This window comes from Nostoc sp. LPT (genome assembly GCF_017115165.1).
In the GTDB taxonomy this organism is placed as follows: Bacteria; Cyanobacteriota; Cyanobacteriia; order Cyanobacteriales; family Nostocaceae; genus Nostoc.
Map to the genome: position 1 here is coordinate 1 of NZ_JABXKF010000064.1, position 81158 is coordinate 81158.

At 41.3% G+C, this 81158-nt stretch carries 81 protein-coding genes and 5 pseudogenes; 43 read left to right on the top strand and 43 right to left on the bottom strand.

Translation table 11 applies throughout. From position 1 onward, the window contains the following. Positions 1-220: 220 nt before the first annotated feature. Together HWQ58_RS14665 and HWQ58_RS14670 are read right to left on the bottom strand one after the other, a co-directional pair. Positions 221-702: pseudogene (locus HWQ58_RS14665) on the bottom strand (DUF981 domain-containing protein). Then, positions 638-937 carry a transposase gene (locus HWQ58_RS14670; RefSeq protein WP_292863579.1) on the bottom strand — a complete coding sequence of 100 codons (300 nt, stop codon included), beginning with the start codon at positions 935-937 and terminating at the stop codon, positions 638-640. The pseudogene HWQ58_RS14665 and the gene HWQ58_RS14670 overlap by 65 nt, the downstream one beginning before the upstream one ends. 447 nt (positions 938-1384) lie before the next feature. Between HWQ58_RS14670 and glpX the strand changes: the two genes are divergently transcribed. The 4 genes from glpX (at position 1385) to HWQ58_RS14690 (ending at position 5453) form a co-directional block, all read left to right on the top strand. Next, positions 1385-2422 (top strand): class II fructose-bisphosphatase, encoded by a 1038-nt coding sequence (glpX, locus tag HWQ58_RS14675; RefSeq protein ID WP_292863582.1) that lies wholly within the window; start codon positions 1385-1387, stop codon positions 2420-2422. A 239-nt stretch (positions 2423-2661) separates the two neighbouring features. Then, on the top strand, positions 2662-3948 hold the full coding sequence (locus tag HWQ58_RS14680; RefSeq protein ID WP_292863585.1) for a glutamyl-tRNA reductase: 1287 nt from the start codon (positions 2662-2664) through the stop codon (positions 3946-3948). Positions 3949-4057: 109 nt separating this feature from the next. Further along, a complete protein-coding gene (locus HWQ58_RS14685; protein ID WP_292863588.1) occupies positions 4058-4642 on the top strand; it encodes a metalloregulator ArsR/SmtB family transcription factor in 585 nt (194 codons plus the stop codon). 220 nt (positions 4643-4862) lie between these two features. After that, positions 4863-5453, top strand: coding sequence for a Uma2 family endonuclease (locus HWQ58_RS14690; protein ID WP_292863591.1), 591 nt, complete (start codon positions 4863-4865; stop codon positions 5451-5453). Between the two features lie 83 nt (positions 5454-5536). Here the strand turns inward: HWQ58_RS14690 and HWQ58_RS14695 are convergent, their stop codons facing one another. From HWQ58_RS14695 to HWQ58_RS14705, 3 genes are all read right to left on the bottom strand, one after another. After that, positions 5537-5866 carry a Uma2 family endonuclease gene (locus tag HWQ58_RS14695; RefSeq protein WP_292863594.1) on the bottom strand — a complete coding sequence of 110 codons (330 nt, stop codon included), beginning with the start codon at positions 5864-5866 and terminating at the stop codon, positions 5537-5539. A 75-nt stretch (positions 5867-5941) separates the two neighbouring features. Continuing rightward, positions 5942-6724 carry an ABC transporter ATP-binding protein gene (locus HWQ58_RS14700; RefSeq protein ID WP_292863597.1) on the bottom strand — a complete coding sequence of 261 codons (783 nt, stop codon included), beginning with the start codon at positions 6722-6724 and terminating at the stop codon, positions 5942-5944. Next, a complete protein-coding gene (locus tag HWQ58_RS14705; RefSeq protein ID WP_292863600.1) occupies positions 6714-7847 on the bottom strand; it encodes a branched-chain amino acid ABC transporter permease in 1134 nt (377 codons plus the stop codon). Before HWQ58_RS14705 ends, HWQ58_RS14700 begins: the two co-directional genes overlap by 11 nt. A 253-nt stretch (positions 7848-8100) precedes the next feature. Here HWQ58_RS14705 and HWQ58_RS14710 point away from each other — a divergent pair, with 253 nt between their 5' ends. The 3 genes from HWQ58_RS14710 to HWQ58_RS14720 all read left to right on the top strand — a co-directional run bounded on the left by HWQ58_RS14710 (position 8101) and on the right by HWQ58_RS14720 (position 10600). Further along, positions 8101-8298, top strand: coding sequence for a hypothetical protein (locus tag HWQ58_RS14710; RefSeq protein WP_104907481.1), 198 nt, complete (start codon positions 8101-8103; stop codon positions 8296-8298). 345 nt (positions 8299-8643) lie between these two features. After that, complete coding sequence (locus HWQ58_RS14715) at positions 8644-8901, top strand: cytotoxic translational repressor of toxin-antitoxin stability system (protein ID WP_099102182.1); 258 nt, start codon at positions 8644-8646, stop codon at positions 8899-8901. Positions 8902-9013: 112 nt separating this feature from the next. Beyond that, positions 9014-10600, top strand: a complete 1587-nt coding sequence (locus tag HWQ58_RS14720) for a glucose-6-phosphate isomerase (protein ID WP_292863603.1) — start codon at positions 9014-9016, stop codon at positions 10598-10600. Positions 10601-10796: 196 nt separating this feature from the next. Here the strand turns inward: HWQ58_RS14720 and HWQ58_RS14725 are convergent, their stop codons facing one another. Continuing rightward, complete coding sequence (locus tag HWQ58_RS14725; protein WP_292863606.1) at positions 10797-11456, bottom strand: Nif11-like leader peptide family natural product precursor; 660 nt, start codon at positions 11454-11456, stop codon at positions 10797-10799. Between the two features lie 272 nt (positions 11457-11728). Between HWQ58_RS14725 and HWQ58_RS14730 the strand changes: the two are divergent. The 5 genes and pseudogenes from HWQ58_RS14730 (at position 11729) to HWQ58_RS14750 (ending at position 13543) form a co-directional block, all read left to right on the top strand. Continuing rightward, positions 11729-12027 (top strand): annotated as a pseudogene (locus HWQ58_RS14730) (hypothetical protein). Next, the gene (locus tag HWQ58_RS14735; protein ID WP_292863609.1) at positions 12024-12302 is read left to right on the top strand and encodes an aspartyl protease; all 279 of its coding nucleotides are present in this window, start codon (positions 12024-12026) and stop codon (positions 12300-12302) included. Before HWQ58_RS14730 ends, HWQ58_RS14735 begins: the two are co-directional and overlap by 4 nt. 216 nt (positions 12303-12518) lie before the next feature. Further along, positions 12519-12785, top strand: coding sequence for a type II toxin-antitoxin system ParD family antitoxin (locus tag HWQ58_RS14740; protein WP_292863612.1), 267 nt, complete (start codon positions 12519-12521; stop codon positions 12783-12785). Between the two features lie 84 nt (positions 12786-12869). Continuing rightward, positions 12870-13187 carry a hypothetical protein gene (locus HWQ58_RS14745; protein ID WP_292863615.1) on the top strand — a complete coding sequence of 106 codons (318 nt, stop codon included), beginning with the start codon at positions 12870-12872 and terminating at the stop codon, positions 13185-13187. Further along, positions 13184-13543: pseudogene (locus tag HWQ58_RS14750) on the top strand (aspartyl protease). The gene HWQ58_RS14745 and the pseudogene HWQ58_RS14750 overlap by 4 nt, the downstream one beginning before the upstream one ends. A 165-nt stretch (positions 13544-13708) precedes the next feature. On the opposite strand, the gene HWQ58_RS14755 reads toward HWQ58_RS14750, so the two are convergent. From HWQ58_RS14755 to HWQ58_RS14765, 3 genes and pseudogenes are all read right to left on the bottom strand, one after another. Then, positions 13709-14755 (bottom strand): DUF1802 domain-containing protein, encoded by a 1047-nt coding sequence (locus HWQ58_RS14755; protein WP_366837971.1) that lies wholly within the window; start codon positions 14753-14755, stop codon positions 13709-13711. Next, positions 14755-15228: pseudogene (locus HWQ58_RS14760) on the bottom strand (hypothetical protein); the annotation flags it as partial. The gene HWQ58_RS14755 and the pseudogene HWQ58_RS14760, both read right to left, overlap by 1 nt. A gap of 39 nt (positions 15229-15267) precedes the next feature. Further along, positions 15268-15921 (bottom strand): hypothetical protein, encoded by a 654-nt coding sequence (locus HWQ58_RS14765; protein WP_292863618.1) that lies wholly within the window; start codon positions 15919-15921, stop codon positions 15268-15270. Positions 15922-16251: 330 nt separating this feature from the next. Between HWQ58_RS14765 and HWQ58_RS14770 the strand changes: the two genes are divergently transcribed. Together HWQ58_RS14770 and HWQ58_RS14775 are read left to right on the top strand one after the other, a co-directional pair. Further along, positions 16252-16734 (top strand): hypothetical protein, encoded by a 483-nt coding sequence (locus HWQ58_RS14770; RefSeq protein ID WP_292863621.1) that lies wholly within the window; start codon positions 16252-16254, stop codon positions 16732-16734. 95 nt (positions 16735-16829) lie between these two features. Continuing rightward, positions 16830-17162, top strand: coding sequence for a translation initiation factor (locus tag HWQ58_RS14775; RefSeq protein ID WP_292863624.1), 333 nt, complete (start codon positions 16830-16832; stop codon positions 17160-17162). A 173-nt stretch (positions 17163-17335) separates the two neighbouring features. Here HWQ58_RS14775 and HWQ58_RS14780 read toward each other — a convergent pair. The 5 genes and pseudogenes from HWQ58_RS14780 to HWQ58_RS14800 form a co-directional block, all read right to left on the bottom strand. Then, positions 17336-17839, bottom strand: a pseudogene (locus tag HWQ58_RS14780) (hypothetical protein); the annotation flags it as partial. A gap of 56 nt (positions 17840-17895) precedes the next feature. Further along, positions 17896-18111 (bottom strand): NAD(P)H-quinone oxidoreductase subunit O, encoded by a 216-nt coding sequence (locus HWQ58_RS14785; protein ID WP_292776191.1) that lies wholly within the window; start codon positions 18109-18111, stop codon positions 17896-17898. Positions 18112-18222: 111 nt separating this feature from the next. After that, positions 18223-19089 carry a DNA-formamidopyrimidine glycosylase gene (locus HWQ58_RS14790; protein ID WP_292863627.1) on the bottom strand — a complete coding sequence of 289 codons (867 nt, stop codon included), beginning with the start codon at positions 19087-19089 and terminating at the stop codon, positions 18223-18225. Between the two features lie 252 nt (positions 19090-19341). Next, on the bottom strand, positions 19342-19557 hold the full coding sequence (locus HWQ58_RS14795; protein ID WP_094349537.1) for a photosystem I reaction center subunit IV: 216 nt from the start codon (positions 19555-19557) through the stop codon (positions 19342-19344). Between the two features lie 276 nt (positions 19558-19833). After that, entirely contained in the window at positions 19834-20418 is a 585-nt protein-coding gene (locus HWQ58_RS14800) for a PAP/fibrillin family protein (protein ID WP_292863629.1), read from the bottom strand. Between the two features lie 244 nt (positions 20419-20662). On the opposite strand from HWQ58_RS14800, the gene HWQ58_RS14805 reads away from it, so the two are divergent. Together HWQ58_RS14805 and mraY are read left to right on the top strand one after the other, a co-directional pair. Continuing rightward, positions 20663-20905, top strand: a complete 243-nt coding sequence (locus tag HWQ58_RS14805) for a DUF3134 domain-containing protein (RefSeq protein WP_292863631.1) — start codon at positions 20663-20665, stop codon at positions 20903-20905. A 79-nt stretch (positions 20906-20984) separates the two neighbouring features. Continuing rightward, entirely contained in the window at positions 20985-22088 is a 1104-nt protein-coding gene (gene mraY / locus HWQ58_RS14810) for a phospho-N-acetylmuramoyl-pentapeptide-transferase (RefSeq protein ID WP_292863633.1), read from the top strand. A 355-nt stretch (positions 22089-22443) separates the two neighbouring features. Here the strand turns inward: mraY and HWQ58_RS14815 are convergent, their stop codons facing one another. The 4 genes from HWQ58_RS14815 to dtd all read right to left on the bottom strand — a co-directional run bounded on the left by HWQ58_RS14815 (position 22444) and on the right by dtd (position 26045). Continuing rightward, on the bottom strand, positions 22444-24195 hold the full coding sequence (locus tag HWQ58_RS14815) for a diguanylate cyclase (protein WP_292863636.1): 1752 nt from the start codon (positions 24193-24195) through the stop codon (positions 22444-22446). A gap of 338 nt (positions 24196-24533) precedes the next feature. Continuing rightward, positions 24534-25046, bottom strand: a complete 513-nt coding sequence (locus HWQ58_RS14820; protein ID WP_292863793.1) for a MogA/MoaB family molybdenum cofactor biosynthesis protein — start codon at positions 25044-25046, stop codon at positions 24534-24536. Between the two features lie 101 nt (positions 25047-25147). Continuing rightward, positions 25148-25489 (bottom strand): photosystem II reaction center protein Psb28, encoded by a 342-nt coding sequence (gene psb28 / locus HWQ58_RS14825; protein WP_292863639.1) that lies wholly within the window; start codon positions 25487-25489, stop codon positions 25148-25150. Positions 25490-25592: 103 nt separating this feature from the next. After that, complete coding sequence (gene dtd / locus HWQ58_RS14830; RefSeq protein WP_292863642.1) at positions 25593-26045, bottom strand: D-aminoacyl-tRNA deacylase; 453 nt, start codon at positions 26043-26045, stop codon at positions 25593-25595. A 129-nt stretch (positions 26046-26174) separates the two neighbouring features. Between dtd and HWQ58_RS14835 the strand changes: the two genes are divergently transcribed. Further along, positions 26175-26957 carry an Rpn family recombination-promoting nuclease/putative transposase gene (locus HWQ58_RS14835; RefSeq protein ID WP_292863646.1) on the top strand — a complete coding sequence of 261 codons (783 nt, stop codon included), beginning with the start codon at positions 26175-26177 and terminating at the stop codon, positions 26955-26957. Between the two features lie 152 nt (positions 26958-27109). Here the strand turns inward: HWQ58_RS14835 and HWQ58_RS14840 are convergent, their stop codons facing one another. Continuing rightward, a complete protein-coding gene (locus HWQ58_RS14840) occupies positions 27110-28204 on the bottom strand; it encodes a GTP-binding protein (protein ID WP_292863649.1) in 1095 nt (364 codons plus the stop codon). A gap of 77 nt (positions 28205-28281) precedes the next feature. Then, a complete protein-coding gene (locus tag HWQ58_RS14845) occupies positions 28282-28434 on the bottom strand; it encodes a hypothetical protein (RefSeq protein WP_292863651.1) in 153 nt (50 codons plus the stop codon). A gap of 54 nt (positions 28435-28488) precedes the next feature. Here HWQ58_RS14845 and cysS point away from each other — a divergent pair, with 54 nt between their 5' ends. The 3 genes from cysS (at position 28489) to HWQ58_RS14860 (ending at position 33041) form a co-directional block, all read left to right on the top strand. Next, positions 28489-29934: a cysteine--tRNA ligase gene (gene cysS, locus HWQ58_RS14850; RefSeq protein WP_292863654.1), complete on the top strand. Its 1446-nt coding sequence runs from the start codon at positions 28489-28491 to the stop codon at positions 29932-29934. An 81-nt stretch (positions 29935-30015) separates the two neighbouring features. After that, positions 30016-31455 (top strand): TldD/PmbA family protein, encoded by a 1440-nt coding sequence (locus HWQ58_RS14855; RefSeq protein ID WP_292863656.1) that lies wholly within the window; start codon positions 30016-30018, stop codon positions 31453-31455. 239 nt (positions 31456-31694) lie between these two features. Continuing rightward, on the top strand, positions 31695-33041 hold the full coding sequence (locus tag HWQ58_RS14860; protein ID WP_292863659.1) for a TldD/PmbA family protein: 1347 nt from the start codon (positions 31695-31697) through the stop codon (positions 33039-33041). A 146-nt stretch (positions 33042-33187) separates the two neighbouring features. On the opposite strand, the gene HWQ58_RS14865 is transcribed toward HWQ58_RS14860, so the two are convergent. From HWQ58_RS14865 to coaD, 4 genes are all read right to left on the bottom strand, one after another. Next, on the bottom strand, positions 33188-33856 hold the full coding sequence (locus tag HWQ58_RS14865) for a hypothetical protein (protein WP_292863662.1): 669 nt from the start codon (positions 33854-33856) through the stop codon (positions 33188-33190). After that, positions 33853-35385 carry an AAA family ATPase gene (locus HWQ58_RS14870; protein WP_292863665.1) on the bottom strand — a complete coding sequence of 511 codons (1533 nt, stop codon included), beginning with the start codon at positions 35383-35385 and terminating at the stop codon, positions 33853-33855. The genes HWQ58_RS14865 and HWQ58_RS14870 overlap by 4 nt, the downstream gene beginning before the upstream one ends. Before the next feature lie 293 nt (positions 35386-35678). Continuing rightward, positions 35679-36347 (bottom strand): DivIVA domain-containing protein, encoded by a 669-nt coding sequence (locus HWQ58_RS14875; RefSeq protein WP_292863668.1) that lies wholly within the window; start codon positions 36345-36347, stop codon positions 35679-35681. Next, positions 36257-36808, bottom strand: coding sequence for a pantetheine-phosphate adenylyltransferase (gene coaD / locus HWQ58_RS14880; protein ID WP_292863671.1), 552 nt, complete (start codon positions 36806-36808; stop codon positions 36257-36259). The genes HWQ58_RS14875 and coaD overlap by 91 nt, the downstream gene beginning before the upstream one ends. 295 nt (positions 36809-37103) lie before the next feature. Here coaD and lgt point away from each other — a divergent pair, with 295 nt between their 5' ends. The 9 genes from lgt (at position 37104) to HWQ58_RS14925 (ending at position 47539) form a co-directional block, all read left to right on the top strand. Next, on the top strand, positions 37104-37979 hold the full coding sequence (lgt, locus tag HWQ58_RS14885) for a prolipoprotein diacylglyceryl transferase (protein ID WP_292863674.1): 876 nt from the start codon (positions 37104-37106) through the stop codon (positions 37977-37979). Positions 37980-38201: 222 nt separating this feature from the next. Then, positions 38202-39044 carry a precorrin-4 C(11)-methyltransferase gene (gene cobM, locus HWQ58_RS14890; protein ID WP_292863677.1) on the top strand — a complete coding sequence of 281 codons (843 nt, stop codon included), beginning with the start codon at positions 38202-38204 and terminating at the stop codon, positions 39042-39044. Between the two features lie 597 nt (positions 39045-39641). Beyond that, a complete protein-coding gene (locus HWQ58_RS14895) occupies positions 39642-40634 on the top strand; it encodes an AraC family transcriptional regulator (protein WP_292863680.1) in 993 nt (330 codons plus the stop codon). Between the two features lie 280 nt (positions 40635-40914). After that, positions 40915-43587: a TonB-dependent siderophore receptor gene (locus tag HWQ58_RS14900; RefSeq protein WP_292863683.1), complete on the top strand. Its 2673-nt coding sequence runs from the start codon at positions 40915-40917 to the stop codon at positions 43585-43587. 12 nt (positions 43588-43599) lie between these two features. Continuing rightward, positions 43600-44280, top strand: coding sequence for a 2OG-Fe(II) oxygenase family protein (locus HWQ58_RS14905; protein WP_292863686.1), 681 nt, complete (start codon positions 43600-43602; stop codon positions 44278-44280). A gap of 95 nt (positions 44281-44375) precedes the next feature. Next, positions 44376-45266 carry an iron-siderophore ABC transporter substrate-binding protein gene (locus tag HWQ58_RS14910; protein ID WP_292863689.1) on the top strand — a complete coding sequence of 297 codons (891 nt, stop codon included), beginning with the start codon at positions 44376-44378 and terminating at the stop codon, positions 45264-45266. A gap of 148 nt (positions 45267-45414) precedes the next feature. Further along, positions 45415-45768 (top strand): phenylpyruvate tautomerase MIF-related protein, encoded by a 354-nt coding sequence (locus tag HWQ58_RS14915; protein ID WP_292863692.1) that lies wholly within the window; start codon positions 45415-45417, stop codon positions 45766-45768. 79 nt (positions 45769-45847) lie between these two features. Beyond that, positions 45848-46939, top strand: a complete 1092-nt coding sequence (rlmN, locus tag HWQ58_RS14920; protein WP_292863695.1) for a 23S rRNA (adenine(2503)-C(2))-methyltransferase RlmN — start codon at positions 45848-45850, stop codon at positions 46937-46939. Between the two features lie 141 nt (positions 46940-47080). Beyond that, positions 47081-47539: a hypothetical protein gene (locus tag HWQ58_RS14925; protein ID WP_292863698.1), complete on the top strand. Its 459-nt coding sequence runs from the start codon at positions 47081-47083 to the stop codon at positions 47537-47539. Between the two features lie 436 nt (positions 47540-47975). Here the strand turns inward: HWQ58_RS14925 and HWQ58_RS14930 are convergent, their stop codons facing one another. Next, complete coding sequence (locus tag HWQ58_RS14930) at positions 47976-48155, bottom strand: replication restart DNA helicase PriA (RefSeq protein ID WP_292863701.1); 180 nt, start codon at positions 48153-48155, stop codon at positions 47976-47978. A gap of 976 nt (positions 48156-49131) precedes the next feature. Further along, positions 49132-51009 carry an excinuclease ABC subunit UvrC gene (gene uvrC / locus HWQ58_RS14935; RefSeq protein WP_292863705.1) on the bottom strand — a complete coding sequence of 626 codons (1878 nt, stop codon included), beginning with the start codon at positions 51007-51009 and terminating at the stop codon, positions 49132-49134. A gap of 672 nt (positions 51010-51681) precedes the next feature. Between uvrC and HWQ58_RS14940 the strand changes: the two genes are divergently transcribed. Further along, positions 51682-51861 (top strand): hypothetical protein, encoded by a 180-nt coding sequence (locus HWQ58_RS14940; protein WP_292863709.1) that lies wholly within the window; start codon positions 51682-51684, stop codon positions 51859-51861. A 42-nt stretch (positions 51862-51903) separates the two neighbouring features. Here the strand turns inward: HWQ58_RS14940 and HWQ58_RS14945 are convergent, their stop codons facing one another. The 7 genes from HWQ58_RS14945 to HWQ58_RS14975 form a co-directional block, all read right to left on the bottom strand. Further along, positions 51904-52305 (bottom strand): response regulator, encoded by a 402-nt coding sequence (locus HWQ58_RS14945; RefSeq protein ID WP_292863712.1) that lies wholly within the window; start codon positions 52303-52305, stop codon positions 51904-51906. Positions 52306-52864: 559 nt separating this feature from the next. Continuing rightward, positions 52865-53905 (bottom strand): NF038130 family PEP-CTERM protein, encoded by a 1041-nt coding sequence (locus HWQ58_RS14950; protein ID WP_292863715.1) that lies wholly within the window; start codon positions 53903-53905, stop codon positions 52865-52867. 409 nt (positions 53906-54314) lie between these two features. Beyond that, positions 54315-55544, bottom strand: coding sequence for an LL-diaminopimelate aminotransferase (locus HWQ58_RS14955; RefSeq protein WP_292863718.1), 1230 nt, complete (start codon positions 55542-55544; stop codon positions 54315-54317). A gap of 52 nt (positions 55545-55596) precedes the next feature. Next, on the bottom strand, positions 55597-55932 hold the full coding sequence (locus HWQ58_RS14960) for a thioredoxin family protein (RefSeq protein WP_104907450.1): 336 nt from the start codon (positions 55930-55932) through the stop codon (positions 55597-55599). Between the two features lie 174 nt (positions 55933-56106). Beyond that, a complete protein-coding gene (locus tag HWQ58_RS14965; RefSeq protein WP_292863720.1) occupies positions 56107-56883 on the bottom strand; it encodes a PspA/IM30 family protein in 777 nt (258 codons plus the stop codon). A 162-nt stretch (positions 56884-57045) separates the two neighbouring features. Further along, positions 57046-57798 carry a PspA/IM30 family protein gene (locus HWQ58_RS14970; RefSeq protein WP_292863723.1) on the bottom strand — a complete coding sequence of 251 codons (753 nt, stop codon included), beginning with the start codon at positions 57796-57798 and terminating at the stop codon, positions 57046-57048. Positions 57799-58108: 310 nt separating this feature from the next. Beyond that, positions 58109-59473, bottom strand: a complete 1365-nt coding sequence (locus HWQ58_RS14975; protein ID WP_292863726.1) for a hypothetical protein — start codon at positions 59471-59473, stop codon at positions 58109-58111. A gap of 220 nt (positions 59474-59693) precedes the next feature. Here HWQ58_RS14975 and HWQ58_RS14980 point away from each other — a divergent pair, with 220 nt between their 5' ends. Together HWQ58_RS14980 and HWQ58_RS14985 are read left to right on the top strand one after the other, a co-directional pair. After that, positions 59694-60248: a DciA family protein gene (locus tag HWQ58_RS14980; protein WP_292863729.1), complete on the top strand. Its 555-nt coding sequence runs from the start codon at positions 59694-59696 to the stop codon at positions 60246-60248. A 426-nt stretch (positions 60249-60674) separates the two neighbouring features. Continuing rightward, positions 60675-60989 carry a hypothetical protein gene (locus tag HWQ58_RS14985; RefSeq protein WP_292863731.1) on the top strand — a complete coding sequence of 105 codons (315 nt, stop codon included), beginning with the start codon at positions 60675-60677 and terminating at the stop codon, positions 60987-60989. Between the two features lie 127 nt (positions 60990-61116). Here HWQ58_RS14985 and menB read toward each other — a convergent pair whose 3' ends face one another. Further along, the gene (gene menB / locus HWQ58_RS14990; RefSeq protein ID WP_292863734.1) at positions 61117-61950 is read right to left on the bottom strand and encodes a 1,4-dihydroxy-2-naphthoyl-CoA synthase; all 834 of its coding nucleotides are present in this window, start codon (positions 61948-61950) and stop codon (positions 61117-61119) included. A gap of 135 nt (positions 61951-62085) precedes the next feature. On the opposite strand from menB, the gene HWQ58_RS14995 reads away from it, so the two are divergent. From HWQ58_RS14995 to HWQ58_RS15005, 3 genes are all read left to right on the top strand, one after another. Further along, positions 62086-62970 carry an Rpn family recombination-promoting nuclease/putative transposase gene (locus tag HWQ58_RS14995; RefSeq protein ID WP_292863737.1) on the top strand — a complete coding sequence of 295 codons (885 nt, stop codon included), beginning with the start codon at positions 62086-62088 and terminating at the stop codon, positions 62968-62970. 69 nt (positions 62971-63039) lie between these two features. Next, on the top strand, positions 63040-63264 hold the full coding sequence (locus tag HWQ58_RS15000) for a DUF4351 domain-containing protein (protein ID WP_292863740.1): 225 nt from the start codon (positions 63040-63042) through the stop codon (positions 63262-63264). Positions 63265-63298: 34 nt separating this feature from the next. Then, positions 63299-63538, top strand: coding sequence for a hypothetical protein (locus tag HWQ58_RS15005; RefSeq protein WP_292863743.1), 240 nt, complete (start codon positions 63299-63301; stop codon positions 63536-63538). Between the two features lie 56 nt (positions 63539-63594). On the opposite strand, the gene menD is transcribed toward HWQ58_RS15005, so the two are convergent. Next, positions 63595-65358, bottom strand: coding sequence for a 2-succinyl-5-enolpyruvyl-6-hydroxy-3-cyclohexene-1-carboxylic-acid synthase (menD, locus tag HWQ58_RS15010; RefSeq protein ID WP_292863746.1), 1764 nt, complete (start codon positions 65356-65358; stop codon positions 63595-63597). A 167-nt stretch (positions 65359-65525) separates the two neighbouring features. Between menD and folB the strand changes: the two genes are divergently transcribed. From folB to HWQ58_RS15025, 3 genes are all read left to right on the top strand, one after another. After that, positions 65526-65894, top strand: a complete 369-nt coding sequence (folB, locus tag HWQ58_RS15015; RefSeq protein WP_292863749.1) for a dihydroneopterin aldolase — start codon at positions 65526-65528, stop codon at positions 65892-65894. 988 nt (positions 65895-66882) lie between these two features. Then, a complete protein-coding gene (locus tag HWQ58_RS15020; protein WP_292863752.1) occupies positions 66883-68166 on the top strand; it encodes a diguanylate cyclase in 1284 nt (427 codons plus the stop codon). A gap of 68 nt (positions 68167-68234) precedes the next feature. Next, the gene (locus HWQ58_RS15025; protein ID WP_292863755.1) at positions 68235-68795 is read left to right on the top strand and encodes a sugar O-acetyltransferase; all 561 of its coding nucleotides are present in this window, start codon (positions 68235-68237) and stop codon (positions 68793-68795) included. Between the two features lie 3 nt (positions 68796-68798). Here the strand turns inward: HWQ58_RS15025 and HWQ58_RS15030 are convergent, their stop codons facing one another. Both HWQ58_RS15030 and HWQ58_RS15035 read right to left on the bottom strand, forming a co-directional pair. Continuing rightward, the gene (locus HWQ58_RS15030; protein ID WP_292863758.1) at positions 68799-69179 is read right to left on the bottom strand and encodes a calcium-binding protein; all 381 of its coding nucleotides are present in this window, start codon (positions 69177-69179) and stop codon (positions 68799-68801) included. A 778-nt stretch (positions 69180-69957) separates the two neighbouring features. Continuing rightward, positions 69958-70941: a DUF1517 domain-containing protein gene (locus tag HWQ58_RS15035; RefSeq protein ID WP_292863761.1), complete on the bottom strand. Its 984-nt coding sequence runs from the start codon at positions 70939-70941 to the stop codon at positions 69958-69960. A 698-nt stretch (positions 70942-71639) separates the two neighbouring features. Here HWQ58_RS15035 and HWQ58_RS15040 point away from each other — a divergent pair. After that, positions 71640-71834: a hypothetical protein gene (locus tag HWQ58_RS15040; protein ID WP_292863764.1), complete on the top strand. Its 195-nt coding sequence runs from the start codon at positions 71640-71642 to the stop codon at positions 71832-71834. Here HWQ58_RS15040 and thiS read toward each other — a convergent pair. Together thiS and HWQ58_RS15050 are read right to left on the bottom strand one after the other, a co-directional pair. Further along, positions 71831-72043 (bottom strand): sulfur carrier protein ThiS, encoded by a 213-nt coding sequence (thiS, locus tag HWQ58_RS15045; protein WP_292863767.1) that lies wholly within the window; start codon positions 72041-72043, stop codon positions 71831-71833. The genes HWQ58_RS15040 and thiS overlap by 4 nt on opposite strands. Positions 72044-72149: 106 nt before the next feature. Beyond that, positions 72150-73265 carry a thiamine phosphate synthase gene (locus tag HWQ58_RS15050; protein WP_292863770.1) on the bottom strand — a complete coding sequence of 372 codons (1116 nt, stop codon included), beginning with the start codon at positions 73263-73265 and terminating at the stop codon, positions 72150-72152. Between the two features lie 556 nt (positions 73266-73821). Here HWQ58_RS15050 and HWQ58_RS15055 point away from each other — a divergent pair. After that, positions 73822-75774, top strand: a complete 1953-nt coding sequence (locus tag HWQ58_RS15055) for a DUF1565 domain-containing protein (protein WP_292863773.1) — start codon at positions 73822-73824, stop codon at positions 75772-75774. Between the two features lie 209 nt (positions 75775-75983). Here HWQ58_RS15055 and HWQ58_RS15060 read toward each other — a convergent pair whose 3' ends face one another. Together HWQ58_RS15060 and HWQ58_RS15065 are read right to left on the bottom strand one after the other, a co-directional pair. Further along, positions 75984-76277, bottom strand: a complete 294-nt coding sequence (locus HWQ58_RS15060) for a putative toxin-antitoxin system toxin component, PIN family (protein WP_292863776.1) — start codon at positions 76275-76277, stop codon at positions 75984-75986. Positions 76278-76532: 255 nt separating this feature from the next. Further along, positions 76533-76757, bottom strand: coding sequence for a hypothetical protein (locus tag HWQ58_RS15065; protein WP_229484255.1), 225 nt, complete (start codon positions 76755-76757; stop codon positions 76533-76535). A 148-nt stretch (positions 76758-76905) separates the two neighbouring features. On the opposite strand from HWQ58_RS15065, the gene HWQ58_RS15070 reads away from it, so the two are divergent. The 3 genes from HWQ58_RS15070 to HWQ58_RS15080 are packed head-to-tail and all read left to right on the top strand — an operon-like array spanning position 76906 to position 77510. Further along, complete coding sequence (locus tag HWQ58_RS15070; protein ID WP_292863782.1) at positions 76906-77082, top strand: hypothetical protein; 177 nt, start codon at positions 76906-76908, stop codon at positions 77080-77082. Further along, positions 77079-77258, top strand: a complete 180-nt coding sequence (locus HWQ58_RS15075) for a hypothetical protein (RefSeq protein WP_100899738.1) — start codon at positions 77079-77081, stop codon at positions 77256-77258. The genes HWQ58_RS15070 and HWQ58_RS15075 overlap by 4 nt, the downstream gene beginning before the upstream one ends. 51 nt (positions 77259-77309) lie before the next feature. Continuing rightward, a complete protein-coding gene (locus HWQ58_RS15080) occupies positions 77310-77510 on the top strand; it encodes a hypothetical protein (RefSeq protein WP_292863785.1) in 201 nt (66 codons plus the stop codon). 237 nt (positions 77511-77747) lie between these two features. Here HWQ58_RS15080 and fxsT read toward each other — a convergent pair whose 3' ends face one another. Further along, positions 77748-80066 (bottom strand): FxSxx-COOH system tetratricopeptide repeat protein, encoded by a 2319-nt coding sequence (gene fxsT / locus HWQ58_RS15085; RefSeq protein ID WP_292863788.1) that lies wholly within the window; start codon positions 80064-80066, stop codon positions 77748-77750. 102 nt (positions 80067-80168) lie between these two features. Further along, positions 80169-80591, bottom strand: a complete 423-nt coding sequence (locus HWQ58_RS15090; RefSeq protein ID WP_292863791.1) for a hypothetical protein — start codon at positions 80589-80591, stop codon at positions 80169-80171. Positions 80592-81158 lie beyond the last annotated feature (567 nt).

Below are 81158 nucleotides of genomic sequence, written 5' to 3' on the forward strand. Positions count from 1 at the left end.
TATTGAATTCGGGTGGTCGTTTATTGAATTCGGGTGGTCGTTTATTGAATTCGGGTGGTCGTTCATTGAATTCGGGTGGTCGTTCATTGAATTCAAGCAGTGGTTAGGGTGGGGTAAAACCCAGATTCTTGAATAACTTCAGACTTGTGTGTACACCGTAGGCTTGCGGGGAGGGGTTAGGGGTGGGGTGTATTAGAGACTTTTGCAATAGGTCTATTGCTTACCGCATCGGCGCTGGAACCCACTTTTGGAAACCCTCTAAATGACTCCAGTAAGCTAAATATCCGGTCAATGCCCAAATTAGAGAGTTAAAATAAAGCCGATTCCCGATAAAAGCGGTTGCTTTGTCAAATTCAAGTTGATGATGCGGATACCCACTACGATCGCAACTACACCAGCAAAGAAGCCGTAAACTGCTATTGTGAATAAATCCCAACCTTGAGCAAGTGCGATCGCCGCTGCAATAAACAAGATTCCAAATAAGACACTTGTTTCACCGAAGGCAATATTAAAGTTACCGATTACTGGCCAGGTGAAGCTCATGTGTAAACCAGTTGTGAGTGCGATCGCACCCGTAATTCCAAAGCCGAGAATCCACTGTCTTTGATTAGAACTATCCATACCACGATATACATAGTCAGCCAGTAGAAATAACCCAGCTACCATGTTGATTAACATGAGGGTGATGTAGTCGATAAACACTATGCATGATTTTGGGCAAGTCTTGATGGGCAACTGGTTCTATGAGATAGTGTACGTGATTTGACAGAATGCACAAAGCATAAAGCTTAAAACCATATTTGTCCAAAGCCTTTTTGATAGCATATAAAAAGACCTCGCGACATTTTCGTTCTTGCAGGTTAAACTCGCGGTTGTTGCAGCGAGTAGTAACGTGGTAAGAGAATCCTGGTTGAAAATTTCTCGGTTGGCGACTCATAACACCATTCTTAAACAATTCGCAATTCGCAATTCGCAATGACGCTCTTTACGAGACGCTAAAAGCGAACGCGGACTCGCTAACGCAATTACGTTTTGTAACGGGGATTTTACCCCGACACAAAACGTGCTGCCTGTCTTGCTGGGGAATTAAACCCCTAAACTTTGTTAAAACTTAATACTACACAACGCCTCCAACAGTCTTTACTTTTTATGTGTATAAAACATCTTCAGTGTACACACATCTCTCTACAAAACCAATTACATTGTAGATCCTCCTAAATCCTCCTTAAATAATGAAAATTATTGAGAATAGTATCAATAAATATGAAGTTGACACTTCGTTAACATTTGTAATCGAAATTTCGTAACCGCCCTTTGGTAGACTTAAAGACTGAAATAGCCAGATAAAGCGGCAGAAATTCAAGCAGTTGAGAGGGCAGACTCTGTGGAAAATACACTTGGGTTAGAGATTATTGAAGTAGTAGAGCAAGCCGCGATCGCATCCGCAAAGTGGATGGGTAAAGGCGAAAAAAACATCGCTGACCAGGTAGCTGTGGAAGCTATGCGGGAGCGGATGAATAAAATCTATATGCGCGGTCGCATTGTGATTGGGGAAGGTGAACGCGACGACGCGCCGATGTTATATATCGGGGAAGAAGTTGGTATCTGTACCCAACCAAATGCCGAAGCTCTCTGTAACCCTGATGAATTAATCGAAATTGACATCGCCGTCGATCCTTGTGAAGGTACGAACTTGGTAGCTTATGGACAACCTGGCTCGATGGCTGTGTTGGCAATTTCTGAAAAGGGTGGATTATTTGCTGCTCCTGACTTTTACATGAAGAAGTTAGCAGCACCTCCCGCAGCTAAGGGCAAGGTAGACATCAACAAGTCAGCCACGGAAAACCTAAAGATTCTCTCTGAGGTTTTAGACCGGGGTATTGATGAACTTGTAGTAGTAGTCATGAAGCGCGAACGCCATAACGATTTAATTAAAGAAATCCGTGATGCTGGAGCGAGAGTCGCCCTAATTTCAGATGGTGATGTGGGTGCAGCTATAAGCTGTGGTTTTGCTGGAACTAATATCCACGCACTGATGGGTATCGGTGCGGCTCCTGAAGGTGTAATCTCGGCAGCAGCAATGCGTGCTTTGGGTGGACATTTCCAAGGTCAACTGATTTACGATCCCGCAGTCGTAAAAACAGGTCTGATTGGAGAAAGCAGAGAAGCCAATATCGATCGCTTAAAGTCTATGAATATCAATGACCCCGATAAGGTCTATGATGCTCATGAACTAGCATCTGGTAAAACTATTCTGTTTGCTGCTAGCGGCATTACCAGTGGTAATCTCATGCAAGGTGTACGTTTCTTCAAGGACGGGGCAAGAACTCAAAGCTTGGTTATTTCCAACCAGTCGAAAACTGCTCGATTTGTTGACACAATTCACTTGTTTGGTGAACCAAAAGTTCTCCAACTGAACTAATTTTTAGGGAATGGGGAATGTAAAAGTAAAGATAAAGCATTTGGAAATAAATCTTTCTATAAAATGGAAAAATATTCACCCAAATGTTTCATCCTTACACTAGTTAGTAGTTAGTATTTAGTGATTAGTTATTGTTTGTTGGTTGGAAAACCTATTAACCAATAAACAATAATTCTCCATCTCCTAATTCTCACTCAATGCCCGATTGCAACTACCAATTAGTAACTACGATTTAGCAAATGAATATAGCAGTGGTGGGGTTAAGCCATAAAACAGCCCCAGTAGAAGTCCGGGAAAAACTGAGCATTCCAGAACCACAAATTGAAAGTGCGATCGCTCAACTGGCCAGCTATCCCCATATTGACGAAGTTGCAATTCTTAGCACTTGTAACCGCCTGGAAATTTACATTGTTGCCAGTGAAGCAGACCAAGGTATTCGGGAAGTAACGCAGTTTCTTGCAGAATACAGTAAATTGCCCGTATTTTCTCTGCGACAACACTTATTTATGCTGCTACATCATGATGCAGTGATGCACGTGATGCGGGTAGCAGGTGGTTTAGATAGTCTGGTACTCGGAGAAGGTCAAATTCTGGCTCAGGTGAAGACTACTCACAAACTGGGACAGCAATATAACGGTATAAAAACCATTTTGAATCGATTATTTAAACAAGCACTGACAGCTGGGAAGCGGGTTCGCACTGAAACTAGTATTGGTACTGGCGCTGTCTCTATCAGTTCGGCTGCTGTAGAGTTAGCGCAGCTAAAAGTGGCAAATTTAGCAGCTTGCCGAGTGGTAATTCTCGGCGCTGGTAAAATGTCGCGGCTGCTGGTACAACACCTACTTTCTAAAGGTGCTGTGGAAATTAGTATTGTAAATCGCTCTCGCGATCGTGCCCAAGAATTAGCAAAGCTGTTCCCTCAACAACCGATCAAAATTCATCCATTATCGGAAATGATGAGCGTAATTGCCGATAGTGATTTGGTGTTTACAAGTACTTCAGCAATAGAGCCAATACTTGACCGTGCCAAATTGGAAATGGTTTTAGAAGTTCAGCGCTCTTTAATGTTATTTGATATTTCTGTGCCGCGTAATGTTCATGCAGATGTAAATGAATTGGAAAATGTGCAGGCGTTTAATGTGGATGATTTGAAGGCAGTAGTAGCGCAAAACTACGAAAGCCGTCGCAAGATTGCACAGGAAGCCGAGCGACTTTTAGAAGAAGAAGTAGAAGCCTTTGATATTTGGTGGCGCTCTCTGGAAACTGTTACTACTATTAGCTGTCTGCGAAATAAAGTCGAAACCATCCGCGAACAAGAATTAGAAAAAGCTTTGTCGAGATTGGGTTCGGAATTTGCGGAAAAACATCAAGAAGTAATTGAAGCATTAACACGGGGAATTGTCAATAAAATTTTACATGACCCGATGGTGCAATTGCGATCGCAGCAGGATGTGGAAGCCAGAAGGCGCTGTATGCAAACTCTGCAAATGCTTTTCAACCTCGATGCAGAGGAACAGTTTAGTTAAATTAAACAACAATAACCCTGACTTTTGGTAGAGAAGTTGGGGTTCTGAGCCAATCGGTTTGAAATTAGATATACTTCTAATTAGACATTTATCTAATTAGAAGTTAGTTATGCAACCAGAGCAATTTAACATTTTACTCCGCTTTTTCAAGGCATTAGCGGATGATAGCCGATTGAAGATTGTAGGTATCCTGGCGAATCAGGAATGCAGCGTCGAAGAATTAGCGGTGCTACTGCAACTCAAGGAACCGACGGTATCGCATCATTTAGCGAAACTTAAGGAGCTAAATTTGGTGACAATGCGCCCTGAAGGCAATAGCCGTCTGTATCAGTTGGATAGTGAGGCTTTGCAAAGCATTAGCAAGGAAATTTTTACACCTGAGAAAATAGCATCCTTGATTGAGGATGTGGATACTGAGGCTTGGGAAAGTAAAGTGTTGAAAAACTATTTCGAGGGCGATGTCTCCGACAAGGACTCCGTCCAACGCCTCAAAGAAATTCCTGCTAGTCGGAAAAAGCGTCTAGTTATTCTTAAGTGGTTAGCAAACCAGTTTGATGTAGGAGTCAACTACCCTGAACGCTTGGTAAATGATACTCTCAAACGCTACCATATTGACTGTGCGACTTTGCGACGAGAGTTGATTGCTTGCCAGTTAATGCAGCGAGAAAATGGGGTTTATTGGCGTACAACATAGATATGAAAGATGAATGTATTTAAGTTGCATAAAAGCAAATCTGGAACCGCTTATTACAAAGGAATCCTTCTGGAAAAATGAATGAGGATTAGCTTATCATCTATAACAATCCTATCTGAGTTGTGAAAATTGGTTTTTAATCGAACCACAGAGACGCAGAGAACACAGGGATAAGAATCAACAAAAATTTTCACAAAGCACAATTATAAGTCGTATATTTATGCAGTTAGAAACACAAAAATTATATTACACACCTGAAGAGTATTTAGAACTTGAAGAAAAAGCAGAATATAAAAGCGAATATCGCGATGGAGAAATTGTACCGATGACGGGTGGCACTACAAATCATAATAAAATTGCAGGCAACTTTTATGCCTATTTGAAGTTTGGTTTAAGAGGCAAGAATTATGATGTTTATATTGGTGATGTGCGTTTGTGGATACCCCGTTATCGGCAGCATACATATCCCGATGTGATGGTGATTGAGGGACAACCTATTTATACAGGAACCAGCACAACAACCGTTATGAATCCGATATTAATTGCTGAAGTTTTATCTAAATCGACTAAAAATTATGACCAAGGCGATAAGTTTCTTTATTATCGCTCTATTCCAGAATTCAAAGAATATATTTTAATTGACCAATATCAGTATCATGTGATGCAATATGTAAAAACTGCGGAAAGTCAATGGTTATTTACTGAACTTGAACATGAATCTGCAACTTTATCACTGGAAACGGTTGATTTTCAAATTGAATTGCGCGACCTTTACGAGCAAGTCAATTTTGCAGAAAATAACGAAGATTAAAATAATTTTTAATGACGTTTGTGGATTCGTCAATGTAATTCGTAATAGTAATAATGGGATTCAATCGCTACCAAAGTCATTCACTAAATTTGTGTTTCTTCCTCGGTAAAGATAGGAGGCCACAATTCAGTAATCGGCAATTCCCAACCGTGAAAAAGTTCTGGTATCGTTAAAATATCGCCATTTTCTAAAACTATAGATTCGTTTGTAGAGCGATAAATTGTAACTGTCTCTTCATCAGGATCAATCAGAATGCCAACGATCGCTCCTAGTTCTATAAATTTCAGAATTTTGGCTACTATAAGTTTAATTTTATCACTCTGAGATTTAATTTCTACCACCAAGTCAGGAACAAGTTCTCCAAAGTAACGAGGACTTTGGAGAAGTCGGGAAGCGCGAATCAAAGGAAACATCGGGTGCTTTAAGATTTGTATCTGTCCAAAGTCCGATCATTAAATATATTGCATAAACAGAAAGCTAATCGCACTCTATTTTCCCAAATAAGCTTCTAAAACTTTGGGATTAGTTTGAATTTCTGCTGGCGTACCGTCAGCTAAATTCTGTCCTTCAGCAAGTACCCAAACACGATCGCACAAGGACATAACTACATCCATATTGTGTTCGATAATCAAAAAGGTCATGCCATCTTGACGATTCCAAGTGATAATGCGATCGCAAATATCATCAATCAGTTTCGGATTCACCCCAGCTGCCGGTTCATCCAACAAAATTAATTTGGGGTTAGTCATCAGCGCCCGCCCCATTTCCAGCAGCTTGCGTTGTCCACCAGACAAACCACCAGCATAATCGTGTGCTTTTTTGGCCAAGCCCACTGATTCTAATAAAAACATTGCCCGTTCTTCGAGTTGCTTTTCTTCCTTAGCGACAACGTGCGGTTGCAACTGCATCTGCCAAAAATTTTCGCCCGTTTGTTTTTGCGCCGCCAGCAGCATATTTTCTAACACCGACAACCGCGAGAGAGTCCGTGCAACCTGAAAGGTGCGGATTACCCCCTGCTGGGCGATTTGATATGGTTGCAAATTGTGAATCGGTTCGCCGTCAAAAATTACTCGTCCCTTATCGGGGCGGATGAAGTTCGAGAGTAAATTAAATAAAGTAGTTTTACCAGCACCATTGGGGCCAATCAAGCCCGTAATACTGCCTTTAGGAACTTCGATTTTCGCCTCATTAACTGCTTTGACACCACCAAAGCTTTTAGAAAGTCCAGTGGCTACCAAAAGGGGAAGCGGGGATGAATAGTTATTTACCAAGGGTGAGTTCCTCCTTTTTCCCTAAGATACCTTGAGGACGCCAAATCATCAGTACCATCAAAATTAATCCGATTACCATGATGCGAAATGCGCCCAAACGTGCTTCATCAAGGGAAACGATTCTGGGTAAGACTTCTCGCGTTAGCGCATCGTAAGCAAAGAAAATTACCGCGCCTACTATTGTGCCGACATTTTTCCCAGAACCGCCTAAAATCACCATAATCCAGGTGTCAAAAGTGATCTGGGGTTGGAAATTATCAGGGTAAATGGCGCTGAGTTGCCAAGCGAAGAAAGCACCAGCGATACCCGCGATCGCACCTCCTAACATGAGAGATTGTAATTTATACCAAAAGACATTTTTTCCCAATGCCTTGGGAATTTCTTCATCTTCGCGGATGGCTTTGAGAATTCTACCCCAAGGCGATCGCACCAAAATTTCTAACCGCCAGTATACAAATGCTAAAACCAGCAGTAACACCAGCATTAAACCCGCTTTTGGGTTGTAGTTATACAGTCCGATTACCCCAGAAATATAAATCGCTGCCGCCAAAATTGCTAACACAACTCCCACACCCAAGCGCGATGCAAATTCTTGCTGGCTAGTTGTCCTTTTACCTAAATCAGTAGTCCGAGATATTTGAGTGGTACGAATCCATTGCCACAACGTAAAGAAAGTTACGGCAGCCAGCAGCGTTAAAAGCCCAATCATTACTAATCTGACAAACAAAGTTGGCTCTGTGGATAGGGGTATGGGATAACTTTGTACACCAAACGCCCCAGAAATCCAGGTGTCACCCACAGGCAATTCCTGATTATTTACCACCAAACGAATTAATTCGCCCGTACCAATGGTGACAATTCCTAGATAATCTTCTCGTAAGCGGAGAGTTACAAAACCAATTATCAAACCCAACAAGGCAGCGACAATTGCCCCAGCCAGTGCCGATACCAGTAGGGGTACGCCCTTTAAGCTTAATAATACCGTTGTATATGCTCCCAGAGTCATGAAAGCAATATGACCAAAGTTAATTAACCCCGTAAAGCCCCACTGTAAATTCAGTCCTAGTGCGAATAGAGCAAAAAGTGCTGTAGAAATTGCCAAGAAAATTAGATAGTCAACCATATTAAATTATTTGGGAATTGGGAATTGGGAATTGGGGATTGGGCATTGGGCATTGGGCATGGGGAAAGAGAAGGCAGGAGGCACAAGGCAGAAGTTCTTTAATTTTGAATTTTGAATTTTGAATTTTGAATTGATTGCTCCCTGCCCCTCTGCCTCTTCTCTGGGCGAATAAATTTTAGCGTAGCTTGAGCGGAGCTAATTTTATGGGAATACTATTTATTGTTGGTGTTTAGTGGTAGGGAATAATTGACGTATGAATTTGCTGCGACTTAGAATGCATCACTTAATCGAGCAGTTAGGCGATGACGATTTGCAAGACATTTGGAACGTTCTCGAAGCTTTACATTATGACTTTTATATGCTTAAAGCCATACAAAAAGTCAAGCGATCGCAGCAACCGTGGGATATCTTAACCCATGAAGAAGCGGTAAGACTGTTGATGTTTTTCTGATTCAGCAGCGCTTTTGAGCTAGTACAACGGGCGCGTAAATAAACCACCCCTTCGGGTGACGCTCGCAGGCTCGCTAACGCTGCGCTAACGGCAGTTCCTCATGGGGGGAACCCCCAAGACCGGACTGCCTCACCATTCCAAATCAATAAAACGCTTATGCTGTATACCTGTTTGACTTTTGACTTTTGAACGCCAGTTGCTTCAAGTCGGCAGAGTCGACGACAGTCGCCTCAAGTCGGGAAACCCGCCCACGGCGCTGTCTCCCCAACGCACTGGCTCCTTTTGACTTCCGCCTTGCGGCACTAGTGCCAGTGGCCCCTCAAGTTTTGGTGAAGGTAACGCCCAGTGAGTCTGGAAATGCGCTATGCCAGGTCTTTTTTGCTAGACCTGAAGAATTTAGAACCTGCCGCCTACGAGCGGGTGCATGATTTTGTTTTTATTGAGTTAGCCCAAAAGTGGCAACTGACTGATTTAAAAGAACTGCGACAGCTTGATAGTGAAGGCATTTTTCACCGCTTCACCCTAGACAATTATCTGATTGGTATAGAAATTCGGGGTGAAATTGTGAAATTTTTGCGTGTCATCCCTATGCCAGATGTTTAAAGTGAAGAGTCAAGGGAACACTTAAAACTGTAAACTGTATAAGGCTAGGCAGGGATCGCTATAACCTTACATTAAACTGGTTTTTGAAAAACACTTTATTTGAGATTTCCCTATGGATGCTAGGGCACTTTGGCAACGATACCAAAACTGGTTATATTTCCACGAGGGATTGGGACTGTACTTAGACGTGAGTCGGATACGGTTCGATGATGCCTTTGTGGAATCGTTGCAGCCGAAGTTTGACAAGGCGTTTGCGGATATGGCTCAACTAGAGAAGGGTGCGATCGCAAATCCTGACGAGAACCGCATGGTTGGACACTACTGGCTGCGAAATCCTGATTTAGCGCCAGCTCCAGAACTTACACAAGAAATAGTCCAAACTCTAGAACAAATCGAAGCCTTTGCGGAAAAAGTCCAAACAGGTGCTATTCATCCTCCCAGAGCAAGCCGCTTCACGGATATTATCTCCATCGGCATTGGTGGTTCCGCTCTCGGCCCCCAATTCGTCGCGGAAGCTCTCGCTCCTGATTTCCCGCCCCTGAAAATTCATTTTATCGATAACAACGATCCCGCAGGTATTGATCGCGTTATCAATTATCTACGAAATAGCCTCGCCAGCACTTTGGTATTGGTGATTTCCAAATCTGGGGGAACACCGGAACCCCGCAACGGCATGATTGAAGTTAAAAAAGCCTACGCCGGACACAATTTGGAATTTGCCCAGTATGCGGTAGCTATTACTAGCGTTGATAGCAACCTCGATAAACTAGCCAAAGATGAAGGCTGGCTGGCCAGATTTCCGATGTATGACTGGGTAGGAGGACGCACCTCAGAAATGTCTGCTGTGGGGCTAGTACCAGCAGCATTACAGGGCATTGATGTTCGCGCTATGCTAGATGGTGCCAAAGAAATGGATGACGCTACCCGCGTCCCAGATGTGAAAAATAACCCAGCAGCCTTGCTCGCTTTGTCTTGGTACTTTGCAGGCAATGGAAAGGGTGAAAAAGATATGGTTGTTCTACCTTACAAGGACAGCTTATTTTTATTCAGTCGCTATTTACAACAGCTGGTGATGGAATCCTTGGGCAAGGAAAAAGACTTAGACGGCAACGTTGTCCATCAAGGTATCGCCGTTTATGGCAACAAAGGCTCAACAGATCAACATGCTTACGTCCAGCAGTTACGCGAGGGTGTAGCGAACTTCTTTGCTACCTTCATCGAAGTGTTAGAAGATCGTCAAGGCCCATCGACTGAAATAAATCCAGGAGTTACATCAGGCGATTATCTTTCCGGTTTTCTCCAAGGAACCCGACAAGCGCTTTATGAAAATCACCGCGATTCGATTACAGTCACGATTCCTCAAGTTAATCCCCGAATTGTAGGGGCATTAATTGCTTTGTATGAGCGTGCTGTTGGTTTATATGGTAGTTTGGTCAACGTCAACGCCTATCATCAACCAGGTGTAGAAGCTGGCAAAAAAGCTGCCGCCTCCATTCTCGATTTACAAACACGAGTAGTAGCAGTGCTACAAAAAGAAAAAACTCCCCTTACTATTGACGAACTCGCCGATAAGGCAGGCGCATCAGACCAAGTTGAGGCAATTTACAAGATTTTGCGTCACATCCATGCCAATCAACGGGGTGTAGTTTTGCAAGGCGATCTTCACAAACCCGGTACTTTGACTGTTTCTGCTAGCTGATAACTCTAGTCTAAATATCACATTTTGTCCATAATTGTTGTCTCAGCAACAATTTTTTATTGTGAAGCATCCTAAATAGAAGATATATCTTCTATTTAGGATGCTTCACTGTATAATTCGTAATTAAGTTTCATCACTCAATACTGTTTGGTTAAGTATTGCTTTCTTCTCTTCCTTTGCCTAATTACGACTTATTTTAATTATGAATTGCCATAAGGCGTTGATTAAAGTAACTCTTGGGTAAAAAACAGCGATCGGGTAAAAAAGGATTGTTGAGATTTTGACACAAGAAAGTGCTAGGTTTATCCCGATGACAAAATGGCGGCACAATTCCCCAGTGTTCTGCTAGCCAAATCCAGTATCCTGTTTCAATTCTGCCGTAGCTTGATACCGTCAGAATCTCTCCACCACTGTTGTTAATAGATACTAAATTTGATGATGATTTGATGTCAATTAACAGCCAAGCTAACTCATCTACAGAAAAGTAATAGCCATTTTCGGTAGCGATATCTATAAACTGCTGTGGATCTTTTGCTATTAGCAATTCTTCTTTGAGAGATGGCGTTTTTTGGGCAATATCAAAAAGATCCCAAATCTGTCTTCTCGTAACTAGAAACCAGGCAAGTTCTTCTGCGGTCAAATTGTAACCGTTTTCTCTTGCTAACTTGAGAAACGGCTCAAGGCTATCGGTTTGTGCCAGTTGACTTTTCAACTGGAAAGTTTGCTCTACTAGTGACAAGAAATCAATAATCTTTTGCCATGTAACTTTGTCAAAGTTATTGTTAACTTTTATTTTTTCTTTCCAATAAATGTATTTATCTTCTTTAAGAAAGAAATTCCAAATTTGATAGTACATGGGTCATCTCGCCTAAGTTCTAAACTTGGTAGAGGTTTATGATTAATGAACACCAGTGTAGTAAGTATAATGTGTTTCTTCGACAGTACTAAACTCCTATCTTATGTAAATGAAGTTACACGGTAGCTAAGTATGAATTTTCTGTAAAGTTTATCACTATGAATTATATATACCGAGGTAAATAGCGATACCTGCGGTGGGTTGTGCGATCGCTTTTTATTGCTTCCCATAAAATAAAGTTAAGGCAGCAGACCCTAAGTAGGATTAATGCTATGAGTGAATCAACAGCAAAACAACCTGCACGTCGGGGTAGAATTTTTCCAAAACAGACTTTACCACCCGAAGAACTTGCTAGACGCAAAGCTGAAGATGAAGTATTTTATCGGCGTTGCCAGGTAATCTTTGGATTAAGGAACACTACGGCTGGTATATTGCGGTAGAGCCAAATAGTGGTGATTACTTAATTGATGCGAATAAAATGCAAGCTCATAAAAAATCCCTTGAAAAATACCCAAATAGTAGACATTGTGTATTCTGCCTAAATGAGAGGGGAACAACTGGCACAATATGATTGAGGGTAAGTTTGGGGATAGCGGGCAACTCTTTTTTGAAATTGATTTGATTACATCTGATGGATTAAACTTGCCTGTGGATGCCATGTTAGATACTGGTTTCACAGGCTTTTTGGCTAATATGATTCAGGGTAAATTTTGGGAAAAAGGGCAACTATTTTTTGAAATTGAGTTAATAACTGATGAAATTACTGAGGTTTTTTTAGGTTCAGAGTGGCTAAAAATTCTGCCGTTGATGGTGAATTATCAGGCTGGTATATTAAGTTTTGGTTAACTGCAATACCTACGGCTGCCTACGCCTACGCACTTCAGTTATTTTTAACAAACCACAGAAGTGCAGAGAACGTAAAGGTAAGAAAAGAAATATATTTTGCTATCTTTAGTTAATAGGTAAATCGCGGAGAAAGTAAAAGCGATCGCTATTCAAATTATTTAATTTTAAATATTGTTACAATCAGGTTAAAGCTGTCAATAAACACGAATATAAATCATGGATATCCAAATTAAACCTGAATTAGAGCAAATTATCCAAGCGCAAATTGCTACAGGTAGATATGCGAATCCCGAAGAAGTTATTAGTAAAGCATTGAAGTTGCTATTAGAGTGGGAAAAAGGTTATCAGCAGTGGGTTGAAAAAATACGCGAAAAAGTTGAGGTTGCTATTGAGCAACTGGATAGAGGGGAAGGTATTGATGGAGGAATTGTAGTTGAACAATTGCGAGAAAAACTCCGTCAGGCGAGAGAATTACAAGGATGAAGCAACATATTATCTCTCCAAAAGTCACCTTTATCTTCCTGTAAAATAAAGTTAAGGCATTATTAATAAATAGGGTTAATTACTATGACTGAATCAACCGCAAAACAACCTGTACGTCGAGGTAGAATCTTTCCAGAACGCATTTTAGCACCCGAAGAACTTGCTAGACGTAAAGCTGAAGATGAAGTATTTTATCGGCGTTGTCGAGCAATTTTTGAACGTGTGCATTCCGATTTGATAAAAGAACACTATGGCTGGTATATTGCTGTGGAGCCAGATAGTGGAGATTATTTCATTGATGAAGATATAGAAGTAACTAGTCAGAAAGCACGTGAGAAATACCCAAATGCTGTACATTGTATGTTTTGTTTGAATGAGACTGGAGCCACTGGCACAATATGATACAGGGGTCTTTTGGTAGCAATGGGCAGCTATTTTTTGAAATTGATTTGATTACATCTAATAGATTAAATCTGCCTGTGGATGCTATGTTAGATACTGGTTTCACAGGCTTTTTAGCTATTAATAAACAAGATTTAGATGGTCTGGACTGGCAATTTATTCGTGGTCAAGAACTACGAACAGCACAGGGAAAAAATTTTTGATTTGTATTTAGGTAAGGTGAAATTGAATGGACAGGAGTATGAGATTCCAGTTTTTGAGGGGACGAAATTATAGAAGTTTTATTAGGTTCAGAGTGGCTAAAAATTCTGCCGTTGGTAGTTAATTATCATGCTGGTATATTAACTTTGGGTTAACTGCGATGCCTACGATGGTCACTGAGCTTGCCGTACTACTTCGTGGAAGCAAGCTACGCGCAGCGTCTCGTAGAAAAGTGCTGGCTACGCCTACGCACTTCAGTTATTTTTAAACGAACCACCAAGGCGCAGAGAACGCAGAGGTAAGAAAATAAACATATTTCGCTATCTTTGGTTAATAGGTAAATCTCGGAGAAAGTAAAAGCGATCGCTATTCCAATCACTACTTTTAATTCGCCCTAAATAGCCTGTTAAGGGTGAGGAAAGTTCTATCAGTAAATCATGAACTGCTTCATCATTTAGTCGCGGATTATGAGTAGCATTGTAATGAACACGAATTTCTGTAACTGTGAAACTTGGATGTATAGCTTTTGAAGTTTCGTTGTCTTGTTCAGAAAGTTCTTTGACTGCTGTGATAATCTGCGATCGCAACTTAATCTCTCTCTCCGCTTTATCAATATATTCATCAATTTTATAGTCAATTTGCCCAGGTTGTAGATATTGCTGTAATTCGACTAAATTAATAGCACCTGGATATCTTGCTTTAAATTCAACTAGCTTTTGTAGAGTCATTACATTTATAATACTGATTTTAGAAATTTCGGCAGATTCTTTCAGATTTTTAGTGGGTTTACCTGGGCCAATAATTAACCGCATGGCTTGAAGATAATTTTCTTTAAGATGCCTTTTACCAATCCTATCTAATTCTTCTACGGCACGATCGGGAATGCTTTTACCTGCTTTACATTCGCAAACAAGAGGATAAGGTTGTGAGCAAAATAAGTCTAAGCCACCTGCACCGCCTTTGTAGTTTTCTTCAACCTTAAATTCTAAAAAATCAAGGCTACGGCGTGCAATATTTTCAAAGTCTGTACCAGCTTGGTAGTTGCTTTTACCCTCATCTTTTTCTATGCTGCGATCGCCCAATTTAGCAATATCATTTATCCAAGCTAAATTCGGATCGGCTTGCTTAATTAGCTTGTCACTATTCCAACCTAAAAATACTTTGATGTCTTCGTCTAATTGTTTAGCTGCTGGTTGGCTAATGGTTAGGGATGCGATCGCACTCTGCAATTCTTCCAGTTCAGGATGCAGTGGGGGTTCTAGTTTTTCTAATTGGCGTTTGCGTTGGGCGAAGGTGCGATCGTTTAATACTGGCTTTTCTTCAGAAGCCGTTAGAGAATTAGGTAAACTAACAAATTTTCCTAGCACCAATTGGGGTAAATATTACTAATGTACTGTTGTGGTGTATAGTTACAATTTTTAGCTTCATTAATTAAAGCAGCAGCTATTTCTTGCCACTGCATTACTTGTTGACCACCAAAGGCTCTAAGGCTAGAAGCAACGGCTTGCAGGAATTGATATTTGATCTGATTGAGACTGTCATACTTACCCATATAAATAAATAAGGCATCACCTTCTGTTTCTAAGCGATGGCGAACACGGCTGATAAGATGACTTTTACCTAACCCCTTTTCAGCCGTTATTGTGATACCTACTGTTTCACGTTTCCCTTTACGAATTTGTTCAACCGCATCAAATACTGCATTAGAAGCTTGAGAATTAATTGAGGGAACATCGGGATAACTTTTTCCCCATATCTGTTGGGGTCTGACAACAATATGTCCTGCAAAGGGATTTTGATTTGTAATTAGTTCATCAATGGTAGATGTAGTGGCAATCATAGTATTGTGAAATTCATTTAGTGAGGAGTGCAAGGAAGTTTAGGCTTGGAGAAGCTTGGCGTAGCAGCGTAATCCATCTAATACCGTGGTGATGGAATCTTCTATTTTGTCAGGTGCGTTATCTTCTACAGTTCCGCCCTGTAGTTGCAAAATATCGTTAGCTTGTGTTTCCAGCAGCCAATCATTAAACTCTGTACGACTCACGCGATCGCCAATTCCTCTTCTAATGCGATAAATTGGCACTAGATTATTAAAGTTGTACTCATAGTTCAGCTTGTCGTAGACTTCCAACGCCACTGACTTAAACTCGTCATAAGATGCGATCGCACCCTTCCCATTAACATTAACCAGTACATCTGCACCAGTTACCACAACATCAATCTGACTAATCCACCGCAACAACGCATTCGCCGCCCAAGTACCAACAATCGTCCCTTCAAACTTAAAATCGCCCCTTCTCAAACCCTCACCCAATACCTCTAAACCCTTGCCAGATGTCAGAGAATATCCCTTTTTAGAAATTGCGATCGCACCCTGCTTCTGTAATTCCTCGAATATGCCCTGATAATCTGCCACCTTCTGGCTTTTGGCTACAATTCGCTTAGTGAGTTGACCCTTCTTAACTTCCTGCTGCGTTCCTCCCAAATCCCACAAAGCCAAAAGAAGACGAGTGCTAGTATTTTTTGATGTCATATTGAGTGTATTTTTTGACAAAAAGCATCATAGTAACTGTATCTTTGTAAATTATTTACATAGAAAAAATAACCGAGAAATTGCTGAATATTTCAGCTAAATAGATTTATAAAAAATCAACAATATATTTCCTTAGGATGAATGCAGTTTCTCTCAAAGGCGGGATGTAATGCTTGAGAAAATCGACGATCATGACAGAGAAACGCTGTAGCTGTGCAGTTGTAAATTTAGTGGTGTATGTTTTTTCAATTCCCAGCGAAATAACAGGAATTCCAACTTTGTTTTTGCAACAGCAAGGCTTTTAGCAAATACAGGTGAGAATGAAATCCAATGAACACAATATATAAAGAACGTAAAATAGTTTCGCGTTTATTTGCAGTGCTGCTTTCGGCATTGCTAATGGTGCCCTTGCTGAGTAGCTGCGGAGGCGGTTCTAAAAACGCTTCAGTTCCACCACCTGTTGATGATACCGCCGGTAGAACAGTGAGCGATCGCCAAACGGAAGCGAAGAAGGGATTGGGTACAGGACAAAAAGTGGCTCTTTTGGCAGGTGCGGCAGGACTTTATTACCTCTACAACCAACATAAGAATGCTTCACAAGAAGGAGCGCAAGGTAAATACTATCTTTCTAAGAACGGGCGTGTATACTACCGTGATGCTGAACACCGTGCTCACTGGGTAACAGCACCAGCAGAAGGAATTCGAGTACCAGAATCTGAAGCACAAAAGTATCGGGAATTCCAAGGCTATAATCGGAGTACCACAGGTCGCGATCTCTCTGGTATAACTTCATCCGCAGCACCGGCACTCTAGATCAGCGAAGCGTGTGTAAATAAGAAAGCGGGTTTCCCGGAGGATAACGCCGATCGCGCACGTCGGAAACACGAACTTAAATCAGGAGACAGATTATGGTAGATGAATTTTTCCGAAAGGCGAAGGAGTTGCTTTTGGGGTCGAACGGCGAGCAAGCCGATCAAGATGCCGAATTCCGCGATCGCAATGTACGTCCAGCCAGCGAAGATCCCTACGGCGACCCCGCAGATATCTCGTCTTACGGCAATGTTCGCCCAGCTAGTGAAGACCCCTACGGCGACCCCGCAGATATCTCGTCTTACGGCAATGTTCGCCCAGCTAGCGAAGATCCCTACGGCGACCCCGCAGACACAGGGGAGTATGGTGACGTCCGCCCAGCCAGCGAAGACCCCTACGGCGACCCCGCAGATCAGGATTTCCGCCGTTAACGCAAAACCTAACCTCCCAGCCTTCTTCTCTACCAGAAAATGGAGACAATTCAAAGCCTCTTTTTTAGAAGGGAAGAGGTTTTGAGAGGAATTTACAGATTTGATTTATAGGGTGATAAAAAAAGGCAGCGGGATTAAAACCTACTGCCTTTTTTTGCTGCTATTTTTACAAATTACGAAATTATTTTGTTACTCAAAATTTCCTGCGATCGCTCAATATTTTGACGCACAGCTCGAGCAGCGCCACCGTTGCGAGTTCTTTCTACCAAACGTTCAATCGTGGTTGTATCCAGCAATTCAGTGATAGGAATGCCGTTAACGGTAGCATAACCAGACAAGGGAACCATTAAATCGCCGTGGCTACCCAATACCATTGCTTTGACATAAGCGGGTAAAACGCCCAATTCTAGGGCAATGAAGGTTTCAAAACGGGCGGAATCTAACACACCAGGCATACCCATAATGCGATCGCGTGGTAAACCTGTTGCTTGCCAAGCTAAATAAGTTATCACATCCAACGGATTGGTGACGACAATAAAAATAGCATTGGGAGAATGAGCGATGTCTACGACGGGCTACGCCTACGCATTTTTTGCCGCTTCCACTACAATCTTGGCATTGGTTTTCAGCGAATTATCCCGACTCATCCCTGGTTTGCGGGGAAGTCCGGCGGTAATCTCAGGAGTCCGAATAAATGCTGAATTCTGAATTCTGACTCCTGAATTATTTTTTATTATTTAAACTCTTCGAGTTGATCCACACGTAACCAAATATTAGGTGTTGGCACTTTCCCAAACTTTATCAGGGCGTAATCACCTTTAATATCTACAATTTCGCCCTTGGTTTCAAACAAATAAGAAGGAAAGCGAGGATCACTGGCTTTAGCCTCCAGACTGTTTTCTAGTTTTTCGCGCACAGCGCGAACCATATCTCCTTTTTTGACTGCCATGATTTCCTCTCTCAAATTTATAACGTCTTTCACCTGCATTTTAAAAGAGTTCCGAGTTAGAAGTAAAAACTTTTAACTCCTGTAGAGACGTGATTAATCGCATCTCTACTCTTAATTCCTAACTCCTCGTAACGTTTGACACTCGGAGCAAAAATGACTAGATCGCCCAGCTAACCTAATCCGTTGAATTGATGTACCACAAATTCGACAGGGTTCTCCAGCGCGGTTGTAAACCCAGGCTACACCACCATAATTGCCGTTAGTACCTTTGACATTTAAGAAATTACTAAATGTTGTACCACCAGCCTCAATGCTAGTTTCTAACACTTGAATGATGGCTATTCGCAAACGCTCAATTTGCTTTAGCTGCAAATCTATACACAAAGTTTTAGGTAAAATTCCACTCTTAAACAGGGCTTCATCGGCATAAATGTTACCTAATCCCGCCACCACCGATTGATCTAGTAGCGCAGTCTTAATTGAACGGCGGCGGTTTTGGAGTTTGCTTGTTAGATATTCAACAGTGAATTCGGGTGAAAATGGATCTGCTGCCAGTTTTGCCAAACCAGTCATAATACTTTCTACAGCAACACCAGGCGGAACCCACCATATTTTACCGAAGGTACGCTGATCGACAAAGCGTAATTCCTGCTGTTCTCCAAAGAATAATCTAACCCGCGTGTGCTTGTGTAATGGTTCATCTCGATGCAGCCATAGTAATTGACCGGTCATTCGCAGATGAACCCCTAGCCAACTGGTTGATGAAGGGGAAGATGAGGAGAGTTCGGCCAGGAGATATTTACCGCGACGATGCCAAGTAGCGATCGCATATTTTTCAATTCCACCAACAAACTCACCAACAGAAAACGGGTAGGCGATGGTGCGATCAAGCAACACATCTCCTCCCGTGATTTCTTGGTTGAGGGTCAATTGATTTAGACCTCTTCGGACTGTTTCAACTTCAGGCAGTTCGGGCATTCAAGCTGAGTTAACCAGGCAATTGTGATTTATTTGAGGAATCGAGGAAGAAGAGATGGAGTAGTAACTTACATAGCCGTATATGACTCGTATTACTACCCAAAAGAAACCGTAAATACCCGCAGGGCGGCTCTCGGAGATTAGGGTAGGCTAGGACAAAGAATGAATGAACTGAAAATTTCAGACTTCATACTTCAGACTTTAAGACTACCCTTCATCATCGCATCAAACAACCCCCTTCTAGCTTTGCAGCTATTTTTTCGGTGCTTTAGCCTTTGGTGCTTCAACCTCGACTAATTCATCTTGGGCAAAGTTGTTGGTATTGATACCAGAGTAATTTACCTTTTCAAAGCGGACAATTACTGGGTATTTGATGCCGCTTTGGTCGATGGAAGCCACAGTTCCTAGATCCTGAAACCAGTAGGATTCAGGGCGGAGAATACGTACTTTAGAACCACGTTGAACCATGATTATTTTCCCTTTTAGTTATCAATCGCCAATCTAGAGGGCTAATTGATTTCACTCTACAACCTCAAGGTCGCAGCAAGAGTCTTTGTTAAGTTATTTGTCTAAATTGGGGAGTGGGGAATGGGGAATAGGGAATGGGAAATGGAGTGAGCATTGAATATTAGTTATTCTTTCTCCCTTATCTCCCAAAGCCGAATTTAAAACTGTATTAGATTCTCCTTGACAAGGCACATGTTATAGTGTACCTTCGTTCGCAAACAGTTATTTTGTAGAAGCTTATGTTTTAGTTAAGACAAACACACTTCCCTCATTACCTCTGCCGATCCGCAGGTCGTTATCTATATAAGTGATATCTAACCAGCCTTGCTGTTTGTCACTGTTTATAGCAACATCAATTCCGGGAAATTTTCTACCTGCTTCAATTTGTTGGATAAAAGTTACCGGAGAATTGTATTCTATTAAACGTTGTAAGCCGATAATAGAACGCTCAAATTTCACTTGGACACGTCGACCTGAAACTGGCTCAAATTTAGCAGCAACGCTGACTAACCCTTCTAAATAAGGTAAGCCATAAATCTCAGCTATGTTGTAAACACTGGTTGTCTCTACCCGGATACACTGATAGATTTGACCTAGTTTGCATAAAGGTAAACGATCTAAGTTTAAAAGAGACTTGCTAGTGGTGTATAGTAATCGCCAATTGCCATCTAGCAAATTACTAGCTTCCACCGGACGGGGTGTAGGATTAAAGTCTTCTAAGTTGGCGATCGCGATTAAGATAGCCTGTTTCTGTTCTTCGGTCGCCAGTAGACCGCGATTAGTAAGTGCGATCGCATCCATAAGAGCCGCTTTTGGCATCATCGCCTGTCACCTCAAAAATCATTCACTTTCCATCAGCATAAACAAGATATTCATGACATATATGTAGAGCCATAAAAATTACTAAGAATCGCTTGACTTAAGCCTTATGCTTATTAAATAAAAAAATTTCTATCTGAATGCGGATTTATCAACTAAAGGGTTGAAAAGATAACTAAATTAATCCGTGTCAAGTGATAGACTCTAAATGTCAACTTACGTAAACCTTTTCTTGTCCTCACTCGATATGTTGAACTCTCCATTACGTGAAGAACCCCGTAACCAGCGAGCCGATGTCATCCCCCTAAAGCCAGAGTCTTCTTTGTTGGATTGGTTACAAAACAACGGTCGCATCATCGCGCGTGACGTTCACGAACCGGATTTTCAAGCTGACGAAGAAGGAATAGACTCCTTAATGGGTGTAGAAGATGGAATTGGCTACGACCTCGATGATGATGATGATGATGATATAGGAATCGCTGAGAATTAGCCTTTTCAGGCTAGGGACTTGGTAGTATCCCTAGTTAATGGTATTCAATTTTATAAGTGTGGAGTGAAGGGAAACTTCTGTGGACGCTAAATTATCTCCTGAGCAAGGATTAAATATTTCTGGAATCGCTCTAGCCTCTTTATTAGCCGTAGGGCTAGGCACAACAGCATTTTTCTTGGATTCGATCGCCAATCGGCTACCTTGGCAAAGTATGTCGTTAACCCTACCACTGCTGTTGTGTGCGTTGGGTTCAGGTGTGGTGGGCTATTGGGTAATACCTTTACTTCAAGCACTTAAAACTGGACAAATAATTCGCGAAGATGGGCCCCAGGCTCATCTCAAAAAGGCAGGCACTCCCACAATGGGCGGTATATTTTTTATACCTGTATCTGTTCTGCTTGCTTGTATATTGTCTAACTTTTCTAAAGAGGTGCTTGCAGTTTCGGCTTTGACAATCAGCTACGGATTGATTGGCTGGCTCGACGATTGGCAAATTCTGCGCCGTAAATCAAATAAAGGTATATCTCCACAAACAAAACTGGCTTTGCAGGTGAGTTTTGCGGCTATGTTTTGTCTATGGCTGATGTTTAATCAACCTTCTAATATTACAAATATTGCTTTGCCTTGGGTGAGCTTCACACTACCCTTAGGATTTCTATTTTGGCCTTTAGCAGGTTTTGTACTAGTTGCAGAAAGCAATGCGACTAATTTAACAGATGGTATTGATGGTTTGGCAGCAGGAACAGTTGCGATCGCACTTTTGGCATTAGGTGCTCTAGTCGCGCCTACAGCACCAGGATTGATGGTTTTCTGTGCTGCTTTAAGTGGTGGGTGCTTAGGTTTCTTAGCCCATAATCGTAACCCAGCCCGCGTTTTCATGGGAGATACTGGTTCCCTTGCACTGGGAGGAGCTTTAGCTGCTGTTGCACTCTTGACAAACACCTTAATAGGTCTGTTTATTCTCAGTGGTATCTTCTTTGTAGAAACCCTTTCGGTGATGGCACAGGTAAGTTATTACAAAGCCACAAAAGGCCCCGATGGCAAAGGCAAACGTCTCTTCAAAATGGCACCCTTACACCATCATTTAGAACTTACTGGCTGGTCAGAATTGCAAGTAGTGGGAGTATTTTATATAATCGCTGCGATTTTGGCTGCAATTTGTTTAGCAATCGCTCCATTCTGAATGTTTTAAAAACTGCTTGAATATAAAAAACAACTCCCACATCTTCAGGGAGTTGTTTTTTTATAGGTAATATTTATAAGTTTCTGATTTTTATGCCAACTGAAGCACAAAGGATAGTCATGGAGTCAATCTAAAATCTAAAATTGTTTGACCAGAAAAAAAAGGTACAAGCCCCTAAATTTATTTATGGAAAAGAAAAAAATGTGTTTCGAGACACGTAGTGTAAGAAATACAGCATCCTCTAACTCAAGCCCCGAAATTTATTTATGGGGTTCAAAATGTTTGACTTTTGACTTTTGACTTTTGACTTCCCCGAAGGGGCTGACCGCTTCCAGTGTTCTGAATTCTTTATTTTTCAATTATAGGTATTTACATATTCCCTAACTCGATTCTTCCCTGTTCGCTTTGCCTCAAGCATCGCTTGATTTGCCCGATTTAGAAAATCCTTAACCGTAATCCCTGGTTCTGATACAGCTATTCCAAAAGAAGCGGTGATGCTTTCAAGGAGGCGATCGCCGTCTCTCAATTGCATTTGTTCAATATCTAATCTTAGTTGTTCTACTCGCTTCCTGAGCGTTTCCAGTGTTATGTTAGGCATCACAATTACAAATTCTTCACCACCCCATCTGCAAGCAATGTCAAAGGAGCGAATAGATTTTAACAGTAACTTTGCTAATCCCTGGAGAACAATGTTAGCAGTCACGTGCCCATAACGCGAGTTGTAAGATTTGAAGTTATCGATATCAAGGAAAATAATACTAAGAGGTTGTCCCGATCGTTCAGCTTCCGCTAGCCTTTGTTCCGTTATGCTTTGCATATAATTTTGATTGAATAGTTGGGTCATCCCATCCCGCAAATTCTCATGGATTAGACGCTGTTTTATCGATAAATTATTTATTGCAAAGCCTAATGTTCTAGCAATAATCTCAGTAATTTGTTGAGCTTCTGGACTGATTTCTTCAAGTGCATTGATGTGTAATATCCCAATTACTTCACCTTGTGCAAAAAATGGAACACACAAATGTGTGCCGCTAACAGGCTGTATTAAATGACTACACATTAATCCTGAATTACAAGGCGATAAAAGGTTTAATTTTCCTCTCCGCAATGCCCAACAATCAGATAGTGAAAATATTTCTTTACTGCTTCTTTTACTTCCCCAAAAACTATTCATCTGAACATAATTCTTGGAATTAGCAACTATATTGATACAACCACTCATATTAGGAAATAGCTGGGAAAAAGTTAAAGCAACTATTTGATATACCTCATCTTTAGACTCACAGGAATAAAGCATATCCGTCATATCTGAGAGATATATAAGTTCTCGTTTTTTTGCCTCTAATTCCAGTGTTTTTTCTTCTAGCTGCTGATTTAGCTCAGTGAGCGATCGCCGTGCTTCTATGGATTCTGTAATATCGATACTGATCCCACCAATGCGGTAAGCGCCCGTTGCGTAATCGTTAAACGGAAACTTAAATGATAGCCAGTAACACGGCTGATCGTTACCAGGTATCTTTACCTCTTCAATCAGCTTCAAGGGGCGTAGAGTTTTCAAAACGACTTGCTCGTTTTCCATTACCCGCCGCCCCTCTTCTGGATCTGGCAAGAATTCACTAGTCGTTTTCCCCAACCATTCTTGTGGATCTACCGAAAATCTAGACTGTATCTCCTGGTTGTAGTAAAGCATTCTAGATTGCTCATCTTTGATATAGGCTGCAAACGGACCCTGATCTAGAAATAGCTGTTGTATCTGCTGGCTGTGTTGAAGTTCACGGGTATCTTCTTGAGATTTGGCGATCGCCCGTACAATTTGATAACCGATTGGCATCAGGTAGACTAAAGCAGCTAAGGAAATCAACGCTATTAAGTCGAGCACAGCTAAGTGCAGCAAGGACACTGGCACATGTAACTCAAAAATCGCCAAAAGATGATGAAATCCGCGAGATAGTACGAATCCACCTAATAAGAAAAAAGCTAGTTTATACTTAGAAGGGATAGTTGCCTTAGTTTTCGCAAAGAAAATCCCTATTACTATAGAGATGCCAAAGTAGGAAAATGCAGTGATCCAGTGAGCAATGATGCAATTCCAGTAAATAGGCTGCATTGATAACCTGATATTAACATTTCATCTACTTCACTATATTTCTGGGTAGTCTCAAGATGTAACTATAGAAGGGATGAGTTACAATGCCTCAAGCTTTAGTTTTATCTTACTCAATGCTGAGTTAGGAAATAGTATTCAGTACTGATGTACTTGGTAATAAGCTAATAATCATTCAAATTGCATCCCTATATCTTTTGCAACTTCCGCGTCAGAGCATCTTTCTAAAGCTAAAGATTATACAATTACAAAGCGGATTAGTTTAGCAATTCCCCTTTTGGGCGGTCTTTTAACTCAGCATTCTGCATAAAAGTTCTTATGGTAACTTTCGGAACGGCTGCTTATTTCACCCCCTTACAAACCTGACTTACCAAGTGAGTGAGTTCGGGTAAAATCAGTTTTTCCATTGCCAGGCGCACAGCATTACTGGAACCAGGAAGCGAGAAGATTAATTTATCTTGATAAACACCAGCAACAGCACGAGAAGCGATCGCCCGCGAACCAATTTCTTGATAACTTAAAAAACGAAATAACTCACCAAATCCCGGCAAAGTTTTGTCCAGTAACTTCTCAATGGCATCGTAGGTAGTATCTCTTGGTGCAATACCTGTACCACCATTGAAGATTACAGCATCCAAATTTGAGCTTTTGCCCAGATTTTCTATCTGCCTTTGAATTTGTGCTGGTTCATCTTTGATAATCGTGTACGCTGCTACAGCATGGTTAGCACCAAGGAGTAACTGCTGAATTAGCTGACCACTTTTGTCTGTTTCCAAAGTGCGTGTATCGCTGACAGTAACTACAGTACAAGTTACTAGAACTCCAGGCGAGTCTGGATGAGGTTGTGGCATTATATGTCACTCATGTACTTTTAATAATCGATAATTGGGCATGGTAAATAGCGCATTCATTGAACATGACAATTACCAATGCCCTATGCCCTATGCCCTATGCCCTATGCCTCATTTTTGCTCAATCCCAGATCGTTTTCTTCAGCATACCGCTCCATGAAACGCATGAAGCGATCCCATTCTTGGACAGATTTCATTACGTAAAGTGCTTCTAATTCTTCCGGTTTCCCGTTAATAAATTTAGCCTTAACTTCACGGGTAATTATTTCGCCTTCTTCGTCAATCAAGTACATCCCGGTAATATCTTCGGTGGTACCTTGATCTAAAATTTTCGGATTCGTAAAAATAAACGTCGCTGTACCACTGTCGCCAGTGCGCGATCGCGTTAAGCGCACATCTGGAATTACCTCTTCGTCAAGACCTCTAGAAAACTGGATTTTCGCCATGATGAATGAATTTAAACTTTTGTGATGGTTAATTTAATATTCTCTCATCAATTAGAACACCACAGTCTAGAGGCTACTGTTATTCAGTTTTTAGTGTATATACTTAAATCGCTTCTTTTTCAAGTAACAAAGTTACGGGTCCATCGTTTTCAATTATAACTTGCATCATTGCACCAAATTTACCTGTTTCTACCTGTAACCCGCTAGCTTTTAACTTGGTAACAAAACGATTATACAAATCTTCTGCCGATTGGGGAGCGGCTGAACGGTCAAAAGAAGGACGGCGACCTTTGTGACAGTCACCATAAAGTGTAAACTGACTAATTACTAACAAATCGCCGCCAATTTCTTGTATAGATTTTTGCCAACGATCGTCTCCTTCTTCGTCAGTAAACAGCCGCAATTCTAAGCACTTACGCACCATCCAGTCGATTTCAACATCAGTATCGGTATTAGCTATACCTACAAGCAAATTTAGCCCCCGCCCAATTTTGCCGACAATTTTACCATTAACTGTAACTTGAGATGATTTAACTCGCTGGATAACAACGCGCATTTTAATCTAAACGTTCATCAATGTTTCAATTTTAGAGTAATGTCTACCACTGGCTATTGAGCGTGGCATTTTTAAACGGCAAATTAAATATAGAAACAATGAACGCTTACCACTTGATAAAATCTCTTAATGTTTGATAACGTTTGTAAGTTCCTTGCTGAAACTTTCTCCAGTGACTTTGCCACTTGGCTGTTAGGAGAATCTATCACACTCACAGAATTAAGTCCTTCTGAACTTTCTCTGGAACCAATCCGCGCCGATGCGCTGATATTGCTCCAATCTAATGAAGTTGTGTTGCATTTGGAGTTCCAAACCCAACCCAAAGCTGATATTCCCTTTCGGATGATTGATTATCGGTTGCGAGTGTATCGCCGTTTTAAAAGTAAGCGAATGCGTCAAGTAGTGATTTATCTACAACAGACAAATTCAGAACTTGTGCAGCAAACCACATTCACTTTGGAAGAAACCTCCCATAAGTTCGAGGTAATTCGTCTTTGGGAGCAACCAACAAGTGTATTTTTGGAGCATCCAGGATTATTACCATTTGCGGTGTTAAGTCAAACAAATAACCGCACTGCTACATTACAGCAAGTTGCTCAAGAAATTTCTGAAATTACCGATCAACGTATTCAGAACAATATTGCAGCCTCAGCCTTCATTCTGGCTGGGCTAGTATTAGAGAAGGAGATAATTCAACAATTGCTGCGGAGGGAACTTGTGCAGGAGTCAGTAACTTATCAAGCTATCCTTGCTGAAGGTTTAGCCGAAGGTCGTGCTGAAGAAGTGCGGCGTGTAGCGATAAATTTGCTCAAAGAGGGAATCTCAGTGCAAATAGTGATGAAAGTGACGGGGTTATCCGTAGAGCAGGTACAGCAGTTGACAAGCGAACAGGCTGGTAGTACAGAGGAGTGAGAAATGCAATCGCTATTCTCTCATTTTCATTAGTCAAAATCGATGGCAAAGCCATTGGGAATGCATTCCCAGGTGGAACCTGGGAACGAGCACGAGTTTTAAACTGTTAACTCCTGTACAGACGCGATTAATCGCGTCTCTACTCCTAACTTTTATTTGCCAAAACCTTTACCGCGAGAGGTTGAAGGTAGACAAATGCAGTTTTCGAGTTGACTGATTAAAGCCTCACGATCCAAATTTTGACCAATCAGCACTAGTTGGTTTTTCAATTGACCTTTCCATTCATCATCATCCAAGGTAAAGCGTTTACCACAAAGGTGGAAAATATGACGCTTCGGACTTTCATCAAACCACATAATGCCCTTCGCTCGGAAGATATTTGAGGGCAACTGGTTATCTAAGAAATACTGAAATTTCCTAATAGAAAAAGGCTTGTCACTCTGGAAAGATATAGAAGTAAAACCATCATTTTCTAAATGGTCAGAATGATGGTGATGATCGTGATGGTCATGGTCGTGATGATCGTGACCGCATGTTGAGTGGTCATGCTCATCATGATGATCGTGATGGTCGTGTTCATCCACCACTGTGTCAAAATATTTATCTGACTCAAACAGACCAACACTGAGAATTAAAGGAAGTGGCACTTGCGATCGCGTAGCGCGGATAATTCTTGCTCCTTCCTTGACTTCGTTAATTTTTCTTTCTAACTCGTTCAAAGTGGCTTCATCAACCAAATCTGCCTTGTTCAGCACAATTACATCGCCATAAGCAATTTGGCTGTATGCTGCCTCAGAATTAAATAAATCTAAGCTGTAATTAGCCGCGTCTACTACGGTAATAATCGAATCCAAACGGGTTAAATCCCGCAATTCTGTGCCCAGAAATGTTAAAGCTACTGGTAGTGGATCTGCCAATCCAGTTGTTTCCACTACTAGATAATCTAGATTTTCTTGGCGTTCTAAAACTTTGTAAACTGCATCTACCAAATCATTATTAATAGTGCAGCAAATACAACCATTATTTAGCTCCACCATGTTCTCACCAGTGGAAACAATTAGCTCGTTGTCGATACCAATTTCGCCAAATTCATTTACGAGAACAGCGGTTTTTAAACCCTGTTGGTTGTTGAGGATATGATTGAGTAAAGTCGTCTTGCCACTACCGAGGAAACCCGTAATAATTGTTACTGGCATTCCTTGTTTAGGCGTATCCATTGCTTGATCGGGTGTAACTGCTGATTGCATAGCGCTGTTATCAAATAGTCAAAAAATAGTAATGTAGCGCAGATAGTCCAGAAAACACTAGCGCCGCTACGCGGAAGTCAAAAGGAGCCAGTGCGTTGGGCGGCTCTGCCGACTTGAAGCAACTGGCGTTCAAAAGTCAAGAACCCTTGATTTTTGGGCTTTCGAGATTTTGTCCAATAGTATGTTGATTTCCGCCGTGACGTACTAGCATAGGGATGCTGGACTGTCATCCCAGCTGCTTTACCCTATTATTACGTATCTTCCTATTTCAGCATTACTCTGTTATGACCCTAACCCTTTACAATACCCTCACCCGTCGTCAAGAACCGTTTGAAACAGTCGAACCAGGCAAAGTTAAGATGTATTACTGCGGCGTGACGGTGTACGACTACTGCCATTTGGGTCATGCGAGAGCTTGCATTGTTTGGGACGTAGTACGCCGATACCTCCAGTTTATCGGCTATGAAGTCCGATATATCCAAAATTTTACTGATATTGATGACAAGATTCTTAATCGAGCCTGTGTTGAACATTCATCAATGGAAGCTGTAGCCGATCGCTTTATCAAAGCATATTTTCAGGATATGGCGCGATTGGGAATCAAAGAAGCTGATGAATATCCTCGTGCTACCCATACGATGAATGGCATTCAACGGTTAATTCATCAGTTGGAAAATAAAGGTTTTGCTTACCCTGCTGACGGCGATGTGTATTATGCAGTACGGCTGTTTGCTGAATATGGCAAACTTTCGGGACGCAAGTTAGAAGATATGCAAGCCGGAGCGAGCGATCGCGTCAACGTGGATGATCCAGAGTACCAGAAAAAGAAAGACCCCTTTGATTTTGCTTTGTGGAAAGCAGCAAGACCGGGAGAACCTGCTTGGGAATCACCTTGGGGCGCAGGCCGTCCGGGGTGGCATATAGAATGCTCGGCAATGGTGCGCGATCGCCTGGGTGATACCATAGATATTCATGCTGGTGGTGCTGACTTAATTTTTCCCCACCATGAAAACGAAATTGCCCAATCTGAGGCTGTGACAGGAAAACCCCTGGCGCGTTACTGGCTGCATAACGGCATGGTAAAGGTAGATGGTGAAAAAATGTCCAAATCTTTGGGCAACTTTACCACTATTCGAGAATTGCTGGATCGAGGCGTTGACCCGATGGCAGTACGGTTGTTCGTGTTGACCGCTCAATATCGTACACCCATAGATTTTACCGATGAAGCGATCGCCGCAGCAACTAACGGTTGGCACACCCTTAAAGAAGGTTTACTTTTCGGCTACCAGTACGGCAAAAAACTAGGATGGAAAGTGGGGAATGCCTCACTACTTCCTGAAACAGTTGAACGCTTTCAAGAAACTTTGAATAACGACTTTAATTTTCCTGGTGGGTTAACAGTGCTGTTTGAATTAGCCAAAGAACTGCGCCGTCAGGGAAATATTCTTGTGCATGAAGGGAAAACCGAAACATCATCTCTGGAGTTACAGCTTCAATGGCAAACTCTCGTTACATTAGCTGGAGTTTTAGGTTTAGAAGCCAAGATAGAAACAGAAACTCACACAAGTAGTGGTTTAAGCGATGCAGAAATTGAGGCGAAAATTCAGCAAAGGCAAGAAGCACGTATTGCCAAGAATTTTGCCGAAAGCGATCGCATTCGTGACGAACTCCAAGCACAAAGTATTACGCTAATTGATAGTCGTGATGGCACGCGTTGGCACCGAAATTAGAGGGGACTGGGAACTAGAAATTGAATTCTTCCCAATGCCCCATGCCCCACGCCCAATTCCCAATTCCCAATTCCTTAAATTATGTGGTCTGAACTTAAAAAAGCGATCGCTAGTTTCGATATTCCCGCTGATTGGATTGGTATTAGAGCCGTAAAGGAGACTTCTACTATCCGTTCAGTCCGTGATGCCTTACCCCAACTAAACGGCAAATCTTTCACTGTCGGAGCCATGCTGGAAGTTTTGGTCAATGGCTGTCTGGGTTATGCAGCTACTAACTCTCTAGAACTGTCTTCCCTGCAAACCGCTGCTCAAATAGCCTATAAACAAGCATTAGCAGCCAGTGAATGGTGGATACATCCCTTCGGTGAAACTGAGCGTCCTAAAGTTGTTGGTGAATATAAATCTCCATTCCTTGAGCCATTGGATGCTCTGAGTCCAGGGGAAATCAACGATTTACTGGTTCGTATTTGCCAAACGCTCAAAGTTGACGACAAAATTGTGCAAACCATAGCTAGTGCTAGCACAATCGAGAGAGAATCTTGGTTTGTTAGCAGCAACGGCTCAGAAGTCTATCAAAAAATACTATCTATAGGCACCAATTACGGAGTCACTGCCCAAGATGGAGCAGTTGTACAGCAGCGCAGCAACAACGGGTCGCAAGCAAACTGTTACCAAGGCGGACTCGAACTATTAAAACAAGAAAACTTATGGCATCGGGTGCGGCAAATAGGCGAACAAGCAATAGAACTCTTGACAGCAGAAGAATGCCCAACCACCCGTACCAATTTAGTTTTAGCTCCAGATCAAATGATGCTGCAAATCCATGAAAGTGTCGGGCATCCCCTAGAAATTGACCGAATTTTGGGAGATGAGCGTAACTATGCTGGGGGCAGCTTTGTTAATAAAAGTGATTTTGGCAACCTAGTATATGGTTCGCCGCTGATGAATATTACCTTTGATCCCACTGTGCCTGGTGAATTTGCCAGTTATGGCTTTGATGATACGGGTGCTGTAGCAACACGGGAGTATTTAGTTAAAGAAGGTGTACTCCAACGGGGTTTAGGCAGTCTGGAGAGTCAAGTAAGAGCAGGTGTACCAGGAGTTGCCTGTGCCCGTGCTTCCTCATGGAATCGACCAGCGATCGATCGCATGGGTAACTTGAATTTAGAGCCTTTAAACACTAGTTTTGAAGACATTATTGGTGGGATAGAACACGGCGTTTACATGGAATCTAACCGTTCTTGGTCAATTGACGATCGCCGCTACAAATTCCAATTTGGTTGTGAGTACGCTAAATTAATTGAAAACGGTAAACTTACCAAAACCCTCCGTAATCCCAACTACCGCGCCACAACACCAGAGTTTTGGCATAGTTTAATTAAAGTCGGAGATGCCACGAACTGGCAAATGTATGGTACTCCTTATTGTGGTAAAGGCGAACCAAATCAGGCCATTTGGGTAGGACACGGTTCACCTGTCTGTGTCTTTGCTAATGTCGAAGTTTTTGGTGGAGGAACTTGAAAAATACAATAGTTAGAAGTTAGTAGTTAGGAGTTTTGAATTAAGTAAATAGGCATAATTAAACATCAAATAAAAGCCTACTTCGTAGTGAGTGATTCATCGCTCAAAAAAAAGGGTTATCAGGACTAAAGTCCTTACTACAAACTTTAATTTATTTACGCCAGCTACTTACAAAAATTCTTTTAACTCCTAACTCCTAACTTTCTCCTCACCTTATTCCCTATTAATATTTAATATCTATGAAAATTGAGGAATTATCTGCGTTAGAAGTCAGCTTTAATCGACTGATTGAAAGTTTGCTGATCAAAAAAGCAGAAGATGAACAATTCACTGTAAGACTTAACAGTGAAATAAGTCAATTTACTCGTTTCAATCATGCAAAAGTGCGACAAACTGGTTGTGTTGCTGATGGTTGGATAGAACTGACTTTAATGCAAGATCAGCGCAACAGTGTTCGGCAGTTTCCTTTTACTGGAAATTGGGAGGTAGACTGGCAGTTAGCATATACTGCTTTGCAAGAACTACGTGACGAACTTATTCTACTACCTGTAGATCCATATCTAGTTTTGCCATCAGGAAATAATATCAGTAGAGAAATACATTCTGGAAATTTATTGGCAGCTGAGGCAGTAGTCCCGACTGTGCTAGAACTAGTTGCTGAATTGGATTTTACAGGGATATACGCAGGGGGAGTGGTAATTAAAGCTTATGGTGATTCTAGCGGTCAAAAACACTGGTTTGCTACTGATTCTTTTACTCTAGATTATTCTCTATTTTCCCCATCTGGACAAGCAGTTAAGGGCACGTTTGCCGGGAGTGATTGGAATGAATCTAAATATATAGCCAAAATTAGCGAAGCTAAAAAACAACTAGAATTGCTTGCTCATCCAGCGAAAGAACTGCCACGGGGACAGTACAAAACTTATTTTGCACCTGCTGCTGTTGCAGATTTATTAGTAATGCTTTCTTGGGGAGCGGTAAGCGAAGCTGATATCCAACAAGGAAACAGTGCTTTAGCTGCTTTATCGCGTCAAGAAAAACAACTTTCTCTAAGATTTAGTTTAAAAGAAAATTTTCAGCGGGGATTAGTGCCGCGATTTAATGAATTGGGAGAAATGGCAGCATTGGAGTTACCTGTAATAGAAAAAGGATATTTGGTAAATACTCTGGTGAATTCTCGCACTGCTAAAGAATATCAAAAAGTTGCCAACGGCGCTAATGGTTCAGAGACTTTACGAGCGCCAGAAGTCAGTCCGGGAAATTTAGTATTTGAGCAGATTATTCCGAGTTTAGATACAGGATTATATGTATCTAATTTGCATTACTTGAATTGGAGCGATCGCCACACTGGTAGAATTACAGGTATGACCCGTTATGCTTGTTTTTGGGTAGAAAAGGGAGAAATTATTGCCCCCATTGAAAACTTACGTTTTGATGAAAGTCTCTATCACTTTTGGGGAGAAAACTTAGTAGATTTGACCACTTTTCAAGAATTTATTCCTGAAGTAGGTACATACGAAAGTCGTCAACTTGGAGGTAGTTTAGTTCCCGGTATGTTGGTGAAAGATTTTACTTATACTTTGTAAGTACATCGTGCAAAGATGCAGATAAATTATTAGCTTATTTACCTCTTGGCATGAGATTAACTTAATAATTTTTATTTGATGATTTTAATATTACTATTTCTGAATATAACGCAAATATTGGAATCATTTAATATTAATTATTATAGTTAATTATCTTCTACCTTAAAACACCAACCTTGCATTTCTATAACTTCTTTAATTTCAGTTTCCAATATTTCAAAAGCAGACAAAGCCCGTAACGCTGAAAAATCATTGATGATTTCTGCTAGTCTGTGAACACATCCATTAAGCTTATCCGACGAGAATTGCTTGAGCCGCCGACCTGTTAACCCACTAGCTTTGCATAAAAGTTCATGAAGAATATCTTTAGGATCAGGTAATTGTTCAAGTTTATGAATATTTGGCAATTCTAATGGCTCACGCCCACTAGGATTACCCGCAGCTTTCCGTAGAGCAGCTTCGTCAAATAAAAGCCAAGCTTCCTGCATACGTACAGGAATAACACAAACATGAGGTGGTACTGCCAGTGATTGTTTAACTACTTCTACTGCTTCTCGAATTTCAGCCACACGATTTTCGCGTGGTTCTTTTTCTGCATCTTGATGAATAAATAAAAGATCACAAGGATAGAGTTCTACGCTCTCGATGATAAGTGGCAATAACTTTTTAGGTGGTTTAGGTAAGCGTCGCAGATCAGCCCAATTAGATTGAATAGCACACTCAACCTGATTTACCCGTAATAACCAATTGAGAATAGGCATCAGTGCTTTGTCTGAGCTACCGTCAGACAGAAAGGTGTAGCAAAGTTCTTTCATGTCAATTGAGTAGGGAAACCAGGAATTAGTGGTTGAAGATCATTTCTATCTATAACTCGGCGTTTTGGGGTTGGTATTAGTTTTGATTTTTGAGAGCTTTTTACCTCTCCATTGCTATCAGGCTCTAATTTCTCAATTACTACCGGATTTAGATAAGCAAGAAGTTTCTCTTTAGGGACAACATTTGTTTCTTCTGGCTCTTGCTCTCGCCAAGTATCAGGAAGACAACCAAAAGAAACACGCTTAAACCGTTTTCCTGAAAGTACTGTTTCCTTTAATTCAGCAACTAATAAGCTTTCATCAGGTACTTGCATCACTACAGATGGTGAGTGAGTGTTAATAATCACTTGGCGGAGTGGGTTATCTATACCAATAGCTTCATTAATATCAGTGGCAATGTCTTGAAGCAATTTCAGTATTTTGGGAATACGCTCAGGATGAATGCCGTTTTCCGGTTCCTCTAAACACAAAAGACCTTGTGCTTGTGAGTCTAATTCTAAAACTGCCAAAGCCAAAAATCGTAGGGTTCCATCTGATAACGCCCTCGCTGGATGTGAAGTACCATCTCTACCAATCACCATTAATGTGAGGAGTTCCCTACGTTCATCTCGATCAATCCCTACTTCACCCACATCATCAATTAGTTCTGCTAAAAGATTAGCAACTTGGCTGTAAACTTGTGCTTCGGCCTCATCCTCAGAAACTCCATCTAGAGAATAATTTTTATTTAACCTTGCTAAGTGATAGAGTGTTGCAGCCAAGTGAGAACCATCCATGTCTAATTTTGTAGGCGCTGTAAATTCGTCTGGTTGACGTAGGGCTGAAGGTTCTAATTGAAGTAATCGCCAAGATTGCATTTCTCTTCGCGCTAGTAAGGCTGTTGGACTTTGAGCAGCATTAGCAACAGAAAGTACTGTTCGAGGCAGATTTGCAGCTAGTCGAGATAGAGGTTTTCCTTTGATACCATCTTGATGTAGCTTAATGACAGTCTTATCTTTATCAGTCTCAGTTGAAATAAATGGTGAAGTTCTTTTTCCCTTAACTGCGGATTTACGCCACTCAACACTGTGAGGAAACAATAAGTTTTTTCTAGCATCACCAAGGTTAATGTGAACTAATTCTTCTTTAATGATTTCTAGCGATCCTAAAGACCGTAAACTATGATCTGAACGGTAAGCTAGAGTCAGAGAGTAACGAAGAAAGGTAATACTAGCTTTTGCCTGTTGTCCTAAATCATCTACGCCTTCCTCCGGTACTATCATTTCTGCTTCAAATAACATTTTATCTGCATATTCATCATCAACTCGGTGGAATAAACTACGCACATCAGCTGTTCGACCTTCTTCATCTCGCACAGATAAGGCAGCGTCAATTAGGGTTCGATCGGCGATCGCACTCAAAAACCTAATAGCATCAAATAAGTTAGATTTACCGACCCCGTTAGTTCCGGCTACACAGGTAAATGGGCCGAAGCGAACATCAACATCGACGAGGTTCTTAAAACCAGAAACTTTCAACCTAGTTAGCATAATATTCCTCTGTTGGCAGAAAACATTGCAAATGTGCCAAGCAGACGTGGCTCACAAACAGAGTAGACCCTCTTCTTCTAGTTTGACTGTACAACCTGAGAGATTTTGGGTCTGGTTGGATAAAACCTGCTTATTATTGTGATACCCGCAACTAGCTCAATCAGCTGTTGCGCCTCTAGCAAAGCTTTTTTTCTACAAACGCGATGTATAAATTGCCTCTCTATGAGAAAAATGCATCAAACCGTCTTTCTACAATCCTGTCAGCCCAAACTGGTAAATGCTAAGACTACAATTTATCTTTTTTTGCCAGGAGGTGAATTGCGCTGAGTGAGGTTATCAATTTGTAATTGTTGCCGTCCGTTGGTGATAACTCGCAACATCTCTTTAAGATCCTGCTCGATATTTCCCAAAATGCCATCGGCATAAGCATCAGCACCATCTTCAATTTCTTGAGCCTGAGCGATCGCAGTTTGTCGCATCAGCTCTAACTCTTGCTGACAAGCATACCGCTTGCGGTCAATCTCAGCGAGGGTTTCTTGCATTATTCCCTCACACTCTTGTTGCACTTGTCGCCGCAGTTGTTCAGCTTCTTGTTCTGCCTGGTGAATAATATCGCTTTCAGCTAAAATTTGCGCTCTTTTTGCTTGTGCAGCCTCAACAACCTGCTGTCCATACTCTTCCGCTTCCAGCAGAATTTCGTTCTTTTGGTCGAGAACTGCTGCTGCTTCTTGAAAAAGCGATGGTAAAGCCAGCCGGATGTAATCAAGCTGATCTAGCAGCTTTTCTTCATCTATGAGTGTGCGTCCCGTCAGCGGAATTCTGAGACTAGAGAGAACCATTTCCTCTAGGCGGTTGAGTTCCTGCTGAATATCTATGCTTCCCTCTCCACCGAGATATTCTTGAGAGGGAGGATTGCTTCCGTTGAGATTGGGTTCAACATTGGAGATTTCTGATTGTAGCATTGGTATATATCTAGGGCAATGTGTGGGGGAACGAGATGATCGATAGAGCCACCAAACCTTGCAATCTCTTTTACCACACTACTACTTAAAAAACTATACTCATTTGAGGTTGCGAGAAAAACTGTTTCTATTTGGGTAGAAAGAGTTTTATTGGTGTGAGCCATTTGCAGTTCCACTTCAAAATCTGACACAGCCCGTAAACCCCGGATCAAAACTTGTGCTTGTTGCATTTGAGCATAATTGACGGTAAGACCATCAAAGCTGTCTACTTCTACATTCGGTAGATGTTCTGTAGAAAGGCGGATCTGATCTAGCCGTTGCTCCACACTAAAAAGTGGCATCTTGTTAGGGTTACGTAGTACGGCGACAATCACCCGCTCAAACAGTCGACTACCGCGCCCGATGAGATCGAGGTGTCCCAAAGTAATGGGGTCGAAGCTACCAGGATAAATAGCAATCACAATTTTAAATATATCAAAGTTGTTTAGGTGATTATATTGAAACCATTTTGTGTAACTTACTCAAATCTACCATCTTGCGCTCTCGGTAAGGATGGTAAAGTCAATTGTTTTAGTGGCACAAGTTATGCTCAACTAGGCGTTAGGAACTAGACTCCTAAATATGAATACTGGATTTTTACCTACGTCCCCACAATGTTGTGGAAGATTCGAGTGTAGTTACAGTATTCAAGACACAAGAAACTCCGTACTTAGTAAAGTGCGCGGGTAGTTAACGAACTTTTCTAGGTAATTTTTCATGGCACTGGATTTTCCCACTTTGCCCTTGGCGTTTCAATTTACTTCTCCAGGACCGATTCTGGTGAAAATAGGGCCACTAAGTATTCGTTGGTATGGCTTGTTAATTGCCACAGCAGTGTTAATTGGCGTCATCCTTTCCCAGAATTTGGCAAAGCGCCGTAACGTTAATCCTGAGTTGCTAGGCGATTTGTTCTTTTGGTTGTTGATTGGGGCAATTCCTGGCGCACGACTATATTACGTTTTTTTTGAATGGTCAAAATATGCCCCAACTCCAGGAAAAATTTTTGCGATCTGGGAAGGAGGTATTGCCATTCATGGAGCGATTCTTGGTGGCGTTGTGGCTGCGTTAATTTTTGCCAGAATCAAGCAGGTTTCTTTCTGGCAACTGGCAGATTTAGTAGCACCTTCGCTGATTTTAGGGCAGGCGATCGGACGTTGGGGCAATTTCTTTAATTCTGAAGCTTTTGGCGATCCCACTGATTTACCCTGGAAGCTCTATATTCCACCAGACCATCGTCCTTTAGAATATGTTAGTTTCGATTATTTTCATCCCACCTTCCTCTACGAATCTCTATGGGATTTAATGGTGTTTGCGCTACTAATAACGTTGTTTTTCCGGTCTTTATCCGGTAAACCACGTCTGAAGGTCGGCACACTGTTTCTAATTTACTGGCCAGCATACAGCTTAGGACGCTTGTGGATTGAAGGCTTTCGCACTGATAGCTTGATGCTGGGGCCATTACGGATGGCACAAGTAGTCAGTAGTTTAGGAATTCTATTGGGATTAGTTGGATTAGCTTGGCTTTACTTACTCAAACGCCCTTTACCCGATGTAGTTCCTACTCTTAAGGGGAATGGGGAGACTGGGAGATGAGGAAGTAGGGGGAGATGAGGGGGACAAGGGAGACAAGGGAGACAAGGAAGATAAATAACCAATCCTCCATCCCCAATACCCAATGACTAAAAAATAAAAAATGCCCCAGAGTATTCTCTAGGGCTTAACCAGGGTGCATCTACCATTACTCTCTACTAGGGAAAAAGGGTGAATCCGGAAAGATACTGAGAAAATATCAAAAAATTTTTTTGAGGGATTGCCGTGGGTTCTTTTAAAAGTGAATATACAGAAAGTCCAAGCTATAAAAAAACACTATATACTGTAAAACCATCTGTGTATATTGTCGGCGCAGGCCCTGGAGATCCTGACTTATTAACCGTGAAGGCGCAAAAATTACTGGCTGTTGCTGATGTAATTTTATTTGCTGATTCTTTAGTACCCGAACAAATTTTAGAACTTTGCCGAAAAGATGCCGAGATAATTAGAACTGCGAATCAGACTTTAGAAGAAATTTTGGCGATTATGATCGATAGGGTACGATCGCAGCACAAATCTCTAGTCCGTCTCCATTCTGGCGATCCTAGTCTCTATAGCGCCATTCACGAGCAAATGCATCTTTTAAGAGAGGCAAATATTCCTTTTGAAGTCATACCTGGTATTAGCGCCTTTCAAGCTGCTGCTGCCAAACTTAAAGTAGAACTGACTGTCCCTGGTTTAGTCCAAACGATCATTCTGACACGCATCAGCGGACGTACAGAAGTCCCTGCCGCCGAAGAATTAGCCACTCTCGCGGCACATCAGGCTAGTCTCTGCCTGTATTTGAGTGCGGGTCACGTCGAAAATGCCCAAGCTAAACTACTCGAACATTATCCAGCCGAAACCCTGATTGCGATTTGCTTTCGCATTGGATGGCCCGATGAAAAAATCAGGGTTGTCCCCCTGAATCAAATGGCAGAATGTACTCATCAAGAAAAACTCATTCGCACTACACTTTATATAATTAGTCCAGCACTTTCGACAGCAACAGGGCGATCGCGTTTATATCATCCTGAACATAGTCATATATTTCGCTCATCTGATCACGAAATACAAGATACAGCATAAATCCAAGGCGAGTGCTTAATAATTAACTGGCTAAAAACGCCAGTTTTTTTTATAAGTAATGCCAAATTAAAATCGATATGCTTGCAATAGACATGAGTATTATTCCTTAGATAAGATGATTGTTATCTGTATTTAACGCTACAACAATAAATTTTCTGTAAATTCACAAAGTATTTCGATAAAAATTGGCTTTTTAGCCCACATTCGGCATCCCATCTGCCAAAATCGGTAATTACTGAGTTGAACCCCCTTGTATCTAGACCTTACGGTGTACACAAAAGCTGACCCAGAGAGTTTCCAGTCAAAAAAGTTGTATTCAAACTGTTTAAGCCCACGACAGGAATAAAATATATAAATAAATATACCACGATAGTTGGTATATTTTTATAAAACTGTTTAATTGATTACATTTATAGCTATCAGTACGTGATAAGTTTAACAGCAATTTCTAATAACTAGCCTCTAAAGAGCCATTTAGTACCAGAAGAACAAAAACTTTTACTTTTCAAAATTTTCTAGCATTTTTTCTGCAATTATATTTAGATTGCTATTTGGTAGGTGCTTGTATTTTTGATTAAAAATCTTGTTATATAACTGATGACATTAATCCTATCATTATACGATTATTGGAAACTATTTAATGAAGAAGAGCCAATTTGGCAAAATGGCGATTCTGATAATTTCGACCTAACACGCAAACTTCAAATTATATATGGTGAAGGGTTTCACCGAGAAATTCATCTACGAGATGATGTACTTTTAAGTATCTACAACTATCAATCACAAAAATCAATAGTTGTAGAATCTCCTGTTAGAGGACACATGATAGAATTTCAACTTTTGCCTTTGGCAGGTTCTCAAGCTCAAAACATTAGTAGCAGAGTAGGACAATACTTTTTGAGCGGTAGTGGAATGGCTCTTGAGTCTACTCATTTCCACAATGAGTTTTTTGGGTTGGTAGAAGTCGGTATTCATATAAAACCAGAAGTTTTTTACTCATTTGTTGCAGATATCTCTGGAGAAATTCCGCCAGAGTTAAAACATTTATTTAGACGTTCGGATCAACCCACTTATGAGCGTTATGGTATCCAAACTCCAGCAATGCTTTTAGCAGTGCAGCAAATTATTCAATGTCCCTACCAAGGCATGACTAAGCGAATATATTTTGAAAGCAAGGTTTGGGAATTAGCAGCATTAATAATAGACCAAGAGTTACAAATCAATCAAGGTAACTTAATAACGACTACGCTTAAATCTTCTGAGATTGAACGTATTCGTAATGCTAAAGAGATTTTATTGAAACATATACATAATCCACCTTCTCTGATACAGCTAGCACGACAGGTGGGGCTGAACGATCGCAAACTTAAACAAGGCTTTAAGCAAGTTTTTGGCACTACAGTCTTTGGCTACCTACATAACCACCGGATGGAACTAGCTCAAAAGCTACTGATGGAAAGAAATATGAATGTTACAGAAGTAGCCAGAACAGTAGGTTATGCTAGCTTACCTTCATTTAGCTATGCCTTTTATAAAAAGTTTGGGGTAAATCCCAAGTCATATCAGACAAAAAAAGTCCGTCTCGAATAAAAAAAAGTCCGGCTCGAAGAAAATGCGATCGCTCCGGGTATTGTATTCTTTAGCAATCACTAAGTTGGTATAAATACATTTTTTCACCAGCTAGGTTGGTAAATAACATATAGAGACTAAGGATTTCCACTATGAGTTTGTTTGAAATAGTACACCACGGGAAAAATAAAGCTACCTTCGGGTTCACCATCTGAAATCAGTAAAAAGCCTGTTAAATCAGTGTTCTTGCTTTTTATTTTTTACTTTTTTATTTGGTGTGTTGGTTTGGAGTGTATAAAAAATGCATTTTCATCTTCTATTTGATGTTAGTAGCTTGTTAATAACAGTTTTTTCTATCACTGTAGCTGATGCTGAACAACTATTATCTGAAAAATCTAACGTTTCAAGTGAAGTCAACAGTAAAATTCACTCCGCCAGTAAGGTGCAGGTTTATAAAACGAGTGCAAAATATTTGTTGAGGACACCCAGAAATCAGAATTTTGTTCCTCAATTAAATGGCAGTCGCTACAACGGGGGGAACCCCCGCAACGCGCTGCCTCGTCAGGCAACTACGGATGTGGTGTCAGTGACAGATGTAAAGGTGAATACCACCGATAAAGGAATAGAGTTAATTTTAGTCACATCTAATTCTGTTAAATTGCAAGTTTCGCCGAAAATAGAGGGCAATTCATACATTGCAGATATCCCTAATGCTAAGTTACAGCTTGCAAGTGGAGATTTTCGGCAAGAGAAGCCTTACCCTGGAATTGCCCTAATCACAGTAACAAATGTAGATGCAAATACTTTGCGGGTGACGGTAGTAGGAGAAACAAGTATACCTGTTGTCAAGTTATTTGATAGTCAGACTCAGGGTTTGGTATTTGGAGTAAGTGCAACACCATCGACTGCACAGCAACCAACAATACCGCCACAGCAACAACCCCCAACTGAGGAGAAACAACCACCAATTGAGTTAGAAGTGACTGCACCGCCAGACACCTATCGGGTTCCAAATACAAGTATTGGTACAAAAACAGATACGCCACTGCGCGATATTCCTCAATCAATTCAGGTGATACCTCGACAGGTTATCGAAGACCAGCAACCGCGTTACCTAGTTGATGTACTTAGAAATGCTGGTGTCTCAAAGGGCAACCTCACATCTCAAAGTGCAGATACTTTTGTCATTCAAGGCTTTGATGCCAGAAGTAATTTATATAGAAATGGAGTCAGAGACCGCCTTTCAAATGAGAATATTTCAACTTCAACTACCAATATAGAGAGAATAGAAGTCCTTAGAGGACCAGCCTCCGTGCTTTATGGTCAAGGCAGTCCTGGAGGCACAGTCAATATAATCACAAAACAGCCTCTTAGTCAACCCTACTACGCCTTTGAGGTTAGACGGGGCGGCTACGAACTTTTTCAACCATCGCTTGACCTTTCCGGTCCGTTAACAAAAGATGGTAATCTCTTATATCGTTTGAACACTTCTTATAGAACTACAGAAGACTTTATTGATTTTTTTAAAGAAAAACGCTATTTTATATCACCCGTAATCGGTTGGCAGATTGGAAAGAATACAAATTTGACTTTCGATGCAGAATATCAAGATTTACAACAAACAGGAATGAGTGCTATTCCCCAACATCCTGCTAGTGGAAGTGTACTTCCTAACCCCAATGGTAAAATTCCTATCAGTCGTTATTTAGGAGAACCTGACGATTTCTATAATAGTCAGCAAGGTCGGTTTGCCTATAACTTTGAACATCGTTTTAGTCAAAACTGGTCTATTAAAAACTCATTTCAATATGCATTTTTAACCTATGACTTAAAGAGTACATTTATTAACAGTCCTATACAAAGTGATAACCGTACAGTCTTAAGAAGACAAAGTACTTACCGCGATCCGTTGCATCTTGACAGTTATGCTTTAGACACTAATATTGTTGGTAAATTTAACACTGGTAGTATTAACCATCAAATATTATTTGGGTTTGATTTATTAAGACAAATTAAACGACGACCTGGTTTAAATCAAAGGAATGCTAGTCCTATTGATATCTTTAATCCAGTGTACGGACAACCCTTGGTGGGTTCTGTGATTCCAATTTTTGATGACAAAACAAGAGATGATTCTTTAGGCTTTTATATTCAAGACCAAGTTAAATTCAATAACCTGACACTAGTTGTCGGAGGGCGCTACGATTGGGTAAAAAATGAAGTTAATAGTTTTATTACCCCTGGAACGACTAGCCAGTCAGACTCTGCATTTAGTCCCCGTGTGGGTATTATCTATCAACCCATAGTGCCTGTCTCTCTTTACGCTAGCTACAGTCGTTCTTTTGAGCAAGTAACTGGTACTACCAGAGATGGTAGTCTGTTTAAACCCCGTCGTGGAACTCAATATGAAGTGGGTGTCAAAACTGATTTATTCGATAATAAACTGTCAGCGACACTTGCTTTATACGAACTAACTCTCACCAACGCTTTAACTGCTGATCTCAACAATGTAAGCTTTAGCGTGCAAACGGGAGAGCAAAGAAGCCGAGGTGTAGAACTTTCGGTAGCAGGAGAAATCCTTCCTGGTTGGAATGTAATTGGCTTCTATGGTTATACAGATGCGCGCATTACCAAAGACAACCGAATTCCAATTGGTAATAAACTGTTCGCTGTACCAGAGAACTTTTTTAGTTTACAGACAACTTATATTATTCCTAAAGGAGCTTTCAAGGGTTTTGGCGGTGGTATCAGTTTTAATTATGTTGGAGAGCAGGAAGCAGACAATTTGAATACATATAAATTACCAAGTTACTTTCTTACAGATGCAGCTTTGTACTACCGCAATAATAACCTGAGTGTCGGACTTATTTTTAAGAACTTATTCAACGTTCAGTATTACAATCCAAACGTTGTCACACGGGTTGATCCTGGTCGTCCGTATACAGCAGAGTTAACTGTGAAGTGGGAATTTTAATCAGAAATTACCATGATAGATTTGAGTGTGATTTGTCAAGCGAGAATGGAGTTTATTCCATATCGTTGGGTAAAGTTAGAAAATCTTATTTCTGTTAACGAGAGGCTCAACTTGGCTTCTAACTTTCCTGAAGAACGATGGTTCCACGAATTTGTGACTCAAGATTCTAGAGTGTTGGCAGGGCCTATCTTGAGTGAGAAGATAGGTATTCTTGAAGCACCTCCTTTTCATCCAGTCTGGCAAACACTAATTGCTTCACTCTGCTCAAGAGAGTATCGTACTGCACTGGAAGAACTAACTGGCTTGAACCTTAAAAACCACCATTTGCAATTTGCTTTCACTCGAATGAATTCAGGACACAAGGGTAGTTCTCATGTAGATAATCCAGCAACTGTCAAATTAGTGCAGCTTTTATACTTTAATGAAGAATGGGAACATTCCTGGGGAGGGTGTCTGCGAATTCTCAAAAACGAAAATCCTGAATCAGTATTTCAAGATGTTCTACCACTACTTGGTTCCTCAGTTATCTTGATGCCAGATGAAAAATCATGGCATACAGTGACTACAGTTAAACCAGAAGCTTTGCGGGCGCGACTAGCCCTGAAAATGACATTTTTTCCAGATTCTTTTGATATGACACAAAGCTATGAGATGTATAAACAGATGGGGAGATGTGTTTACAAACTTTCCTAAAAGATGTCGTTTTCTCAAGCAGGTTTTTCCTAATTTGTCTGGTTCTGGTGTTGAGTGTTTGTGCTTGTAGCAACTTTCATGCAGAACCAAAACTTTTGTCAGTTACACCCTCTTCAAATACTGTTCGTGTAGTCAAACACGCTTTAGGTCAAACTCAAGTTCCAATTCATCCCCAACGAGTAGTTGCACTCGATCCTGTGGTTTTAGGAACTCCTTTAGCATTAGGTATTAAAATAGTAGCTGCTCCTAAGCAATTTCTTAAACTCTTAGCGCCAGAAGACCAACCCCAGGATGTTCAGGATATTGGCTTTGTGCCTCCTAATTTAGAGAAAATCTTAGCTTTAAAACCAGATTTAATTTTAGGTAGTATCACCTTTCATCAAGAAATTTATCCGTTGTTATCGCACATCGCTCCTACGGTCTTGGTAAATAATAAAAGTATTCCAAACTGGAAAGATGTTTTTATACAACTTTCTGATATTATGGGCAAGAAAGAGGAAGCTGAACAAGTTTTGTCCCATTATTATGACCGGTTGAGAAAGTTCAGAACTGTTATGGGTAAAAGACTTCCACAGACTCAAGTATCGCTGTTGCGCCTAACACCACCAGATTCTATACGGTTTTTTACAAAAGAAGGCTTTGCTGGAAATATCCTTGAAGATGCTGGTTTAGCGCGTCCTGCTTCTCAAAACTTAGATCCTCAAGCAACGCTAAAGAAAAGAGGAGGCGGGCCGATTGCTTATGATCTCTCTAATGAACTTCCTCAAGAAGCGGATGGAGATATTCTATTCTTGATAATGTCAGACCCCAAAAATACTGATTCACAGAAGACTCTCCAGCGCCTCCTATCGAATCCACTTTGGTCAAAGTTAAAAGTTGTCCAGCAAGGTAAGGTGTATGTGGTTGGGGATTATTGGGGTTGCTGTGCTTCTATTTCCGCTAACCGAGTAATTGATGATTTGGAGCGATATTTGATTGCAGATTGAAATTATTCTAATGTTTTGCGATCGCCTAGCCATAGCTGATGAAGCACTTAAGAGCGATCGCCCCCTGAAGGCTACAATTGTATAAAAATAAATAATAGGTTCCTCTAACCTTCTAAACCTACTATCTCTTGAGCAAAAATCCAGTACTATGCCTTTAATCAAAGTGCAAACTTCTGCATCGGCTCCTGAAAAAGCTGAAATTGAGTCAATGCTTTTAAACCTATCAGCCAAGTTAGCGAAACATTTGGGAAAACCAGAATCATATGTAATGACTGCTTTTGAACCGGGAATCCCCATGACCTTTGCAGGGAATACAGACTCAGTTTGCTACATTGAAATTAAGAGCGTTGGCACGATGAAGCCAGAGCAAACCGCAGCAATGAGTCAAGACTTTTGCCAGCAGATTAACCAAACTTTAGGTGTGCCGAAAAATCGTATTTACATTGAGTTTGCAGATGCTAAGGGTGCAATGTGGGGCTGGAACGGCACAACTTTTGGCTAATTCCCCGTCTTCTTTAGTCAAGACTAACTCGCTCTAGCAGGTGTAGGATAGAGATCCAACATCAACTCGCGATCTTTTTATGTCTGCTACGCCTCTTGTATCTCAGGTTGACTTCAACTCAGAAAAATCAGAATTAATCCCTCCCCTTCTAGGTGCTTCTCTGGCGGAGTTAAGCACTTGGGTGCAGCAACAAGGACAATCGGCTTACAGAGGAAAGCAATTGCATGAATGGATCTACGACAAAGGGGTGCGATCGCTAGCTGATATTTCTGTCTTCTCCAAGCAATGGCGCAAAGAAGTAGCAGAAATCCCCATTGGGCGCTCAATTTTACATTACCGCTCTGAGGCTGCCGATGGTACGGTGAAATATCTTTTACGATTAACAGATGGGCAGATTATTGAAACTGTAGGCATCCCCACCTTCGCAGAAAGGGGAGAAGGCCCAAAAGCCCGTCTGACAGTTTGTGTCTCTACTCAGGTAGGTTGCCCAATGGCGTGTGATTTCTGCGCTACTGGTAAGGGAGGCTACAAACGCAACCTAGCACGGCACGAAATTGTCGATCAAGTGTTGACTGTGCAAGAAGATTTTCAGCAACGGGTTAGCAATGTGGTGTTTATGGGACTGGGTGAACCGTTGTTAAATACTGAGAATGTCCTAGCAGCCTTGAAATCCCTGAATCAAGATGTCGGTATTGGGCAGCGATCGCTTACAGTTTCTACAGTGGGGATTCGCGATCGCATCCGTCAGTTCGCGCAAAATAATTTGCAAATCACTCTGGCTGTGAGTCTCCACGCCCCCAACCAAGCACTACGCGAAAAACTCATCCCCAGCGCCCGCGCCTATCCTCTAGAAGATTTACTGGCTGAATGTCGGGAATATGTGGAAATCACTGGACGCCGCGTTACTTTTGAATATGTTCTCCTTGCTGGTGTTAACGATTTACCAGAACACGCATTAGAACTTTCAAAATGCCTGCGAGGATTCCAAAGTCATGTAAATTTGATTCCTTACAACCCCATCCAAGAAGTAGACTACAAACGCCCCAACCGCGATCGCATTCAAGCTTTTGTAAACGTTCTCAAGCAGCAAAATACTGCTGTTAGTGTCCGTTATTCCCGTGGTTTAGAAGCTGATGCTGCTTGTGGGCAACTAAGAGCAAGTAAGAATTAAATCTGTTGCAGTCAGTAAATTTAATTACTTTAATCTCACAGATATCTTGACGTTAGTCGCAATTGGTGCAAGAGGGCGGCGGTAGAAATTGTTATATTAAGGTTAAGCGATCGCTTAACCCAACCGATCACAAATAACTGTATGTTGAATCGATCATTGACGCTTAAACTATGGCTACTAGCGATTGTTCTTGCAAAAGCTCTGCCCATGAATTCTCCTGCTTATGGACAAATAATTAAACCGATTCCTCAGCAACCTGAGTTCTTTCAAGAAAGAATGAGACAACAACAAGAAGAACGAACTCAGCAAACACAAGAGCAATTGAAGGAAACATGGCTACGGCTAAACCTTCAACAACCACGACAACAACAACAACAGCAAGAATTTACACGACAACGGCAAGAACTAATACGCCAACAACAATTTAGACTACAACAGCAAGAAACAAGACTACAACAGCAACAATTTACACGACAGCAAGAATTAAGAATACAAAATCAACAACTCAGACAAGATCAACAAATTAGACAACAGCAACAATTTAGATTACAAGAACAGAGAAGACAGCAAGAACTTAGACAACAGAAAGAAAACCTGTGAAGTGTTCAAAATTCCTGTTGAACAAAAATTCAGAATTCAGAATTCTGAATAAGAAAGTGGGGAATACCCTGCGGCATCTTGCTACTGACTCGCCACTAATGTAAGTAAACCGCTAAATCTTCTTTTTCAGAGACGTGCAAAGGACGACTTAGCGTATTTATTAAACATATTTCTTCAGAAGTTCTCTATGAGACGCTGTACTATCCGCTAGTACTTCGACCCTTCTCTACGAGACGCTGCGCGTAGCTTGCTTCCACGTTCGCGGAGCGTGGCGTAGGCAAGTGGTACAACAAGCTCAAATCGCAAGTTCAGTAACCTTCCGACTCCAATTCATACTGAATTCTGATTTCTGACTCCTGAATTCTGTTTTGATAAATAACTTTATTTATTAAAAATTAGAGAAAATCTTCTCCAATTTTTAATTTTTTATTATTAACTATCGGTGTGCATGAATGCCAGGGGCATACGCTTCAATAACTTTGCCAGTGCGAGTGCAACTAATCATCAAATAGTCACAACTTGGGCATTGTGTCCGAGTTAATTGACTATCAAAAATATAATAACGCTCTGCATGACTACCACAATTTGGGCAGTAAATCTTTTGTACTGTCTGCATTTTAAAACCCCTGATTGTAATTATTTTTTATTTGGTAAAGCTACTAGTTAAACCAGGAAAAAATCTGGTTCGACCCAACTTAACAAATTGCTGTAATATTGGCTGATTATTTTAAACAAAACTTCAGCTTTGATAACTTTCCCATATCTTTATCTATTATTCGATAATTTCAGTGATTTTACCCTCATACTTTAGATACATAAATTATTTTTCAATTAAATGCTGCTTAGATATTTACTGATCCCTATGACTAATGCCTTGAGAGAGCCTTGTTTATAGTCATTTCAGACGAATACAAAAAAGCCGTTCTTGTATTCAAAAATTAATTCACATAAATTACTGTATATTTAGTAACAAAATATCTATCTTAAGATTTAGTTAATATTTGCTGACAAAATTTATGAGATCAAATTCTAATGAGATAATTTAAATAAAATTACCAAACTTTATGAGGAGCGGCTTTCTTTGGTCGAAACTTTGGGAGCCGCTTAAACTTCTCTCCAATGTCGGTAATTAAACCCGAATCTTAGTAGAGCAAAATCTAGTATCCTTTTGATAACTGGTCTGTTTTTGACATCTTGGAGAGAATTTAGTACGCACTAAAGTTTTCGCTTATAGTAACTCTCGTTTACGGGTGTACCTCACGTAAACGAGAACCGCTATAAAGGCTCACTACCTTCCCATTACTCAGTCCCTAGTACAACACGGCGTAAATAAACCACTCATATCATGTCCGCCAAATCACCCATAATAAAAGAACCCCACCCCCAACCCCTCCCCGCTTTTTGGGAGGGGAGCTAAAGCGCAGCTTTTGCGGGGTGGGGTTCCGGTTATTATGGTTAATTACGCGGACATCATATCATTCCAAATCAATGAAACGCTTAGGCTGTATTCATTTTTAATTTGTAATTTGTAATTTTGCCGTACTGTACTAGTCCCCAATCCCCAGTTCAAAGTGACAATGGGAGTTGTCACTTCAAGCAGGATGAAAATAATCGTAAATTTCTTGAGCCAAACGCGGTCCAATTCCTGCTACTTCAGCAAGTTGTGTGGTTGTTGCTTGCCGAATATAATCAACTGAGCGAAAATGCCCTAGTAGCTGCTTTTGGCGATGATGTCCTAAACCAGGAATTTCATCTAAACGCGATCGCTTCAATTTATCACTGCGTTGCTGACGATGGAAACTCACTGCAAACCGATGCGCTTCATCCCTGAGCCGTCGCAATAGCTGTACCCCTGGTTGTTCTGCATCAGTTGTCAAGGGTTTAGATTCTCCCGGTAAAAAAATCTCTTCTCGCTGCTTTGCTAAACTTACAACTCGCAAGTCTTCTAATAAATTCATCTCTTGCAAAACGGCGACAACTGATGATAACTGACCTTTACCACCATCAATCATGATTAAATCAGGCCAGTCAGGATTACCCAAACGTGTTAATTGCTGATCTTCCGCATATTTACGAAACCGCCGTTGGATGACTTCAGCAAGACTAGCAAAATCATCTGAATGTCCTGCTGTCACCGTGGGATTTTTAATTTTGTAGTGGCGATAGTGCTGTTTTGCAGGTAATCCATCGATAAACACAACTTGCGAAGCTACAGCATTTGACCCTTGAATATGGGAAATGTCATAACCTTCGATGCGGTGAGGTACATCTGGTAAATCGAGAATGGCGGCTAAATCTTGCATTGCTTGGTGATTGCGATCGCCAAATTTCTGCATTCTTTGCAATTCATACTGAGCATTTCGCTCTACCATTTCTATTAATTCTGCCTTAGTTTGCCGCAAAGGAGTCAAAATCGTCACTTTTTTTCCTTTACGTTGAGTTAAGACATCCGCCAATATCTCCGCATCTGGTAAATCATGCTGTACCAAAATTTCTATGGGTATTTCCACGGAGTCAGCAGTTTGATAATGTTCCTCTAAAGCTCGTTGTAAAATAGCTCCTGGTTCTGCGTGAGTATCCGCCACAAAGGCTAAACGTCCTACCAATTGCCCAGCGCGAATCTGAAATAGTTGAATGCAGGCGTGCTGTTCGTCGGCTGCCAGTGCGATCGCATCCCGTGAAACAGTATCATCTGGTAAGGAAACTTTTTGGTCGGCTGTCAACGACTTTAACCCAGAAATTTGATCGCGAATCCGCGCTGCTGACTCAAAATTCAAGTTCTCAGCAGCTGCGTTCATCTGTTGAGTCAAAATATCAATCAGTTCCTGAGTTCGACCTTGAAAAACCATCGCTATTTTTTGGACAATTTTGCGATATTCTTCTGGTGAAATCATCTGTTGACACACACCCGGACAACGCCCTAAATCAAAATTCAAGCAAGGACGGTCTTTAAAAAGTGGTTGAGGTCGTTGTCGCTGTGGGAAGATGCGCTTGCAGATGCGGACAATTTCTCGTAATAAACCAGCATCAGTATAAGGGCCGTAAAATTTATCCTTTTCTTTACCGAATTGGCGTTTACGGGTAATAAAAATTCGCGGATAATCTTCTGACCAAGTAATGCAGAGATAGGGATATTTTTTATCATCTTTGAGCAACACGTTAAAGTATGGCTGGTGTTGCTTGATCAAATTGGCTTCTAGCGCTAAAGCTTCGGCTTCAGTATCGGTAACGATAAATTCAATTTCTGTCACCAACTTGACCATCGTGGCGATACGTTCACTCTTGTTGTAGCCATCCCGGAAATAGGAACGGACACGCGATCGCAACTTACGCGATTTACCTATATAGATAATGCGATCGCTCCCGTCCCGCATGAAATAAATCCCCGGTTCCGGTGGAATTTCGGCTAGACGGTTTTCTAGTCGTTCTGGCTCTTTAACCAGTGGTAATATTTGAGTTGATATTGTCACAACTAAAATTAGGTAATCTTTCTCTATTTTAAGAAAAATTGTTTTTTCGTGCCGATTTAACTAATTATTTATCAAGTAAATATAAAGTAACTGTTATGAGTGGTACACATCACAACAGATGAAAGAGGAACAGAGGGAGTATAATAACTTCTAACTCAGCACTGGCTCAACGCCCTACTACCGCTGACAGTACTCTCAAATCATCAGGCTTTTAGTTTGCACAAAGACAAGTCTGCTGTAGACACTTCTTTGGTGATGGGTCGGCTTCCAGGCTAGAGGCTTGCCAAAAAACTTACTGCAACTATCACAACTTTCGAGCAGAGAAGAGTTTGTCTAGCTGCAACCTTAGTGATTGGCTGCCACTATCAGACTAAAAACTTTGCTTTTTGAATCTATAATTAACATTTTTAAATTGATAATAATTTATTATCTGAAACTTTATATTTTTGATTAGATAATAATATTATCTTTAATTTTATTATTGATTAACAAAATATTTATAAATATATATATTGCTTGTATAAGTATTAAATAAAATCTTAATTTATTGGCACTATTTATATTTATTTATTAAATTTATAATATTAAGCAAATCAACGGATTGAGTCAATTAAATTTATGATTATGATTGAGAATATAGTTATTATGATGATTTAAGACCAGAGCTAAACTATGAATTTACAAGATTTTGAAGTCCAGTATCGTGAGGCTATGGCTGAAACTCTCAATGAACTGCAAACAGCAGTTTTATTATTAGCGCAAGTACAACAGAAAATTTTAACAATTGGCAGTTCTGTACAAACTCTTAGCGAATGCGTTGAAGAGTTTATTGCTGACCAAAAAGCGGAATAAATACACGCCCAGCAAAAAAGCTTATCTGTGACGACAAGTAAATTATTCTTCAATTGCAAGGATGAGATCCTTGAGTTTTAAAGGTTTGACAAAGTATCTACGTGCACCCAAACTCAGAGCTAGTTCTTGATCTGCTTTAAAAGCAAAGGCTGAAACCACAATGATCGGTATTTTTGACACATCAGGTTTTTGCTGGACTTGTTTTAAGAGTGAATAACCGTCAATATCTGGCAATTTCAAGTCTAATAACATTAAATCTGGCTCGAATTTCTCTATGGTTGAGAAAAAAGCAGAGCCTTCTGATAAACTTTGTACTTCATACCCACAGTAACTTAGATAATCACTAAGTAACATCCGATTGAGGTAATGGTCTTCAACTAGCAAAATTCGTCTAACTTTGTGTGACTGCAATGGCTGATTTATATTGAATAATTGTACTGTCATTGCTACCTATTATCTGATGATCTTGATGAAAAATCAACAATTATTACCAGAAACTAAAACAGTAGTGCATTGAAACAGAGAAACAAATAAAATATTGTATTTATGTAATCTAATCAAATATATAAATAAATTAAATTTAGCTGTATTTCAATATTTTAATGATAGTCTCTTTAAGTATAATTCAATAAAAACTTAAGCTTTTTTTACGAATATTTTATAATTTCGAGTATTAAGTTAACATCTATTTTTAAAGATTTAATCGCCTAACTTTTATGAGTAAAACTACTTAAGTAATACTGAAACTAATATTATGGGAATTGCCCTTCTTAAAGATGTGAGGGTAAGTAATACCATTGTACGAGATCCATATTGCAAACAAATAAAGTTGGTAGGGGGATATAGATATAAAATCTTGCAACCGATTTATTTGTTGCAAGTATTTTTAGAAACAGTATAACCTAGAAGATTAAATTATTTTCTAGCTGCAATAAAATATTCATCAAAAAAGGGAGCTAATATAACAGCTCCCTTACTTATTTGTAGTTTTGAACCCGCAATTTTAAATAGATGCTTTTTTAAATTTGCGTTGCGTTACAAAGACGCCAGTAACACCCAGCAAACCAAGTATTATTGATGGTTCTGGCACTCTCTTTGGAGGAGCGGTGTATCCAGATGTGTGCCAAGTGTAATATGCGCTGTAGGATATGCCGTCATCAGAGGCTGTAATTCCAGATGCAGTGGGGTTAAAGCTGTAAGCGTAAGAGGTTTTACCACCAGTAACTACCTTGGCAATTTCACTAGCTCCGATTTCACCTTGGTAGGTCTTTAATGTCGCTTGCAGGCTGAGTACATCTTTGAATGATGTCAGTTGAGTTATTTGAGTTGATAGCGTTGCCTTCTTAGCTGCAGGGGTTAGAGGCGAGTTAAGCGCTAATTTAAGTGTTGAAATCTGAGTTTGAACTTCTAAAGTGGTTGGTAAACCTATTTTAGTTGATGGAAATAGTAATTTTACTCCTGGAGTTGTTCCCACTCCATTCCACGCGTCGTTAAGTTTAGTAGAAAGTGTATCTGAGAGTTTGGTCTTGACATCCAAGTGACCAACCAATGTCAGTTCTACACCGCCATTTTGACCGAATTGGAAGCTACCAATGTTAGGATCACCCATTCCCAATAAAGGAAAATAACTTGCTACTAATGATTGGGTACTCGCTGAAAACCCATTCCACACTGTCTTGAATGGAGTATAGCTATTCAACAAATCACCCAGCCATTGCGAACCAAAAGAATTCCAATCATTAGCAGTAACACTGCTAACGGTAGCACTGTAGTTTCCTTGTGTGGCAGTGAAACCAACGTTAGAAGTTGGGTTTTCGTCAGTATACCAAAGCTCCACGTTAGAGGAAAGATTAGCATCACTCAGGGCTTTGGAGGCAGCTACAGTATCATTTGCAATAAATTTACCATTAGAACCACCAGTATAAGTTTTAATTTCATTTGGGTTGTTGAAACTAAAAGATGTAGCGTGTGCTGGTGCAGTAGCAACGCTCACACCAACGGCCATTGAAGCACCAATTACAAGTTTCTGAAAAGTCATTTTCATTGTTTTCAAGTCTCTGTCAGTTTGGAAGTTAAGTTTTAAACTACTGCCGTTTTTAGGCTTGGGCTGTCTTGACTACAGGCTTTTTGGCAATACAGCTGCTTAAAAGCACGACCTGCATTGTTAGCCGTACTTGGTATCTGAGCGTACAAACCCAGTTTAAGAAACGAGGAGACCTGATTGGGTAAAGTTACTGCTGATTATCAATAAAAAGATGAAGAATATTTTGATAGTTTTATACGTTTAATTACATATTTTAACTAAAATATGTAGTAATAAAAACAACATTTAATATTTTTAATTTCTGTACAATGCGGTGATTGGTAGGGATGCACAAATGTGCGCCCCTACCGCGTGTTCTATTGGTAAACTTTACCGCCAAAAATCCTTGGCGTTCAGCTTGAGAAGAAATTTAATGAAGAAACTCAGCCATTCTTTCTACAGCAATTTCTAACAAAGGTGGCTCATGCACCAAGGCAAAACGGACATACCCCTCTCCAGATTTGCCAAAGCCAGCACCGGGAGAAACTGCTACACCAGTTTGTTTGACTAACTGGGTACAAAATTCTACAGAGTTTTCACTCCAAGGTGAGGGCAATTTTGCCCAGATGTACATTGTGGCTTGGGGAGTGGGAACATTCCAGCCAATGCGGTGTAAAGCCCTGATGAAAGCATCACGCCGCCCCTGGAAGGTAGCGACAGCAGATTTTACGCCAGCTTGAGGGCCAGTTAGGGCAGCGATCGCACCATTCAAAATCCCCTGATACTGATTAAAATCAACGGCGGCTTTTACTTGGCGTAAGGCGTTAATTAACTGGGCATTACCGATGGCATAGCCAATGCGGAAACCGCCCATATTGTAGGACTTGGAAAGGGTGAAAAATTCAATCGAGACGCTTTTCTCTGGATCGGCTTGCAAAATTGACGGAACTAGGCATGGGGCATGGGGCATTAGTGATTCTCCCCTGCTCCCTTTTCCCCAGTCCCCAGTTTCCCCAAATACCAAATCTACGTAAGGGAAATCGTGAACCAGCACGAGATTGTGTTGTTGACAGAAGGCGACAGCTTCTTGGAAGAAAGATAAAGGTGCGATCGCAGCGGTGGGATTATGAGGATAACTTAATACCATCATCCGCGACTGAGCCAAGACTGGGGCAGGAATATTAGCAAACACTGGTAAAAAACCATTTTCTGCCAGTAGTGGCATCGGGTAGATTTGACCACTGGCTAGGTAGACTCCTCCAGCATGGGAGGGATAGCCTGGATCGAGCAACAGGGCAAAATCTCCTGGATTGAGTATTGCTAGGGGTAAATGGGCAGTGCCTTCTTGAGAACCAATTAGAGGTAGTACCTCAGTTTGAGGATCAACTTTGATACCAAATTTTTGTTCGTACCAGTTGGCTGCGGCTTCGCGAAATCCTTTGGTACCGTTAAACAACAGATAGCCGTGGGTACTGCGATCGCTAAGAGATTGGGCGATCGCCTCAATGACGTGTGCCTCGGCTGGTAAATCAGAAGACCCCAACGATAAATCAATTACCTCTCGTCCAGCGGCCAAAGCGATTGCCTTGGCTCTGTCCATATCAGCAAATACATTCGATTTTAGGGGTTGTAAACGTTTTGCAAACTGTATGTTAGTCATTAGTCATTGGTCATTGGTCATTGGTCATTTGCTATGAACTATGAACTATCGACTAATTACTATTTAAGTGTGTATCTAGGAGAGCAAATAATTTCTCTTTGCCGATGACTCCCTCGGTGGATATCAAAACCTCCTGGTCTTGAAATAGTCTGAGGGCGGGTACACCTTCCACTTGGTACTGCTTAACAGTGAGTGGGTTGGGGTCGATTTCCATCTTAACGACTTTGAGGCGATCGCTATATTCGCTGGCAGCTGAGTTAATCGCGGGCGACATCAATTGACAAGGCCCACACCAGGAAGCCCAAAAATAAACTAATACAGGCTGCTCGGCTTTTAACACTTCGGTTTCAAACTCAGCATCAGTTATGGTGATTACAGCCTTACTCATTGCAGTCTCCATCAGGTGGCGATCAAAGTTGGCACACACAATACTTTATCCCAAAGTCGTCAATAGTCGATAATCAATAATTCATAGTTATTAGGATTGTTAACTATTGACTTATGACGTAAAATCCCACAGCCAACAGGTGTGGGACTAGCTTAAATAAGTTTTCTGTCAATTTTACAGTTGATCCAATTGCTTGCGTAGGGAATCCAACTCGGCATCAACCACCTCATTAGATTTAGGAGCAGTAGTTTGTTGTTGCGGTGGCAGTTGGGGTTGACTTTGTGGAGTAGCTGGTGGTAGCATTTGTGCTTTCAAAGCTGCCAATTCATCATCAACATCGCTACCACCTTCTAACTGGGCAAATTTGGTTTCTAAATCTGCACCTGCCAACTCTCCTTGTGCTTGGGCCCTGGCTTCTTGCATCAAGACCTTTTCTTCCATCCGCTCGAAGGCAGACATTGCACTGCTAGTATTCATCCCACGCACCATGCCTTGGAGTTGCTCTTGGGCTTTGGCAGTAGTGATTCTAGCTCTGAGCATTTCTTTCTTGGTTTTAGCCTCAGAAATTTTGCTTTCCAGCTGGATTAAGTTACGCTTGAGGGTATCAACTTGGGTGCTTTGAGTATCTAAGCTAGCTTTGAGGGCTGTACTGGTATCCGTATAAGTTTTTTTGCGCTCTAGAGCTTGTCGTGCTAAGTTTTCATCACCTTTTTGTAGCGCCAGTTGGGCATTGCGTTGCCACTTATTGATTTCATTTTGGGCATCATTATACTGTTTCTCACTGCGTTTTTGGGCAGCGATTGTCTGGGCTACTCCCTGACGCAGCTGTACCAAGTCTTCCTGCATTTCCAGGATGGCTTGCTCTAGCATTTTTTCGGGGTCTTCGGCTTTGTTAACCAGGTCGTTGAGGTTAGAACTAACTACTCGCTTAATGCGATCGAATAATCCCATAACTTTGTTTTTCCTTGTGTGATTTACGCTTTTTCTTGGACAGTTAGCTTTTTTACTTTTTTATAGCTACCTATTTCAATGTAATCTTTCCAGTTTGAATCAGTACCTCCTAACAACTCTTAATTGTTAAGATATCGCCAAACTGGGCTAATTAGTCGAACTTCAAGAATCCTGAGTTTTGGGTAACTGCTGTTGGGGAGGCTGTCCTGTCTTTTGGCTCTCCTCAGTTAGGAGACTATTGTGCTGTGTGTTTTCTGACTGCTTGAAAACCTGCACCTTCATCGCTGCCAATTCGGTATCTACATAATTAGATTCCAAAGAAGTAAATTGTGTTTCCAAGTCGTCGCTGCTAAGTTGAGCTATGGCTTCTGATTGAGCTTCTATCTGTGAAACTTTTTCTTCCATGCGCTCAAAGGCACTCAGACTGCTAGTAGCAGAAACTCCGCCGAGCATTTCTTGGAGGCGATAAGACGCTTCAGCAGAACGGGCGCGAGCAATATACATATCTTTTTTTGTTTTCGCCTCGGAAATTTTTAACTCTAGCGATCGCATATCCTTTTTTAGCCTAGCAACTATCTCGTTTTGCTGCTCTATCTGCGAAAATAGGGCTGTAGTGGTTTCTTTATAGGCTTGGCGCTTAGTCAAAGCTTCACGTGCTAGAGGCTCATTGCCTTGTTGCAGGGCCAATTGGGCGCGGCGATACCATTCTTCCGTTTGCGACTGAGCGGCCGCTGCTTGTCGTTGGGTGCGTTTCTGGGTAGCGATCGCTTGTGCTACACCCTGCCGCAACTGCACCAGATTTTCCTGCATTTCCAGGACAGCTTGCTCCAAAATCTTTTCTGGATCTTCTGCACCACCGATCAAACTATTGAGATTAGCACGAATCACCCGCAGGATACGCTTGATTAATTCCATATCGGCTCTCCAACGAAATCCAGTTCTGAGTGCTGAGTTCTGAGTGCTGAGTGCCTCGGCTTAGAGTGCTGAGTATAATTATTCTTTTTTGTCATAGGGTAGTTATGAGTTATGGAGTACTGAGTGCCTAATTAAAGTTTTGAGTAGAATATTTTTTGTTGTGGGGTCGTAAACAAACAATATTTTGTCTCTTTGTCTCTACCACTCAGCATGGGCTAAACGCCCTGCTACCACTCAGCACTCAGCACTCCCTACTCAGCACTCAATTGACTCAGGACTGTTATCTCATGGTATCGTAGATTTTTGCAATTCATGGCTGCTGAACTCGTGCCTTGATTCCCTTCGCTTCTAACAGTTTCATCTGTTGTTTTACTTGCTCTTTAGTTTTTAAAGCACCCAGATAAATCAATTCTTTGTTAGGCGATAAATAAGCATCAGGAATTACTTGCCGTGCTGAGGCAAAAGCTGCGCCTTTATTATCTATCACGACATGATAAAACCCATCTGTTCCTGGTTTAATTTCTGCATTTGGCTGTGGTGAGGTTGCGATTGGCTTGGGCGAGGTTTTTGTCGGTGAAGTGGAAGGTAAATTCAGAGGAGGCAAGGATTGTAGTGTCGGTACTGGTGCTAAGGCGGTCGGTTTGGTCGGTTTTAGGGCTGTATTGGGGTCAGACAATGCCGCTTGAGGATTTGCGGGATTTTGGGGAACAACTGGATTAGGCGCTACTGGGGGGGTTGGTTGGACTTTGGGTTTTAAGCCAACTACATCATTGGGATCTCTTACTTCAGGAAACTCTTCAGTAGCTAGATTGGGATATTTGGGTATAGATGTGCTTGGTGGCTGGATTTGAGGTTGGACATTACTCCCAACTTCCTCAGTATTTTCTGGTGTAGGAGAGGAGTTGCCGTTAAATAAGTTGCCTAAATTCCATTGGGGCAAGCTTTTAGGATTGAAGACTACATAACCTAAAGTAAGACTCGCCACTAATAGCAGCAACATGGAGCCAATACCCAAAGGTGATAGCAGACTGTCGCTAGAATTGCTTGGTTTTTTGGTTTCTGGTTGTTCTTCTGTCAGACTTCGCAGCAGTGCTTCACTAGATTCTAAATAGTCATCTGGGTGCTTGGGGCTATTATCTGGCTGCAAGTGATTTTCGCTTTTAGTATTTTTAACGATTGCTGGCACGATGCTTCTACTAAAGTTAGGTGGAGGTGGTGGAAGTTGAGTTTGTGTTTTAGCTGCATTGGATGTGGAAGACACATTAAGATTATTCAGTTCCTCAATTTTTGCCGTAGCTGGTGCTGAGTTCATCTCAGGATTCACAGCTACAGATGCGGATGGTACATCAATTTTTGCCGTAGCTGGCGCTGAGTTCATCTCAGGATTCACAGGTACAGATGCAGGCGGTACGTTGGTTTGAATTTCCGTTGCTGATGACTGAGTTGCGCCCAATGTTGTCCCAATAGCAGTTAACGGTTGGGGTTGTCCGCTCATGTAACTTGCAACACGGGATTGCTTCGATGACACCAAACCAGTTCGCGTGCGTCGGTATCGAGCTAACTCTTGATCTAGCGGCACTTCTAAACTTGCTAGTGCTGCTGCTAGTACTGGTTTCAACCCAGGTGTTTTAGATGATTGATGAGTACTGGAGTCATTCAGAGGTTTTTGAGTCATTGCTTTTGTGCCTCAAACTGTAGATTACTAGAATCAACTTTTAGATATATTTTGTGACAATAGTAGCGGAAATTATTTAAATAGAAAGAGTGGGCATTGGGCATGGGGGAGTGGGGATGAGGGGGATGAGGGAAATGTTACTGTTGCTCCCCCTGCTCCCTCATCTCCCCCTGCTCCCCCTGCTCTCCTGCTTTCCACTGTTCACTCCCCACTTTGAATAATGTCGTTGAAATCAATTAATGATGTTTTAAGGATTCTGGAAAAGCAGGCTAAATGGCAGGAGCAACCATTTCAACGCCTGCTCAAGTGTTGGGCAGAAGTTGTTGGCCCAGTGGTTGCTGCAAATACTCGACCATTGTCGATTCAGCGCGATGTTTTGTCGGTAGCAACTTCTAGTGCTGCTTGGGCGCAAAACCTGACTTTTGGTCGCACATCTCTACTTTTAAAGTTGAATAAAAAGCTGCCAACGCCTTTGGTTGATATTCGCTTCTCTACTGCTGGCTGGCAGAATCCGTCGGTGGAGAGAAAACAGCAACAATCGGTTTCGCCTCATGAGCATCCCAGTTACCTTGGTGATCAGATTAACCGCTCTGATGCTACACCCACTAAAGATGTAAATGCGGCTTTTGGACATTGGACGAAGATTGTACGATCGCGATCGCATGGCTTACCCCTTTGTCCTCAGTGTCAATCTCCCACCCCACACGGTGAACTCCAGCGCTGGCAAGTCTGTTCTGTCTGTGCTGCTAAACAGTTTTCAAAGCAAAATAGTTGAGCGATTATTCGTTGAGCAGAATTTATCCTGACAAACTTGCTGCTATCACATAAAATAGTTTTGATTCTGGAGAAAAAACATATTTCACTGCTAAGATATGCCGAACGTGGTATGTCAAGTAGACTATTTATTTGGAATTATATGCCTTAAGGATGGTTTAAGGAGGAAATTAAAAGGCTAGATAAATCAAAAGCTTTAGTTTTAGTCTTGATCCCTAATAAGTTTTAGACGATATCTATATGCAACCGCTTTAAGGATTATTTAAATATATAACAAGATTATAAAAATATTCTGAAGTTTATTTTTTCCTTGGGATCGCTGAAACCTAGATAAAATAATGACTTTTTGGCTCTTATCCGTATTTATATATAGAAGCAAAATAGAAGAGTGAAATTCAGCCGGAAACGGCACTAAAGATGAATCCAAATGAAACCCATTAAATTTCTAGCATCTGCCTGTAAATATTGCCGTCATTACCAGCCAGAAGGTCGCCGTGGTGGAACGTGCCAGCAGTTGGGCGCACCAGTTCAAGCGACTTGGAAGGCTTGCTCTTTGGCGCTCCCACCTTTTGCACCTTCTTGGGAAACCTTGGAGGATGCTTGGGGTTTGCCAGATGCAGCTCCAGTTTTAACATCTTGTCAATCTCTAGCCTCAGATTTAGACAATGCTGCTCTTGCCCCTATAGAGGAAATAACTGCTTCTATATCTGAACAGGTAAAGACTAAAGCAGTGGTTATTTAGTCATCCGTTATTACTGGACTGAGTTTTTAGTCTACTTAAAATAAGATTTGTTTTTAAGATTTTTAGTGCTGTAAAAGTTGATATATACAAAAATCGCACCCTTTAGTGAGGTGCGATTTTTGCAATTCTAAGGTAACCAAGGAAAAGAGCGAAAATCTGGTGGACGCTTTTCGAGAAAGGCTTGTTTGCCCTCACTTCCCTCTTCTGTCATGTAATAGAGTAGGGTGGCATTGCCAGCAAGTTCTTGTAAACCAGCTTGTCCGTCACAATCAGCGTTGAACGCAGCTTTGAGACACCGAATTGCGATCGGACTTTTTTCTAAAATCTCGTGCGCCCATTGAATACCTTCAGTTTCTAGTTGTTCCAGTGGGACAACGCAATTAATTAAGCCCATTTCTAGAGCTTGTTGTGCATCATATTGGCGGCAGAGAAACCAAATTTCTCTAGCTTTTTTTTGTCCCACGATGCGGGCGAGATAGCTGGCTCCAAAACCACCATCAAAACTACCGACTTTCGGGCCAGTTTGTCCGAAAATGGCGTTATCGGCAGCGATGGTAAGGTCGCAAATTAAGTGTAGGACGTGTCCACCACCGATCGCATATCCAGCTACTAAAGCAATCACTACTTTCGGCATGGAACGAATCAGCCGTTGTAAGTCCAGCACATTCAAGCGAGGGATGCCAGTATCATCCACATAACCCGCATGTCCGCGCACGCTTTGATCGCCACCAGAACAAAAGGCATATTTGCCATCAGTGTGTGGGCCATAACCAGTAAATAGGACAACACCAATAGTAGTATCTTCACGAGCATTACAGAAAGCGTCGTACAGTTCAAAGACGGTTTCAGGACGGAAAGCATTGCGTTTATGAGGACGGTTGATGGTGATTTTCGCAATGCCATCAGTTTTTTGATACAGAATATCTTCGTAGGTTTTGGCAGTTTGCCAGTTAATTTGCATTGGTATGAAGTGCGCTGTTGCTTCAAGAATTTTATCGCGGACGTAGGGACATGCGATACCTGCGGTGGGCTACGCCTACGCTAAAATTGGTATCTCAAGCCTTTACAATTTGGTTCTGGGTGTTGAGGAATAAAAATGCGACGTGACACCATCTTCTACAAATTATTTAAGCAATTTCCTCTTTTGCTGTTTGAATTAGTAGATGAACCACCCCCAGAAGCGGAAAACTACCAGTTTGAATCAGTTGAGGTGAAAGAAACGGCGTTTCGGATTGATGGAGTGTTTTTACCTCCCGCTAATGCAGTTTCCAAAACCGTCTTTTTTGCAGAAGTCCAGTTTCAGAAGGACGAAGACTTATATCACCGCTTCTTTAGTGAATTGTTTTTGTTTCTCTACCGCCACTCTATCCGTTACGATGACTGGTTTGGAGTCATAATTTTTGGTTCTCGCAGCCTGGAACCTTCTTCCTCTTCGATTCACCGCGCTTTGTTGGAAAGTGATCAAATCAGGCGGGTTTATCTGGATGAGTTGGGGGATTTGCGAGAACAACCTTTGGGATTGGGTTTGATGTTGCTGACAAATGTTACTTCTGAAACGGAAGCAGTGGAAGGGGCGCGGTTTTTGCTGGAACAAGCACGGCAACAATCGGAGCAAGCGATAATTGATTTAGTTACGACGATTATTATCTACAAGTTTTCTACCTTAAGTCGAGAGGAGATTCAAGCGATGTTGGGACTGAATTTGGAAGAACCACGGGCTATTGTGGAAGCGAAGGAAGAAGGACGAGAAGAAGGAAAGATCCAAGGAAAGGTCGAAGGAAAGGTTGAAGGAAAGGTTGAAGGAGAAAGAACGATCATTTTACGACTATTAAATCGGCGCGTGGGTAATATTCCTGATAGGCTTCTGTCCCAGATTCAAGGGTTATCGGTGGAACAGTTAGAAGCTTTAGGTGATGCTTTGTTGGATTTCTCTACTCTTGCTGATTTGTCAGGGTGGTTACAAGGTCAACTAAGCGGGTAAGTTTCACGCACAGCAGAAGGGCGATCGCACTCCGTAAAATAATTATGGCTACAAATAAAGTTTCCCAAAGTGAAGAAGCATTTGCAGACACGCGGGTATATTAGAAGCGGTGGAAGAACGAGTGCGATCGTCCTCCAACTGTTAAAACGACTATTTGGCGAAATTGCTGAGGAACTTTTAGCCAAAATTCAGGCATTATCGCTGCAACAATTGGAAGCGTTAGTTTTGGTGTTGTTGGATTTTTGTGCAATCGCGGATTTGGAAGAGTGGTTAAATTGTAAACTCACAGGTTAACATCTACAATGAAGAGAAACTATAGGTATTAATTATGGCTTCTATTACTCTCGTTTTTTCTGATGAAAGTGAAATTATAGCTGGCTCACCCGCTTATTCAACTAACTATACTTTTAGACCTGGTGATAAATGTAAGGTTAAATCATCTGAATTTCAACAATATCGTATTGGTGAATTTGTTGGCATTCGTTGTTCAAATAGTACAACTTATGTAAAATTTCATGATGTATATAAAGAAGTTTATTTTACGGATATTATTCCTATCAACTATTGACATTGCATAAATTGTGGATAAAAGATAAATTACCTGAATTTGCTCACATTTTTTACTTAGTAATATTTAATACCAATATCTGCGGCGAGCTTCCCTAAATTATTCTTGCGCCATTTTGCATCGGCCTTGCGATTTGTCTGCACCTCCAAAACCCGAATTCCCTTAGTTGGAAGTGGGTTTAATTTTTGCTGCAACTGTTCCCAAGAAATAATTAATTCATGCTCAACATTATAGGTGGCGCATAACTGAGCAAAATTAATATCCTGGGGAGTGCCAAAAAACTCTTCAAAGGGCGGATCAAACTTGGCAATGGGTAACATTTCAAAAATGCCACCACCATTGTTATTGATTAACACAATCGTGAGATGTCCGACAAATTTATTGCGGATTAAAAAACCATTTGTGTCATGTAACAGCGCTAAATCCCCTGTTAACATCACACTACTTTGCTGGCGATGGGCAATTCCTAAAGCTGTGGATAATGTGCCGTCAATGCCGTTTGCACCCCGGTTAAAGTGCGATCGCACTCCTAAATTATTCGGTTTCCAGAAATATTCCACATCCCGCACAGGCATACTGTTACCAATGAACAGTGGCGTTCCTGGCGGTAAAATCTGAGAAATTAACCAAGCTGCTTTACTCTCAATGATTTCATCTATTTTCCCCATCGTCTCGTCAACAGCTAACCTGACTTTAGCTTCCGCATCACACCATTGCTGCAAATAGTCTGAGGAGAAAGATAAATTTATCTCCTCTGCTTTTATATCTTCTACAGATATCCGTAAATGCGTCGTCCTCCCGTGCAAAGGGTCGAGATTTTGGTCACTGGGGTCAATTACCCAGCGTCGCGGTTGGGTTGCATCTATCCAGTTACGCAGTTCTTTACTCGTAGGCATTTCACCTACCTGAATCACCATTTCGGACGCTAACTGCTTTGCTAGTTGCTGATTTCGCAAAATCAGGTCGTAAGTGGAAATTAAATAATGGTTGAGTTCAGTATAATTTCTCACTGGGGAGAGTCCCTCAGCTAGCACAGGCCATTTGAGAGTTTGGGAAAGGTGCGCGATCGCTCTACAATATTCCTGTGGTTGCTGCGGTTGGGCAACACCAGCGATAATAATGCCGCGATCGCATTCCTTCCATTCTTTGGGTATGGGGCATTGGGCATCGAGCATGGGGCATGAGTTTGTTATTGCTGCGAAAAAGTCTTCTGGTTGAAACTGTGATTGCAAATAACTCAAATCAGTTCCATCAGGAACAGGTGCTAAGGGATCGCGAAAGGGAATATTCAAATGTACTGGCCCCTTTGTAGGAGTTTGCGCCCTTTCCCAGCTATGAATTACTGTTTGTCGCAGGTAAGCTAGCATTCCCAGATCGGCACAGGGTAAGGCTAACTCTGTTTGCCAATTTGGGTAGTTTCCATATAATCTCAATTGATCTACAGTTTGCCCAGAGTGACAATCTCGCAATTCTGGCGGTCTATCGGTGGTTAATATCAACAGTGGGACGCGACTATATGAGGCTTCGATTACTGCTGAATAAAAATTTGCTCCTGCTGTACCAGAGGTGCAAACTAATACTACAGGTCGTCCGGTTGCTTTAGCTTGTCCCAAAGCAAAAAAGGCGGCGGAACGTTCATCGAGAATAGAAATCGCTTCAATCTTAGGTGCTTGTTGAGCAAAGGCGACTGCTAAAGGTGTAGAGCGCGATCCAGGACAAATGATCGCACAAGTCAATCCCAACCGCTTTAGCGTCTCTGTTAAAATATAAGCCCAAAGTTGATTAACATTTTTAAAGGCGAGCGGCATTAAATCAAACATAGCTATAAAACAATCTTAAATTTTAGATTTTGTCTAGGGAAATTCAATTTAAAATCCATCAATGTGGTGATGGAACCCAACACCGCCACGCGAGTTTCTGGGAAAGAAAATCTCCAAGCAAACTTGCTCCACTTTCTACAAAATGCACAATTTGCTCTCAAACTTTTATGGACTGCATTCATTTAACGGGAATTCGCGGCTATGGCTACACTGGGTATCTACCAGAAGAACAGGTGCTAGGGCAATGGTTTGAGGTGGATGTGAGGTTATGGTTGGATATCTCCACAGCCGCCAAGACTGACGCGATCGAAGACACTTTAGATTATCGCAGCGTCATTAGCTTGATACAACATTTGATCAAAACGTCTAAGTTTGCTTTGGTGGAGAAATTGGTAGCGACGATTGCAGATTCTATTCTCCAAGAATGCGATCGTGTAACAAAAGTCCAAGTCACTCTCAGCAAACCTGCCGCACCTATTCCAGACTTTGGTGGCAAAATTAGCATTGAACTGACTAAAATCAAGTCCAATATTTAATTCACAAAATGTGTTTTTTTCAATATCTATATCTATCAGCTAGCAAAGAACAGGGGGTTTACGTGGAGCTTGGGAGTGTCTCACAATGAGAATCTTTCCTGCCATTGCCCCCAGCAACTGCTGATTATCAAAAAGCTAAAAAATACCGCGATCTGCTGATGAGCATTTAAGTTGCATATTTTCAGAGGACAGGAATTGTGATTAAGTATTAACTAGAAGCTATAGGGCTAGTATTGGATTTGTAAAATATGCGTAGTGTCGTGGCAAGGTTAAAATAGTGCATTAAAAATGTATCAATTATTGAGATTTGAGCAACATAACTAATTTTTCTATAGCACACATTTAGGCTTGCCAGACTATTACAAGACTACTGGTATTTTTTAAAACAATTTACGATTTTTATCTGAATCTTTCTAAGTAATACGAGTTCACTCATCATTCAACATTTCAGACATTTTTAGACCGGAATCTAGACCTAATCTGATATAAAAGCTATTTATAGGTAAAGCAGATTTAACTCTTTAATTACAGGTAAAGATTATTTATTGATAATAATTTAGTGATTGTATATTATTATATTACATAACAGTCTAGATTTTTTAACTTATATTAAAGTAATATACTGGGATTTTAGGAAATTTTTTCTTGATTAATTTTTATATAGATATTATACTTAGTATTTATACTTTTTCAATAGAAAATTATTATATACATTTTAAAATCAGTTTTTGAGTGCTTGATAATTACATTCTAATTTAAATTTGATGTTAGTAACATCATATTAACTACATAAATTAATCAAAATTAGCTTTGATAAGCATAGAAATTGCCGGAGATTAATAACATGATGCTATTCACTCATTAGTCAGTATTAATATCAAGCAAGAATACAGGGTAGTTAGAGATTGTTTATGATAAGATAAGCACTTTTAACTTGAGTTGACACTGACAACAAGAATCTGAACCTTAGCAAACAGGTTATTGTAACATGTTCGCCCGCAAAATCCTAGTTGTTGAGGATGAAAAAAATATAGCCTCAAATATTAGAAAAAGTTTACAAAAATTAGGTTATTTAGTATCAGAAATAACTGAATCTGGTGAGGAGGCAATAAAAAAGGTAGCAGAAACTCATCCACATTTAGTATTAATTGATATCTGTCTAGCTGGAGAAATAGACGGTTTCCACGTAGCGGATATTATCCAGAATCACTTCCATGTGCCTGTAGTATATCTAACGGAGTGTTCGGAATATAAAACATTACATAAAAATCAGCTAAGTGAGCCTTTTAGTTACATAGTCAAACCGTTTATTGAAAGTGATTTACATTTTGTGATTGAAATGACCCTGTACAAACATCAGAGCAAAAAAATATTATACGAAGAAAAACAGAGGTTGATGGCAATTATTAATAGTATGGGTTGTGCAGTGATTGTGACGTATGCAAATGGTTGTATTGAAATGATGAATCCCATAGCAGAACTAATCACTGGTTGGAAGCAAAGTGAAGCGTTCGGGAAAGATTTAAGAGAAGTTGTTAACTTAGTTAATAAAGATGTAGGAGAAAAAATTGAAAATTTGACCACTTATGTAATCGAAGCAGGTAAAATTTTCAATTTACCAGAAAACTGTACATTGATTACCAAAGATGGCAAAGAAATAACGATTGGAGATAATGTTGCACCTATCCGCGATCGAGATGGCAATATTACTGGCGCAGTTTTAGTTTTTCAAGACATCACTAAACGTAAGCAGACAGAGGCGCAACTAATCCGCAATGCATTTTATGATGGGCTAACAGAATTACCAAATCGTATTTTATTTTTAGATCGGCTCAGACAAACCATTGAACGTAGCAAACGCAGAAGCGATTATTATTTTGCAGTTTTATTTTTAGATTTAGATGGCTTCAAAGAGATCAATGATCGCTTTGGGCATGGAATAGGGGATGATTTTTTAGTAGCGATCGCTAGACGTTTAGAATCGTGCTTACGTGGTGGCGATACTTTAGCACGATTTGGTGGTGATGAGTTTACTGTTCTTTTAGAGGATATTAAAGGCATTACCGACGCTACCAATGTTGCCAAACGTATTCAAGATTCCTTAAGATTGCCAGTTAACCTGAATGGATATCAATTATCTACTACAGCTAGCATTGGTATTACTTGGAATTTTAGTCGTTATGAAGAGCCTGCAACTGTGCTAAGAGATGCTGATATTGCTATGTACCGAGCTAAACGGCAGGGAAAAGCTACTTATGCCATATTTAATTAAGGATGGAAATGATACTCTAGCCGCTACTAAGGTTATCGTATACAACCGAGAAGCCCGATAAATCTGTCATGGAAAAAACCGAAAAACAGAAAATGCTCGCAGGCGAATTATATCTGGCCGAAGATCCAGAATTGGCTGCCGACAATAAGCGAGCTAGTCGTCTGTTGCGAAGGTACAATTCTACAACCGAAGAACAGCAAGAGCAACGGCAACAAATTTTGCAAGAATTATTTGGAAAAATCGGTCAAAAAGTAGCAATTGTGCCACCCTTTCAGTGTGACTATGGCAGTAATATTTTTGCTGGCGACAAATTGTATATGAACTATGGCTGTGTAATTTTAGACTGTAATACAGTTCACATTGGTGAAAATGTTCTGTGCGCTCCCTATGTACAAATTTATACTGCTTATCACCCAGCAGAGCCAGAAATTCGTCTTTCTGGTAGAGAATTAGCTGCCCCAGTTAACATTGGTAATAATGTCTGGATTGGTGGCAATGCAATTATTTGTCCAGGTGTAACTATTGGTGATAACACAACCATTGGTGCTGGTAGTGTCGTTGTCAAAGATATACCTGAGAATGTTGTCGCTGCTGGTAATCCCTGCCGCGTGATTCGCTATTTGTCGTAGAATTTAAAATTTATAACCTCTAGCAATCCAATAGAGCCAGTCTGCGATCGCTTCTTGAGTTTCACTGTCAGCATCAATGGCTGTTATTTCAGATAATTTGGCAGAATATACATCATCATCCTTACCATTAATATAAGCCACTTCGACAAACATATCTTTTAAGCACTCATCATCTGGGGCCATTCCCAATACTTCCACTTGTTTCTCTTCGACAGAACCTGATTTGCGTCCCTTCTTAGTCCATTTAGCCAAAAAGGGAAAATTCAGAGTCTCTTCGAGGTAGTAGTACCAACCCATAGCCCGGTCTTCTTTGTCTTCAGCATCTACAATAATCTCTGTTTTAATGCGATGCTCTCGGTTTTCGTCGGCTTCAACACTAGGCATAAGATAACACTTTGCGTATAATTCATTTTGATAATATAGCAGTCCGATTTGATTTTTGAAAAAATCTAAGTATATGTAGTGGCGTGGCAAGGCTAAATTGTTGCAAAAAATTTTCTTGTGGTGTGGGCATCTTGCCCGCACTGGACGGGCGAGACGCCCATCCCACAAGAGGAAAGCTAATGCACTATTTTAGCCTTGACAGGCTACTACGTGTATTTCAAAAATCAAATATGAGTCCTATACTACCAAAATGTTTCTAAAATCATAGTTAAATATATCTATTCTGTCTACTTAATTACTTATTCACCTCCCAGAACCCCACCCCTTAATCTTCTCTTTGCAAACTCTTAGGGCAGGGTGGGTTAACAATTCACGCATTCACGCATTCACGCATTCAAACATTTTAGACATTTTCAGACGAACGCGAGTGCGTCTCTAAGAGTTGAGAAGTGCCAACTCCTGCGGGGAGACGCCAAGGGCGATGCGCTCTTTAAGAGCGTTGTGGCAACTACGTTCCATTTAAACCCCGACTAGAAAATGATCAAAGGCGGAGTGGCTCCGACTCCGCACTACCTGTAGAGGTAGGGGTCTTAAACCCTTTGATTTCCGGTAAAATGACTCTGGCAATCATAACTAATTATCTGGAAATGATATAAACTCTACAAAAAACCGCTTGTCAATGACAAACGGTTTTCTAGTTATTGCACTTAAGGAAAACTTATTCGTTGCACTAAGATGCTAAGTTTTTCTTAGCGCTCAATCGCAAAATTTTCACAGATTAAACAAGTCTCAAATCAGGATAATTTGCCAACACATCATCAGATGTAAGGGTATCATTTTCAGCTTGCGGAGTCCAAAGAACTTCAATTGCTAGAAGCTTTTCGCTAGGGATACTACCAATTTGCCGTAAAGCTTGACGCAAATGATCAGCACTATTAATCGCTGTGGGGATGTCAAACTTACCTAGTGTCGCCGCCAGCAAGGTGACGATAATGTATTCACCAGCGCCTTCGGTAAATAGGCGGGTGGGGTTGTCGAGTTCACCAGTTGGGGGTAAAGCATCTTTGGCAAGGGCTGCTTTTAGCTGGTTGTTGACGTTAGAAAGAGTTTCTTCGCTAAACTTGCTGCGTTCTGCCAATGACAGCCGATTAAACTGACCTTCAGCTGAATTCAAACTGGCTTGTTGAGTGCCACCACCTGCATATACAAAGTATTCGGGATGGCGGAGTAAAGCGAGGCTGGCTTCTTGTAAAATTTCTGCTCTGCCTTCTGGGGTGTTAGTATCAGCAGTCTCAGCAATGTGGTTGAGTTCATTTTGCAATTCACGAGCTTGAGCTAATAAACCTACTTGCAAACGAGTTACAGAAACAGGAGAGTTACTACTGTAATCGGCTTCTCCAGTTTCACCGCTAGAGACGCGGCGGAAAGTTTGCAATAAGAAATTAGCGATCGCCAAGAAAATTAAGATGGTAAATATACCACCAAATCCTCCTCCAATACCCCAGAAGGGAAGTAGGAAGGGAAAGCCAAAGCCACCACCAAAACCACCACCAGGATAGTATCCGCCCCCGCCAGGAGGCGAGTATGTGCGTGGTGTATAGGTACGGCCAGAAGGTGCTCTAAAGGAGCCACCACCGATGCGACCCCCACTGCGGGCTGCTAATGCGCCGTCAGCATGACCAAGAGCCAAAGCTAACACCAAGCTTAGGGCTAAGAAGGTTTTTAACAGCGGTTTGATGGTTTGTTGTAGTTTTTTACGCATAAGACTATCGCTTCAAAAACGGAATTATTATTTATGATTTCTCCCTATTTTGGGAGCAATGTTGCAGGATGTCGCTAACGCTAGCCCATAACAAGCAAGTTTGTAGCATTCTTTTTTAGAGGCTACATATTTAATTTACCGCGTCTTATCTTGGGTAAGTAGCGATCGCAGGGGGGATTTCTCGACTGGGGAACCGTACCTGAAGACATGTTTATCCTCACAGAAATTTGCGATTTCGACGATGGTCACTGAGTTTTGTCGTACCATTTCGTGGAAGCAAGCTAGCAAGAGCCTCTTGTAAAGAAGTGCGGGCTACGCCTACGGGCAATTGTTTGCTATGCCTTGGACTAGCAGTTTCACTCTAACAGGTTGTTGGGGTCAACTTGAAGACAACTCATAGTTAACTCGTTGTCTAAAGAATTCGATCAAAAACTCGCTAATTTTGAACGATTGAGCAAGCTGACTGGTGACGAACGATATCAAGGGCTAAATGAAGACAACAGAAAAACACTAGCTACAACACACTTGAAATTGTCAAAACTGTCTCAATAATTTGACAAACACTTTGAGGATTTAAAGCAGCAGAGTACAAAACTTCCAAGCAAATATATCAAGAATTTATCGCTAAAAATAAAACTGATTTAGCATCAATTAAATCAGAGTTTGTTAGCGTCCAAAAAGACATCAAAAGTAGTCAGTTGGATATTATAAAAATCGATACAAGGGTCAAGGAACAAGAAAAGGTGAACAGTGAGGCGATTCCAAAGCTTGACCAAATACTAGGAATATTACCTTTAATTCCAGCAAGAGCCGCTGATGCAATTAAACCTGTCCGCATTGAGATTACACGACGTAGCCTCAAGGATTTAGGCTTGCTGGCTCAAATCAACTAACCACCACCGACAATAGTTACCACTTCTAAGCGATCGCCTGGTTGCACTTTTGTTTGCGACCAAAACTGGCGGTGTATAATTTCGCCATTATACTCCACAGCCACCAAGCGGGGGTTAAAACCCAACTGTTGGAGTAAGTTGGGTAAAGAAGTTTGAAACGAACAGCTATGGGTTTCCCCATTTACCTGAATCGTAATCTCGTTAGACATAATATGTGGGGAATTGGGCATTGGGAATTGGGCATGGGGCATTGGGCATTGGGCATTACTTATTCACTTTGGACAAATGACAAATGACAAATGACAAATGACTCTTTTAAAGTTCTGGTTTAATGCGATTGAGTTGAGAGAGCAAATATTGCGTTACTAGGGTAGGCTGTTCGGCTTGCATAAGCGATCGCACCACTGCTACACGTTCGGCCCCGGCATCGACCGCATCATTGATATTATTGGCATCTATTCCCCCAATCGCAAACCAGGGAATTGAGCAATTTTTGGCTGCATAGCTGACATATTCTAGCCCTGTTGCTGCTTTACCTACTTTTGTGGGAGTTTCATAAACTGGCCCTACGCCAATATAATCTACACCTTCAGCAATTGCTGCTTGCATTTCTTCTTTATTTGTGGTAGATAACCCTATCAGACGTTGCGAACCCAGTAATTGCCGAGCAACAGCAATAGGCATATCTTGTTGTCCCAGATGCACCCCATCGGCATCGACAGCTAAAGCTACATCCACGCGATCGTTAACGATAAACAAAGCACCATAGATGTGGCATAACTGCCGTAATTTTCTCGCTTGTTCCAGACGCAAAGAATCATCGGCGGTTTTGTCGCGGTATTGTAATAGCGTTAATCCCCCTTTGAGTGCAGATTCGACAGTGTTCAACAAATTTTCACTAGGGGAAGTCACAAGATACAAACGCGATCGCCACAACAATTGATGGCGCTGATGACCCATTAAACTACTTTCTAGGGTATAAACCTGATAGCGCATCTGCTTACAAGCTTTAGCCATATTTGGCTGGAAAAGCTTGCTGTATTCTTCCAACACCCGTAATGCTTCTTCTATCCGGCAAAAGTTAGCCTGCAAGACCGATTTTATACTAGCTCGTTGTTCTTCTTGAGGATGAGTTAACTCAGTCCCCGGATCGCCTGGTGTATCTCGCGCCGCCCGTAATTCTGGGGTATGCCACTTGGCTACCTCTTGTCGCAGCCGCTTGCATTCAAGAGCCAACTGGGCATTATTCAACCCAAACCGACACCATTCCTCAATAATTCGCAAGCCCTCACGAGCGCGGTCTAAATTGGCATCTAAAATGCGGTAAACAACTTGCTGTATTTGCTCTTTTTGGCTGTATGGCTCGACCATCACAACAACCCCATTAGTGCTTTCATCGAAGTGTGAATTATCATAAGTCCTAGTAACCATAAGTTAATTAATTTGCTTTTTTTTACTAATTTTTGCGGAATCTACGCAAAACAACGTAGTAGTGAGGGTTACGGGAAATTATCCCATGTTCTTATAGACAGTGATAAGGGTAGTTTGAGGCTACAGTTTCGCACTGAGCTTAGTCAAGTATTTTATGGTAAATAACAAGCTTGCAAAGGACTGCCAAAAGAAAATCCCCAATAGATATATTAGTGAAGACAACGTAGAGACTAGCAGTGTTACGTCTCTACAAGGGTTTTGGATAACGCATATTTAATTTCACTCTTATATCCATTTAGATATGGGAGTGAAAATGACTTTTGACTTTTGACTTTTGACTTTTGACTTCCCCGAAGGAGCTGACGTAGGCACAATTCATGAATTGTGCCTACAAATGATTTTGGGCAACGCACAATTAATTTCTGGAGATGTCTAATATCATTTATTACTATGTATTAAATATCGCCAATCGGTCAATATATGGGTAATATTATCGACATAATACTCTCTAAAGAGTATAAGAATTTATGATTACTTAGAAGGAGTCGTGTTAAATATGATTCTCCCTCGTGTGTTTCCTGGGTACCGTAGAGTAGATGTTCTGTTTGCAAAGCTGAAGTTTTTGAAATCACCAAGGCTTTTATTTTTTAGTTTTTCAGTATTATCTTTTACTGTAGGTATGGGGGCGGCAAGTATAGCGTTCCTGGGTATAAACCTGGATAGTGCGTCAGCGAAGCTCGCCGTTCGCGTAGCGTCTCGCAGAGAAGGCATCGCTCAGATTCCATCGACACCAGATTCAGCGCCTCTGAATCAAAAAACACCTTCTCAGGCTAATGTGCTGTTTGTCAATCCTGGTGTTGGAGATGACAAGGCAGGGAATGGCAGCGAATCCGCTCCTGTAAAGACGATTACCCAAGCCTTGCGATTAGCTAACGCCAATACTGTAATTATGCTTTCCACTGGTACTTATAGCGCCGAGACAGGAGAGGAATTTCCCTTAATACTGAAACCGGGTATTTCAATTCAAGGCAATCCCAGCAATCAAGGTAAAGACATTATCATTCAAGGAGGCGGTGATTACCTAAGTCGGAGCTTTGGCGGTCAAAATGTCACAATTGTTGGAGCCAACCAAGTCTTCCTCACTGGGGTAACGGTGACGAACTCGAATCGCCGTGGTTACGGTTTATGGATTGAATCTAGCAATCCGGTAGTCGCGGAAAATACTTTTAGTGGCAGTACTCAAGATGGGATTTCCGTCAGTGGTAATGCTGCACCCACCATTAGCAAGAATTACTTCGATCGCAATGGAGCTAATGGCATCACAATTGCTGGTAACTCTAGTCCCCAAGTGAAGGAAAATGTCTTTCACCAAACAGGTTTTGGCATTAATATTGCCCAAAACGCCGCTCCTATAATCATAGGTAATCAAATTCAGAACAATAGATCGGGAATTGTCGTACAAGCAAATGCCCGCCCGATTTTGCGGAATAATTCTATTCAAGATAATAAAGAAGATGGTTTAGTTGCGATCGCTCAAGCAATGCCAGATTTGGGTAGTGCATCGGAACCTGGGGGTAATACATTTCAAAATAATGCCCGCTACGACATTAACGCCAGCGCTGCTAAACAAGTGATTCCTGCTGCTGGTAATAACCTTGTGAGCGATCGCATCACTGGCAAGATAGATATTAACGGTACAACAGCACTAGTAAGCGAAAATTCTCAACCAGCTCCCAACAACGTATTACGACAAATACCACCAAGTGGAGAAATCACCTTCTCGGCTCCCGAAATCTCTGAAACTACTAATGGGCAAACCAGCAACAGCATTTCAGCAAATAATCCTGTTTCTGGGCAATTAAACAGTCAACTGCTGCCATTAATGCCAGCAAATAATGTACCGCTTTCCACGCCTATATCCAATCAACAACCACCCACTTCTAGCGTCGCCGGATTTCCTACTCCTAGCAGCTTGTCAAGTAGACAAGTATCAACTAACACTCAAATTGCAACTTCCAGTCCAGCACAGCCACCTGATACACCACAGTTAAATTATGTGCGGATCGATCCTAATACCATTGAGTTTACTGCCTCTGAGTCCCCATCCAATTCAGTTGCACAGCCACCAGTTCCAAGTATGAGGGATCAAACACAGCAACCATTACCAATACTAGAAACTGCTGCCCCAGGTGCTTCAGAACTTTTACCACTTCCCGATCGCAATATCCCCATTGTTAATACTCGCAATCTGCAAACAAGTTCTGCAAGTATTCCCGATAGTGGTAACTCTGCAAGACAATTTGGTGTGCGTTATCGCGTAGTAGTGCCACTTGCAACTGATAAGGATCGCGATTTAGTAAAATTCTTTGCTCCTGGTGCGTTTCCTACAGTTTGGCAAGGTCAAAGAGTTATGCAAGCAGGAGTATTTAGTAGTGAATATAACGCTAAAGAAATGCTCAAAACACTCTCTAGTAAAGGTTTAAGAGTTATTATGGAGCCGTTGAATTAATTGGGTATGGGGCATTGGGCATGGGGCAAAAGATATGGAATTAGCGAGAAAAGCACCTCAAAATGAATATTGATCCACTTGAGAGAGCGATCGCTTTCCTACTGTGGGGAGGCATCGCTCTTTTAGTCAAGGGGGTGAGATCGCCCTTAGGCATAAGTTGAATTAGCGATCGCGTTCTTGTTTTAGGGAGCGATCGGGGAAAGCATCCTTTATCCATCACCTTCATCTAGATATTTTAGGAAAGAATGAACACCCAGTAACTGAATGCCATAGCTTGCCATTACCGCTCTCAAGTCATCATCAGCCCGCAAGTCATCATCCCCAGATACGATAATCCCCGCTTTGCCATCAATCGCTGTAGCCAACACAGGTAAATCTTTGGGATCTCGACAATTAGGCGGAACAGTTTTCAACTCAACCCATAAGGCGCGGTACTGCAATTGTTGTTCTAGGCGAATCGCCTGACTAGAGTCAATCCGCTCTCTTAAACGGGGGCATTCCAAACAAGATGGAATTCTTCCATGAGGGGTTGACTCATTACCAACTGGAATTTATCCTCATTAAATGCTGCCAAAATCGGCAATGTAACTCGTCCTTTCAGCAAAATGCTCTCTCCAAATGTTGGTGTCGATGACCAGAAAGAAAAAGGTACAGAGCAAGTAAATTTATTTATGGGCTTGGTAAATTATTGAATGCGTGACTTTTGATTTTTGACTTTTGACTTTTGACTTCCCTGAAGGGGTTGACCACTCGCAACATTAGACCTGCTGGGATTGCTGACGCACAGCTTTAATTTCAGCCCTGATTTCATCGTCTGTAATCTCATTCACGGGGGGTTCGGCATAAAGTTCTTGAATTAAAGCCGTCAAATCTGAACGTAAATCTATTTGAATCAAGGCTCTAGCGACTTTTGCTCGTTCGTCTGGCTGCAACTGTTGTACCGCCGTAATGAGTTGTTCCAAAGTAATTGGGATCGATACCATGTCAGTACCCATCATGATGGTTTCTTAAATTTTAGTGCGTTTGTGCGATCGCTATCAGTCTTTTCAGCGGAATTTATAATTGACAAAAGCAATGTTATCCTAACTTGTCATGAATGAACCGATTTAATTTTATTCAATGGTAAAAGGTATGGAACCGACCATCGAACAACTTAAAGCATTCTTTGACTTTTGTGTTCGGGCTAGTAATTTGCTTAGAGATATAGCATTGGTTAGATTTGATGGGAGGACAAGCCGAATCGTGATTTTGATAGGCGAAACCATCCAAGTAGAAATTCTTAGTAATGGGGAGAACATTATCCGATGACAGACTATTTAACTCTTAATGAGCAAGAATTAAGACAATATGTGATATCAAACCCCCAGGATGAGGAGGCATTTCAGCATTACCTCAGCATCATGAGAGCGAAACCGGGGGTAGTGGTCAGCACTCCAGAACAATTAGAGGCTGAGTTAAAACGGCGTATTAATCAAGCTAGTTAACATATAACCCGTTATTGGAATGTCAGTAATGGGGTTTTTTCATTTAGCAGCTTGAGTCAATGGGACTTGCCTTCAGCCATCATCTTCTTGGATATTCCCGCGATCGCACACTTTTATATCTGCGCTGATTTGGCGACTTGCGTCTGGATACAGCAGGCTCAGTTTTTTCCGTTTTACCAACTTTTGGTGATTGGCGATCGGCTAAGATATCCAGGGCAGAGAAATGACGAAACTCGACGGAACAAGGGGTAGCGTTACTGTCAGTATGCCAGATTTTTCTCGTTTTACCAGCTTTCGGTTATTTATTGGTTTTTACAAAATCTTTTTAAGGGCGTTTATTTTAGTTGCCTTCATGATAGCGGGTTATTTTTGACAAGCGAGGTGCGCTCACCGTCAAAAATAACTCGTTATTGGGGTGTGTTCCACCTAATGGCTCTAACGTGTAACACTGCACCACTAGTTTGTTTATAATTTTTAACTAGACTGGCGTTAAGCGTAATTATCGCGCAAGAATTTCAGATTTTCACGGATAGTTGCTGTGCTGGGATGATCTACCCCCAACCTAAGTTCAGCAATTTCCAAAGCTTTTTTATACAGTGGTTCCGCTTCGCTATACCGTCCTAGAGCGTCGTAGAGTCCAGCCAGCTTGTTGTAACTGGTGGCGACAGAGGGATGCTCTTCTCCCAGCAGCCTTTGCCTGAGTTCTAGAGCTTTTTGATACAGTGGTTCCGCTTCGCTGTACCGTCCTTGGTTTTTGTAGAGTCCAGCTAGGTTGTTGTAATTGGTGGCGACATCCGGATGCTTTTCTCCCAGCAGGCGTTTATAAAGTTCTAGAGCTTTTTGATATAGTGGTTCCGCTTCGCTGTACTGTCCTTGGGATTCGTAGAGTAGAGCCAGGTTGTTGTAACAGTCGGCGACATCGTGATGCTCTTCTCCCAGCAGGCGTTTATAAAGTTCTAGAGCTTTTTTCAACAGTGGTTCCGCTTCGCTGTACCGTTCTTGGAATTCGTAGAGTCCAGCCAGGTTGTAAAGGCTTTGAGCGACATCAGGATGTTCTTCTCCCAGCAGCCTTTGCCTGAGTTCTAGAGCTTTTTGATACAGTGGTTCCGCTTCGCTGTACCGTCCTTGGTTTTTGTAGAGTAATGCTAAGTTGTTGACGCTGGTGGCAACATAAGGGTGTTCCTCGCCGACCAGACGTCTATCAAGTGTAAGAGTTTGCTGAAAAAGGGGTTCCGCTTCGGCGTAGCGTCCTTGGTACAAATAGATTAATGCCAGGTTATTGAGGCTGGTGGCGACATCGGGATGCTCTTCTCCCAGCAAGGGTCTCCTCATTTCCAAAGCTTGCTGATATAGTGGTTCGGCTTCGGCGTAGCGTCCTTGGTAACGGTAGAGCTCGGCTAGGTCATTGAGGCTGGTGGCGACATCGGGATGCTCTTCTCCCAGCAGCCTTTGCCTGAGTTCTAAAGCTTTTTGATACAGTGGTTCCGCTTCGCTGTACCGTCCTTGGTTTTTGTAGAGTTCAGCCAGGTTGTTGTAATTGGTGGCGACGTCGGGATGCTCTTCTCCCAAGCGGGATTGTACTACTGATACACATTGCTCTAACCAAGGTTGAGCCAACGTATATAAACCTTGTCCAGAATAAAATCTATCTAACCCAACAAAAACCCAAATTAAATTTTCATCACTGACTGCATCAATCAGATTTTGTGCCACCTCTGCTAAATGTGGGATGGCATCTTTGACTGAATTAATTGACTTCACAGTTGGAGAGTCGGGGATTGTTTTAGCGATCGCCACCATTGCCTCTACAAAACCCCGTTTCAAATCATCAGCTTGTTGTGATGCTGCGAGCTTCAGTTTCAGGAACTCGCAAATTAAGGGATGAATTCTAATTTTATACTCACCAGATGTATCATCTACTGATTGAATCAAATGAAGTGTATACAGTTGCTCGTTTGCTGTTTCGATATCAGTCGAACTCCAATTGAGCAATTCACCTGTAGACTCCACCCATTCCCAGGCAATGATATTTGGTGCAAACAAGCTTAATAATGCAGCTAAAAGCTGTGTTGGAGGCGAAAGTTTCTGCCAGCTTAATTCAAAAGCGTCTAACACGCTACGCTGTGCTGTACTCAAAGTTTGTTGCAACTCCTGATTTATGGCAATATTAGTGAGTCGCTGCTCTTTCAACTGTTGCAACATATGAGCTAAAGTCCAGTTGGGCGGTTTTTTCGCCACATACCTTCCTACCAATTCCAAACCCAAGGGCAAGTATCCCAACCATTCACACAGTTGTTGTGCTACATCTTGTTCCTTTTGTACCCGCTTACTACCTACGATTGCTATCAATAATTGCAATGCCTCTTGTGGGGACAGCACATCCAAGGAAATCTCTTCAATATTCGGGTCTAAATTTCGCACCCGTGTTGTCATTAATATACGAAAACAGTTGTTTTTTGGCAGTAGATGCCGATAATCACCCAAAGCAGTAACATCATCTAGTATGATTAATGCGATCCCCTTTGGTGGTTGCCAATGCTGCCAGCACCACTCTACTTGTTCAGTAAGACTTAGCGCTCTTCCACGAAAATCCTGCTGTGGGATTTCTAATTTCATATGAAGCTGCGCGAACTGCACAATACTAGCTGCTAAATCTGATTCTCTAGCTGATAACCAGCAAATACCACTAGCATAGTCTGCTTCATGCTGCAATACATATTGAATCGCCAGTTCAGTTTTACCAACACCGCCCATACCAGCAACAGCTGAGATGGCTACAGCACCTGTTCTTTGAAACTTTTGATCCAAGATGGTCAGTTCATGTGCTCGCCCTACAAAGTTGGCTGTTCCTGAAAACTGAAGATTATTTGGAGGATTTAACTTTACCCGTTCCCATTCGGGCGGCTGTAGTCAGTTGTTAAATGTAATATTGTGACCACTGCCACCCTGAATTACTGGCGCATTGGTGTTGTTTGCATTATTCTGTTGTGCTTCTCCACCATAGACATTCTGAAGATTTTGACCTTGAATCTGACCAATATTTATTTCTTGCTGAATCTCATGAGCCAGTTTCTGTATCTCCTGGGTAAAATTTGGGTCAGATTTCATTACTGGCTGCAAGTAAGCAGCAAGTTTTTCTAAATCTGGCTTAGACCCTTTTTCTGCTAAAGCAAACGCATTAGCAGCCTCTTGGTTTCCATGAATCTTGTTCCAAATCTTGTCACGCAGCACTTTTATCTTGGCAAGAGTTGCTTCTGTGAATTTTTCAATTGTTGTTTCAAAGGCTTTGGTAAAAACGAGCGTGGCGATCGCACCAGCAGTTAATGGCTCCATGTGCTACCTCGTAAACGCGGCATCCTATTTTACCTATTACTACATGGTTTCTATCCTAAATTTCGCAATTAAGGTAAAAATTTGTAGTTAGCTCATTGTTACGCCTCTTGAGTCATCCAGCATTACACGAAAGGGCTATTAAGTAGAATGAGTGGCTGAAAGTATTCATTACTCGTGCTCGTGAGCGGTGTTACCACATAAGTGTGTTTTACCAACTTAGGGTTATAAGTTGGTATTTGAGTTCTGACTGGATTAGTTAGTAACTATGTACTAAAAAAGTGTCTGCTTGTAGCCTTCTTGTATTTGGTTAAAACAGAGAAGTAAAAAGTTGAATTATATTTATGATACTTTTGAGCGCGATCGCCTTCGCCGTAAATCGGGTTAAGGCAAGAAAATTCATCATCTAATACTTCAACATGACTTTAAAGTACCTCAACATGACTTTGAAGTACTCCAACACGACTTTGAAGTACCTCAAAACGACTTTGAAGTACCTCAACACGATGTTGAAGTACCTCAACACGATGTTGAAGTACCTCAACACGACTTTGAAGTACCTCAACACGA

What these genes read in the sequence shown, in the direction of transcription:
- HWQ58_RS14670 (WP_292863579.1), bottom strand. Translation starts at nt 937, where the DNA reads ATGAGTCGCCAACCGAGAAATTTTCAACCAGGATTCTCTTACCACGTT.
- HWQ58_RS14680 (WP_292863585.1), top strand. Translation starts at nt 2,662, where the DNA reads ATGAATATAGCAGTGGTGGGGTTAAGCCATAAAACAGCCCCAGTAGAA.
- HWQ58_RS14685 (WP_292863588.1), top strand. Translation starts at nt 4,058, where the DNA reads ATGCAACCAGAGCAATTTAACATTTTACTCCGCTTTTTCAAGGCATTA.
- HWQ58_RS14690 (WP_292863591.1), top strand. Translation starts at nt 4,863, where the DNA reads ATGCAGTTAGAAACACAAAAATTATATTACACACCTGAAGAGTATTTA.
- HWQ58_RS14695 (WP_292863594.1), bottom strand. Translation starts at nt 5,866, where the DNA reads ATGTTTCCTTTGATTCGCGCTTCCCGACTTCTCCAAAGTCCTCGTTAC.
- HWQ58_RS14705 (WP_292863600.1), bottom strand. Translation starts at nt 7,847, where the DNA reads ATGGTTGACTATCTAATTTTCTTGGCAATTTCTACAGCACTTTTTGCT.
- HWQ58_RS14710 (WP_104907481.1), top strand. Translation starts at nt 8,101, where the DNA reads ATGAATTTGCTGCGACTTAGAATGCATCACTTAATCGAGCAGTTAGGC.
- HWQ58_RS14720 (WP_292863603.1), top strand. Translation starts at nt 9,014, where the DNA reads ATGGATGCTAGGGCACTTTGGCAACGATACCAAAACTGGTTATATTTC.
- HWQ58_RS14725 (WP_292863606.1), bottom strand. Translation starts at nt 11,456, where the DNA reads ATGTACTATCAAATTTGGAATTTCTTTCTTAAAGAAGATAAATACATT.
- HWQ58_RS14735 (WP_292863609.1), top strand. Translation starts at nt 12,024, where the DNA reads ATGATTGAGGGTAAGTTTGGGGATAGCGGGCAACTCTTTTTTGAAATT.
- HWQ58_RS14740 (WP_292863612.1), top strand. Translation starts at nt 12,519, where the DNA reads ATGGATATCCAAATTAAACCTGAATTAGAGCAAATTATCCAAGCGCAA.
- HWQ58_RS14745 (WP_292863615.1), top strand. Translation starts at nt 12,870, where the DNA reads ATGACTGAATCAACCGCAAAACAACCTGTACGTCGAGGTAGAATCTTT.
- HWQ58_RS14765 (WP_292863618.1), bottom strand. Translation starts at nt 15,921, where the DNA reads ATGACATCAAAAAATACTAGCACTCGTCTTCTTTTGGCTTTGTGGGAT.
- HWQ58_RS14770 (WP_292863621.1), top strand. Translation starts at nt 16,252, where the DNA reads ATGAACACAATATATAAAGAACGTAAAATAGTTTCGCGTTTATTTGCA.
- HWQ58_RS14775 (WP_292863624.1), top strand. Translation starts at nt 16,830, where the DNA reads ATGGTAGATGAATTTTTCCGAAAGGCGAAGGAGTTGCTTTTGGGGTCG.
- HWQ58_RS14785 (WP_292776191.1), bottom strand. Translation starts at nt 18,111, where the DNA reads ATGGCAGTCAAAAAAGGAGATATGGTTCGCGCTGTGCGCGAAAAACTA.
- HWQ58_RS14790 (WP_292863627.1), bottom strand. Translation starts at nt 19,089, where the DNA reads ATGCCCGAACTGCCTGAAGTTGAAACAGTCCGAAGAGGTCTAAATCAA.
- HWQ58_RS14795 (WP_094349537.1), bottom strand. Translation starts at nt 19,557, where the DNA reads ATGGTTCAACGTGGTTCTAAAGTACGTATTCTCCGCCCTGAATCCTAC.
- HWQ58_RS14800 (WP_292863629.1), bottom strand. Translation starts at nt 20,418, where the DNA reads ATGATGCCAAAAGCGGCTCTTATGGATGCGATCGCACTTACTAATCGC.
- HWQ58_RS14805 (WP_292863631.1), top strand. Translation starts at nt 20,663, where the DNA reads ATGTTGAACTCTCCATTACGTGAAGAACCCCGTAACCAGCGAGCCGAT.
- HWQ58_RS14815 (WP_292863636.1), bottom strand. Translation starts at nt 24,195, where the DNA reads ATGCAGCCTATTTACTGGAATTGCATCATTGCTCACTGGATCACTGCA.
- psb28 (WP_292863639.1), bottom strand. Translation starts at nt 25,489, where the DNA reads ATGGCGAAAATCCAGTTTTCTAGAGGTCTTGACGAAGAGGTAATTCCA.
- dtd (WP_292863642.1), bottom strand. Translation starts at nt 26,045, where the DNA reads ATGCGCGTTGTTATCCAGCGAGTTAAATCATCTCAAGTTACAGTTAAT.
- HWQ58_RS14835 (WP_292863646.1), top strand. Translation starts at nt 26,175, where the DNA reads ATGTTTGATAACGTTTGTAAGTTCCTTGCTGAAACTTTCTCCAGTGAC.
- HWQ58_RS14840 (WP_292863649.1), bottom strand. Translation starts at nt 28,204, where the DNA reads ATGCAATCAGCAGTTACACCCGATCAAGCAATGGATACGCCTAAACAA.
- HWQ58_RS14845 (WP_292863651.1), bottom strand. Translation starts at nt 28,434, where the DNA reads ATGACAGTCCAGCATCCCTATGCTAGTACGTCACGGCGGAAATCAACA.
- cysS (WP_292863654.1), top strand. Translation starts at nt 28,489, where the DNA reads ATGACCCTAACCCTTTACAATACCCTCACCCGTCGTCAAGAACCGTTT.
- HWQ58_RS14855 (WP_292863656.1), top strand. Translation starts at nt 30,016, where the DNA reads ATGTGGTCTGAACTTAAAAAAGCGATCGCTAGTTTCGATATTCCCGCT.
- HWQ58_RS14860 (WP_292863659.1), top strand. Translation starts at nt 31,695, where the DNA reads ATGAAAATTGAGGAATTATCTGCGTTAGAAGTCAGCTTTAATCGACTG.
- HWQ58_RS14865 (WP_292863662.1), bottom strand. Translation starts at nt 33,856, where the DNA reads ATGAAAGAACTTTGCTACACCTTTCTGTCTGACGGTAGCTCAGACAAA.
- HWQ58_RS14870 (WP_292863665.1), bottom strand. Translation starts at nt 35,385, where the DNA reads ATGCTAACTAGGTTGAAAGTTTCTGGTTTTAAGAACCTCGTCGATGTT.
- HWQ58_RS14875 (WP_292863668.1), bottom strand. Translation starts at nt 36,347, where the DNA reads ATGCTACAATCAGAAATCTCCAATGTTGAACCCAATCTCAACGGAAGC.
- lgt (WP_292863674.1), top strand. Translation starts at nt 37,104, where the DNA reads ATGGCACTGGATTTTCCCACTTTGCCCTTGGCGTTTCAATTTACTTCT.
- HWQ58_RS14895 (WP_292863680.1), top strand. Translation starts at nt 39,642, where the DNA reads ATGACATTAATCCTATCATTATACGATTATTGGAAACTATTTAATGAA.
- HWQ58_RS14900 (WP_292863683.1), top strand. Translation starts at nt 40,915, where the DNA reads ATGCATTTTCATCTTCTATTTGATGTTAGTAGCTTGTTAATAACAGTT.
- HWQ58_RS14905 (WP_292863686.1), top strand. Translation starts at nt 43,600, where the DNA reads ATGATAGATTTGAGTGTGATTTGTCAAGCGAGAATGGAGTTTATTCCA.
- HWQ58_RS14915 (WP_292863692.1), top strand. Translation starts at nt 45,415, where the DNA reads ATGCCTTTAATCAAAGTGCAAACTTCTGCATCGGCTCCTGAAAAAGCT.
- rlmN (WP_292863695.1), top strand. Translation starts at nt 45,848, where the DNA reads ATGTCTGCTACGCCTCTTGTATCTCAGGTTGACTTCAACTCAGAAAAA.
- HWQ58_RS14925 (WP_292863698.1), top strand. Translation starts at nt 47,081, where the DNA reads ATGTTGAATCGATCATTGACGCTTAAACTATGGCTACTAGCGATTGTT.
- HWQ58_RS14930 (WP_292863701.1), bottom strand. Translation starts at nt 48,155, where the DNA reads ATGCAGACAGTACAAAAGATTTACTGCCCAAATTGTGGTAGTCATGCA.
- HWQ58_RS14940 (WP_292863709.1), top strand. Translation starts at nt 51,682, where the DNA reads ATGAATTTACAAGATTTTGAAGTCCAGTATCGTGAGGCTATGGCTGAA.
- HWQ58_RS14945 (WP_292863712.1), bottom strand. Translation starts at nt 52,305, where the DNA reads ATGACAGTACAATTATTCAATATAAATCAGCCATTGCAGTCACACAAA.
- HWQ58_RS14950 (WP_292863715.1), bottom strand. Translation starts at nt 53,905, where the DNA reads ATGAAAATGACTTTTCAGAAACTTGTAATTGGTGCTTCAATGGCCGTT.
- HWQ58_RS14955 (WP_292863718.1), bottom strand. Translation starts at nt 55,544, where the DNA reads ATGACTAACATACAGTTTGCAAAACGTTTACAACCCCTAAAATCGAAT.
- HWQ58_RS14960 (WP_104907450.1), bottom strand. Translation starts at nt 55,932, where the DNA reads ATGAGTAAGGCTGTAATCACCATAACTGATGCTGAGTTTGAAACCGAA.
- HWQ58_RS14965 (WP_292863720.1), bottom strand. Translation starts at nt 56,883, where the DNA reads ATGGGATTATTCGATCGCATTAAGCGAGTAGTTAGTTCTAACCTCAAC.
- HWQ58_RS14970 (WP_292863723.1), bottom strand. Translation starts at nt 57,798, where the DNA reads ATGGAATTAATCAAGCGTATCCTGCGGGTGATTCGTGCTAATCTCAAT.
- HWQ58_RS14975 (WP_292863726.1), bottom strand. Translation starts at nt 59,473, where the DNA reads ATGACTCAAAAACCTCTGAATGACTCCAGTACTCATCAATCATCTAAA.
- HWQ58_RS14980 (WP_292863729.1), top strand. Translation starts at nt 59,694, where the DNA reads ATGTCGTTGAAATCAATTAATGATGTTTTAAGGATTCTGGAAAAGCAG.
- HWQ58_RS14985 (WP_292863731.1), top strand. Translation starts at nt 60,675, where the DNA reads ATGAAACCCATTAAATTTCTAGCATCTGCCTGTAAATATTGCCGTCAT.
- menB (WP_292863734.1), bottom strand. Translation starts at nt 61,950, where the DNA reads ATGCAAATTAACTGGCAAACTGCCAAAACCTACGAAGATATTCTGTAT.
- HWQ58_RS14995 (WP_292863737.1), top strand. Translation starts at nt 62,086, where the DNA reads ATGCGACGTGACACCATCTTCTACAAATTATTTAAGCAATTTCCTCTT.
- HWQ58_RS15005 (WP_292863743.1), top strand. Translation starts at nt 63,299, where the DNA reads ATGGCTTCTATTACTCTCGTTTTTTCTGATGAAAGTGAAATTATAGCT.
- menD (WP_292863746.1), bottom strand. Translation starts at nt 65,358, where the DNA reads ATGTTTGATTTAATGCCGCTCGCCTTTAAAAATGTTAATCAACTTTGG.
- folB (WP_292863749.1), top strand. Translation starts at nt 65,526, where the DNA reads ATGGACTGCATTCATTTAACGGGAATTCGCGGCTATGGCTACACTGGG.
- HWQ58_RS15020 (WP_292863752.1), top strand. Translation starts at nt 66,883, where the DNA reads ATGTTCGCCCGCAAAATCCTAGTTGTTGAGGATGAAAAAAATATAGCC.
- HWQ58_RS15025 (WP_292863755.1), top strand. Translation starts at nt 68,235, where the DNA reads ATGGAAAAAACCGAAAAACAGAAAATGCTCGCAGGCGAATTATATCTG.
- HWQ58_RS15030 (WP_292863758.1), bottom strand. Translation starts at nt 69,179, where the DNA reads ATGCCTAGTGTTGAAGCCGACGAAAACCGAGAGCATCGCATTAAAACA.
- HWQ58_RS15035 (WP_292863761.1), bottom strand. Translation starts at nt 70,941, where the DNA reads ATGCGTAAAAAACTACAACAAACCATCAAACCGCTGTTAAAAACCTTC.
- thiS (WP_292863767.1), bottom strand. Translation starts at nt 72,043, where the DNA reads ATGTCTAACGAGATTACGATTCAGGTAAATGGGGAAACCCATAGCTGT.
- HWQ58_RS15050 (WP_292863770.1), bottom strand. Translation starts at nt 73,265, where the DNA reads ATGGTTACTAGGACTTATGATAATTCACACTTCGATGAAAGCACTAAT.
- HWQ58_RS15055 (WP_292863773.1), top strand. Translation starts at nt 73,822, where the DNA reads ATGATTCTCCCTCGTGTGTTTCCTGGGTACCGTAGAGTAGATGTTCTG.
- HWQ58_RS15065 (WP_229484255.1), bottom strand. Translation starts at nt 76,757, where the DNA reads ATGGTATCGATCCCAATTACTTTGGAACAACTCATTACGGCGGTACAA.
- HWQ58_RS15070 (WP_292863782.1), top strand. Translation starts at nt 76,906, where the DNA reads ATGGAACCGACCATCGAACAACTTAAAGCATTCTTTGACTTTTGTGTT.
- HWQ58_RS15075 (WP_100899738.1), top strand. Translation starts at nt 77,079, where the DNA reads ATGACAGACTATTTAACTCTTAATGAGCAAGAATTAAGACAATATGTG.
- HWQ58_RS15090 (WP_292863791.1), bottom strand. Translation starts at nt 80,591, where the DNA reads ATGGAGCCATTAACTGCTGGTGCGATCGCCACGCTCGTTTTTACCAAA.